Annotated in this window: 124 protein-coding genes, 1 pseudogene and 2 riboswitches (1 of these 127 running past the window's edge); of the genes and pseudogenes, 120 read left to right on the forward strand and 5 right to left on the reverse strand. The window is 40.5% G+C overall.

Going from position 1 to position 115343, the window contains the following annotated elements:
- The 42 genes from JDF658_RS06015 to JDF658_RS06220 all read left to right on the forward strand — a co-directional run.
- Nucleotides 1-825 (forward strand): hypothetical protein (locus tag JDF658_RS06015; protein ID WP_207651240.1); only part of this gene is annotated, 825 nt, incomplete at its 5' end.
- Nucleotides 809-2077 carry a histidine kinase gene (locus tag JDF658_RS06020; RefSeq protein ID WP_159446575.1) on the forward strand — a complete coding sequence of 423 codons (1269 nt, stop codon included), beginning with the start codon at nt 809-811 and terminating at the stop codon, nt 2075-2077. The genes JDF658_RS06015 and JDF658_RS06020, both read left to right, overlap by 17 nt.
- Nucleotides 2043-2252, forward strand: coding sequence for a methylenetetrahydrofolate reductase C-terminal domain-containing protein (locus JDF658_RS15020; protein ID WP_375804193.1), 210 nt, complete (start codon nt 2043-2045; stop codon nt 2250-2252). Before JDF658_RS06020 ends, JDF658_RS15020 begins: the two co-directional genes overlap by 35 nt.
- Nucleotides 2242-3093, forward strand: coding sequence for a methylenetetrahydrofolate reductase (locus JDF658_RS06030; RefSeq protein WP_078664344.1), 852 nt, complete (start codon nt 2242-2244; stop codon nt 3091-3093). The genes JDF658_RS15020 and JDF658_RS06030 overlap by 11 nt, the downstream gene beginning before the upstream one ends.
- A gap of 19 nt (nt 3094-3112) precedes the next feature.
- Nucleotides 3113-3850, forward strand: a complete 738-nt coding sequence (locus JDF658_RS06035) for a LytTR family DNA-binding domain-containing protein (protein ID WP_079906816.1) — start codon at nt 3113-3115, stop codon at nt 3848-3850.
- A gap of 198 nt (nt 3851-4048) precedes the next feature.
- Nucleotides 4049-4873, forward strand: a complete 825-nt coding sequence (locus JDF658_RS06040) for a ribonuclease HII (RefSeq protein ID WP_078664346.1) — start codon at nt 4049-4051, stop codon at nt 4871-4873.
- Nucleotides 4830-5714 (forward strand): hypothetical protein, encoded by an 885-nt coding sequence (locus JDF658_RS06045; protein WP_079906818.1) that lies wholly within the window; start codon nt 4830-4832, stop codon nt 5712-5714. Before JDF658_RS06040 ends, JDF658_RS06045 begins: the two co-directional genes overlap by 44 nt.
- Before the next feature lie 8 nt (nt 5715-5722).
- Nucleotides 5723-5989, forward strand: coding sequence for an EscU/YscU/HrcU family type III secretion system export apparatus switch protein (locus tag JDF658_RS06050; protein ID WP_375804192.1), 267 nt, complete (start codon nt 5723-5725; stop codon nt 5987-5989).
- 78 nt (nt 5990-6067) lie between these two features.
- The gene (locus JDF658_RS06055) at nt 6068-7183 is read left to right on the forward strand and encodes an HD-GYP domain-containing protein (protein WP_079906819.1); all 1116 of its coding nucleotides are present in this window, start codon (nt 6068-6070) and stop codon (nt 7181-7183) included.
- A 116-nt stretch (nt 7184-7299) separates the two neighbouring features.
- On the forward strand, nt 7300-7656 hold the full coding sequence (locus JDF658_RS06060) for an NADH-quinone oxidoreductase subunit A (RefSeq protein WP_079906821.1): 357 nt from the start codon (nt 7300-7302) through the stop codon (nt 7654-7656).
- Nucleotides 7647-8162, forward strand: coding sequence for an NADH-quinone oxidoreductase subunit B (locus JDF658_RS06065; protein WP_079906823.1), 516 nt, complete (start codon nt 7647-7649; stop codon nt 8160-8162). Before JDF658_RS06060 ends, JDF658_RS06065 begins: the two co-directional genes overlap by 10 nt.
- The gene (locus JDF658_RS06070) at nt 8152-8592 is read left to right on the forward strand and encodes an NADH-quinone oxidoreductase subunit C (protein ID WP_078664352.1); all 441 of its coding nucleotides are present in this window, start codon (nt 8152-8154) and stop codon (nt 8590-8592) included. Before JDF658_RS06065 ends, JDF658_RS06070 begins: the two co-directional genes overlap by 11 nt.
- Nucleotides 8593-8601: 9 nt before the next feature.
- The gene (locus JDF658_RS06075; RefSeq protein ID WP_079906824.1) at nt 8602-9699 is read left to right on the forward strand and encodes an NADH-quinone oxidoreductase subunit D; all 1098 of its coding nucleotides are present in this window, start codon (nt 8602-8604) and stop codon (nt 9697-9699) included.
- Between the two features lie 32 nt (nt 9700-9731).
- Nucleotides 9732-10787 carry an NADH-quinone oxidoreductase subunit NuoH gene (gene nuoH, locus JDF658_RS06080; RefSeq protein ID WP_079906826.1) on the forward strand — a complete coding sequence of 352 codons (1056 nt, stop codon included), beginning with the start codon at nt 9732-9734 and terminating at the stop codon, nt 10785-10787.
- Between the two features lie 4 nt (nt 10788-10791).
- The gene (locus JDF658_RS06085; RefSeq protein ID WP_078664355.1) at nt 10792-11229 is read left to right on the forward strand and encodes an NADH-quinone oxidoreductase subunit I; all 438 of its coding nucleotides are present in this window, start codon (nt 10792-10794) and stop codon (nt 11227-11229) included.
- Nucleotides 11230-11238: 9 nt separating this feature from the next.
- Nucleotides 11239-11736: an NADH-quinone oxidoreductase subunit J gene (locus JDF658_RS06090; RefSeq protein ID WP_078664356.1), complete on the forward strand. Its 498-nt coding sequence runs from the start codon at nt 11239-11241 to the stop codon at nt 11734-11736.
- The gene (nuoK, locus tag JDF658_RS06095) at nt 11733-12041 is read left to right on the forward strand and encodes an NADH-quinone oxidoreductase subunit NuoK (protein WP_078664357.1); all 309 of its coding nucleotides are present in this window, start codon (nt 11733-11735) and stop codon (nt 12039-12041) included. Before JDF658_RS06090 ends, nuoK begins: the two co-directional genes overlap by 4 nt.
- A gap of 21 nt (nt 12042-12062) precedes the next feature.
- Nucleotides 12063-13985, forward strand: coding sequence for an NADH-quinone oxidoreductase subunit L (gene nuoL, locus JDF658_RS06100; protein WP_079906828.1), 1923 nt, complete (start codon nt 12063-12065; stop codon nt 13983-13985).
- A complete protein-coding gene (locus tag JDF658_RS06105) occupies nt 13985-15520 on the forward strand; it encodes a NuoM family protein (RefSeq protein WP_078664359.1) in 1536 nt (511 codons plus the stop codon). The genes nuoL and JDF658_RS06105 overlap by 1 nt, the downstream gene beginning before the upstream one ends.
- Nucleotides 15521-16951, forward strand: a complete 1431-nt coding sequence (locus tag JDF658_RS06110) for an NADH-quinone oxidoreductase subunit N (RefSeq protein WP_078664360.1) — start codon at nt 15521-15523, stop codon at nt 16949-16951.
- A gap of 51 nt (nt 16952-17002) precedes the next feature.
- Nucleotides 17003-17347, forward strand: a complete 345-nt coding sequence (locus tag JDF658_RS06115; RefSeq protein ID WP_078664361.1) for a YraN family protein — start codon at nt 17003-17005, stop codon at nt 17345-17347.
- Between the two features lie 79 nt (nt 17348-17426).
- On the forward strand, nt 17427-18260 hold the full coding sequence (locus JDF658_RS06120; RefSeq protein WP_159071863.1) for an HDOD domain-containing protein: 834 nt from the start codon (nt 17427-17429) through the stop codon (nt 18258-18260).
- A gap of 90 nt (nt 18261-18350) precedes the next feature.
- A complete protein-coding gene (locus JDF658_RS06125; RefSeq protein ID WP_079906829.1) occupies nt 18351-19856 on the forward strand; it encodes a YifB family Mg chelatase-like AAA ATPase in 1506 nt (501 codons plus the stop codon).
- A gap of 54 nt (nt 19857-19910) precedes the next feature.
- Entirely contained in the window at nt 19911-20072 is a 162-nt protein-coding gene (locus JDF658_RS06130) for a sporulation peptidase YabG (protein ID WP_078664364.1), read from the forward strand.
- Nucleotides 20073-20169: 97 nt separating this feature from the next.
- On the forward strand, nt 20170-21450 hold the full coding sequence (locus JDF658_RS06135; RefSeq protein ID WP_159446576.1) for a histidine kinase: 1281 nt from the start codon (nt 20170-20172) through the stop codon (nt 21448-21450).
- Complete coding sequence (locus tag JDF658_RS06140; RefSeq protein WP_079906833.1) at nt 21419-22090, forward strand: response regulator transcription factor; 672 nt, start codon at nt 21419-21421, stop codon at nt 22088-22090. The genes JDF658_RS06135 and JDF658_RS06140 overlap by 32 nt, the downstream gene beginning before the upstream one ends.
- 193 nt (nt 22091-22283) lie before the next feature.
- Entirely contained in the window at nt 22284-22481 is a 198-nt protein-coding gene (locus tag JDF658_RS06145; protein WP_078664367.1) for a hypothetical protein, read from the forward strand.
- 11 nt (nt 22482-22492) lie between these two features.
- Nucleotides 22493-23023, forward strand: a complete 531-nt coding sequence (locus JDF658_RS06150; protein ID WP_159446577.1) for a ubiquinol-cytochrome c reductase iron-sulfur subunit — start codon at nt 22493-22495, stop codon at nt 23021-23023.
- A gap of 8 nt (nt 23024-23031) precedes the next feature.
- On the forward strand, nt 23032-23682 hold the full coding sequence (locus JDF658_RS06155; RefSeq protein ID WP_078664369.1) for a cytochrome b N-terminal domain-containing protein: 651 nt from the start codon (nt 23032-23034) through the stop codon (nt 23680-23682).
- Between the two features lie 97 nt (nt 23683-23779).
- Nucleotides 23780-25213 (forward strand): c-type cytochrome, encoded by a 1434-nt coding sequence (locus JDF658_RS06160; RefSeq protein ID WP_159446578.1) that lies wholly within the window; start codon nt 23780-23782, stop codon nt 25211-25213.
- A 9-nt stretch (nt 25214-25222) separates the two neighbouring features.
- The gene (locus JDF658_RS06165; RefSeq protein ID WP_079906837.1) at nt 25223-26287 is read left to right on the forward strand and encodes a hypothetical protein; all 1065 of its coding nucleotides are present in this window, start codon (nt 25223-25225) and stop codon (nt 26285-26287) included.
- A gap of 75 nt (nt 26288-26362) precedes the next feature.
- Entirely contained in the window at nt 26363-27343 is a 981-nt protein-coding gene (locus JDF658_RS06170; RefSeq protein ID WP_079906838.1) for a cytochrome c3 family protein, read from the forward strand.
- Nucleotides 27344-27348: 5 nt separating this feature from the next.
- On the forward strand, nt 27349-27996 hold the full coding sequence (locus JDF658_RS06175) for a lipopolysaccharide assembly protein LapB (protein ID WP_079906840.1): 648 nt from the start codon (nt 27349-27351) through the stop codon (nt 27994-27996).
- Between the two features lie 11 nt (nt 27997-28007).
- Nucleotides 28008-28946, forward strand: coding sequence for a hypothetical protein (locus JDF658_RS06180; RefSeq protein WP_079906841.1), 939 nt, complete (start codon nt 28008-28010; stop codon nt 28944-28946).
- An 88-nt stretch (nt 28947-29034) separates the two neighbouring features.
- Nucleotides 29035-30909, forward strand: coding sequence for a cytochrome c3 family protein (locus JDF658_RS06185; protein WP_078664375.1), 1875 nt, complete (start codon nt 29035-29037; stop codon nt 30907-30909).
- 56 nt (nt 30910-30965) lie between these two features.
- Complete coding sequence (locus JDF658_RS06190) at nt 30966-31886, forward strand: hypothetical protein (RefSeq protein ID WP_143311962.1); 921 nt, start codon at nt 30966-30968, stop codon at nt 31884-31886.
- Nucleotides 31883-33346: a cytochrome c3 family protein gene (locus JDF658_RS06195; protein ID WP_079906844.1), complete on the forward strand. Its 1464-nt coding sequence runs from the start codon at nt 31883-31885 to the stop codon at nt 33344-33346. The genes JDF658_RS06190 and JDF658_RS06195 overlap by 4 nt, the downstream gene beginning before the upstream one ends.
- 15 nt (nt 33347-33361) lie before the next feature.
- Nucleotides 33362-34270, forward strand: coding sequence for a hypothetical protein (locus JDF658_RS06200; protein ID WP_079906845.1), 909 nt, complete (start codon nt 33362-33364; stop codon nt 34268-34270).
- Nucleotide 34271: 1 nt separating this feature from the next.
- Nucleotides 34272-35054: a cytochrome c biogenesis protein CcsA gene (ccsA, locus tag JDF658_RS06205; protein WP_079906847.1), complete on the forward strand. Its 783-nt coding sequence runs from the start codon at nt 34272-34274 to the stop codon at nt 35052-35054.
- Nucleotides 35055-35183: 129 nt separating this feature from the next.
- Nucleotides 35184-35369, forward strand: coding sequence for a hypothetical protein (locus tag JDF658_RS06210; protein ID WP_078664380.1), 186 nt, complete (start codon nt 35184-35186; stop codon nt 35367-35369).
- A 491-nt stretch (nt 35370-35860) separates the two neighbouring features.
- Nucleotides 35861-36229, forward strand: a complete 369-nt coding sequence (locus tag JDF658_RS06215; protein ID WP_200803449.1) for a DUF485 domain-containing protein — start codon at nt 35861-35863, stop codon at nt 36227-36229.
- Complete coding sequence (locus JDF658_RS06220; protein ID WP_107753386.1) at nt 36226-37755, forward strand: cation acetate symporter; 1530 nt, start codon at nt 36226-36228, stop codon at nt 37753-37755. Before JDF658_RS06215 ends, JDF658_RS06220 begins: the two co-directional genes overlap by 4 nt.
- A 27-nt stretch (nt 37756-37782) precedes the next feature.
- Here the strand turns inward: JDF658_RS06220 and JDF658_RS06225 are convergent, their stop codons facing one another.
- Nucleotides 37783-39156 carry an RsmF rRNA methyltransferase first C-terminal domain-containing protein gene (locus JDF658_RS06225; RefSeq protein ID WP_079906848.1) on the reverse strand — a complete coding sequence of 458 codons (1374 nt, stop codon included), beginning with the start codon at nt 39154-39156 and terminating at the stop codon, nt 37783-37785.
- 708 nt (nt 39157-39864) lie between these two features.
- On the opposite strand from JDF658_RS06225, the gene JDF658_RS06230 reads away from it, so the two are divergent.
- From JDF658_RS06230 to JDF658_RS06250, 5 genes are read left to right on the forward strand one after another with little or no spacing between them, the layout of a single operon-like run.
- The gene (locus JDF658_RS06230; RefSeq protein ID WP_242946622.1) at nt 39865-40056 is read left to right on the forward strand and encodes a ferredoxin family protein; all 192 of its coding nucleotides are present in this window, start codon (nt 39865-39867) and stop codon (nt 40054-40056) included.
- A 3-nt stretch (nt 40057-40059) separates the two neighbouring features.
- Entirely contained in the window at nt 40060-41196 is a 1137-nt protein-coding gene (locus tag JDF658_RS06235) for a 2-oxoacid:acceptor oxidoreductase subunit alpha (RefSeq protein WP_078664383.1), read from the forward strand.
- Nucleotides 41190-42008 (forward strand): 2-oxoacid:ferredoxin oxidoreductase subunit beta, encoded by an 819-nt coding sequence (locus JDF658_RS06240; RefSeq protein WP_079906851.1) that lies wholly within the window; start codon nt 41190-41192, stop codon nt 42006-42008. Before JDF658_RS06235 ends, JDF658_RS06240 begins: the two co-directional genes overlap by 7 nt.
- Before the next feature lies 1 nt (nt 42009).
- Nucleotides 42010-42588 (forward strand): 2-oxoacid:acceptor oxidoreductase family protein, encoded by a 579-nt coding sequence (locus JDF658_RS06245; protein ID WP_079906853.1) that lies wholly within the window; start codon nt 42010-42012, stop codon nt 42586-42588.
- On the forward strand, nt 42542-43804 hold the full coding sequence (locus tag JDF658_RS06250; RefSeq protein WP_143311767.1) for a HEAT repeat domain-containing protein: 1263 nt from the start codon (nt 42542-42544) through the stop codon (nt 43802-43804). The genes JDF658_RS06245 and JDF658_RS06250 overlap by 47 nt, the downstream gene beginning before the upstream one ends.
- On the opposite strand, the gene JDF658_RS06255 is transcribed toward JDF658_RS06250, so the two are convergent.
- Nucleotides 43801-44718, reverse strand: a complete 918-nt coding sequence (locus tag JDF658_RS06255; RefSeq protein ID WP_078664387.1) for a DUF2225 domain-containing protein — start codon at nt 44716-44718, stop codon at nt 43801-43803. The two genes, JDF658_RS06250 and JDF658_RS06255, sit on opposite strands and share 4 nt — an antisense overlap.
- A gap of 145 nt (nt 44719-44863) precedes the next feature.
- On the opposite strand from JDF658_RS06255, the gene queD reads away from it, so the two are divergent.
- The 25 genes and pseudogenes from queD (at nt 44864) to JDF658_RS06380 (ending at nt 66434) form a co-directional block, all read left to right on the forward strand.
- On the forward strand, nt 44864-45274 hold the full coding sequence (gene queD / locus JDF658_RS06260) for a 6-carboxytetrahydropterin synthase QueD (RefSeq protein ID WP_078664388.1): 411 nt from the start codon (nt 44864-44866) through the stop codon (nt 45272-45274).
- The gene (locus JDF658_RS06265; RefSeq protein ID WP_078664389.1) at nt 45255-45812 is read left to right on the forward strand and encodes a DUF366 family protein; all 558 of its coding nucleotides are present in this window, start codon (nt 45255-45257) and stop codon (nt 45810-45812) included. Before queD ends, JDF658_RS06265 begins: the two co-directional genes overlap by 20 nt.
- Entirely contained in the window at nt 45812-46546 is a 735-nt protein-coding gene (locus JDF658_RS06270; RefSeq protein WP_078664390.1) for a 7-carboxy-7-deazaguanine synthase QueE, read from the forward strand. The genes JDF658_RS06265 and JDF658_RS06270 overlap by 1 nt, the downstream gene beginning before the upstream one ends.
- A 13-nt stretch (nt 46547-46559) precedes the next feature.
- Entirely contained in the window at nt 46560-47120 is a 561-nt protein-coding gene (gene folE / locus JDF658_RS06275; protein WP_078664391.1) for a GTP cyclohydrolase I FolE, read from the forward strand.
- Nucleotides 47121-47141: 21 nt separating this feature from the next.
- Complete coding sequence (locus JDF658_RS06280) at nt 47142-47321, forward strand: YpmA family protein (RefSeq protein ID WP_078664392.1); 180 nt, start codon at nt 47142-47144, stop codon at nt 47319-47321.
- 8 nt (nt 47322-47329) lie between these two features.
- Complete coding sequence (locus JDF658_RS06285) at nt 47330-48613, forward strand: SLC13 family permease (protein WP_078664393.1); 1284 nt, start codon at nt 47330-47332, stop codon at nt 48611-48613.
- An 11-nt stretch (nt 48614-48624) separates the two neighbouring features.
- The gene (gene surE, locus JDF658_RS06290; protein WP_078664394.1) at nt 48625-49392 is read left to right on the forward strand and encodes a 5'/3'-nucleotidase SurE; all 768 of its coding nucleotides are present in this window, start codon (nt 48625-48627) and stop codon (nt 49390-49392) included.
- Nucleotides 49393-49503: 111 nt separating this feature from the next.
- Nucleotides 49504-49965 carry a hypothetical protein gene (locus tag JDF658_RS06295; RefSeq protein WP_078664395.1) on the forward strand — a complete coding sequence of 154 codons (462 nt, stop codon included), beginning with the start codon at nt 49504-49506 and terminating at the stop codon, nt 49963-49965.
- A 23-nt stretch (nt 49966-49988) separates the two neighbouring features.
- Nucleotides 49989-51470, forward strand: a complete 1482-nt coding sequence (locus JDF658_RS06300) for an AAA family ATPase (protein ID WP_159071868.1) — start codon at nt 49989-49991, stop codon at nt 51468-51470.
- Between the two features lie 71 nt (nt 51471-51541).
- Entirely contained in the window at nt 51542-52048 is a 507-nt protein-coding gene (locus JDF658_RS06305; RefSeq protein ID WP_078664396.1) for a CinA family protein, read from the forward strand.
- A gap of 3 nt (nt 52049-52051) precedes the next feature.
- Nucleotides 52052-53656: pseudogene (locus JDF658_RS06310) on the forward strand (DEAD/DEAH box helicase).
- 74 nt (nt 53657-53730) lie between these two features.
- Nucleotides 53731-54756: a recombinase RecA gene (gene recA, locus JDF658_RS06315; RefSeq protein ID WP_078664398.1), complete on the forward strand. Its 1026-nt coding sequence runs from the start codon at nt 53731-53733 to the stop codon at nt 54754-54756.
- Nucleotides 54749-55231: a regulatory protein RecX gene (locus tag JDF658_RS06320; protein WP_078664399.1), complete on the forward strand. Its 483-nt coding sequence runs from the start codon at nt 54749-54751 to the stop codon at nt 55229-55231. The genes recA and JDF658_RS06320 overlap by 8 nt, the downstream gene beginning before the upstream one ends.
- A 117-nt stretch (nt 55232-55348) precedes the next feature.
- Nucleotides 55349-56872 (forward strand): ribonuclease Y, encoded by a 1524-nt coding sequence (rny, locus tag JDF658_RS06325; protein WP_375804194.1) that lies wholly within the window; start codon nt 55349-55351, stop codon nt 56870-56872.
- Between the two features lie 104 nt (nt 56873-56976).
- Nucleotides 56977-57492, forward strand: a complete 516-nt coding sequence (locus JDF658_RS06330) for a hypothetical protein (RefSeq protein ID WP_143311769.1) — start codon at nt 56977-56979, stop codon at nt 57490-57492.
- A 14-nt stretch (nt 57493-57506) separates the two neighbouring features.
- Nucleotides 57507-58298 (forward strand): TIGR00282 family metallophosphoesterase, encoded by a 792-nt coding sequence (locus JDF658_RS06335; protein ID WP_078664401.1) that lies wholly within the window; start codon nt 57507-57509, stop codon nt 58296-58298.
- Nucleotides 58299-58412: 114 nt separating this feature from the next.
- Nucleotides 58413-58673, forward strand: coding sequence for a stage V sporulation protein S (locus JDF658_RS06340; protein WP_078664402.1), 261 nt, complete (start codon nt 58413-58415; stop codon nt 58671-58673).
- Nucleotides 58674-58751: 78 nt separating this feature from the next.
- Nucleotides 58752-59669, forward strand: coding sequence for a dipeptidase (locus tag JDF658_RS06345; RefSeq protein ID WP_159446579.1), 918 nt, complete (start codon nt 58752-58754; stop codon nt 59667-59669).
- Nucleotide 59670: 1 nt separating this feature from the next.
- Complete coding sequence (locus tag JDF658_RS06350; protein WP_079906858.1) at nt 59671-60522, forward strand: PHP domain-containing protein; 852 nt, start codon at nt 59671-59673, stop codon at nt 60520-60522.
- A 145-nt stretch (nt 60523-60667) separates the two neighbouring features.
- Entirely contained in the window at nt 60668-61414 is a 747-nt protein-coding gene (locus tag JDF658_RS06355) for a peptidoglycan-binding protein (protein WP_079906859.1), read from the forward strand.
- The gene (gene hypF, locus JDF658_RS06360) at nt 61411-63675 is read left to right on the forward strand and encodes a carbamoyltransferase HypF (protein WP_078664406.1); all 2265 of its coding nucleotides are present in this window, start codon (nt 61411-61413) and stop codon (nt 63673-63675) included. The genes JDF658_RS06355 and hypF overlap by 4 nt, the downstream gene beginning before the upstream one ends.
- Nucleotides 63675-63914 (forward strand): HypC/HybG/HupF family hydrogenase formation chaperone, encoded by a 240-nt coding sequence (locus tag JDF658_RS06365; protein WP_078664407.1) that lies wholly within the window; start codon nt 63675-63677, stop codon nt 63912-63914. Before hypF ends, JDF658_RS06365 begins: the two co-directional genes overlap by 1 nt.
- Entirely contained in the window at nt 63889-64980 is a 1092-nt protein-coding gene (gene hypD, locus JDF658_RS06370) for a hydrogenase formation protein HypD (RefSeq protein WP_079906861.1), read from the forward strand. The genes JDF658_RS06365 and hypD overlap by 26 nt, the downstream gene beginning before the upstream one ends.
- A gap of 3 nt (nt 64981-64983) precedes the next feature.
- Complete coding sequence (gene hypE, locus JDF658_RS06375; RefSeq protein ID WP_078664409.1) at nt 64984-66000, forward strand: hydrogenase expression/formation protein HypE; 1017 nt, start codon at nt 64984-64986, stop codon at nt 65998-66000.
- An 11-nt stretch (nt 66001-66011) separates the two neighbouring features.
- Entirely contained in the window at nt 66012-66434 is a 423-nt protein-coding gene (locus tag JDF658_RS06380; RefSeq protein WP_078664410.1) for a DUF3842 family protein, read from the forward strand.
- On the opposite strand, the gene JDF658_RS06385 is transcribed toward JDF658_RS06380, so the two are convergent.
- Nucleotides 66427-67077: an HD domain-containing protein gene (locus JDF658_RS06385; RefSeq protein ID WP_079906862.1), complete on the reverse strand. Its 651-nt coding sequence runs from the start codon at nt 67075-67077 to the stop codon at nt 66427-66429. The two genes, JDF658_RS06380 and JDF658_RS06385, sit on opposite strands and share 8 nt — an antisense overlap.
- On the opposite strand from JDF658_RS06385, the gene cobU reads away from it, so the two are divergent.
- The 30 genes from cobU (at nt 67061) to JDF658_RS06535 (ending at nt 95164) form a co-directional block, all read left to right on the forward strand.
- Nucleotides 67061-67576: a bifunctional adenosylcobinamide kinase/adenosylcobinamide-phosphate guanylyltransferase gene (gene cobU / locus JDF658_RS06390; RefSeq protein ID WP_159444458.1), complete on the forward strand. Its 516-nt coding sequence runs from the start codon at nt 67061-67063 to the stop codon at nt 67574-67576. The genes JDF658_RS06385 and cobU overlap by 17 nt on opposite strands.
- Nucleotides 67576-69081: a cobyric acid synthase gene (locus JDF658_RS06395; protein WP_078664413.1), complete on the forward strand. Its 1506-nt coding sequence runs from the start codon at nt 67576-67578 to the stop codon at nt 69079-69081. Before cobU ends, JDF658_RS06395 begins: the two co-directional genes overlap by 1 nt.
- 2 nt (nt 69082-69083) lie before the next feature.
- A complete protein-coding gene (gene cbiB, locus JDF658_RS06400; protein WP_079906864.1) occupies nt 69084-70070 on the forward strand; it encodes an adenosylcobinamide-phosphate synthase CbiB in 987 nt (328 codons plus the stop codon).
- Between the two features lies 1 nt (nt 70071).
- Nucleotides 70072-70815, forward strand: coding sequence for an adenosylcobinamide-GDP ribazoletransferase (gene cobS / locus JDF658_RS06405; RefSeq protein WP_078664415.1), 744 nt, complete (start codon nt 70072-70074; stop codon nt 70813-70815).
- Between the two features lie 20 nt (nt 70816-70835).
- Nucleotides 70836-71945, forward strand: coding sequence for a histidinol-phosphate transaminase (locus JDF658_RS06410; protein ID WP_159071871.1), 1110 nt, complete (start codon nt 70836-70838; stop codon nt 71943-71945).
- Entirely contained in the window at nt 71914-72528 is a 615-nt protein-coding gene (cobC, locus tag JDF658_RS06415) for an alpha-ribazole phosphatase (protein WP_078664417.1), read from the forward strand. The genes JDF658_RS06410 and cobC overlap by 32 nt, the downstream gene beginning before the upstream one ends.
- A gap of 107 nt (nt 72529-72635) precedes the next feature.
- On the forward strand, nt 72636-74087 hold the full coding sequence (gene guaB, locus JDF658_RS06420; RefSeq protein WP_078664418.1) for an IMP dehydrogenase: 1452 nt from the start codon (nt 72636-72638) through the stop codon (nt 74085-74087).
- Nucleotides 74088-74198: 111 nt separating this feature from the next.
- Nucleotides 74199-74582, forward strand: coding sequence for a hypothetical protein (locus JDF658_RS06425; protein WP_078664419.1), 384 nt, complete (start codon nt 74199-74201; stop codon nt 74580-74582).
- A gap of 23 nt (nt 74583-74605) precedes the next feature.
- On the forward strand, nt 74606-75466 hold the full coding sequence (locus tag JDF658_RS06430; protein ID WP_078664420.1) for a MoxR family ATPase: 861 nt from the start codon (nt 74606-74608) through the stop codon (nt 75464-75466).
- Nucleotides 75463-76770, forward strand: a complete 1308-nt coding sequence (locus tag JDF658_RS06435; RefSeq protein ID WP_079906866.1) for a VWA domain-containing protein — start codon at nt 75463-75465, stop codon at nt 76768-76770. The genes JDF658_RS06430 and JDF658_RS06435 overlap by 4 nt, the downstream gene beginning before the upstream one ends.
- 32 nt (nt 76771-76802) lie before the next feature.
- Nucleotides 76803-77030: a hypothetical protein gene (locus JDF658_RS06440; protein WP_078664422.1), complete on the forward strand. Its 228-nt coding sequence runs from the start codon at nt 76803-76805 to the stop codon at nt 77028-77030.
- A 62-nt stretch (nt 77031-77092) separates the two neighbouring features.
- Nucleotides 77093-77278: riboswitch (cobalamin riboswitch) on the forward strand.
- Between the two features lie 84 nt (nt 77279-77362).
- Nucleotides 77363-78415 carry a nicotinate-nucleotide--dimethylbenzimidazole phosphoribosyltransferase gene (gene cobT / locus JDF658_RS06445; protein WP_078664423.1) on the forward strand — a complete coding sequence of 351 codons (1053 nt, stop codon included), beginning with the start codon at nt 77363-77365 and terminating at the stop codon, nt 78413-78415.
- Nucleotides 78412-79530, forward strand: a complete 1119-nt coding sequence (thiC, locus tag JDF658_RS06450) for a phosphomethylpyrimidine synthase ThiC (RefSeq protein WP_079906867.1) — start codon at nt 78412-78414, stop codon at nt 79528-79530. The genes cobT and thiC overlap by 4 nt, the downstream gene beginning before the upstream one ends.
- Nucleotides 79527-80831, forward strand: a complete 1305-nt coding sequence (gene bzaB / locus JDF658_RS06455) for a B12 lower ligand biosynthesis ThiC-like protein BzaB (RefSeq protein ID WP_078664425.1) — start codon at nt 79527-79529, stop codon at nt 80829-80831. Before thiC ends, bzaB begins: the two co-directional genes overlap by 4 nt.
- Before the next feature lie 61 nt (nt 80832-80892).
- Nucleotides 80893-81054, forward strand: a riboswitch (cobalamin riboswitch).
- Between the two features lie 101 nt (nt 81055-81155).
- Nucleotides 81156-81908: a precorrin-6A/cobalt-precorrin-6A reductase gene (locus tag JDF658_RS06460; RefSeq protein ID WP_078664426.1), complete on the forward strand. Its 753-nt coding sequence runs from the start codon at nt 81156-81158 to the stop codon at nt 81906-81908.
- 5 nt (nt 81909-81913) lie between these two features.
- Entirely contained in the window at nt 81914-83026 is a 1113-nt protein-coding gene (gene cbiD, locus JDF658_RS06465) for a cobalt-precorrin-5B (C(1))-methyltransferase CbiD (RefSeq protein WP_078664427.1), read from the forward strand.
- The gene (cbiE, locus tag JDF658_RS06470; protein ID WP_079906869.1) at nt 83023-84276 is read left to right on the forward strand and encodes a precorrin-6y C5,15-methyltransferase (decarboxylating) subunit CbiE; all 1254 of its coding nucleotides are present in this window, start codon (nt 83023-83025) and stop codon (nt 84274-84276) included. The genes cbiD and cbiE overlap by 4 nt, the downstream gene beginning before the upstream one ends.
- Nucleotide 84277: 1 nt before the next feature.
- On the forward strand, nt 84278-84976 hold the full coding sequence (cobI, locus tag JDF658_RS06475) for a precorrin-2 C(20)-methyltransferase (protein WP_159446581.1): 699 nt from the start codon (nt 84278-84280) through the stop codon (nt 84974-84976).
- A 4-nt stretch (nt 84977-84980) separates the two neighbouring features.
- Entirely contained in the window at nt 84981-85736 is a 756-nt protein-coding gene (cobM, locus tag JDF658_RS06480) for a precorrin-4 C(11)-methyltransferase (RefSeq protein ID WP_079906872.1), read from the forward strand.
- Between the two features lie 2 nt (nt 85737-85738).
- Nucleotides 85739-86800: a cobalt-precorrin 5A hydrolase gene (locus JDF658_RS06485; RefSeq protein WP_079906874.1), complete on the forward strand. Its 1062-nt coding sequence runs from the start codon at nt 85739-85741 to the stop codon at nt 86798-86800.
- Nucleotides 86797-87483, forward strand: coding sequence for a precorrin-3B C(17)-methyltransferase (gene cobJ / locus JDF658_RS06490; RefSeq protein ID WP_242946623.1), 687 nt, complete (start codon nt 86797-86799; stop codon nt 87481-87483). The genes JDF658_RS06485 and cobJ overlap by 4 nt, the downstream gene beginning before the upstream one ends.
- The gene (cobK, locus tag JDF658_RS06495; RefSeq protein WP_079906877.1) at nt 87480-88259 is read left to right on the forward strand and encodes a precorrin-6A reductase; all 780 of its coding nucleotides are present in this window, start codon (nt 87480-87482) and stop codon (nt 88257-88259) included. Before cobJ ends, cobK begins: the two co-directional genes overlap by 4 nt.
- Nucleotides 88247-88621: a sirohydrochlorin chelatase gene (locus JDF658_RS06500; RefSeq protein ID WP_079906879.1), complete on the forward strand. Its 375-nt coding sequence runs from the start codon at nt 88247-88249 to the stop codon at nt 88619-88621. Before cobK ends, JDF658_RS06500 begins: the two co-directional genes overlap by 13 nt.
- Complete coding sequence (locus JDF658_RS06505; protein ID WP_078664435.1) at nt 88618-89244, forward strand: precorrin-8X methylmutase; 627 nt, start codon at nt 88618-88620, stop codon at nt 89242-89244. The genes JDF658_RS06500 and JDF658_RS06505 overlap by 4 nt, the downstream gene beginning before the upstream one ends.
- A gap of 14 nt (nt 89245-89258) precedes the next feature.
- A complete protein-coding gene (locus JDF658_RS06510; protein ID WP_079906880.1) occupies nt 89259-90605 on the forward strand; it encodes a cobyrinate a,c-diamide synthase in 1347 nt (448 codons plus the stop codon).
- Nucleotides 90602-91168, forward strand: a complete 567-nt coding sequence (locus tag JDF658_RS06515; protein WP_159071873.1) for a cob(I)yrinic acid a,c-diamide adenosyltransferase — start codon at nt 90602-90604, stop codon at nt 91166-91168. Before JDF658_RS06510 ends, JDF658_RS06515 begins: the two co-directional genes overlap by 4 nt.
- A 15-nt stretch (nt 91169-91183) precedes the next feature.
- Nucleotides 91184-91537 (forward strand): hypothetical protein, encoded by a 354-nt coding sequence (locus tag JDF658_RS06520; protein ID WP_078664438.1) that lies wholly within the window; start codon nt 91184-91186, stop codon nt 91535-91537.
- Nucleotides 91534-94185 (forward strand): 1,4-alpha-glucan branching protein domain-containing protein, encoded by a 2652-nt coding sequence (locus JDF658_RS06525; RefSeq protein WP_078664439.1) that lies wholly within the window; start codon nt 91534-91536, stop codon nt 94183-94185. Before JDF658_RS06520 ends, JDF658_RS06525 begins: the two co-directional genes overlap by 4 nt.
- A complete protein-coding gene (locus tag JDF658_RS06530) occupies nt 94160-94600 on the forward strand; it encodes a universal stress protein (RefSeq protein ID WP_078664440.1) in 441 nt (146 codons plus the stop codon). Before JDF658_RS06525 ends, JDF658_RS06530 begins: the two co-directional genes overlap by 26 nt.
- 12 nt (nt 94601-94612) lie before the next feature.
- Nucleotides 94613-95164, forward strand: coding sequence for a DUF3786 domain-containing protein (locus tag JDF658_RS06535; protein ID WP_079906882.1), 552 nt, complete (start codon nt 94613-94615; stop codon nt 95162-95164).
- On the opposite strand, the gene JDF658_RS06540 is transcribed toward JDF658_RS06535, so the two are convergent.
- Nucleotides 95161-95649 (reverse strand): MgtC/SapB family protein, encoded by a 489-nt coding sequence (locus JDF658_RS06540; protein WP_200803451.1) that lies wholly within the window; start codon nt 95647-95649, stop codon nt 95161-95163. The genes JDF658_RS06535 and JDF658_RS06540 overlap by 4 nt on opposite strands.
- A gap of 77 nt (nt 95650-95726) precedes the next feature.
- Here JDF658_RS06540 and JDF658_RS06545 point away from each other — a divergent pair, with 77 nt between their 5' ends.
- From JDF658_RS06545 to JDF658_RS06555, 3 genes are all read left to right on the forward strand, one after another.
- On the forward strand, nt 95727-96833 hold the full coding sequence (locus JDF658_RS06545) for a homoserine O-acetyltransferase (protein WP_078664442.1): 1107 nt from the start codon (nt 95727-95729) through the stop codon (nt 96831-96833).
- Nucleotides 96830-97393: a hypothetical protein gene (locus tag JDF658_RS06550; RefSeq protein ID WP_078664443.1), complete on the forward strand. Its 564-nt coding sequence runs from the start codon at nt 96830-96832 to the stop codon at nt 97391-97393. The genes JDF658_RS06545 and JDF658_RS06550 overlap by 4 nt, the downstream gene beginning before the upstream one ends.
- Nucleotides 97394-97481: 88 nt before the next feature.
- On the forward strand, nt 97482-98978 hold the full coding sequence (locus tag JDF658_RS06555; RefSeq protein WP_078664444.1) for an aminotransferase class I/II-fold pyridoxal phosphate-dependent enzyme: 1497 nt from the start codon (nt 97482-97484) through the stop codon (nt 98976-98978).
- Between the two features lie 218 nt (nt 98979-99196).
- Here the strand turns inward: JDF658_RS06555 and minC are convergent, their stop codons facing one another.
- Nucleotides 99197-99865, reverse strand: coding sequence for a septum site-determining protein MinC (gene minC / locus JDF658_RS06560; protein WP_078664445.1), 669 nt, complete (start codon nt 99863-99865; stop codon nt 99197-99199).
- Between the two features lie 103 nt (nt 99866-99968).
- On the opposite strand from minC, the gene JDF658_RS06565 reads away from it, so the two are divergent.
- The 15 genes from JDF658_RS06565 to JDF658_RS06635 form a co-directional block, all read left to right on the forward strand.
- A complete protein-coding gene (locus JDF658_RS06565) occupies nt 99969-100928 on the forward strand; it encodes a sigma-54-dependent Fis family transcriptional regulator (protein WP_079906884.1) in 960 nt (319 codons plus the stop codon).
- A 265-nt stretch (nt 100929-101193) separates the two neighbouring features.
- Entirely contained in the window at nt 101194-101979 is a 786-nt protein-coding gene (locus tag JDF658_RS06570; protein ID WP_078664447.1) for an electron transfer flavoprotein subunit beta/FixA family protein, read from the forward strand.
- Nucleotides 101980-101995: 16 nt separating this feature from the next.
- Entirely contained in the window at nt 101996-102979 is a 984-nt protein-coding gene (locus JDF658_RS06575; protein WP_078664448.1) for an electron transfer flavoprotein subunit alpha/FixB family protein, read from the forward strand.
- 87 nt (nt 102980-103066) lie between these two features.
- Complete coding sequence (locus tag JDF658_RS06580; protein WP_079906886.1) at nt 103067-105031, forward strand: heterodisulfide reductase-related iron-sulfur binding cluster; 1965 nt, start codon at nt 103067-103069, stop codon at nt 105029-105031.
- A 20-nt stretch (nt 105032-105051) separates the two neighbouring features.
- Nucleotides 105052-106233, forward strand: a complete 1182-nt coding sequence (locus JDF658_RS06585; RefSeq protein ID WP_079906888.1) for an acetyl-CoA C-acetyltransferase — start codon at nt 105052-105054, stop codon at nt 106231-106233.
- A 19-nt stretch (nt 106234-106252) separates the two neighbouring features.
- Nucleotides 106253-106558 (forward strand): DUF742 domain-containing protein, encoded by a 306-nt coding sequence (locus JDF658_RS06590; RefSeq protein WP_078664451.1) that lies wholly within the window; start codon nt 106253-106255, stop codon nt 106556-106558.
- Nucleotides 106559-106570: 12 nt separating this feature from the next.
- Nucleotides 106571-107752, forward strand: coding sequence for an acetyl-CoA C-acetyltransferase (locus JDF658_RS06595; RefSeq protein WP_079906889.1), 1182 nt, complete (start codon nt 106571-106573; stop codon nt 107750-107752).
- Between the two features lie 24 nt (nt 107753-107776).
- On the forward strand, nt 107777-108631 hold the full coding sequence (locus JDF658_RS06600; RefSeq protein ID WP_078664453.1) for a 3-hydroxybutyryl-CoA dehydrogenase: 855 nt from the start codon (nt 107777-107779) through the stop codon (nt 108629-108631).
- A gap of 20 nt (nt 108632-108651) precedes the next feature.
- Entirely contained in the window at nt 108652-109434 is a 783-nt protein-coding gene (locus JDF658_RS06605) for a short-chain-enoyl-CoA hydratase (RefSeq protein WP_079906891.1), read from the forward strand.
- 25 nt (nt 109435-109459) lie between these two features.
- Nucleotides 109460-110599 carry an acyl-CoA dehydrogenase gene (locus JDF658_RS06610; RefSeq protein ID WP_079906892.1) on the forward strand — a complete coding sequence of 380 codons (1140 nt, stop codon included), beginning with the start codon at nt 109460-109462 and terminating at the stop codon, nt 110597-110599.
- 17 nt (nt 110600-110616) lie between these two features.
- Nucleotides 110617-111765, forward strand: coding sequence for an acyl-CoA dehydrogenase (locus tag JDF658_RS06615; RefSeq protein WP_078664456.1), 1149 nt, complete (start codon nt 110617-110619; stop codon nt 111763-111765).
- 53 nt (nt 111766-111818) lie between these two features.
- Nucleotides 111819-112349 (forward strand): cob(I)yrinic acid a,c-diamide adenosyltransferase, encoded by a 531-nt coding sequence (locus JDF658_RS06620; protein WP_159446582.1) that lies wholly within the window; start codon nt 111819-111821, stop codon nt 112347-112349.
- A gap of 20 nt (nt 112350-112369) precedes the next feature.
- Complete coding sequence (meaB, locus tag JDF658_RS06625; protein WP_078664458.1) at nt 112370-113317, forward strand: methylmalonyl Co-A mutase-associated GTPase MeaB; 948 nt, start codon at nt 112370-112372, stop codon at nt 113315-113317.
- A 24-nt stretch (nt 113318-113341) separates the two neighbouring features.
- The gene (locus JDF658_RS06630; protein ID WP_078664459.1) at nt 113342-114985 is read left to right on the forward strand and encodes a methylmalonyl-CoA mutase; all 1644 of its coding nucleotides are present in this window, start codon (nt 113342-113344) and stop codon (nt 114983-114985) included.
- 19 nt (nt 114986-115004) lie between these two features.
- On the forward strand, nt 115005-115343 hold the 5' portion of the coding sequence (locus JDF658_RS06635) for a cobalamin B12-binding domain-containing protein (RefSeq protein WP_078664460.1). The gene runs 66 nt beyond the window's last position; the window shows 339 of its 405 coding nt (coding positions 1-339); its start codon is at nt 115005-115007; its stop codon lies off the right edge, out of view.

Below are 115343 nucleotides of genomic sequence, written 5' to 3' on the forward strand. Positions count from 1 at the left end.
GTATTGAATTATACTTTTACCAAGAATTATATAGATCAGTTATTGAGGGAGGTAACAAAAATGGTACATGCAACGGTAATGGCAAAAGAATCTAACAATGATCAACTTATAATCGTACATTGGCTTCCCCAGAATGTTGATTATGCTGTTGTTTTAATGGATATGGCCGAAAAAATGGTTTATAAACCATTTGATGCCTGGCTTGGCCGTATTATCAAAAACAAAACAATCAGAGCCTATCATTTAGAACATTGTCTATTACTTATTGACTATCTTGCCTGTGAGGTAGGGGTTCCAATATGGAAGCTAAACTACAAATACTTAAAAAACTTTCTATATGATTATTATCCTAAAAAAGTTATAGCAAGTTATGACCAACAAAAATATTTAATCAAATCAATTATATTGCTAATTCGATTTATGCTGAAAAAGGGTTTTAAGTTGGATGTTTCTTCAAAATTATGGTTTTTATTAGGCGAAAATAATTTTGAAAAATTCATAAGGAGTAGATGCAAAATGGGAAGAAAATTATTGACATTAAAAGAAGATCTGGAATATCTTTATGAAGTTTGGAATTTTAAACCTTCATTAGCTATTGTAGGTGGTAGCGTTGGAGATGCCAGAATAGATGGGCTGGTACAAATGGCGTCTGAAATTGGTATCAATGTTTATATTTTTGACTCTATAGAATGTTTAGAAAAACATAAAAGTGTTTGTGATAACAATTGTCAAAAGTTTATGGTGGTCAGGGAAATTCATGGAGTGAAGGAAATTGACCCAATAGAATTTATTGAGGATGTGCTTAGAGATGCTATCGGCTATTAGTCTTGCAATATTTGGTTTCTTAGCAGGGGTTTGGCTGGGAAAGCTTCAATGGAAAAAAAACAGGGAAGCTACAGCTCCGAGTTATTCTTTATACAAACCTGAAATTTATTTAGCCTATGAAACGTTACACTATTTAAGGCAAGGCCTGACTCCGGAAACAGCTCAAAAGGTTGTTGAAATTATTAAAAGAATTATTCCGGTAGATGCTGTAGCGATTACTGATACCCAGCAAATTATAGGATTTGCCGGAGCAGGCTGCAATCATCATCGTTTAGGGAAAAGTATTATTACTAACGTAACCAAGGAAGCCATTAATGCAGGTAAGGTGATGGTAATAAATAACGGTGAATTTAATTGTTCAATTAAAGATTGTTCCTGTCCCCTTAAAGCAGCGGTAATTGTACCTCTTTTTTGTGACAGCAAGGTTGTTGGTACCCTGAAATTATACCAGGTTAATAGGACTCGCATTGATGATTATCTATTGAACTTAGCCAAAGGTATCGGCCAGATCCTTAGTATTCAGATTGAACTTGCGGAAAAAGAACATCAGAAACAATTGGCGGCCAAAGCCAAGCTAGAAGCCCTGCAGGCTCAGATTAGACCTCATTTTCTGTTTAACGTTATCAACACGATTATCTATTGTAGTAGAAATGACCCGGATAAGGCTCGGGAGTTGCTAATTGAGTTCTCAAAGTTCTTCCGCAAAACATTAAAAAGTGACCAAGATTTTATCACCCTCAGCGAGGAAATTGAATATATCAAAACTTATATAACGTTAGAACAAGCTAGATTTGGTGATAGACTTAAAGTTGCCTTTAATGTGGAGTCGCATCTATTAAATCTTTTAATACCTGGACTAATTATTCAGCCCTTGGTTGAAAATGCCATCTTACATGGAGTTTCACCCCTTACCAATGGTGGAGAAGTTACAATAACTTGCAAAGAAAAGAATAAAACTTTATATGTGCTGGTTCGTGACAACGGTAAAGGAATTCCTAGAGACCGGCAAGCTAAAATACTGATTCCTACTCAAGATACTAATAACGGTTTGGCTTTAAGCAATATTGACCAACGATTAATAAGTTTGTATGGACCAAAATACCGGTTGAAAATCAAAAGCCAGGAACATCGTGGAACGATGGTATTAATTAAAATACCTTTAGGTGGTGTCAATGATGCGCGGAGTATGTGTAAAATGTCGAAATTGTATGATTCCGATGGCAGGGACTTGTCCTATCATGCACTGTGCTAAAGGATTAATTAATGGCCCTTGTGGAGGGGCTCAAAATGGCAAATGTGAAATTGATGGAGTTAAAGACTGTGTATGGTGCATGGTTATTCCCAAAGTTCAAAATAGAAGGATATCGATAACGCAGATCCTGAATCAGATTAAAGACTATTCGGTGGTGAGGACTAATGGATTTTAGAAGAAAATTATTATCAGGGCAATTCATAACAACCGTTGAATTATGTCCTCCGAGAGGGATAGATTGTTCAAAATTACTCACAACGGCTAAAAAAATTTGGGGGAAAGTTGATGCAATTAATATCACCGATAATCAAAGGGCAAGTATTAAGATTTCTCCAGTGGCTGTATGTGCCATATTACTAAAGGAAGGCATTACTCCCATATGTCAACTGACCTGTAGAGACAGAAACCGGATGGCCTTACAATCTGAGATTTTGGGAGCAGCGGCTTTAGGGGTAGAATATTTCCTTTTTATGACAGGTGATCATACATTAATCGGTGAAGACCCCAAGTCTAAATCTGTGTTTGACCTGGACTCAGTACAGCTCATGGCTACCGCTGCTCAACTTAACAATGGCTATACGTTAAACGGCAAGGTTTTGACCGGAAAACCTAATTTAATCTATGGTGGTGTAGTAAATCCCTCACTTCAGTGCAGAGAAGCCCAAATGTGGAAATTAGAGAGGAAAGTGGCCGCTGGTATCAGGTTTGTACAAACACAGGCGGTATATTCTGTTCGGGAAGTTGCTGATTTTATTGAAGATGCTAAAAGATTTAACATACGGTTTTTGGTAGGTATTATTCCTTTAAAATCAGCTGCTATGGCCAGGTATATGAACAAAAACATTCCCGGAATTAAGGTTCCGGAGAAATTCATTGATATTCTTGAAAAATCTAAAAATCCTATAAAAGAGGGATTAAGAATTGCACAAGACACCATTAATGAATTAAAAAGTATTTCTGATGGAGTTCATATTATGCCAATGGGTACAGAGGAATATTTAGAAGAATTAGTATGATTTGAAAGGAAGATTTAAAATGAAAAAGTTACGAGTACTAATCGTTGATGATGAGTACCCCGCCCGCAAGGAGTTACGATATCATTTGAGCATGTTTAACAATATTTCCATAGTTGGCGAAGCCAGTAATGCCAATGAGGCTTATCAACTGATTACCGCTCTAAATTATGATGCCGTCTTTTTAGACATAAGAATGCCAGATATGAGTGGCATTGAACTAGTTCATATATTGCAAAACATGGATAGCGCCCCCAAAATTATTTTTGTTACGGCCTATGAAGATCATGCTATCGAAGCTATTAAAGTTAAAGCTTTTGACTATCTTTTAAAACCTATTGAAAAATCCAAAGTTGAGGAGGTTATAAATCGATTATTTACAGAGTTCAGCAAGGAAGGATTTCCTTCTGGGAAATCAAATTATTTCCAAATAGTTACAGGGAAATTAAGAGGAACTATCTATCCTGTTAAGGTAGAAGATATAATTTTCTTTTACTCTGAAAAAGAGTTTGTCTATTTAAGAGTTAAACAAGGTGAAGATTTAATAACACGATTTACCATTAAAGAACTTGAGCAAAGATTGAATCCGGCTATGTTTTTTCGCCCTCACCGATGTTATATTGTCAATATTAATTACGTAAAAGAAATCCGTCCTAGTTTCCACGGTTGCTACACGCTGATTATGAAGGACAAAGATAGTACAGAAATCCCTGCAAGTAGAGGCAAATCAAAACTTTTAAAAAAGATTTTTAATATATAAATCTAAAAGCAGGCAAATTATAAAATTAACATTCTTGGAATCCTCAATAACTTATGGTTATTTGGGGTTCCAATAATGTTAATTTTCAAAAAAAACAAAATATTTTCATTTTCATTTCAGGCCTTTATTTTCTATTTTTATTTTTGCAGGAAAAACATATCAAACGTCGAATTTTAAAAGTTTAAAGGGGCGAAGTATATGAAAACAATTAAAGATATACAGCAATATTTAAAAGAATTACTTAGCCGTAATCAGGAAATACCGCTAGACATGTTAGAACTGCTGAAAGCCGATCACCGACCAGCAGTAAAAAAGCTATTGCTCAGATATATGAAAAACAGAGAAAAAAACTATTTATTACAAAAACGCTGGCATGATTTTAGGGCGTTAGAAAAACGATACCGCCAGCAAGGATTGTTGGTTGCAGGAGTGGACGAAGCCGGGCGAGGTCCGCTGGCCGGTCCAGTAGTAGCCGCTGCTGTTATTTTACCTGAAGATTGTTATTATCCTGTTTTGGATGACTCGAAAAAACTAACTGAATCTAAACGTAATCAGTTATATGAACAAATAAAACAGGATGCGATCGCCTGGGCGGTCGGAATTTCCGATGTGGCTGAAATTGAACAACTTAATATTCTAAATGCCACTAAACTGGCCATGCTAAGGGCAGTAAAAGGACTAAAAGTAGAGCCAAAAGTTTTGCTAATAGATGCTTTAACTTTAGCGGACTGGCCTGGTCATCAAGAAAGGATAATTGATGGTGATGCGTTGCATGCGTGTATTGCTGCTGCTTCGGTTATCGCCAAAGTTACAAGGGATCAAATGATGGCAGAAATAGGGAAATTGTTTCCGGAATATGGTTTCGAGCAACATAAAGGATATGGTACAGCAGCACATATTGCTGCTTTAAAAAAATATGGCCCATGCCCGCAGCATCGCTGGTCCTTTGTAAGAAAATTTTTGCTGGAGAGTGAGCGGATTGAAGCTCGACCGCTTGTTGGAAATACAGACAAAAGCTATTGATAATATCTTAAAAAACTTGAAGTTAAATATTGGAAGGCAAATTTGGGCTAAAGTTATAGATGTCAAAGGCGATGAGCTCAAGATTGCCATTGGTGATATAATTATTTTTGCGCAAAGTGAGCTCAATTTAAAGCCAGGACAAAATGTACTACTTAAGGTCAATGATATTAGAGAAAACAGGGTTTTCTTTCAGACTCTTGTTGAGTTAAACCAGAGCGAAATGTTGATATTAGATTATATTTCCAAACATAATATCCCCCAAACTGAGCGCTGGATCAAATGGTTACAACTGGCGATTAAGTTGCATGGCAGTTCTGCTGAAACATTAAAAGCTGCTGTTTTCGCAGCACGAGAAGGTTTGCCCCTTAAGAAAAAATTGTTGAATTTCCTTACTCATTGGCTTTTTTCGTCAGCAAACAATTCTGATTTCAAACCTGAATTAGGGGATTTGTTTAATATGCAAAATTGGCAGAAAAAGGATGAACCCGAACCTGGAGTCTCTTATTGGGTGTGGAAACCCTTAGCCGAAAGTAATGACACAGAGTTGCAGGCATTGGTTTGGGAAGGGGAAGCAGAAAAAGCCTTAGCTCAACAGATGAAAATTTGGCGTTTTTTAGTGCGGATTGAGCAGGCTAACAACCCTGCTTTTGTGAGCATTACTGCCACATCAGACAAAGAGATGTGGGTTAATTTTTTCAATATAAAAGGAACTATAACAGAAGAACTAAAAAATAAGCTCAACGCTTTAGGTTGGAATATAAAACGCTGGGCAGTGCTCTCGGCTGTGGATGAAATGATCGAAGAAACCGGTTTTTCTTGTGGGATAGATTTAAAAGGGTAGTGATGGAATTGAATGATAAAAAAAAGAAGATTGCGATAGCATTAGGTTATGATAGCGGTCGGGACGCAGCTCCACGAATCTTGGCTACAGGGCGTGGTCCAATAGCTGAAAAGATAATTGCTCTGGCGGAGGAAGCGGAAATTCCAGTAGTTAGCCAACCTTATCTGGCCAGAATTCTAGTCAATCAGGAGCCTGGGGAAATGATTCCAGCAGAACTATACCAGGCAGTAGCAGAAATACTTGCCTATGTCTACCGCTTGCAAAACCGATTGTGAGAAAATTTAAGAAAATTTCGGCTACTAGCAGGGATTTTACCTTAAGACGGCGAATATATCTTTTGGTGGAGGTACAAGATGAAACGCATACTAATTTACGATGCAAAACCCGGGATGATTTTAGCGCGACCGGTATATAGTCGTGATGGAGTTCTTCTTATAAAAGCAGGAAAAAAACTTACTGAAAAACTTATTAAAAGTTTATTTGATTATGCTATACCAACAGTATATATAGTTCAACCTAAACCCTGGGAAGAGATAAATATCCAGACGGCTTACGAAAAAGTTAAGGAACTTCCTGACGTTATCTCTTTTGAAACTCGTCTGGAGGCAGAGAAGCTGGTTGCAGAGTTCATGAGTGATATTAAGGCGGGACAGTTATTTAATGTGAAGAAAGCCAGAGCGGTTATTAATGAAATGATTGCACAAATTATTTCATATCCTAAAGTACTTACAAAACTCTCGGATATCAGGATATTAGATGATTATACGTTTGCCCATAGTGTGAATGTCTGTACCCTGGCTATTGCTGTAGGACATGTTATGGGATTGGAGAAGAGCGCCTTGTATGAACTTGCGATGGGTGCTCTTCTGCATGATGTGGGAAAATGTTTTATACCCGAATCCATATTGAATAAACCTGGACCTTTGACTAATGAGGAAATGAAAATTGTCAGAACTCATACGGAAAGGGGATTTCAAATTTTACGTATGCATCCCGAGATTAGTACTCTGGCTGCCAATGTAGCACGACAACATCATGAGCGAGTTAATGGCACAGGTTACCCCCAGGGGCTTTCCGAGAAACAGATACATATTTTTGCCAAGATCGTGGCTGTGGTAGATGCCTACGATGCCTTGACTGCTGACAGAGTATATAAAAATATGGTCTTACCTTATGAGGCAATTGAAGTCTTAATCGCATCATCATATCATTCTTATGATGCTGAGATAGTCAAAGCATTTGTACAGAACCTGGCGATTTACCCCATCGGCAGTATTGTCGAATTGCTTGATGGACGGCTGGCAACGGTAATTAACATTAACCGTGGTATACCTTATCGTCCGGTAGTAAAAATTATATCTGATCAGTATGGAAATACAGTATTGCGGGGCGAAATAATTGACTTAATGAAAGAACCGACAGTTTTTGTTAAAAAAGTCTTGCAATTCAAAAATGTGGAATTAATTTAGTGAAAAGAAGAACAGTATCAAGTTTGTCGAATTTTATTGACGCTGGCTTGGGCTCGGTGGCATAATTTATCTGTCTCCGAGCTAATGATAAATGGGCTAAAGAAAGGGGGGAGATTATGAGTTTACAGTTTGCGGGTATAGGTGCTATTTTGCTGGTCGCAATGGCTTTCCCTGTAATTATTTTGTTTGTATCCAGATTGCTTTCGCCAAAAAGAACAGCAAAATACAAGTACACCACTTATGAATGCGGTCTCGAAACCCAGGGAGATACCTGGATTCAGTTTAAGACAAGTTACTTCATGTACGCCTTGCTGTTTGTTGCCTTTGATGTTGAAACAGTTTTTCTATATCCCTGGGCAGTAAAATTCAAAGTGCTAGGAACCTTTGCTTTTGTTGAAATGTTTATCTTTATTGCGATTCTGATTCTGGGATTCTGGTACGCCTGGAAGGAAGGAGCATTGGAATGGATGTAAGAAATGAAATCCAAAACCCTCAGGCACTGGTTGAAAAAGGCGTTATTCTGACAACAGTTGAGGCCGTTTTCAATTGGGCCAGGGCACGCTCTTTATGGCCAATGACTTTCGGTTTGGCCTGCTGCGCTATTGAGATGATGTCAGCAGGTGGGCCTCGTTTTGATCTGGCCCGTTTTGGTTATGAGGTATTTAGGCCATCACCGCGTCAAAGTGATTTAATGATTGTAGCTGGTACGATAACAAAAAAAATGCAACCTTTGATCGAGGTGCTCTACGACCAAATGCCTGAACCCAAATGGGTAATGGCAATGGGAAGTTGTGCCATTAGTGGTGGGCCGTTTGTTGACTCCTATAGTGTTGTAAAAGGCGCAGATACCTTCTTGCCTGTAGATGTTTATGTTCCTGGTTGCCCGCCACGACCGGAGGCATTGATTTATGGGTTTCTCCAGCTCAAAGAAAAGGTGGAGAACCCTAATAAGGTGAGGTTGAAGAAATATGGCAAATAACTTTAGAGATAAAGTCCTGGCTGAACTCAACAAAAAGTTTGGGGATAAAGTCAAGGCTGTTGAAGACATTTCAGGAGACACTATTGAAGTTTCCGCTGGGATCATAGTTGACGTAATGAAGGAGCTCAGGGACAAGTTTGAGTTACCTTTGCTCGTTAATTTAACTGCAACGGAGTATGAATCCAACTTTATAATGGCTTATCAGGTCACATCGGTAAAGTCCCCTGATAAAATCAACGTAAAAGCAGTAATAGATAAGGTGAAACCTGAAATCGCCTCAATAACCAGTGTGTATCCTGCTGCTAACGTGCAGGAAAGAGAGGCCTATGATTTGATTGGGATAATTTTCAAAGGGCATCCTAACCTCAAACGAATACTACTACCCGATGATTGGGAAGGTCATCCTTTGAGGAAGGATTACAAACTGTGAGGTGTGACGATGATTAGGACACAGGAAATCACATTGAATCTGGGTCCCCAGCACCCTAGTACCCACGGCGTTTATCGCTGTGTCTTAACCCTTGATGGTGAGTACATTACTAAAGCTGAAAATCATACCGGTTATCTGCATCGAGGGTTGGAAAAACTTGCCGAAAGCAGAACATATACACAGTTTATACCCTATACTGACCGCTTAGACTACCTTTCCGGTATGTTGAATAACTGGGCCTATGTTGCTACTGTGGAAAAACTCATGGGCATAGAAGTTCCAGAACGGGCGGAATATATCAGAGTAATCGTTGGTGAATTGAGCCGTATTGCCAGTCACCTGGTTTTTGTTGGAAGTTATGCTCTTGACCTGGCGGCATTTACCGGCTGGATGTATTGCTTCCGGGACAGAGAAACCGTACTCGACTTACTGGAAATGGTAAGCGGGTCCCGAATGACATTTAGCTATATGCGGATCGGTGGGGTGGCTGAAGACCTTCCAGATGAGTTTTTCCCGGCTGTAAAAAAATTTATTGCTGAATTTCCTAAAGCTATCGAAGAGTATCATAAAGTTATTTCTGGAAACGAGATTTTGATTGCTCGTTCCAAGAACGTAGGGGTGCTTTCCAAAGAGCTGGCACTGGCTTATGGGGTGACAGGCCCTAATTTGAGAGCTAGTGGTGTACCCTATGACCTCAGGAAAGCAGAACCTTATAGTGTATATGATCGATTTGATTTTGAAGTACCTGTTCTGTACAACGGTGATAGTTATGACCGCTATATGATCAGACTACTGGAAATGGAGCAAAGCCTTAAAATTATTGAGCAAGCTTTAGATCAAATCCCAGATGGACCGATAATGGCCAAAGTACCGAAAGTGATTAAACCTCCGGCAGGAGAAGTTTATCATCGCATGGAAATTTCCAAAGGTCAATTAGGCTTTTACATTGTCAGTGATGGCTCACCTAAGCCTTATCGACTCCATATTCATTCACCTTCGTTCGTCAATCTCGGTGTATTCCCTGAAATTGTTAAAGGCTGCAATATTCAGGATGCCATTGTTGTGCTAGCTTCCATTGATATCGTTTTAGGGGAAATTGACCGCTAGGGGAAATCTGGATTGTATAGGGGAGAAGATGCATGGAAAAAAGTTTTTTTGTTGTCTTTGCCGAATGGCTTCGTCAGTGGTTTGCCAGCCTTAATTTTTCTCCCGCAGCTGTTGAAGTTTTAATGGATGTTGTTGGCGGTCTGGGCGTTATCATCTTCTGCTTGTTAAACGCACTGGTCCTGGTTTATTTAGAGCGGAAGGTCTCAAGTTTTATCCAACAACGTTACGGCCCGAACCGACTTGGGCCCAAAGGGCTGTTTCAAACCCTGGCTGATACTCTCAAGCTTTTAACAAAAGAGGATATTATTCCTGAAGCTGTTGATAAATGGGTGTTCCGGATCGCTTCTTTGTTGATTTTTGTGCCAGCAACTATGGTTTTTGCAGTAATTCCCTTTGGTGACAAAATGATTATCGCTGACTTGAATATTGGCTTGTTTTACTTTGTTTCAGTAGCTTCTGTCTCAACTATCGCCTTTTTAATGGCGGGTTGGGGCTCCAACAATAAATACTCCCTTTTGGGTGGTATGCGCAGTGTAGCTCAGATGGTTAGTTATGAAATCCCGCTGGTATTTTCACTGGTGGGTGTTGTGATGTTGACTGGCTCCTTAAAAATGTCTGATATTGTTGCTGCGCAAAAGAATATGTGGTTTATTGTACCGCAATTTATTGGTTTCTTCATCTATTTCATTGCAGGAACTGCTGAATTGAACCGCGCTCCTTTTGACTTGCCTGAAGGTGAGCAGGAACTAGTAGCAGGTCTTTATACGGAATATAGCGGTATGCGCTGGGCCTTGTTTTTCCTGGCGGAATATGCCAACCTGGTTGCGGTGAGCTCCATTGCTACTACCCTTTTCCTGGGCGGTTGGCAAGCTCCCTTTGACTTTTTGAACTTTATCCCGTCCTATGTCTGGTTCATTTTGAAAGTGTACTTTATGATTTTACTCTTTATGTGGACCCGCTGGACCTTACCTCGGATCCGGATAGATCATTTGATGAGCTTTAGCTGGAAAGTCTTGATTCCGCTATCTTTAGCCAATATATTGGTAACCGGTGTTGGTATAAAGCTCTTCCAGTGGATGGGATGGTGATTAGATGTTTGGCAAAGGTATTATGACAGGCATGGGTGTAACACTAAAACACTTTTTAAAACATTTTCGTGGTGGAGCAGTGACCGAACTATATCCTGATGTGATGCCACAGCTGGCACCCCGTTTTCATGGGGATTTTTATCTGGATGTACCCAAATGCATATCCTGTGGTCTCTGTGCCAATGCCTGTCCCAACCATGTAATTTCAGTTAAATCTGAAAAGGACGAAAACAACAAGCGTAAACTGGTGGGCTATACCATGATGGTTGAGCGCTGCCTTTTCTGTGGTTTTTGTGTAGAGGCCTGTCCGACCAATGCTCTGCGCTGGACCCAGAATTTTGAGCTTGCTGCCTACAGCAGGGAAGACGTTAATCGGGACATGTATGCTGAGTATTTCAGTAAGAACGGAGGCAATCCCGAGCAAACGGGAAATAAGGGGTGAAATTGATTAATGCAGGCACTGTTTTTCTATCTACTGTCCTTTATTACATTAGGGGCAGCGCTGGGAGTAGTTTTAAAACGCAACCTGGTACACAGCGCCCTGTTTCTCATCTTAACTTTTGCCGGAGTGGTAGGTATTTACCTCACATTGAATGCTGATTTTATCGCCTTCGTGCAGCTAATGGTCTATGTAGGTGCAGTAGCGATACTCTTTGCTTTTGGTGTTATGCTTACCAGACGGGGTGACATAAATCGTTCCAATTTGTTTAATAACCAAAAGTGGACAGCATTGATTGTTTCACTGGGGGTATTTAGCGTTCTTGCCTGGTTGTTAAATGCTACTAGCTGGGGAAATCAAGCTGCAGAAGGACCTAAAGAAACAGTCGGTCAGCTGGCAGAGCTGATGTTAACCGATTACGTGGTACCTTTTGAAATTGCGGCGGTATTATTGCTTGTTGCCATGTTAGGGGCCATCGTAATCGCGAAAGAGGTGAAAAATCAGAAATGATTACCTTACAGCATTATTTGATGTTGGCAGCCCTGCTATTTTGCATTGGCTTATATGGTGCCCTGGCAAAACGCAATGCTATTGCAGTTTTGATGGGTATAGAGCTGATGTTAAACTCCGTTAACATCAACCTCGTTGCCTTTTCCCGATTCTTAAAGCCTGAATTTCTTGACGGCCAGCTGTTTGCACTTTTTACTATAATCGTAGCTGCTGCGGAGGTTGCGGTTGGTCTGGCCCTGGTAATAGCTATCTATCGTGATCGGCTTTCTGTTGATCTGAATGATATTGACTGGCTGAAATGGTAATAAAGGTGGTGCGAAGAGCGCATGGTGCAGTTTGCAATGGAAAAAGCCTGGCTTATTCCGCTGCTACCAGCATTGGCATTTGCTATTATCGGGTTGTTAACCCTGAGATGGCAAAAGTTGAGTGCGCTGGTAGCGATCGCTGCCATTCTGACATCCTTTGTTTTAGCTGTCAGTGTGGGTATAGGGGTCTTGAATAATCCAGAATTGATTGAAAAGCCTTTAGAAATGAATGTTACCTGGTTCAGCATGGAAGGATTGAATATTAATATGGGGGTACGGATTGACCCCATATCAGCGATGATGCTTTTTGTAGTTACTCTGGTTGCTTCTTTAGTTCAAATTTATTCCCTTGGCTATATGCATGGAGATCCAGGTTTTAGTAGATTTTATGCCTATTTGTCTCTGTTTGCAGCTTCAATGCTAGGATTAGTAATATCCACTAACTTACTGCAAATGTTTGTCTTCTGGGAGCTAGTGGGATTGTGTTCCTACCTATTGATCGGATATTACTATTATAAAATTTCTGCTCGAGAAGCAGCCAAAAAAGCATTTATTACAACAAGAATTGGCGACTTTGGCATGCTTCTGGGGATCTTGTTCCTGCAAATTGTTTTTGGAACCCTGGATTTTTCACAGCTGGCAGAGGCGGTGCCGAACTACCAGCAATATGGAATTTCTCTGGCGTTGCTGAATGTAATAGCAATCCTGCTGTTTATCGGGCCTATTGGTAAATCTGGTCAATTTCCCCTGCATGTATGGTTGCCAGATGCGATGGAAGGTCCTACTCCTGTTTCAGCTCTGATTCACGCAGCTACCATGGTGGTGGCAGGGGTATATCTGGTAGGAAGAATGTTATTCCTGTATCAGACGGCAGAAGTAGCTGGTGAAGTAGTAGCCTGGGTTGGTGGCTTTACAGCCTTCTTTGCCGCAACTATCGCCCTGACTCAAACAGAGCTTAAACGGATCCTGGCATATTCGACTGTATCCCAGCTAGGGTATATGATGATGGCACTCGGAGTAGGTAGTTTGACTGCTTCCTTCTTCCATCTTTTTACTCATGCTTTCTTCAAGGCTCTGATGTTCCTGGGAGCAGGTAGTGTACTACATGCAATGCATGGTAAAGTTCACGTCTGGGATATGGGTGGTTTAAGGAAAAAAATGCCTTACACGGCCTGGACTTTTGTCATTGGCGGTCTGGCTATTGCCGGTATATTCCCATTTGCCGGTTTCTTCAGTAAGGATGAGATTTTGTTAGTGACACTGGAAAGCGGTCATACTGCTCTTTACTGGCTGGCAAGTATAACCGCTGCTATGACTGCATTCTATATGTGGCGAATGATTTTCCTGACCTTTTTTGGTCCCGAAAAGCCGGAAAATCACCCTCATGAATCTCCTTTCAGCATGTTATTGCCCCTGTTTGTTCTGGCATTTCTTTCCGTTGTGGGAGGATGGGTTGGCACTCCCTGGGGACCGGAACATGGCTGGGCTTATTGGATCCGTTCCGGAGAATATCATCATGCCGAAGCCAATTATGGCATCATGATAGTATCAACTATACTGGCTCTGGCCGGAATCGGCTTAGCTTACTTGATGTACTTGAAGCGAGTAATTTCTTACGAAAAAGTGGCTGAACGGGCTGGCTTGTTGTATAAGCTTTCCTACAACAAATATTTTATTGATGAAATCTACCTCTGGTTTAACCATACTATTGTTGATGGTCTAGGAAAGCTGTTGTACTGGTTCGATATCTATGTAATTGACGGAATTGTAAATGGTCTGGGCTTCTTTACCAGAGAACTGGGTGGCGGATTAAGATATGCTCAAACCGGACGCTTGCAAAATTATGCGCTGGTACTTTTCCTGGCGATCGTCATCATTGCCATCTATCTAGCCATGGGTAGCCCAGCCAAAGAAATGCTGGCTATGTTAGGGGGTGGCAACTGATGGGCTTGCTAACAGCATTGTTTTTAGCTCCTATAATCGGAGCACTGGTTATCGTTTTCTTACCGAAAGATGAACATAAGCTAATCAAATCAGTTGCTGCTGTAGCAACCTTTGTATCTCTGGCCCTTTCCCTTTATGTGTATTTTAGCTATGATAAGCAGGCTGGTGGACTGCAGTTCAGAGAATTTATTCCCTGGATACCTGATTTCGGCGTTAATTATTCCCTCGGTGTAGATGGAATTAGTTTGCCAATGGTATTGTTAACAGCATTGATTGGTTTTAGTGCTGTCTATGCTTCTTGGAACTATGAAAAGAGACCAAAAGAATTTTTCATTTTGCTGTTGATCCTTATCGCAGGTGTTATGGGTACCTTTGTAACCCAGGATTTGTTCATATTCTTCCTGTTTTACGAAGTGGTTGTTATCCCAATTTATATCATGGTTATCATCTGGGGTAGCACCAAGCGGGTTACTAAAGAATATGCCGGTATGAAATTGACCATATACCTGCTTATAGGTAGTGCATTCTTACTTGGTGGCTTAATCTATATGCTGGTTGAAGCCCATAATCTGACTGGAGGCAAGTGGGTATTTGAAATCAGCGAGCTGGCCAAACTTAACTTTACTCCTGAATTCCAGAGAGTAGCATTCCTGTTGATGGCATTAGGATTTACTTCTCTGTTATCGATGTGGCCCTTCCATTCCTGGTCACCTGATGGTTACGCAGGTGCACCAACTGCTGTATCCATGATCCATGCAGGCGTATTGAAAAAAATCGGTGGCTACGGTTTGATCCGGATTGGGCTCTTCATAATGCCGGAAGGAGCTAAATACTGGGCGCCGGTGATTATAGCGCTAGCAGTGGTGAACGTGGCTTATGCTGCCCTAATTGCTCTGGCACAAAAGGACTTGAAGTATGTTGTTGGTTATAGCTCTGTCAGTCACATGGGTTATGTGCTTTTAGGTGTAGCCAGCCTGAACATTATTGGTATCAATGGGGCCATTGCCAATATGTTCGCCCACGGTGTTATGTCGGCATTGTTCTTCTCCATGATCGGTTATGTATATGACAAAACCCATGTGCGCACAATGCCAGATCTGGGTGGGTTGGCCCATCAAATTCCCAAGATTGCCACTGGTTTTATGATGGCTGGTATGGCTTCCTTAGGGTTACCCGGTTTAGTCAGCTTTGTTCCTGAGTTTACTATCTTTATTGGTGTCTGGAAAGCAGCTCAGGGAAATAGTACTGTGATGGCAGGTGCTGTTATTGCTATTGCCGGGGTTATAATCACTGCACTCTACAGTCTACGCTTATTGGCCAATACCCTGTTTGGACCGCGGCGCAGTGAATATGATTGGCTACCAGATGCTAAGGGCCCGGAACTGGTTCCCCTGTATGTATTAGGTTCAGTATTGATCATTGGTGGGTTGTTCCCCTTCTTGTTAATGGATATGGTTAATAACGGTGTTGCTCCGCTGGTTGCCCAAATTAGTGATGTTATCGGCGCAGCAACAAAGATGGGGGGGAACTTTTAAATGAATTTGGATCTGTCACTATTTTCGTTAGAATTACAAACAGCTTTAATAGCTTTGGGACTAATGGTTTTAGCTATCCTGGTTCCTAAAGCGCAAACTAAGGGTTTTGGCTATGTAACCGGCATTGGCTTGCTGATAGTATTTGCTAATAGTTTTAGCCTGTATGGAACCAAAACATCTGTCCTGAATGGATTTTACCTTTTTGATGATTACGGTCTGTTTTTTAAACAGCTTGCCTTGCTTACAGGAGCTTTAATTGCTCTTGCAGCTGCCAGATATTCTGAAAAGTTACCTGTATATCGGGCAGAGTTTTATTCCCTTCTAGTCTTTGCCTGCCTGGGCATGATGACCTTGGTTTCTGCCGGGGAATTAATTGCTCTCTATTTAGGCCTGGAATTGATGACTATCAGTTTTTATGCCTTGGCAGGTATGAAAAGGGGAGACAGTGCCTCTGCCGAAGCTGGTGTAAAGTATGTACTCCTAGGCGGCATGTCATCGGCAATAATTCTTTATGGCTTAAGCATGGTATATGGTGTGACTAGAACTACTAGTTTGCAGGAAATAGTGGCCATTGCTCAAAAGCAAGGATTGGAACCTGCTTTGCTGTTAGGTTTGGTTTTCCTGGTTGCAGGTTTCGGTTTTAAAATCTCTGCTGTACCTTTCCATATGTGGTCACCTGATATCTACCAAGGGGCTCCGAGTCCGGTAACCGCTTATTTGGCCGTCGGGTCCAAGGCTGCTGCCTTTGCAGCTTTTGCCAGGATACTGTACTTTGCTCTCGCACCATATAAGATGAGCTGGATAGGGCTTTTAGCGGGACTGTCTGCTCTCTCTATGGTCATAGGTAACGTTGTGGCTATTCCGCAAACTAACCTAAAAAGAATGCTAGCTTATTCTGGTGTTGCCCAGGCTGGATATATCTTAACCGGTTTGGTTGCAGGCACAACTGCTGGTATTAAAGGCATGGCATTTTATCTGATGATCTATCTTTTTGCAACAGTCGGAGCTTTCACTGTTGCCATGGTAATGAGTATGAATGTTGGCAGCACAGAAATAAAGGATATGTCAGGTTTAAGTCAAAGGAGCCCTCTTCTAGCTGCTGTTTTAACTACCTGCTTGCTTTCTATGGCTGGGATACCTCCTCTAGCTGGTTTTGCAGGTAAACTATACTTGTTTGCTTCAGTTGTAGCTGAAGGGAAGTTGTGGTTGGCGTTAGTGGGCCTGGTAATGTCAATGGTTTCGGTATATTACTATCTGAACGTTACCAAAGCAATGTATCTAGGCGAAGCACAAGATAACACGCCCATCGCTGTGCCAGGCAATATGAAGCTAATTTTGATCGTAAGTATGGTCATAACCCTGCTTCTGGGTGTATATCCAACACCGCTGGCCAATTTAGCTGATCTTGCAGCTAAGGCTTTAATACCATAAGCTTTAAAATTTAGCCGGCCTCAGTTGAGGCCGGCTATTTTAGGTGAGAATATGAAAAAAAAGGAGCTAGGTAACTTAGGCGAAGAAATAGCGGCTCAATATTTAGCACAGCAAGGGTACAAGATAATTGCTAGAAACCTAAAACTAAAAAAGGGAGAGGTCGATATATTATGCAAAGATTCCGAAAACAACTTAGTCCTGGTTGAAGTAAAAACTTGTTCAAAATTTTCGCCTGTACCCGCTATTGAAAATATAACTAGGGTTAAAAAAAATAGATTACGTCGTCTATGGCAAGAATTGACCAGCATTTATAATTGTGATAATGGATATATAATGGCCATTGCAATATACTATGAGGGGCATGAGACTAATATAATGGCGTATATCCTTGATTAAGAAAGGATTTCAGAGAATTATGTCGAATAAAAAAATTAACCGATGATTTGCGAGGAATTACATACAGGAGGAGAAGAAGTTGGCAAAAATCAGTTTAGAGCAGTTAATAAAAGCAGTAGAGGATATACCGCCGTTACCTCTTACCGTTACAAAAGCTCTTCAGGTTATAGATAATCCTAATTCCGGTCCAAGGGACTTAGCAAATATCATTGGCTCAGACCAGGCAATGACAGTAACACTGCTAAAGTATGCCAACTCAGCATTTTATGGTCTATCAAGACGCGTAAGTACTATTAATGAAGCGATAGTAATTATGGGGTTTGCCGCAATTAGATCCCTTTTAATGAGTTTTGCCCTTTCCAAGACATTAAATCGTGAAATAAAAGGCTATGCTATGCCCCAGGGAGAAATATGGAAACATGCATTATACTGTGGCAATATTTCACGGCACATTGCCAAGAAAATTAAATATCCACAACCAGAAGAGGCATTTGTTGCAGGGCTTATACATGATATAGGAAAAGTAGTATTAAATGAATTTATTTTTGAAGATTACCAACAAGTTCTACAAAAAGTAGAAACGGAACAAAAGCCTTTTGTGGAAGTAGAAAAGGAAATATTGGGTTATAGCCACGCAGAAGCTGGGGCGCTTTTAGGCGAGAAGTGGAAACTGCCTCAGAATATTGTTGAGACCATTGCCTATCACCATCAGCCTAAGGATCATACTAATAAATTGGTTCATATAGTTCATTTGGCTGATGCTCTGTGTCTGATGTTAGGGATAGGTTTGGGCATAGATGGACTATATTATTCTATAAATGAGACATCTTTGCAGCTTTTAAATTTGAAGTCTGAGCAAGTCGAACTGCTAATTGCAGAGATTGATGGTAATGCAGAAATTCCTCTCCCGTAGGTTCGAATTTTTTTTTCGAACCTTTTTTGTTTCTCAAGCAGGAAATTTCAAGCTAGTGTAGAACATAAGTTCTTGGGAGGGGAAGAAAAAATGTTCGTTAAAGTTAAAAGTGTCGGTATATATGGTTTGGATATTTATCCGTTATTGGTGGAGGTGGATGTTCAACGGGGATTGCCAAGTTTTGAAATTGTAGGTCTGCCAGATAAAGCAGTAAAAGAAGCCAGGGAGAGAGTGCGAAGTGCCATTAAAAATTGTGGTTGGCAGTTCCCATTGGCAAGAATTACAGTTAACCTATCACCAGCCAGTATAAAAAAAGCTGGGCCCTTTTATGATTTACCCATAGCAATAGGAATTTTACTGGCTTCACAACAGCTTTGCTTGCCAGAAAAAGTTCTAGAGCAGACCTATTTTATGGGGGAATTGTCCCTGAATGGAGAAATAAGACAGGTGAAAGGAATTTATGCTGCCGCTCTCATGTTGTCTGAACTGGAAAATAATTGCTATTTATGCTCAGCTGTGAAGAGTGCTGTTGAAGCCAGTGCTGCGGGAATTATTTTTTATGGTTTAACCACTCTAAAAGATCTAATAGACCTAAGCGAAAATAAATTGAGGCCAAAGAAAATTTTGCCGTCATTTTCAACATCTCTAAATAATCCGGACAACGGTTTATTTGAAGAGATCTATGGTCAGGAGCAGGCAAAATATGCTGTTCAAATTGCTGCTGCGGGAGGCCATCATTTACTTCTACAGGGACCACCAGGAGTTGGTAAAACTATGCTAGCCAGATTATTAGCGCAATTGTTACCACCACTGACTACTCATGAACAAAAGGAAGTTAATCGTATTTATAGTCTTGCCGGTATTGAAAGAACTTTCTTAGATAATTGCCGTCCTTTTCGAGCTCCTCATCATACCGCCAGTAAAGCAATAATTATTGGTAGTCCCAGAAGGCAGATGCCTGGAGAAATTACTTTAGCTCATCGAGGAGTATTATTTTTGGATGAAATTGCTGAATTCTCTAGAGATGTGCTGGAATCTTTACGGCAACCGCTAGAAGAAGGAAAAATTAGCCTTGGTCTGGTTCAGCAGAAACTGGAATTTCCGTCGGTTTTTCAGCTAGTAGCGGCAATGAACCAATGTCCATGTGGAAAAGATAAGACCGAGTGTAAGTGTTCGCCAGCTCAGGTCGAAAGATATCGATATAAATTATCAGGTCCCATTCTAGATAGAATTGATCTAAAGGTTGAGCTTTTTCGTCCAACCTATAAAGAAATAAAATCAACATCAGTTTTTAATAAAGGTAAAGTAAAACAGCAAATTGTCCATGCGAAGGAAATACAAATGAAAAGATATGGTGTTAGACATCTTAATAATGCTAATGTTTCTCTAAGCATTTTTCGTGAAAAAGCGGAGATTTCTGAATCAGCTCTGGAGTTGCTGGATTACGCTTATGAAAAATTTAAGATGACAATGCGCAGTTATTGGCGTGTTTTTCGAGTAGCCCGGACTATTGCAGATTTGGCAGATAGCTTACTAATCAAGGAAGAGCATATGGCAATAGCATTACAGTATAGAATTTTAAACGAAAATAACTGAAGATTATGGCATTTACCTTTATCACCTGCATATAATATTAGGGGGTGAAGGTAAATGCGAACTGGTTTTAAAGTCAAGAGAAAATCCTATGGGATGGATGTGGTTTTTCGGGTTATTCATATTTGCCAATATGAGCGCATTGCTATTCTTGAGGCTGAAGATAGTGACAAAAAGTTTTTCGCTGATGCCCCGTTAGAAGATTTAGTAATCATATAGCTAACTGAACCTGTCGTTGACAGGTTTTAATTTTTTAAAAGGAATTGTAAATCATATGTCGAATAAAAATTTGTATAAAGCTGAGAGGAGGGAAAGGATGCAGGAGTTACGTAAAATGCGGATCTGGTTTGTGTCAGTAACAGCTATATTTGTCGGAGCTTTTGAATATATCCGTCATTACCCTTTACATGAAACATTGGAAGAAATATTTCCCGGGTGGCAGGAAAACTTTTTTTCTGTACTATTCTTAATGATTGGAGTAATGTTATTATCCAACCATATTTTCGTAAAATTAAAAAAGGTAAGTGAAAGTTTGAGCAAAATCGTTCAGACTTCACCTGATGCCATTATTTTTATTGACGGTAACCAGAAAATAGATATGTTAAATCCAGCTGCGTTAAAAATGCTTGGGATTGATGATAATAAGCAGGTGCAGCTAAAAATTCATTGTTCGAATATTTTAAACTGTCAAAATGAGAAAAAAGAGAAGTTGTGTAACTCAGAGGAATGCCCTTTTAACTGTACGAAGAACAGTGAAAATCGCATATGTAGAAAAGAGATATATATTAGCGACTCAAATGGAATAAATATTCCAGTGGAAGTAAGCTGTGCTAAACTGAAAGAAGATAAAGTATTTAATGGTTGTGTTTTTATTATTAGAGACATGAGAGATCGAAAACGCAAAGAGGCCTTAGAAAAACAGCGAATTAGTGAAAAAGCCATTGCTGAAGAGCGCTATCGTCTTGCCCGAGAAATTCATGATGGTTTGGCGCAAGGATTAGGATATTTGAATTTGAAAATGAGAACATTAATTGAGACTTGTAGAAAACAAGGATATAATTCTATACTGAGTGAGATGGAAGAATTGATTGCTATAATCAGTGATCTATATCAGGAAACCAGGCTTGCAATCAGAAATTTAAATAGCACAAAACTAATAACTAACGGACTTAATTCATATATTGAAAGTTATCTTTCCAATTTTGCCAGACAGCAAAATATTATGGTAGACTATAAGTGGGTTTCCTCAGGAATAATTAATAATGCTGAAACGGAAATGCATATATTAAGAATTGTTCAAGAAGCATTAAACAATATCCGTAAGCATTCCGGTGCAACGGAAGTAAAGATACTATTAGAAGAAAATGATGGCCACTGGCTCTTAGAAATATATGATAATGGTTGTGGTTTTGAGATAGAAAAAGTGGATCGAGATAAGCATTTTGGACTAAATAATATGATAGACAGAGCTAAAATCATTAAGGCTGATTTTCAAATTTATTCAGGAGAGCAGGGAACCACTATAAAGTTGATCATACCTAAACTAAGCCAGGAGGGCGACTTTGATGGAAAAAATTTTGAAAATACTGCTGGTTGATGATCACAACCTTTTCCGCAGAGGAATCAAAAGTATTATTGAATCCCATCCCGCTTTAAAGGTAATTGGAGAGGCAAGTAATGGTAAGGATGCAATTAAAAAAGCCCATGAACTAAAGCCGGATCTAATATTGATGGATATTAATATGCCAGAAATGAATGGTCTTGAAGCCACAAAAGTTCTTATTGCTCAAAATGTTGCTGCAAAAATAATAATCCTTACTGTCGAGGAAGAAGATGAAATTCTCTTTGATGCGATAAAACATGGTGCTAGTGGATATTTGCTAAAAAATCTTGAACCTGAACAGTTAATAAATTATTTATTAGAGACAAGTAACGGAATTGTGCCTATATCTCCACACCTGGCAACCAAGATTATACATGAATTTGCGCGCTTATCCCAGTACAGACAGGAGCATAAAGGGGATAATGAATCTACCGAGCCCAGGAAAGAGTTATCTTTAAGGGAAAAAGAGGTTTTAAGAATGGTGGCACAAGGTTATACAAATAAAGAAATAGGTGCTGCTCTATGTATCTCAGAGAATACAGTCCGCAATCATTTGAGAAATATCCTGGAAAAGTTACACCTGGAAAATAGAGTACAAGCTGCAGCCTTTGCTACCAGGGAAGGGTTAATTTAATTTAGTCCAACCAGACCAGCGAGAAGCTGGTCTTTTGGTTTTTTTGGACGAATGTCAATTTTCTGAATAGTATTATTTTGGTCGTAAATTAGTCTATTTCGGCCATGTAGTTTTTCGACCACTATTGTTAAAATTTTTTTAGAGACATAAAAATTCAGAATATTACGTACCATCAAAGGGAAGGAGTGGGTGAATGGAGACATTATTGTTGATATTAATGTTAGCCATATCTATCCTGATTAGCTGGATTTTAGTTGGACGTAAGGAACCTGAAGCCGGATCAATGAAGAAATATTTATTTCTGGCTATTGGCTATGGTGTTGCTAATGGTGCTATCTTTGCTGGAGCAATAGCTCTTATTAATTTATTGCAATACCATACACTGAAATGAGGAGGATTGTAATGGAAGAACAAAAGGAAATTTTTCATGCTGAAGTAAGTGACGAAATGGACGAAATCAGTCGCCGTAAGTTTTTAATAACCATGCTCGGTTTAACAGGGTCAGCAATTGCTTTGAGTCTGGCCACCCCATTAGCTGGATATGCATTAGCTCCGGCGATGAAGAAAGAGAAAGTGGAATTTATCGAGATAGGGAGTATCGCAAATTTCAAGACAGGGGAACCAATTAAAGTGGATTTCGAATTCACAAAGAAGGATGGCTGGGTAGAAACCAAACAAAAACGCTCGGTGTGGGTAGTAAAAAAAGATGAAAATAATATAACTGTATTTTCGCCTAACTGTACCCACCTGGGATGCGGATACAACTGGGACGCAGCCAGCAAACAATTCAAGTGTCCTTGCCATGGGGCAGTATTCAGTATGGATGGTGAAATAGTTGCGGGACCTCCCCCACGCCCATTAGATCGCTATGAAACTAAAATTGCTGATGGTAAATTGCTAATTGGGAAGCTAATCCAGGCTGAGGAGGCTTAAAACAGGTGATGACAGAAAGAATATATAACTGGATAGACGAAAGGCTACAAATCAAAGATCAAATCAAGGAAATACTGGATCATCCTGTTCCTCCACACGTGAACTTTTTATACTGTTTTGGAGGAATAACCTTTGTTTTAATTATGTTGCAGGTGATCACCGGTATTTTCCTGACTATGTATTATGTACCATCTCCTGACCACGCCTATGCTAGTGTTGAGTATATAAGTAAGGAAGTGGCTTTCGGCCGGCTAATTCGAGGAATGCATCGTATTGGTAGTTCTGGAGTTGTCATAATGGTAGTTGTACATCTCTTGCGAGTTTATTTCCACGGGGCTTACAAAAAGCCGCGGGAACTGAACTGGATGGTGGGTGTTGGGTTACTGCTCATCGTCCTAACTTTTGGGTTTACAGGTTACCTGTTGCCCTGGGACCAGAAAGCTTACTGGGCTACTGTGGTTGGAACTAAAATGGCTGGTTCAGTTCCAGTTATTGGCGAATTTGTTCTGAAGGCGCTGAGAGGCGGCAATGACCTGGGAGCGGTAACTCTGACACGCTTTTATTCACTGCATATCTGGTTCTTGCCCGGGGTTCTCTTTGCATTACTGGGGGCTCATTTCTTTATGATTAGAAAACAAGGGATTTCCGGTCCCCTATAAGATTCCAGTTTAAGGAGGCAGAAGAATGGCTGATCTAAAACAACACGGGAAAGGGGAGCCCTTTTTTCCTGGCCATATCCTCAAAGAAGCCGTGGTTATGTTATTAACGATAATTATTGTAATGTTTCTGGCTGTAACCATTGATTTGCCCAATGAATCTGTAGCTGACCCCACAGATACGTCTTACATCCCTCGTCCAGAGTGGTATTTCCTTTTTCTCTTTCAATTTTTGAAGTATTTCCCGGGTAGTATGGAAGTTGTTGCTGCCGTTCTTTTCCCGGCTGCTTTCATTGGTTTGTTATTATTCCTGCCTTTCCTGGACAAGAATCCGGCCCGTCATCCTAAAAAACGGCCACTGGCTACTTCATCGGCAATAGTAACAATGGTAGGAATTATAGTTCTGACTATACTGGGGATGGATGATGGAAGTAAAAATACCCAGCATACCATAACCTTCTTTGAAAAATGGAAATATGGTGTTATTATCGCCATTATCTTTATTAACTACATTGTTACCTGGATGCTGGTAAGCAAAAATTCACCAGTCAAAGATTCGGCAGCTAAAGCTATTACCGCTTCTGTACTGGCAGTATTAAGTATTATAGCAATCTCAACCGTAGTAGTTTTTTCGGCCTTGGAGCCGAACCAGGTTAAGGCTGCTGCCGGAGAAGGCAACCCCGGTAAAGATGTGTTGCTGGCAAAGTGTACATCCTGTCATAAATTTGAGGGACAGGGTGCTGATTTTGCCCCTGATTTAAGTAAAGGTCCCAAGAAATATAAAGGCAGTGAAGAAATAGCTAAGTTCCTTAAAGATCCTGCTTCGGTAGGCTCGGGTATGCCTAAACAACAATTGACTGACGATGAAATTAAGCAATTAGCTGATTTTCTGGCCAGTTTACAGGGAGCTGATGCAGGTAGCAGTTCTGGAGCGGCAGTTGAAACGTCCGGCTCCCCTAATAATGGTGGTGGAGGCAATGCTGACAAAGGTAAATCAGCTGTTGAAACCAACTGTATTGGTTGTCATGCTGTCAATGGCAAAGGTGGCACAGCAGGTCCGGATTTGGCCAAGGTAGTAGCTAATTATGACGAAAACAAGCTCAAGGAATTCCTGAATAATCCATCAGCTGTTAAACCTGGTACGCCAATGCCCAAGTTGCCGCTTGCTGAAGAAGATCTCAACAATATCGTTACCTATTTAATGAGTCTGAAAGGAACAAATAAAACTGATATTGCGCAGCCATCAAACAATATCCCAAGTGGCAATGCGCAACCATTGAGTCAGGAAAAAACTTTTGAGTTTGCCATAAAGACCATCGAAGCTAATAGCTGTAAGTCTTGCCACAAAATCAAAGGGGATGGAGGAAGTTTTGCACCCGATTTATCCAAAGTCGGCAGCTATCGTGACAAGGATTATATTGTTAAATTCCTCACAAATCCCAAGGCTGTTAATCCCAATACACAGATGCCCACAGTACCCCTCTCTAAAGAAGAGATCAATGCAGTGGCTTCTTATCTTGCCAGTTTGAAGTAGGTGGAGCAGATGCTGTGGAAGGAAATAAAAGCCTGGAGCCATGAGCATTGGAAACATTTTATTCTGATTCTGGTGATTACGCTGGTATTATCCTTCGCTACCACCTATGAATTGCAAAAATTGGTAGCGCCAAAACTCTGCAGCAGCTGCCACGAGGGGTTATCAGTGGCTCAAGCAATGCAGAAGGGTAATCATACCCGCTTCAAGTGTGAACAGTGCCACCGCGAGACAGGCATTGGTATCAGTTTGATTCCCAAAACAAACATCATACCGGATAGTGTGCAGGGTAAAATTCCAGTTGATAAAGAAATTTGCCTTGAGTGTCACGCAATTGAAAACCGTCAGGTTACACCACGAATACCTATTAAGGTGCCACATAAGGAGCACCTGGCTAAAGGTATTCAGTGTGTGCAATGTCATATTGGAGTTGTTCATGGACAAAGACCATCTCGCGGTGCAGGAGTTGTCACTTTTAAAGGCCCTGCAATGCCAACTTGTATCAAGTGTCACCTCGAAAGAGGAGTACCTACTAACTGCTCATGGTGTCATCTACAGGATTTAAAACCCCAGTCCCATCAAGATAGAAATAAATGGGTCTGGAAAGGGGAGCATGGCTTGATGGCTCAGAAAGACGTGGGGGTCTGCGAGATGTGCCATGCTTATACCAAAGACAGAGCTGTAAATATGGGCAATAATAACAAACCTGCTGAGTTCGCTCGTAGCAATGCTTTCTGTTCAGGATGTCACATAAATAAACCACCCAGCCATACCGAAATTTGGCCAATTGTGCATAAGCAACAGGCAATACCTAACCGGGCAGCCTGTCTGGTTTGTCATAATGAAAATAAACCTGATCCGTCGGAACGAATTACCCAGAGAATTTATTGTTTCAAGTGCCACAAACCAAGGGATGGGATACAGGGGAATATTACCAATCACCCAACCAACTGGCGAAAACTTCATCCAAATGTAGTTAAGTCAATTGGGATCGTGGAAGGTAAATGTTTTAATTGTCATGCAAGTAACCATTGTGCTAAATGTCATAGGGCCTATAACATTCATCAAATTAACTGAAAGATCGGCAGGTAGACGGGAGGGGAATAAATCCCTTCCCCCTCCTCCCTTCCGAAAGGAAAGGACTAGAGGTTAATGGCCGTAAAAGAACTGCTAATAGTTGTTCTGATCGGGCTGATAATTGTGGGAATATTTGTTAATATTTATCAGCTTGACCTGAAAGAATTTTTCCTCGAAAGCTTATTGGGACTGGTGTCACCAAATAAATATGCGGAAGTAGAAAGCAAAAAAAACTTAATTAATCGCATTCCACGAGAGTTTAAGGTGTGCCTGGACTGCCACGATACGCTTGTGCAAAAACTGCAGGAAAAAAACACTCATCTTCCGGCAGTAATGGGTCAATGCGGAGTTTGTCATGTTTTAACTGGCCATCCTGGAGCCAGTGCTCAGTACACTTTACCTTTAAATGAATTATGTTTTACCTGCCATAATCGGATCTGGGATAAACAAAATCAATATCAACACAGACCTTTTGAGCTGGGCAAATGTGCGGATTGTCATGATCCCCATGGTTCTCCAAATCAATATAATCTGCGCCTGGTACCGCAGTTATTGTGCAATACCTGTCATAATATGGGGATTAGATATGGTAAATACAAAGTTCAGCATCCGCCGTTTGCAACTAACCAGTGTCTCGGTTGTCATTATCCTCACAGCTCACCTTATCCCAAAAACCTCAGAGCTCCAGTAAACGAGCTCTGTAACACCTGTCACTTTGCTACATTGCCGGGCCAATACGCACTTGTTAAACATCCTCCTTTTCGGGATGGACGCTGCATTGAGTGTCATCATCCCCATGCTTCGGATAATATGCGAATGTTAAGAAAGCCCATCCCATACCTGTGCTTGAATTGTCACGATAATGAAAGGCAAATCGGCTGGTATAAAAAAATGCATCCTTATGGCGAGAAGTTTCCAGATCGCGCTGAAGGAGGTAGCGTCACTTGTTTAAGTTGCCATCATCCCCATGGTACTGGTAATCCCAGGATGTGGCGACGACCTGGAAATTACCTGTGTTTTGGATGTCATCGCAATAAAATGGAGCCGATGAGGTGAAAAATATGGACTTACAGCCTCAAGAAAACATTATTCCGCTAAACCGCGCAATCATCTATTTGACCATTCTCATAATAACCGGTCTGTTAGTATTCTATTCTATTGGTAAATTTCTGTTCTGGAACAAACCAGAATTCCAGTCCAAAACCGAATATGATCTCGCAGTTGCCATGGAAAATGTAAAAAAATATCCGCAAAACGCGCTATTACGGGTTGAACTGGGCTGGGCCTTTGCACAGGCCGGTAATTATGATCGGGCCCTGGAAGAATACCAGAATGCTTTAAAAATTGATAAGAAGAACGTTGCAGCTAAATATAATATGGCCTTGATTTATCTGCAAAAAAATCAAGATCAAAAAGCGGTTAAATTACTCGAAGAACTTATCAAGGAAAGGCCAGCCTTTACAGAAGCCAGACTTACACTGGGCGAATACTACCTGCAGACTAAAAAGTATGATGATGCTTTAAAGCATTTTCATTTTGTGCTAAAGGCTAACCCAGGCACAGTAGACTATATCTATTTGATAGGTCAAGCGTTAGAGGGTAAAGGCAAAATAAAAGAAGCAATCCAGCAATATGAGCTGGCTTTGCGATATGTGCCTGATTTTCAACCAGCTAAGGAAGCCCTGGAAAAGTTGAAGGCCAAAAAATAGGGGGCACTATTATGGACAAGAAAAAATTTAAGCAATTATCGCTGGCAAGTCTAATAATTTTATTGCTGGTCTTTGCCTATTTTTACTGGCAAAAAACAGACCCCCTGGAAACCATACCTGTAGGCGATATAAGTGAACCTCCCAAATATGTTTTGTCTATGTATGGGGACAAAAAGTATTCTTTAGAACAACCTTTAGGTATAACAGTTTATGACAATGAGGTTTTTGTCTCTGACTCGGACGCAGGTAGAGTGTTGGTCTTTGATCAGAATGGTAAGTTATTGAGGATTATTGGAGAAAAAGACAAAAAGCTTAGAAATCCTTATGGTCTGGCAATTCACGCTGGAAAGCTTTATGTGGCTGACGGAGGACTGGCAAGAATCGCAATCTTTACTGTCCAGGGAGATTTCAAGGGGTACTGGCTTCCCAAGGAGGAGAATCGAATTAATGTGCCTGCGACGATATATGTAGATGACAATAGAATAGTAATCAGCGATTTGGTTCGCAGCGGTATATATGTTTTTGATCATCAAGGTAACCTGAAATTAGCTTTTGGCGGCAAAGGTACAGAAAAAGGCTTCTTAAATAAACCCCACGGCTTTGTAATTAATGAGCGGGGAGAATTTATTGTGGCTGATAGTAACAATAATAGAGTGCAGATTTTTGATAACAAAGGGAAATTTATCAAAATTCTTGGTGAGAATGAAAGCAATAAAGGAGAAATATTGACCCCAAGAGGCATCACCCAGGACGAACAGGGTAATATCTATGTCGTCTCCGGTCTGGAAAACAGAGTTTATGTTTTTGATAAAAATGGAAAATTTAGATTTAATTTTAACGAGACCGCTAATGGTGATACTTTAGGCTTGCCCAGTGGAATCGCCTACTCAGGACGTAAAGTCTATGTAACAGAATATGCCAATAAGCGGGTAAGTGTATTTAAGTATTAAATGAGCCTGTAAGGCAGATGCCTTACAATATAAAAATAAAGGGGTGATGGGTTAAATGTCTATTTTAAAAAAGAGAGGAGGACCTATATTGAAAGGGCGCTGGTTGACCCAAATATCATTAATTGGATCTCTGCTTTTATTCAGCGCTCAAGCAGCTTACGCTTTACCAACAACTCCACCATTGGCCAGTACTACCCTTAGCAGCGCGGCCAGTGCTGGAGGAACTACGATCACTGTTACCAGTACCACTAATATTGATGTTGGCGATGTACTGGTCCTTGACCAAGGCGTAATTGGCAAGGAAGAACGGGTGCGAGTAGCTGGTATAGCTGGAACTACTATAACCATAGCCGGAGCAAGTAATGGTTACAAGTTACAGTACAGTCATAATAGTGGTGCTACTGTAGTAGAAATTGATACTGTTGGTTTGACCAATGCCAATCCCAATACTCCTGCTACTACTTATGAACACGATCCGGGAGATCCTGATAATTTCCAAGGGGTGATGGATCCTAATTTTAATAACAATTTACCGGTCACCAGTGGGCCTCACGGTCGTTATACCACCAATACCAATGGTTGTGGACGCTGCCATCAATTACACCAAGCTAAAAGTATAAGATTAATCAGGTTTGATACAGCTGCAGCTCAAAACCCAATTTATGGAGTTTGTACTTATTGCCATAGTTTTAATGGGCAAAGTACCTATGATGTTAAAGATGGTATGATCTGGGATACCAACAATGGCTATCGCTATGCTACTAATGGTGGTGGTTTTGAACGCATGCTGGTGGTTGAGGGGCCGGCACAAGTAGCTACTGTAGTAAAAGTATCGGCTAAACACCGAGTAAATGAACAAGCAACTATAAATACCGATGGCTCAATTTCTTATGTAAAGTTTAATGCCCCTGGAGGTTACCAGGAAACAAACGGTCACGTGGAATTGCGTTGTTCAAGTTGTCATCAGCCCCACGGAACTTCTAACAGCCGTCTGCTGGTAACCAGAATACAAACAGCAGATACCAGTGGGAACCCCATCTGGCGTGATACATCTACTTCTGGAACTAAAGTAGTAATTAAGGTAAATAACCCTTTTAGTGATGAAAAAACAGAATACAACGAAGAAATTGCTACTTTCTGCGGCGCGTGCCACTATGACTATCTTTCCAGCAATGCTTCACAGAAAAGTGGATATTATATGCCCAATTATTATCGCCACAAGATGAAAATGGGACCCAATTCAGGTTTAAATGACATTAACACAAATGATGGTACTTTTGGTTATAATTCCAGTAAATTGGTTTTACCGCTGGCCAGCATCGGAAATGATGGTACTAGCACCGGAGCTGCCAATACTGTTATATGTTTGACCTGTCATTACGCCCATGGGACCTTTGTGCAGGTAACTGGAATAAAGACTTATGACCAGATCCAGCTTAATAGTAATACTAATCTAAATACAGTTAATGGCTATGAATCTCCCAAAAACCTGAGGATGGATAACAGGGGAGTCTGCCAGAACTGTCACAACAGAACAAAGAGTACAGTAAAACCGGTACTGGTGCAGGTTTTAGATCCTGCTCAAGATGGTTCAAAAGAATATGGTCAGACTGGTTCGTTGCTACCTGGTAAAGCTGTTTCACCCACTGCTAATACCATTCTAATCCGCTTCGACCAGTACATGTGGAGGGATAAAACCGATCCGACTGGTGTTGCTGGTAGTGTTGAAAACACTGGACATTACAAGGTGACAGACATGACAGCTAGCCAGAATATTTCTGTAACATCTGCTACTCTGCAGCCCGATGGACGTACTGTACTGTTAACTCTCGGCTCTAGTCTTACTCCTGGTAACCAGATTAAAGTCGAACTGCAAGCGATTGGTGCTACCAATATTAAAGACCTGAACTTTAATGAGGTAAACCCGGCAGATACGAATAATATTGTAACTTTCACTAAATAATTAGGCGCGGGGAATCTAGCATGATTCCCCGCTCGACCTTCTTCTGGGGTGGGAAAATGGCCAGAAAAATTAGTTGTTTCTTATTTGCTGTTGTTTTTTTTCTAGGAATTGGAGCATATTATTTCTCTCACGGTTATTCATTATCTTATTCTAGTCCTGCAAGAAAAACGATTTATCATTTTTGGCCATCTGGTAATAATAGAATGCTTAATCAACCATTGGATGTAGCTAAGACAGGTAACGATTTATACTGGATTGCTGAAAGTACAAACCAGCGGCTTAGTGCCGTCAATAATAACGGCACAATAGTAAAAGTTATAAACTTAGAGGGAAATTTCGCCCCTGGGAGTATTTGGTGGCAAAACAACCATCTTTATGTTTGTGATTTAAACAGTAATCAAATACTGATATTAGATAAAAATGGAAATTTGATCAATCGTCTATTTTTATCAACAAATGGGGCTATTGTTAAACCTGTTTTTATTACAGGAGACAACCAAGAGCGATTATTTGTGGCTGATGTTTTTTACCATCAGGTAATTGTTTTGGATAACCTGGGTAATATCATTCAGAAAATCGCTAAGCCGGGCCATGAAAAAGGCCAGGTCTATTATCCTTACGGTATCGCTTATGATCAAGGGAACAAACGAATTTATGTCAGCGATTTTGGCAACCAGGAAGTAGATATTTTCGATATAAATGGCAGTTGGCTAGGGGATATCCCCACCTTAAGAGGCAAGCAAATACGCGGTCTGGCATGGGATGAGCGCCGCGAATTGCTTTGGGCCGTCGACATTTTTAATCATTCTGTTTTAATCTTAAATAAGGAATATAAAATTGTTGAACAAATTAATGAGCTGTCAACTGGCCAGTTCTTATATATCCCAAATAGCGTAAGGGTTTTCGGTAACGAAGTACTAATTGCAGACAAAGAAAATAACCGGATAGTACAGAGGATTGAGGTCGATAGAAAATGAAAAAATTTTTTCAGATTATCTTTATGTTTTTTTTCTCATTTTTACCCATAACTCCGGTTATGGCAGCCCCTGACTATCCATTAATTATAAATTACAGGCCCCTGGCAGGAGATCAAGGGGCAGGCATTGATACCGTTAAATCCCCTATTACTATTACCTTTGACCGGCCTATGAATGCTGCTACAATTAATACAAGTACTTTTTATCTCAAGGATAGTAATAATAATTTACTAAATACAACTGTCACTTATGATAGTAATACCAGGGTGGCTACCCTGACATTAAATCCTGCATCAACAAAATTGAATACTAATCAAGTCTATACTGTTTTTGTTATTGGCGGAGTTTCTGGGATTAAAGATAGCAATAATAATCCACTTCCAGGAAATTTTCAATGGTCTTTTGCGACAGGAACTTCGGATTATTTTGTGCCTCATCGCAATTATTCTACCAGTACTGCAAAATGTGGAATATGTCACCAACTGCACCAGGCACTGGAGTATCGACTGGTGCGTAACAGTTCTACTTCAACTCTTTGCTTTACTTGTCATGATGGATCTGCCAGCAATTATAATATTAAATCACTTTTTGCAGCTGGCACCATTTCCTTTCACCCGGTGGCAGGCATATCTTTGGCTGGTAATTCTGATAAACTGAGATGTGTTGATTGCCATAACCCTCATAATGTTAATGATAACCGTCCCCTTGCGCCAGCTGCTTCAGGTGCTTTGTCTTATAGCCGCGGAGTTGCACCACCTGCGCGGCCAGCCTGGAGTCAGGTCGCAGAAGGGGACTGGAATTATAAAATAAGTATTTCGTATCAATACGAACTATGTTATCGCTGTCACTCAACCTGGGATCCAGCCAACCCAACCCATGCTGCTTTAACTTTACGGGATATTGCCAGGGAATTTAATCCTAATAATAAGGCTTTTCATCCAGTAGAAGCAGATAGTCCCAACACAAAGGGAATTTTTGTTTCCGGCTATTCCGCAAGTACCAGGATCTTCTGTACTGATTGTCATGGCTCTCCGGTTTCAGGTGCAGCCAGAGGACCTCATGGCTCTACAAATGTTAAGATTTTAAAAGGAGTTTATGATAATAATACAGGAACTGGAAACAGCCAGCATTTATGTTTTCGCTGTCATAATTATAACGCTTATGCCCAAAGAGATCCTTACAGAGATTCAAATCTCACAGGATTTTATAATAGTAATAGAGGCAATCTGCATGCTTATCACACGGACAAATTAAACAGCATTCGCTGCCAGTATTGTCATTCTGCGGTAGTACACGGTCTTAATAGCAATAAACACCTGATTCTGAACACCAGTTTGGAATCCAATCCCTACAAAAGTAGTATTGCCAAAATTACTTACTATCAAGAAAGTAGTGGTAACTATAGTGCAAATAACTGCCGGGTTAATGATACTAATCTTTGCAGTGCACATTCAAATTAATGGAGAGTAATTAGTATGTTAAGAGTATTATCCAGTATCCGATTAGCTAATTTAATCATATTAGTTTATTGTATTTTCTTGATTATCGCTATGCTTAAACCTGAAAAGAAGCTGCTGGATTCTATTTGGTTTTTTATTTTAGGGATATTGTTTTTTTTCAATCTTACAGCCTGTACCCTTAAACAATTGGTTAATTATCGTAAAAACAAAATTGGCTTAGCGCTCTTTCATATTGGACTAGTATTAGTCCTTTTGGGAAATGGTATCAATTTTCTCTGGGGAAAAGAAGGTATTTTACAACTGGGGATTGGACAAACCAGGATTGTTGATAAAAGCAATTTATTAAATTATCGGGAGGGCAAATTTGCTTCCCCGTGGGAAGGGGATTTAGAAATCACGCTCCAAGATATAAAAGTAGAAATGGATCAGGGTAAACCTAAAGTTAAGTATGGAAATTTACTGGTAGTAAACAGGAAAAACAACGCCATAGCTCAGATACCTTTTGATTATGTAAATTCATTTCAGTCAAACGGCCTTTATTTCTGGCCTTTGGAAAGAGGCTATGCTCCTGTATTAGAGTTAACGGATGAACTGATTCACTGGAGTCTACAAACTAAAAAATTAAATAACCAGGAAGTGTACGAAGGAAATTTAAAAACTGGTGATTTAGACCTAAAAGGCCAGCTGAAAGAGCAAAAATTGATTTTAATCTATCAACAAGGAAAAGAAACAAAAGAGAAAGTTTTAAGTCAAGGACAAACAGTATTCATTAATGGACAACAAATTAAATGGCTTGAAACCTCATACTGGCTGGCGTTTTCTGTTAAATACCAGCCAGGCAATAGTATAATCTGGCCAGGAACTCTCTTGCTGATTATTGGTAGCGCCTATCATTATCTACCACTGCTTTGGAAGAAGGGATAACATGTTTAAACTTCAAGTAATAAATTTATGGACAAGCGTTAGTTTCTATGGTGTCGCCTTTGTTTTTTGGGTTGTTCACAGCTACTGGTATAAACCCATTCTGCTTAGGTTTAGTAATTATTCAGGTATAATCGGCTTTGTTTTTCATACTATAGCGTTAATTCTACGCTGGATAGAGGTTAATCATGGCCCCTATCATAATTTTTATGAAGTATTAATTTCTGACATGTGGGTAGCCTTATTGTTTTTCGGTATTTTAAGCTATAAGTTACCTGAACTAAAAAACGGCGCCCTTATCGTATATCCTTTGGCTATGGTAGTTATAGCTTATGCTGTCTTCCAAACCCCCCAGCAAACAGAACTTCCACCTTCATATGCTACTTACTGGCTGATCATACATGTGCTCTTTGCTAAACTGTCCTATGGTTCCTGTTTGCTTTCGGCTGTAGCTGCTGCTCTATATCTGCGTGAAAGAAAAGAGATTTTCGAGAAATGGCAATATCGGCTTGCAGGTATAGGATTCTTTAACCTTGCTGTAATGATTGCTTCAGGAGCAGTTTGGGCATATAAAGCCTGGGGGCGTTTCTGGGGCTGGGATCCCATCGAGACCTGGGCTTTGATCTCCTGGCTTGTGTACGGATTGTACTTACATTTATGGAGAACGCAAAACTGGCGTGGCAAAAAATCAGCCTGGTTGGCTATTATCAGTTTCTTATTCGTAATCCTGGCATTTTTCTGCCTTAAATTTCTATATCCTTCTGTTCACGAAAATCTCAGCATATAGAATATTTAGTTCATCTGGAGCAAAAAGATTACCCTCCGGGGTAGTCTTTTTTTGGCACAATCAGAGGATGGTAGAACTGCCAGAATTGTCACTATAATTGAAATAAGAGAAATAAAAGGGGGAAATAGCATGGATTGGTCAACTTTAATGGCCCATATGTATGGAACAGTTATTAGCGGAGTTATGTTTGCTGCAGGTATATATTTTTTCTTTGGATTAAGTGGAAAAACTTCCTTTGGTTATAAAGCTTTTGGAGCGGTTATGAGTAGTCTGGGAGGGTTGCTCTTTTTGCTGACCTTAATTCCTGCATTTTAATGCCAAGGAGGTTACATCAGCAAATGTCCATAGTATGCAAATGCGGATATGAACATTATGATGAATCCAAAATCATTAAACGACGCGATCCAATCACAAATCAGGTACGCCCAGTTTGTAAAATATGCGGGAGAAGAGTTTTTTTTAAATCTGTTAATCCTGCTCAATATAAGAGAATGTTAAGATCTATCCAGACATAGGATAGGTCTTTTTTTTACCCTAAATGGTAGAGCGAAAGGCAAAAAGTTTTATATGAATAGCAATTCAGTGCAAAACTTAAATGTAGCCAAATGTTTTAGTTAACAAATATTCATGTTTTTGAGCAGTTTAGTGACTATCTCTGTTTTTTCCCGGGATTTTTCTCGTCGAATTTTAGGGGCTGGCTTATAATATGACTAAACAATTCAGTATTTGGAAAGGAGGTAATTTGAGGCCAGGAGCCCGTAGCAGACAATAACTAACCTCAATTAATTTAAGAAAGGAGTGGCAGTATGAGCATTAATACTGAGGTTGGAATGGGTCAGAACGTAATTGAACATCCAAAACGTTCCCAGGCTGAATGGAAAAAAATCGCTGATAGTCCTGATTTTAAAACTCTTATTAACGCCAAAGGAAAATTTTTGATTCCTACCATCATATTTTCTTTTGTTTATTACTTTGCACTTCCTATTTTAGCTGGTTATGCCCCTGGCTTAATGAAAACAAAGATTGTTGGTGCTATTAATTTTGGCTATTTATTTGCACTTTCCCAGTTTTTCGTAGCCTGGATAATTGCCGGACTTTATAGCTCAGTATCTAATAATACCTTTGATCCGCTGGCAGAAAAAATTAAGCAACAACAGGGGGGGAAGGGTAGATGAAGATTATTACTTTTGGTCTATTTGCTCTTGTTGTTCTTGCTACCCTGATTATTACTTACTGGGCAGCACGACGTACTAAAACTACTGCCGAATTCTATGCTGCTGGCCGCAGCTTAAGTGGTATTCAGAACGGTTTTGCTATAGCCGGTGACTATATGAGTGCCGCTTCATTTCTGGGGATTGCTGGACTCATTGCTTTAAATGGCTATGATGGTTTTATGTATTCTGTAGGTTGGCTGGTAGCATATATTACTGTTCTACTGGTCGTAGCCGAACCCTTACGAAATAGCGGTAAATATACCATGGCCGATATGCTGGCTTACCGCTTAAAACCCAAGCCGGTGCGGACTGCAGCAGCCCTTTCTACTCTAGTTATCTCCACCTTTTATCTATTAGCCCAAATGGTGGGTGCAGGTAGCTTAATTAAAATGCTAATCGGCTTATCCTATGAAACCTCCATTATTATAATCGGTATAATGATGATCTTATATGTTGCCTTCGGTGGTATGCTGGCAACCACCTGGGTACAAATCATAAAAGCGGGATTATTAATGGCTTGTGCAATTGTTTTAAGCTTTGCGGTTTTAGTAAAATTTAACTTCAATTTCGTGGACTTTTTTGGCGGTTTAAGCCAGAAGTACGGCCAATCATTCCTGGAGCCAGGGAAATTATATAAGAATCCCATTGAATTAATCTCATTAGGATTAGCGCTAGTTTTAGGTACTGCCGGAATGCCTCATATTCTCATGCGCTTCTATACTGTACCTACTGCAAAAGAGGCCCGGAAATCCGTTGTTTGGGCAATGATTTTAATCGGTTCATTCTACATTATGACAACTTTCCTTGGATTCGGAGCAGCATACTTTGTTGGAGCAGATGCGGTCAAAGCTGCTGAAAAAGGCGGTAATATGGCAGCTCCAATGCTGGCCCAATATCTATTCGGTGGACCTAATACAATTGGTGGTGAAGCTGGTTTAGCTTTCGTTTCTGCGGTTGCTTTCGCTACAATCTTAGCAGTAGTTGCCGGTTTGACTCTGGCTGCATCCAGTGCCTTTGCCTATGATTTTTACACTAATGTAATTAAGGGTGGCAATGTGGATGAAGCTACTCAGGTTAAAGTCGCGAAGAGAACAACTGTAGCTGTTGGTATTGTAGCAATAATTTTGGGGCTTCTAGCTAAAGGCCAAAACGTCGCCCATCTGGTAGCTCTGGCCTTCGCAGTTGCATCCTCTGCCAATGTGCCGGTTATTGTCTTCTCGGTATTCTGGAAGAAGTTCAATACTGGTGGTGCTGTAACCGGTATCCTGGTTGGCCTGGCTTCCTGTATCATTTTCCTCCTGCTAGGCCCCAATGTGATGGATCCAAAGACTGCAATCTTTCCACTGAAGAATCCGGCTATTGTTTCTGTTCCGTTAGGATTCCTGGGTGCCTATCTGGGCAGCTTGTTCTATCGTGAACCGGAAGCCGAAGAGAAATTCGAAGAACTCTACGTACGGGCCAATACCGGTATTGGTGCAGAAGTGTAAAAGAAGCCCCGGCAAAATGCCGGGGCTTCATCTTAATCCCTTTGGATAATGATTTTTAATTAAATGTCCATCATCTTTACCCCAGCCTACTGGAAAACCATTTACTGTTATAGTTAGCCAGCCTTTATTGCCTGAAGCAGGTAGAGGATGGCCAGCAAAGTATTGGAATAATTGTTGATCATCAGGTCCAAATTCAACATTATTAATTGTTTTAATTAACGGCCAGGCTAGAGCGGCACTATGAGCAGGCTCAAACCGATTTTTCTTGAATGCTCCTAAAAGCAGTCCAGGACGCAAAATTTTAAGCCCATTAAAATCAGGGGGCTGTAAGGGGAGCCAGAAAAGATGCTGGTTTCTTTCAAAATAAAATCCTTCTGGGCAGCTATCCAAAAAATCTTTTGCGAATGCTTGCCACGTTTTCAAAGCTGAATTTGTTATATTAACATTAGCTCGTTGGATCTTTGAAGAGATACCCGTTTCTGTTTTTCTCAAAAGAGCAATGAAATGTCCTTCGCCTTCCAGTTTATGAGGCCACAATCTAGTGCATTTTTCCAGCTCGCGATTATTTAAGAGAAGCCATTCGGGATGTCCGCCATCAAAAACAGGTAAGGGATCTGGATGGGAAATTAGACTTAATTCGGGAAAATGAGTCAAAAGCCAGTCAATTACCCCTTCATTTTCAAAAGGGTTAAAGGTGCAAGTTGAGTAAACCAGGGTACCTCCTGGTTTGAGCATTGTCACAGCGGCAGAGAGTATTTCTTTCTGGCGTTCAGCACAGAATTCCACCCCGCGCCAGGTCCACTGAGCTCGCAAACTAGGATTTTTGCGGAACATTCCTTCCCCTGAACAAGGAGCATCAACAACAATTTTATCAAAAACCTGAGGTAATTTTTGAGCTAGTTTGGCAGGCAGTTCGTTGCTGATTATACAGTTACCAACTCCCAGTCGTTCTATATTTTCTGCCAGCACTTTTAGTCTGGTTGCAGATGGTTCATTAGACCATAGCAATCCCTGACCGCCTAGGCGGGCAGCTATTTGGGTAGATTTTCCGCCAGGAGCAGCGCATAAATCCAGGATCCATTCACCAGGCCGGGGGTCTAAAGCACTTACAACGGCCATGGCACTTGGCTCCTGCAAATAATACAGGCCTGCCTGGTGATAGGGGTGATTCCCGGCTTTCGCTGACCGGGATATATAATAACCTTCCTTACACCAGGGGACCGGTTCTTCTAAAAAGTGGAGCTTTTGCTTCAAAGTATGTGTTTGGATCTTTAATAGGTTTACCCTTAACCCTTTCCGGGCGGTTGTTGAGTAGGAGTTAAGAAAAGCGGTGAACTCATTGCCAAGCCAGGACTGCATTTTGGTTGTATACTCTTCAGGGAGAGGAGGGAATTGGTTCATTCATGTATCGCTCCTTTTTATCAAACAGGACAATTTAAGGCTAGCTGTCTAATTGCACGCTAAACGGTATTATCTACAGTCTAAATGGTTATATATGTTTACTAACGAATGTACTGACATCTGGACAGGTAAAAAAAACTCTTAGCAAAAAAAATAATGAAAATTCCATATTATCTAGCTATATTGTTGGTAAGAAGAGAGCGAAAGGATGAGGTCTATGAGCCAGTGGTGTAGAATTTGTGAAGAACCTCTAGAACGTCCTAAAGACCGTTCGATTTGTGACCGCTGTGAAAGTCAGGTTGATCGACAAGCCCGAAGTAGCTGGTCGCCATTAACTGCTGAAGTAGTTAGACAGAGACTACGTCAAAAAGGTTATCAAAGAGCTAGTAAAAAGTCAAATTCCAGTTAGAAAAAAAGCCGGAGCCTGGGGCTCCGGCTTAGTTTTTGAGGAGGGACAAGAGGGAGCGGTATAAAATGTAGAGGGTGGCGCCAACTCCTGCCAGGAACAGGAGTAGGGCAACAACTTTGGCCATAAACATCACCACTAACTATTGTTGCCCTAGTAATGACAATATATGCGCCATACAAAAAATAGGTGTCAAATATAAAGTATGTAAAAAAAGTTTTCAAAAAATACAAAATTATCTTGTTGTTCTGCTAATAAAGACATTATAATTAAGTATAGAAAGAGAACGGGGAGGGGAAAAAGTGGTTAAAATTGAAATTAACAGTCGCTGGTGCAAAGGTTGCGGTATTTGTGTAGCTTTTTGCCCACAAAAGGTCCTGGAACTATCTCTTTTGGGAAAGGCAGTGGCTGTAAGTCCTGAAAAATGCATTAACTGTAAAATGTGCAGTGAACATTGCCCTGATTATGCTATTGAAGTGTTCAAGGAGGAATGAGGGGTGAGCGGGAGAAAACTGGTACAAGGCAACGAAGCCTGTGTCTATGGGGCACTGGCTGCGGGAGTTAGATTTTATGCGGGGTACCCGATAACCCCGTCTACCGAGATTGCAGAAATGATGGCAACTGAACTGCCAAAATATCAAGGCACATACATCCAGATGGAAGATGAAATTGCCAGTATGGGGGCGGTATTAGGTGCGAGTATGGCTGGAGTAAAAGCCATGACTGCGACCAGCGGCCCAGGCTTTTCCTTGATGCAAGAAAATATTGGCTATGGTTATATGGCAGAAGTCCCTTGTCTAATAGTAAACGTGCAGCGCATGGGGCCAAGTACAGGCGTCCCGACGGCCCCTGGTCAGGCTGATGTACAACAGGCACGCTGGGGCACTCATGGAGATCATCCAGCCCTTGTACTTACCCCCTGGAGTGTAGAAGAATGTTATACCCTGACTAAAAAGGCGGTAGAGCTCAGCGAACTACTATCTATGCCAGTTATCTTACTTATGGATGAAGTTATTGGACATATGCGGGAAAGCATAAATATAGCCGAAGAATTAAATTTCGCTCAAAAGGCAGAGCGAGCACTTCCTGCTCTTTCACCTCAAGAATATCAGCCCTATCGGGCCGATGAAAAAGGGCGAATTCAGCTGGCACCTTTTGGGCATGGGTATCGTTATCACATAACGGGTTTAGTCCATGATGTTAAAGGTTTTCCTACGAATAACCCCAAACTTATTGAGGAACAGCTCGTAAGAATTCAGCGGAAGGTTGAACTAAACCGACAGGAAATTGAGCTTTATGAAACCTATTATGCTGATGATGCAGATTATCTACTGGTTAGCTATGGTTGTTCTGCCAGATCCGCGTTTGCTACAATGCGCAAGCTAAGAGCTAATGGTTTAAAAGTAGGACTTGTGCGTTTGATTACCCTCTGGCCATTACCGGATAATTCGCTTAGGAACATTGTCAAGAATAAAAAAAGAGTTTTTGTTGTCGAGATGAACCAGGGCCAGATTACCAGGGAAATAGGAAGAGTTGTTGCCGGCCTTTGTAAGGTACAGGGCATTCACCGGATTGATGGGGAGCTGATCACACCTAATGAAATTTTGGAAAAGGTGGTGGGATCTTTATGTTAACTGAACTGAAGCCATTTTTGCGGCTGGATCGTTTACCCCATATCTGGTGCCCTGGGTGTGGCAATGGCTTGGTCATGGCAGGCATTATCAGGGCCATTAAAAGGGCTGGCTTGAATCAGGATGAGGTAGTGATTGTTTCCGGCATTGGCTGTTCTGCTCGAGCCAGCGGTTACCTTGACTTTAATACTGTTCATACTACCCATGGCCGGGCCTTAACCTTTGCCACCGGTATTAAACTGGCCAAGCCCCATTTATCAGTCTTTGTTTTAATGGGAGATGGTGATGCATTAGCAATTGGCGGCAATCATTTTATCCATGCCGCCCGACGCAATTTGGATTTGAATGTCATAATATTTAATAACCAGATCTACGGAATGACCGGTGGGCAGGCAAGCCCTATGACACCAGCTACAAGCAAAGCAACCACTGCACCTTATGGACAACTTGAGCAGCCTTTTGACACGGTTGAACTGGCTAAAGGAGCTGGTGCTACCTTTGTCGCGCGTTCAACAGCATATCATACTCAGTTAACCGCAAAGTTTATTGCCGAGGGAATAAAACACAAAGGATTTGCGGTTACAGAAGTGATTACTCAGTGTCCTGTTGCCTTTGGCAAAAGAAATGGAATGGGCAACCCGGCGGATATGCTGAAATGGCAAAAAGAAAGAGCATTGAATATTGATGTAGCCAAAAACCTGGGGGTAAAACCGGAAGGAAAGTTCCTAATCGGTATTTTACATCAGGAGGAGCGGCCTGAACTTGGTGAGCTTATTGCTTCACAAAAGGCCAGATGGCAAAAGGGGGACAACTAGTATGTTAAAAGAATTTCGTTTATCAGGTACTGGTGGACAGGGGATAATTCTGGCAGCTATCTTGCTGGCTGAAGGCGCAACCCGGCAGGGACTAAACGTAGTTCAGACCCAGTCCTATGGACCGGAAGCACGGGGTGGAGCGTCCAAGGCAGAAGTTAAAATAAGTGATGAGCCCATTGATTATCCCAAAGTTGAAATGCCGGAATTATTATTGGCTTTGTCTCAGGAGGCCTATGATAAATATCATAATTCCGTCCAAGAGCGAGGAATCATAATAGTCGATGAGGACCTGGTCCCCCATACAGTTAATACTAATTGCCAGCTGTTCAAGATTCCATTTACCCGTTTGGCTAAAGAAAATATCGGTAAAGAAATTGTAACTAACATTGTAGCCCTAGGCGCGATTGCCGCCTTAACAAAAGAGCTTGATTCCACGTCGATTTTAGAGGCTTTACAGCAAAGAATTCCCAGCCACTTGCTTGATATAAATCTTAATGCCTATAACTTAGGTTATAAACAGGGAGTGCAAGCATATGCGCAATCCCAGACCTTCACCAGACTGGAACAGAATAGCCAATAGTGTACGGGATGTCTGCTTCCATCGCTGGGGGGGACCAAGAAGCCCGTTAGCTGTTGGCTATTTGGAGCAAACCATGCTACCAGATATCCTCTGGTTTTTGCATCGGCTTGAGCCCTGGTGGCATACAGTATTAGCCCAGGAGCTACTAAAGGATAAGTTTGTGATCCAGCATGGTTTCCCCAATGTTCTAGGCCAGGGGATGGCTGAGGAAATATTGGTTGAAATATCACCCTGGCAGACAGAACAGGGCGAAGAAAAGGACCTCTTGTTTCTTTTGTTATCTCCTATTGCGCTTGATCAGCCGATGCATTATTTGACAGAAACTTTTCCTTTGCCAGAGGAAATCTGGGCAAAATTTAAAATGGCCTGGCGGCAACAGTACAATTTCCTCACCAGGTGGCAACCACAAATCCTCGATTTTATTAGATTATGGCAGGACAATAAAGACTTTCAGCTAACCTGGCAATTTAGAACAGAGTTGTGGTTAGTTGGCATCAATTCTGATTGGGACTTTTATCTTAGCCAGCTTATACAACTGGAAAAATGCCGTATAGGTTTGCTAAACAGTCTAGAAGATTCATATGATCTTGACTTGATTCCATCTAATTGGTTAAACCTAAAAGCAGATGGCCAAGTAGAACTGAACAAAACCGGGAGTAAAATAATAACCCCCTGGATTGTAGAAGATATAATAAATACAGTCGAAGACCGTATGTTATTAGGTGGACCAACTCATGGCATCAACTCAGCTATGGGGGTTCTAGCCAGATTATATCCTGAACAAATAAAGTATTTACTAGATTTAATTGTAGATCGTAATCGGCAAGGATGGTTACCTTTGCTGGAAAGCTGGTATGCGAGGGCAGACAAAGAGATAAAAATTTATCTAATTGATGCAATTGGACATTTAGGCAAACAAAAGGCATTACCATTTTTAATCACTGCACTGCAAGCTGATGATGCTTCCATCATTCTGGCAATTTGTGAAACCCTGGCTATGATAGGTGATCGAAGTTGCGGCTTTGCCCTTAGCGCTCTGTTAAAGAACGGCAGTTATATTGTGCAGGAGAAAGTAGTATATACTCTGGCTGAATTGAAATTCACCCCGGCCCTTAAAAGCTTCCAGAAGATGCTTGACGATCCTAACGTTTCTCCAGAGTTAAAAAGAACAATCAAACGTGCAATTCATATTATTAATACACCCTCTTCCAGTTAAAAACTGGAGAGGGTGTTTTTGAATTCATCATAGATGTCCTTGAGATTTTCTGATTTTTGAAGTCTAGTGATCAAGAAACTAAGAAATTCAGATATAGCTTGATGGGGAGGTAAAGGTATTTCTTGCAAAAATGACTTTAGCCAAATGTACTGATTTTCATATAATTTTATGTTTAAATTAATTTCTTTTGGCATAATATTGCCGTTTGCTTGTTGTTGGGCCGAGTTCTTGTTATCTTTTTCCTGTTTTTGTTCTTTAGTAATATACCATTGCTCTCGCGCAAGTCGTTCTACCTCAGGTTCGTTTTTAATTTGGGGATGGGAAACAACTTTACTAAACCAGAAAATGGCTTCATCAAATTTACCCAGTCTGCGTTTTAACTCACCGATTAAATAGAGCTGTCTTACTTCCGACATTTCATTCTGAGTATAACTATTTAAATAGTTTTCTTCATAATGCTTACAGGCTAGTTCCAGAAAAAATATTTCTTTCTCTTGATTTCCCAAAAAACGATAACACCAGGCTGTTCTTAGAAATAGCGGAGCCAATTTATGGGGCGGTTTTTTGCATATTTGCATAGTGCGAATTAATAACTCAAAAGCCATAGCAGCATATGTCCAGTTCGGCTCAAACTTAAATTCAGGGTCCTTAGCTTTTAATATAGGCAGTAAAGTTTTTAGTCTTTCCTTTTCCTCGGAAGGGTGATCGGTTCCAAAAGTTTTGCTGGGAGCAGCATAATGGCATTGGGGACAAACAGCTACTTGATAAAGAAGGGGATTAATACCACTATACTGGGGACAAAAGTCAGAGTCTCTTCCAATAAGGCTATAACTGCTGCTTTTTACCCGATAAACTTCAACTACTGTATGACATATCGGGCAAGTTTTTTTTACGCTGAATATTTGGTTACTCATAGTAAGCCTCCTTTACAAAGAAAAAATTCTACATTAAACGATATTTTCCTCCAAAGTTTTATTTTTTACTTGCAAAAGGAGGGGTAAATGTAGTTATACTATATAGGGGTGGTAAAGTTGGCGCTCAGGACAAGGAGGAAAAAAAGTGTTTGAAGTAGCAATTAAGGAAAGTTTTGCAGCGGCCCATCTCATTAGAAATTATCCCGGGGATTGCGCAAGATTACATGGTCATACCTGGTTTGTAGAAGTAGGTATTTATGGCGAAGAACTGGATGACCTGGGGATGCTAATAGATTTCAGCAAACTGAAACAGATTGTTCGCAGTTATTTGAAAAAACTTGATCATCAATTAATAAATGATTTACCAGAGTTTCGGGAAGGAGAGCTTAATCCTACCGCAGAGAACCTAGCTTTCTATTTGTATCATCAAATAAATCAGGTTATAAAAAAGGAATGGCCCGATAAAAAAATTGCATTAGGATGGGTTAAAGTTTGGGAATCCCCTACAGCATGGGCTATTTATCGGAGGGGTAAAAATGAAAACATATCTGGTTAAACATGAGCTTACATATAATGGAGAACAGCTCTCATCGCTGTTTGCATATCGCAATTTTAGAGTTCAAGGCGATAGTATCGTAGCTTTTATCGGTCCCTGTCGTGTTGAATTATCTGAAATGGTGGATTTAGAAGACGTTTTGGCTCAGGACTGGATATATAGCCCCAGGATGTTACATTTTATTATTGAAATTTTTCATCTAGATCTGGAGAAAATGGTAATTATTCAACGCTTATTCATTGCTATTATTAAAGAACAACTGGAGTATTACGGCGTGAAAGGAATAAAACGTAAAGGAGATGACTTGTATTTAGAAAATAAGAAACTTTCGGTGTCAATAGCTACTCTAAGTCCGGTATCATGCCTGATTCATACTGGATTGAATCTAGAAACAGAAGGAACTCCAGTCGCTACTGTCGGCCTGAGAGAATTAGGGATTGAAAATACTGAAGAATTTGCAGAGCAGGTAATGATCGCTCTGGCAAATGAAGTTGAATCGATTAAGCTGGCCCGCTGTAAAGTAAGGGGAGTTAATTAATGCAAGCAGCTTTTCTGATCGAAATGATGTCATCCTTTCAAGGGGAGGGTACTGTCGTAGGCTTACGCCAGTTATTTCTTCGTTTTGCCGGTTGTAACCTTGCTTGTGCATATTGTGATACCCGTTATTCCTTGCATGCGCAAGAAACCTGGAAAGTTGAATTCCCTCCAGGTACGGGTTGTTGGAACATATTAACAAATCCAGTTACTGTAGAACAGTTACTAGAACAAATAAAAAAATTTAATCCGGATAAACATCATTCTTTGAGTTTGACGGGTGGTGAACCCCTATTACACTCGGATTTTCTGCAAGAATTTTTACCTAAAATAAAACAAATGGGGTGGAAAATCTATTTAGAAACTAATGGTACACTGGTACATAACCTTAAACAAGTTCTAGATTACATTGACATTATTGCTATGGATATTAAACTGGAATCAGCTACTGGAGCTCCGACCCCCTGGGAAGAGCACCAAAAATTTTTAGAATTAGCGATGAATAAATCCTGTTTTATTAAAGTAGTAGTTAATAGCAGGACGGACAGGCGAGAAATCGGTCAAGTTGCCCAGCTAGGGCCTGAACGTACCATAGCAATTGATATAGTATTACAACCCCAAACTGGTTCAGAATTACCGCCGGCCAATCGATGGATAGAATGGCAAGAAATTTTAAAGCCATTTTATCGGGAGGTAAGAATAATTCCTCAGACTCACAAGATTCTGGGGGTATTATAGAAAGGGTGGAAGTATGGATATCAGAAAAATTGAAACAGCTATGCGAATGATCTTGGAGGCAATAGGGGAGGATCCAGAAAGAGAAGGATTAAGGGATACCCCCAAGAGAGTAGCTCGCATGTACGAAGAGATTTTTCATGGACTGGAAAATGACCCCAGGGAACATTTGCAGGTTTTATTTACTGAAGACCATGATGAAATGGTTTTAGTCAAGGATATACCATTTTATTCCATGTGCGAACATCATTTTTTGCCTTTCTTTGGCAAAGCTCATGTAGCCTATATACCAGCTAAAGGGAAAATAACTGGACTGTCGAAATTAGCCAGGGTTGTCGAAGGGTATGCTAAACGTCCTCAGCTTCAGGAACGTTTGACCAGTCAAATCGCAGATGCTATTATGGAATGCCTTCAGCCCCGGGGCGTCCTGGTAGTTGTGGAAGCAGAGCATATGTGCATGACCATGCGGGGAGTTAAAAAACCTGGCTCATATACAACCACTTCAGCTGTAAGAGGAATTTTTAAAACTAATAATGCTACCCGTGCGGAAGCATTTAGTCTGATTAACAGCAATTAACAAAAGTAAGGAGAAGAGAAAATGAGTGAAATGGAAAAGGATAAACTCATTTTACTGGCAACTAAGACAGTACCTGCTAATCCTGAAATGATCTATATAGTTGATTTTCTTAATAAAAACCTTAAACACAAAAAGGTGATGTTTGGTCTAACATTAAATAAAGAAGAAAAAACTATGACCTTGTCTATCTATGAGGTATAAAGGAGAGAATGGGTATGAATCAGGTTTGGGTAGCCGGGATTGTTTTTCTGTTAACCTATGCTGTGATTATCTCGGAAAAGTTACATAGGACGGTTGTGGCCCTCCTGGGTGCGGCAGTTTTACTTATCATGGGCACACTCTCTCAAGAAACAGCTTTGCATCATATTGATTTCAACACCTTAGGACTGTTGACTGGGATGATGATCATTGTCGGTATAACCCGTCACTCCGGGGTTTTTCAATATTTGGCAATTGTGGCAGCGCGTTGGGCAAAAGGAGAACCTATGGCTATCATGGTGGCATTAGCGACGATCACTGCTGTACTGTCTGCTTTTCTGGATAATGTAACTACGGTATTATTAATCGTGCCAGTCACCTTTTCTATAACTCGAGAACTGAAAATTAATCCAATTCCTTTTTTAATATCCCAGGTGTTGGCGTCTAATATCGGTGGTACAGCTACTTTAATTGGTGACCCTCCTAATATTATGATTGGCAGCCAGGTTAAAGAGCTAACTTTCAATGCCTTTATCTGGAATTTAGCACCAGTAATAATTATTATTTTTATTGTAACAATTTACTTATTAAAATGGATTTACCGTAAAGACTTAAATGTTGCTCCTGAGCTAAAGTCCCGTTTAATGGCTTTTGATCCCTATAAAGAGATTAAAGACCCTTTACTTCTGAAAAAATCCCTGCTGGTTTTGGCTTTAACCATTGCTGGATTTGCTACCCATCAAATCTTCCACCTGGAATCTGCAACAATTGCCATGGCTGGTGCAACCCTCTTGATGTTAATTAGCAAAGTTGATATGGAAAAAATCTTCCATGAGGTAGAATGGCCAACCCTCTTCTTCTTTATTGGACTATTTATCCTGGTAGGGGGGTTGGTAGAAGTAGGAATAATCAAAGCCATGGCTGAAAAATCTCTGGAAATAACTGAAGGTAATCTCACCTTTGCTGCAATGTTAATTTTATGGGTTTCTGCCATTGCTTCCGCCTTTGTAGATAATATTCCCTTTGTTGCTACCATGATTCCGCTCATCAAAACCATGGGCCAGCTGGGGAACATGGGCAATATTGAACCTTTATGGTGGGCTTTGTCTTTAGGAGCATGTCTGGGGGGAAATGGTACCATTATCGGTGCATCAGCCAATGTTATTGTGGCAGGGATGGCTGAACGTCAGGGCTATCCTATGACATTTGTTGGCTTTATGCGAATTGCTTTTCCCCTGATGATAGTCTCGATAATTATCAGCTCAGCATATATTTATCTCAGATATTTGTTATAGGGGGAAAATAAATGCGTATCCTGATCAGCAACGATGATGGGATCTGGGCCCCTGGTCTCAGGGCCCTGGTAGAAGCACTAAAGCCCCTTGGTGAAATTTTTGTTGTCGCCCCTGATCGGGAAAGAAGTGCAACAGGACATGGTATCACTGTTCACTGGCCCCTGAAAGTAGAACAGGTTGATTTTGGCATTACCGGGGTGCAAGCCTGGTCAGTTGAAGGTACACCCGCCGATTGTGTAAAGCTAGGAATTGAGGTTTTGACTGCGGGTAGTCGTCCTGATGTAGTTGTATCCGGGATCAACAAGGGCCCTAATCTGGGCACGGATGTTCTGTATTCTGGCACAGTTTCTGCAGCCATTGAGGCTATTATAAACGAAGTCCCGGGAATTGCTGTCTCATTGGCCAGCTATCAAGACTTCAACTTTGCAGCTACTGGAAAAGTCGCTGCCTACATGGTTGAAAAATTATTGGAACATGGGATTTCAGAAGATACTATTCTCAATGTAAATGTACCGCCACTGCCGCTGGATAAACTGAAAGGAATAAAAGTAACCAGACTGGGTCAAAGAAGATATCAAAATGCTTTTCACGAGCGAAGAGATCCGCGCGGCAGGGTTTATTACTGGATTGGCGGGGAACCGATAGATCTAGATGCCAGTCAAGACACAGATATCTGGGCGATTGAAGCAGGATATGTTGCTGTTACACCAATACACTTTGATTTAACCAATTATAAAATCATCCAGGAAGTAGATGGCTGGGATTTATCGCTGAAATAAATTGGCATTAACCCCTGAAAAAAACAGGGGTTATTTTTTTTACCTTTATTACCTCTAAAATCATAAAGAAAATAAATAAATCTTTCTTTATAATAATTTTGAGGTGATATTATGAAAAAGGTTATCCTGGTGAATTTGCTCACGGGAGTAATGATTTTTGGACTCTTGTTTTTATATAACCAAAATAATATTGAAAAGCTTTTTAAGGACAATCCTTCTGTAATGCAAGTAAAAGTAAATGACCAGCAAATTAACATTAAGCTTAACTTCTCTTCAACCCTTTCTGAAAACCTGATTAATATTTTAGAAAATACACCGCCTGATTATAAAATTTATTTTATTTCCGAAAGCAATAAGCAAATTGATACTTTTTGGCAAAAACACAAGAATAAAATATTGGAATTATTAATAAACAGGAAATTAACTGCTGCTGAAGAGCTGGTTCAGCATTTATCACAACAGCGCATACAGGGGCAAATTGTTGTTACCGATAAGGGAACCCTGCTAATTTTGAAACAAAATAAAAATTTCCTGGTGGAATTGATACCGGTAAATTTACTATCAAGCAGCTAATTTCTATGGTGAAGGGGGATATCATGAACAGATTGATTCTATATATAAACGGACCAATACTGGCAATAGGACTTTACACCTGGTTATATGACCGGGAATATTTTGGTTTGATTTTACTGTTAGCTATATTTGCGCTGGGTTATCAGTACTTGTTAATGAAGAATTTGATACCCGGGTTACCTTTCAGTAACCAAAAAAAGTATGAGCTGGTACAATTCAGCGATATTGGCGGTCAGGAACGCGCTATTAAAGAACTACAAGAAGCCCTGGATTTTCTTAACCTTTCTCAAGAAGTACAAAGACTGGGTATCCGACCAATCAAAGGTATTTTGTTAACTGGTCCTCCAGGTACCGGAAAAACATTGTTAGCCAAGGCGGCAGCAACTTATACTGATTCGGTTTTTCTTTCTGTTGCAGGATCTGAGTTCGTTGAAATTTTCGCCGGTAATGGTGCCAAAAAGGTACGTCGCCTATTTAATGATGCCCGTAAACTAGCGAGGAAAGAAAAGAAAAAACATGCGGTTATTTTTATTGATGAAATGGAAGTTGTGGGGGGCAAACGAGGCAGAGTTGCCAATCAGGTTGAGTATGACCAAACATTGAATCAGTTATTAGTAGAAATGGATGGCTGCCAACCGGAGGATAGTGTTCACATTCTGGTTATTGGTGCAACCAACCGCCCTGACCTTTTAGACGATGCTCTATTAAGGCCTGGCCGTTTTGATCGCCATGTGGAAGTAAGCTTACCTGACATTAAAGGGCGGGAAGCAATTTTAAAAATACATTTACGCAACAAGCCTGTCAGCCCTGACCTGGATCTATATGCAATTGCTAAACAAACTTATGGTTTTTCTGGAGCGCAATTGGCCAGTGTAGCTAATGAAGCGGCTATCTATGCTTTGCGTTCCGGAAAAGAACATATTGGGCAGGAGGAGTTCTTAAAAGCGATTGACAAAATTCTTTTAGGTGAACACAGAGACACACTATTAAGTGATGCTGAAAAATTCAGAATCGCAGTCCATGAGATAGGTCATGCTTTTATTTCTGAATTTTATTTCCCCAAAAGCATAGCTCAGATTACGATTGTCCCCAGAGGCAAAGCATTAGGCTTTATCAGACAAATACCAGAAAAGGATGAGCCAATCAAAACTGAAAGTGAAATTAGAAAGAAAATCAGGGTGTTATTAGCCGGGGGGTTGGCGGAAGAAACTATTCTCGGTGAAAAGAGTACGGGCAGCAAAGGGGACTATCAACAGGCTCTATTGTACATCAAGGAACTCATTTACTGTGGAATGAGTGGCTTAAAGCTGGTCGATCCTGAAAGGATTCCGGAAGAAATTATAACTGAAAAGATTAATGATATTGCGGAAATGGAATCACAAATAGTTTTGGAGATTTTTAGTAATTATCAAAATGATTTAGTTCAATTAAGCAATATTCTTTTAGAAAAAGAAACTCTAACGGGCGATGAATTTTACAACCTGCTGCCTTCTTTCGGCAAGTAACGCTGAAAGAAGGCTTTTCCATATCTGCGGATTATGATAAAATTATTACATATCAGGCTGGAGGGTAAAAGATGTCGCGTTCTGTAGAGGTTATCAATAAAAAAGTTGCACAAATTTTAAATCAATATAGCATGAGATTAGCGGTTGCTGAATCCTGTACAGGTGGATTATTAGCTGCCAAGATTACCGATCTTCCCGGCAGTTCTGAATATTTCTCGGGCGGTATAGTGGCTTATGCCAATGATGTTAAAGTAAATTTATTAGGCGTTAAAACAGAAACTATCGAAAAGTATGGTGCTGTCAGTTCCCCTTGTGCCCGGGAAATGGCAAAGGGAGTAAAGGAACGACTTGGAGCTGATTGCGGAATTGCTATAACAGGCATAGCAGGACCGGGTGGAGCTACCCCTGATAAACCAGTGGGACTAGTTTATTTTGGTATTGCAATTGCAGAGTTCACCTATGTGGAAAAGCAGTTCTTTAAAGGCGACCGGGCAGAAATACGTAAAAAAGCAGCTGCTCACGGTTTGAAATTGCTTTACCAGATCATAACAAATAGATACCTTAATGAAAGGAGTTAGTAAATGTCACAGGAAAAATACTTTTTTGGAAATTTACAATTAAGCAAAAACGTATATCGCGCTATCAAAGAAATGGGGTTCGAAGAGCCTTCGCCAATTCAGGCCCAGGCAATTCCCCCCTTATTAGCCAATAAAGATGTTATTGGTCAAGCTCAGACTGGAACAGGGAAAACTGCTGCCTTCGGTATTCCGATTGTGGAGAAAATCAATCCTCGCTATAAAGGAGTACAGGCATTGGTTTTAACTCCTACCCGGGAATTGGCCATCCAGGTTGCTGAAGAAATTAGTAAGATTGGCAAGTTTAAAGAAGTAAAAACTTTGCCGATTTATGGTGGACAACCTATTGAGAGACAAATTCATGCCTAGAAAAAAGGGGTACAGATTGTCATTGGAACTCCTGGCAGGATATTAGACCATTTAAATCGTAAGACTCTAATTCTTAACAATGTCAAGATGGTGGTTCTGGATGAAGCTGATGAAATGCTGGATATGGGTTTTATTGATGATATCCAGACCATTTTTGAATTTTTGCCCGAAACAAGACAAACATTATTGTTTTCAGCAACTATGCCCGTACCGATATTGAGTTTGGCTAAAAAATACCTTAATGAACCAGAATGGATTACTGTTAGCAAAGATGAACTCACAGTACCATTAATTGAACAAATCTACTATGAGGTAAGAGAAAACGAACGCCTTGCAGCTTTATGCCGGATCTTAGATGCCTCTCAAATTACACAGGCTATTATTTTTTGTCGGACTAAAAAAGGAGTAGATGAATTAGTAGGTAGTTTACAAGCCCGAGGCTATGCGGTAGACGGATTGCATGGTGATTTAACTCAGAGCCAAAGGGATAAGGTTATGAACTCTTTTCGTCTAGGAAAACTGGAGTTTTTGGTAGCTACTGATGTGGCTGCCCGCGGGATCGATGTGGACAATGTCAGTCATGTTATCAATTATGAAGTACCACAAGATCCTGAATCCTATGTGCATAGAATTGGTCGTACCGGTCGGGCTGGCAGGCAAGGCACTGCTATAACCCTGGTAGTTCCCCGCGAATATAAACAGCTAAGACTGATTGAAAAACTTGCCAATACTTCGATTCGCAAGGAAAAGCTGCCTACTCTGGCTGACATAGCTGAAAGAAGAAAAGAAAATGTAATTGCTCGAATTGAACAAATTGTGTCCAATTTGAAACTCGAAGATTACTATCCGATCATTGAAGAGCTAACAACCAGATATGAGCTAAGGGATATTGCGGCTGCTCTATTATTTGGGTGGATTGAGCCTGCAGAAACTGTAATCAATGAAATCGAGGACAATGATGACGATTCCTTGTTCCAGAACACCGGAGCGGGTCCAGGCATGGTTCGATTCTTTATCAATGTTGGTAAAGAAGATGAAATTACTGTTAAGGATTTAATTTCTTTTATTGTTGAAGAAGCTGGCATTGAAGAAAAACAAATTGGTAACATTCGTTTGCTGGGCCGCTTTAGTTTTGTCGAAATACAGCAGGATATTGCTGAAAAAGTCTATTACTGTTTGCAAAAAACTTATTTAAGAGGACGCCGAATCAATGTCGAACCTGCTCGGAATCGCCAGAAATAAAAAGCTTGACCAGGGAAATGGGAACTGATAAAATAAAAACAAACATCCGTTCAGGGGATGGGAGGAAAAAATAAATGGATAAACAAAAAGCACTGGAAATTGCACTGAGTCAAATTGAGAAGCAATTTGGCAAGGGAGCGGTTATGCGGTTGGGTGAAGCCAGTAATAAAATGAATATTGAAGTAATACCTACTGGTGCCCTCTCCCTTGATATTGCATTAGGGGTAGGCGGAGTTCCCCGCGGTCGGGTGGTAGAAATCTATGGCCCGGAATCATCCGGCAAAACCACTGTTGCTCTGCATATAATTGCAGAAGCACAAAAGAACGGCGGTATTGCAGCTTTTATCGATGCTGAACATGCTTTAGATCCGGTTTATGCGAGAAAGCTAGGGGTTGATGTAGATAACCTGTTAGTATCACAGCCTGATACTGGGGAACAGGCCCTGGAAATCGCTGAATCATTAGTAAGAAGCGGTGCTATTGATGTGCTGGTAGTTGACTCAGTTGCAGCTTTAGTCCCCCGCGCTGAGATTGAAGGGGAAATGGGAGACTCCCATGTAGGTTTACAGGCCCGACTAATGAGTCAGGCTTTAAGGAAATTAACTGGAGCCATCAGTAAATCCAGATGCACTGCTATCTTTATCAACCAAATCCGTGAAAAGGTTGGGGTCATGTTTGGGAACCCGGAAACCACCCCCGGTGGTCGGGCTTTAAAGTTTTATGCTTCCGTCCGCCTGGAAGTTAGAAAAGTTGAGGCCATTAAACAGGGTAATGATGTTGTAGGTAGCAGAACAAGGGTAAAAGTAGTAAAGAACAAAGTTGCTCCTCCCTTTAAACAAGCGGATTTTGATATTATGTATGGTGAAGGTATTAGCAGAGAAGGGAACGTAATTGACCTTGCAACGGAAATAGATATTATCAAAAAGTCCGGGGCCTGGTATTCCTACGAAGGAGAGCGTTTAGGCCAGGGCCGGGAAAATGTTAAAGAATATTTAAAGGAGCATCCCGAGCTGTTACAGGAAATCGAAGAGAAAATTAAACAAAAACTTCTGGCAGGGGCTGATATAACAAGCCCAGCGGAGGTTATCCTAAATGAATAACATAGAAAATAAAAGTTTCAGGGCTGCTTACCAGGCGGCCCTGAAATTATTAGCCTTAAAAGATCGTACGCGCAAGGAAATAACCGAAAAATTAAAAAGAAAGGGTTTTTCTTCCGATTTAGCAAATCAGGTTGTTAGCCAGCTGGAGGAAGAAGGCCTGGTAAATGATTGTAAAGTGAGCCAAACCTATTTCAACGAGCTGTGGAATTATAGTAATGCTGGTCCAACAAAAATATTAAACAAAAGCAAAGAGAAAGGATTGGATCAAGAATTTATTAAAGCAATGATAAATAATCTAACTGAAGAAGAGCTAAAAACAAAAGTTAAAAATATTATAAAAAAACGCATGAAACAAGGAGATAATAAAGCAAAGCTAAGAATATATCGTTATTTATTAAATCAGGGTTTTTCTTACTCACTAATCAACAGAGCCTTTGCTGAGTTAGGGTATAACTTGACAAATCAGCAGGAATAATTTACAATCTTTTAAGAGTGGCATACTCTATCCACAGGAAAAGGCATAACATTGACCGAGAAATGCTCGGTGTTTATTTTTTTATCCATTGGAGGTGACGAAGTGATAGAACTATGGATTGGACTAGCCATTATCAGCGCTATTCTGGCTTTTTGGGGAGGTTATAAATACCGACAGAATGTCGTTGAGAAAAAAATAGGGGAAGCTGAATCGGAAGCCAAACAAATCCTCGAAGAGGCTGAAAAGGCCGCCGAAGCTAAAAAGAGAGAGGCTCTTGTTGAAGCCAAAGAAGAAATCCTGAAAATGAAACAGGAAGTCGAGAGAGAAAACAAGGAACGCCGGGCAGAAATCCAACGGATGGAACGGCGTTTAACCCAAAAAGAAGAAACCCTTGATCGAAAACTGGAGAACATAGAAAAAAAAGAAGAACTACTGAGCAAAAAAGAGGAAGAAATAAACAATTTAAGAAGCGAACTGGAAAATATTCTGTTAACCCAAAAGCAAGAACTGGAAAGAATCTCGGGTTTAACTTCGGAAGAAGCCAAAAACCTGCTTCTCAGCCAAATTGAGGAGGAAGTAAAACATGATGCAGCAGTCTTGATAAAAGAAATTGAAACCAATGCCAAAGAAGAGGCTGAGAAAAGGGCCAGAAACATTATTGCTCAGGCAATTCAACGTTGTGCTGCTGATCATGTAGCAGAAATTACTGTTTCAGTAGTATCTTTGCCTAATGATGAAATGAAAGGGAGAATCATTGGTCGGGAGGGTAGGAATATCCGGACCCTGGAGACCCTTACCGGAATAGATCTTATTATTGATGATACACCAGAAGCAGTAATTCTGTCAGGGTTTGACCCTATCCGCCGTGAAATTGCCAGAATCGCTTTAGAGAAACTAATTTTGGATGGTAGAATACATCCTGCCCGTATAGAAGAAATGGTAGAAAAAGCCAAGAAAGAAGTTGAGGGGCAGATCAGAGAAGCTGGCGAACAGGCGGCGTTTGAAGTCGGAGTTCATAATTTGCACCCAGAATTGATCAAACTGCTTGGTCGCTTGAAATATCGTACAAGTTATGGCCAGAATGTACTAAAGCATTCTATTGAAGTGGCACACCTGGCCGGAATGATGGCCAGTGAGCTAGGTGTGGATGTTACATTAGCGAAACGCTGCGGTTTGCTACATGACATTGGTAAAGCTGTTGACCATGAAACAGAAGGCTCCCATACAGAAATTGGTGCTGATCTCGCCAAAAAATATAAAGAATCCAAAGAAGTTATTAATGCGATTGCATCACATCACGGGGATATTGAGGCAACTACTATCGAATCAGTTCTTGTTGCTGCAGCTGATGCCATTTCAGCTGCTCGTCCTGGCGCCCGCCGCGAGACACTGGAAGCATATATTAAACGTTTGGAAAAATTAGAACAGATAGCCAATGAATTCGATGGAGTAGAAAAATCCTTTGCTATTCAAGCGGGCCGCGAAATAAGAATAATGGTCAAACCAGAAAAAATCGATGATTTAACAGCTGTTCGATTGGCACGTGATATTGTCAAGAAGATCGAATCGGAGCTTGAATATCCGGGTCAAATTAAGGTTGTTGTTATTCGAGAAACGCGAGCAATCGATTATGCCAAGTAACTTTAAAGGAGAAGGTTGTTCCTTCTCCTTTTTGCTTGTGTTGTTCTCCTTGGTTATATATGATAATATGATTTTAGGGTTATTTATTGGGAAGGGTGACACAGTTGAAACAAAATCTAACAATGGAAAACGACAATGCTGGTTTACTGATTTCTTTCTTGATCCGCTATCCCGAGATACTGAAGATTATATATGAGCCAAAACAAATGGTCATAACCTTTGCCTTTGGCATCCGAACACCCTTAGAGGATAAGCAATTTAATAAATTTAAAAATAAAGTATCGGATTATATTAATACCGTACTGTATCTAAATAATCAGACTGCTAAAATCCAGGATCTCTCTATAACGTCTATGCATGGAATCAGCTTGGTGGAATTTAAAAGGGACTTAACTACTTTTGAAAAAAATGAACTCAATGTGTTGATTGAACTTCTAAAAAGAGAGTATGAGGAAAAGTTACTGGTAGAGGATATGGGAAGTGTTGAAGAAGATGTACTCTGGCTACATGAAGAGATTATTAATAATTTTTTACTGAATCTGGGTGGAGCTGCTAGCAATGATGTCCCTTTAGTAGCTTTCCGTGAAAATGGGAGAGTATTTGTTTTTAATAAAAATTAGTTGAGGTGAATGGAATGCGCATCTTAATGCTGGGGGATATTACCTCCAGGCCTGGAAGAAGAGCGATCAGTGAAAGGTTACAGGATATAATAAAAACTAACGAGATAGATTTCGTTATTGCCAATGGAGAAAATGCAGCTGGTGGTAATGGTATAACCAGGGAAATAGCTGATGAACTATTCCTCGCTGGTATTGATGTATTAACAATGGGTAATCATGTCTGGGATAAAAAAGAAATTTATAATTTTATTGATAAAGAGGCCAGAATATTAAGACCTGCTAATTATCCCCCTGGTACTCCAGGTACAGGCTGGGGCATCTTTCGTTTAAAAAATAATCTCAAAATAGGGGTAGTTTCACTAGCAGGAAGAGTTTTCATGGGGGAGCAACTTGACTGTCCCTTCCGAACCCTTGAGAATGTTATATCAAGTTTAACAAAAGAGACCAAAATAATCATCATAGACTTTCATGCTGAAGCAACTTCGGAAAAACAGGCCCTGGCCTGGTATTTTGATGGGCGGGTCTCGGCAATATGCGGTACGCACACCCATGTACTTACCTGTGACGCCAGAATTTTCCCCAGAGGAACAGCCTACATTACTGATTTGGGAATGACCGGACCATACTATTCTGTCCTCGGAGTAAAACCCGAAATTGTTATCCGCAAATTTATTACCCAGCTGCCACAAAAATTTGAGGTCGCCAGTGGTCCCTGGCAAATTAATGGTGCAATCTTGGAGATAGATGAGGGGACTGGTAATGCTCTTGCAATAACTACTTTAAATGAAATAGAAAAAATGTTGTAAAAAATTTCTGAAATCTTCGAGCTACAAAAAGGAATTTTTTCATTGTTGGCGAATATTTATAATTGGGAACAAAAGAAAAAAATTACATCCCTATTTTGTAAGGAGGTTGTGTAAATGGAAGTCCTCAAGGTTTCAGCAAAGTCTAATCCAAATTCTGTAGCAGGTGCATTAGCGGGGGTCTTGCGTGAGAGGGGCGGTGCCGAAATTCAAGCCATAGGAGCTGGAGCGATCAACCAGGCTGTAAAAGCGGTTGCTATTGCCCGGGGTTTTGTTGCTCCAAGCGGTATGGATCTTATTTGCATTCCAGCTTTCACCGATATTATTATCGACGGTGAAGAAAGAACAGCCATAAAGTTAATAGTAGAGCCCAGATAAAATATTTTTTTCAAGATATTTGACCTGTTTGTCTCCACAAACAGGTTTTTCTATTTTATGGGAAGGAGGCGTGATGCGTTGGACTATTCAAAGGTTTTACTGTTTGATGGCCATTGTGATGCCCCCTGGGCCGAATTTCAAGGGCAAAAACCAGCAATAGATTCTAGACCTGTGGAAGGCCGGTATATTCAGGTGTTAAATACTTTTTTCTCAGATTCAATGCTGGTAAAGGAATCAAAATGGTCAACCTTGTTCTCATTGTGGGATATCTCTAGAAGAATTGCCAGGAGGCTAAATCTACCAATTTTAACGGAACGGCCATTTTCTACCCAGTATGGAATAATTCTAGGGATTGAGGGGTTAGATCTGTTTTCCGGAAATTTGGCTGAGTTGGAAGCTCTCTTTGTTTTAGGATATCGGTTAATTGGCTTAACCTGGAACAGATCTAACCTGGTTGCAGATGGGCTTGGTGCTGGCAGTTCAGCAAAGGGACTTACCCAAATAGGCAAACTTGTGGTAAAATGGTGTTTGGATAAAGGGGTTATTTTAGATTTAGCTCATCTTGCCGAAAAAGGTTTTTGGGATGTAATGGCAGTAGCTACAAAACCGATAGTAGTTAGCCACGCTAACTGTTATCAACTTTGCCCACATCAGCGTAATCTTACTGATTGTCAAATCAAGGCCCTCATTGCTAACCAAGGTCTAATTGGCATAACTTTCGTCCCAGAGTTTTTGAGCGGCAAGACACAGGCTACAATGGATGATATTATTCGACATCTCGACCATGTTCTAGCTTTAGGAGGAGAAAACAATGTCGGTTTCGGCAGTGATTTTGCCGGCACTGACAGCCTACCACTTGGAATTACTGGCCCTGAAAGCTGGATGAAAATAATTGAAAGCCTTTATCAAAGATATTCAGACGAATTAGTGCATAAAATCATCGGTCTTAATTGGTTACGCATTATTAATTCAAATTTGCCTGAAAGAAGGAATTGATATGCCCGCTGACCTCCATCTCCATTCAACGGCATCTGATGGCACCCTATCCCCGGAAGAAATTGTGGCTGAGGCAGCTGCCCTGGGGTTGACAACTATTGCTATAACTGACCATGATACTATGGATGGCATTAATTCGGCACTAATTGCAGGTAAAAAACATAATGTTAAAGTCATCCCGGGAATCGAGATAAACACTGAATGGAAGGGACTGGAGGTACACATTCTTGGTTATTATCCCGACATGTTTCATCCCCAATTTGCGGATATGTTGCTAACCTTGCAAGCAGCAAGAAGGGAAAGGGTAATTAAAACAATTGAAAAGTTGCAGCGTAACGGTATCGACATTGATATTTCTGATATACTGGCAGAAGCTGGAGGCCGCTGTTTAGGACGTCCTCATATAGCAAGAGCATTAATCAAGAAGGGTTATGCCAGCACCCAACGCGAAGCTTTTGAATTATATATTGGGCCAGAAGCACCCGCCTACGTACCTCGTTTTAAACTTAGTCCAGAGCAAGCTATTTCAATCATTATTCAAGCTGGCGGGGTACCTATTCTTGCTCATCCAGGGGTTCTTGCTAGAGACGATATTATTTATTATTTATTAAAACACGGGTTAATGGGAGTGGAAGTATTTCATCCCGACCATAACGCACGCCAGATTCAAATTTATTTAAAAATTGCCAGAAAGCTCGATTTATTAATTACTGGTGGTTCTGACTGTCATGGACCGCGGGGCAAAAAAAGAGGATTGATGGGGAAAGTACGCCTGTCTACGCGCTATGTGGAAGAACTCAATTCGGCAATTAAAAATAATCCCACAATAATGCTACCTGAATGTAAGCTATAAAAAAAATTATCCACAACTGTGGATAATTCTGTTGATAAATTATCAGACAATTCACGACAATTTCCGTCAGTTTTCTGAATTGTTTCGGCTGTTTTTTCTTGTTATAATAGTTTTGTCATAATATTTTAAGAAAGGAGCCGTTCTTTTGCGTAAATTAGCTATTTATGTGCTATGTATTATTTTGTTCCATTCGATGTTCATACCAAGTGCCCTGGGGGCAACAAAATATTTGCAAAACGGTGATAAGGGTCCTTTGGTTAAAGAATTGCAAGTTTTGCTAAAACAGAAAAAAGTCTATAATGGGCCTATTAACGGCATTTTTGATAATCGTACCCATGCTGCAGTTGTTAAATGGCAAAAACGCATGGGTCTACCGGCGTATGGTAAAGTAGGCCCAGCTACATGGGCAACATTAAAAAAGCAGAACAAAAGTAGAACAAAAACTGTTAGCCGCAGTGGAGACCTCCGTAAACCAGGGTATGGACAGCTGATAGACTGGTCGCTAGTCAATCAGCTTTGGGAAGTAGGTACAATCGCCCAAATTATCGATCTGGAAACCGGGAAACAGTTTAATGTCAAGCGGATTTACGGGCATAACCATGCCGATGTTATTCCTTTAACAGCTGCTGATACTGAAGTCCTTAGATCTCTTTATGGAAGGTGGAGCTGGGACAGAAGAGCGGTTATTGTTTGTTATAACGGACAATACTGGGCGGCCTCAATCAATGGTATGCCCCATGGAGAAGGAGCTCCTGCAATTAACAACTTTCCCGGACATTTTTGCGTTCATTTTCTTAACAGCCGTACCCACGGTTCCAGTTATACTAAATCGGGTGTTTCTATAACTGATCCTGATCATCAAAGAATGGTGAGAAAGGCTGCTGGATTATGATTAAACGTTGGCTAGTCCGCATTTATGGTGTAGTACAGGGAGTAGGGTTCAGGCCGTTTATCTACAATCTTGCCAGCAAATATCAACTCAGCGGATTGGTTGGCAATGATACCCAAGGGGTTTTTTTAGAGATAGAAGGGTCAGAGGAAGTGTTAAACGCATTTGTTCAACAGATACCAATTGTAGCTCCTCCTATGGCTGTAATTGACAAGATTGAGATAATTAATACTGAGTTACCTATATCAATGCAATCAGGTTTTATCATTGTCAAAAGCCAGGGAGCAGGTGACAAACAAATATCTGTACCTGTAGATACAGCTTTATGTTCTGACTGTGAAAAAGAATTGTTAACTCCGGAAGATAGACGTTATTTATACCCTTTTATAAATTGTACAAATTGTGGCCCTCGTTATACAATTATCGAAGCTTTACCCTACGATCGTTTTAATACTACAATGAAAACTTTTCAAATGTGCCCGGAGTGTGCGGCGGAATATAACGACCCCACAAATCGGCGTTTTCATGCCCAGCCTAATGCATGCTGGCACTGTGGCCCACAGGTCAGTCTGCTCGATAGACAAAAAAACATTATCGCCAGAGGAATTGAAGCTATAAAACAAGCGGGAGAATTTTTATCTGCTGGCAAGATTATTGCTATCAAAGGCTTGGGGGGTTTTCATCTCGCCTGCGATGCCCGGAACTCTGACGTGGTAAAAACTTTACGACGGAGAAAAAACCGGGAAGAAAAAGCTCTTGCTGTTATGTGCAAAGACATCAATACACTAAAGGCGATAGTGCAAACTAGCATTTATAGTGAAAAAATCCTTCAAGGTCCTGAAAAACCAATTCTCCTGCTGCCCAAAAAGGATACTCAGCTTCTGGCTGATGAGATTGCCCCTGTAAATCCTAATTATGGGGTGATGTTACCATACACTCCTCTGCATCGGGTATTATTTGAGTTTTCACCACCGTATCTGGTTATGACTTCCGCCAACAAAACGGATGAACCTATAGAATACAAAAATGATGAGGCGGTATCAAATCTTAATCAGATTGCAGATTACTTTCTGTTACACGATCGAGAAATTAAACGCCGCTGTGATGATTCAGTTGCAACCGTTTTTAGGGACAAACTCTTTATGATAAGACGCTCTCGTGGTTTTGCTCCTCTAGCCATCAAACTGCCTGAGGAATTTAGCCATATTATTGCAACGGGAGCAGAACAAAAAAATGTTATCGCAATAGCTAAAGGTAAAGATATTATTCTCAGTCATCACCTGGGCGACCTGGAAAATGAGGAAGCCTATCGAGCCTTTGAAGAATGTATAAATGACCTGACAAGTTTTTTGGATTTAAAACCGCGCCTAATCGTACACGACTTACACCCTGAATATTTAGCCACTAAATGGGCTCTGGAACAACCGGTTGCTAAACTGGCTATACAGCACCATGAGGCACATATTGGAGCTTGCATGCTAGAGCATCAACTGGCAGAGCCCGTTATCGGTATTGCCTTTGATGGCACTGGTTATGGTTACGACGGAACTCTCTGGGGCAGTGAAGTTTTTATCGGTGATGGTAAAGATTTTCGGCGAGTAGCTCACTTACTTCCCATCCCGTTAATTGGTGGCGAAAAAGCTATTAGGGAAGTCTGGCGTTTAGGATATGTTTTACAGGAGCTAGCCGGCATAAAAGAAAAGAATGCCAACTTTAACAATAGGCCCGAAATTAGTATTTTCAAGAAAATGCTATCCAATCATCTTAATGTTTTTCTATCCACCGGCATGGGACGGCTATTTGATGGTGTAGCAGCAATACTAAATTTACGTGAAAAAATTACGTATGATGGACAGGCTGCCATTGAGCTGGAAAATATAGCTTATCATAGCACTAAATCAATTCCTTTAAAATTAGATATAATCCAGCAGGAGAAAAAATGGTTTTTTGACTGGCGACCGTTAATACAACAAATTTCCGCCTATCTCCGCAAAGGTGAGGCTATTTCAACCCTTGCTTTTGGCTTCCATTTAGCCATAGCAAATGCAATCAATGAAATCTGCCTCTTAATAAGAAACCAGTACGGAATAAATAAGGTCTGTCTGAGTGGTGGGGTGTTCATGAATCAAATTCTTTTAAGAGAAAGTGTTTCAAGGTTGGAACAGGACAATTTCGAAGTTTACTGGCATCAGACAATTCCCTGTAATGATGGTGGCATAGCTGCCGGTCAAATTTATTTAGCATATTTAAGGAGTGAAAAATAATGTGTTTAGCTGTACCTGGTAAACTGATTGAAAAGAAAGAAAACACTGGAGTTGTGGAACTGATGGGAGTTAAACGGGAAGTTAGTTTAATACTATGTCCGTCCGCTTCAGTTAATGATTATGTGCTTGTTCATGCTGGTTTTGTTATTGATGTTGTAGATGAGGAAGCTGCTTTAGCAACTATTAAATTATTACAGGAGCTGGAGGAAAAAAATGCAGAACACCATTTCGCAAATTAAAAACCCGCAACTAGCAAAAAATCTAGTTCAGGAAATCACCAAGCTAGCCTTACAATTGCCCCAAGTAAAAATAATGGAAGTGTGTGGTACCCATACAGTTTCAATCTTTAAATCGGGCATTCGTTCTCTGTTGCCTGAAAATGTGAAATTGGTATCCGGGCCCGGTTGCCCGGTTTGTGTTACACCTAATAACTACATTGACCAGAGCATTTGGCTGGCCCTAGAAAAAGGTGTAATCTTAACCAGTTTCGGCGATATGTTAAAAGTTCCTGGTAGTAAGTATTCCCTGGCCCAGGCCAAATCATTGGGTGCTGATATTCGCGTTGTATACAGTACGTTAGATGCACTGAAAATAGCACAGGAAAATCCTGAAAGAGAAGTTGTATTTCTGGGTATAGGTTTTGAGACAACAACTCCAACCGTAGCCAGTGCGGTTTTGCTGGCAGCAGAGCAGGGACTGAATAACTTTTCAATTATAGGAAGCCATAAAACGATCCCTGCCGCATTAAGGGCTTTAGCTGAAAACAAAGAAATAGGAATAGACGCATTTTTATTACCAGGACACGTTTCTGCTATTATCGGCCTTGAGCCTTATGTTTTCCTTGCTAACGAATATAACTTGCCTGGCGTAATAGCTGGTTTTGAAGGCGTGGATATTCTAATGGGAATTTATGAAATCCTGCAAATGCTTATAAACGGCCAGGCTCAAATATTAAATGCTTATCCTAGAATTGTTAAAACAGAAGGCAATCCAGTGGCCAGAGAAATAGTCAATCGAATTTTTCAACCTGCCGATGCCTACTGGCGTGGTATCGGTCTTATTCCCGAAACAGGCCTTGAATTAAAAGATCAATACAAAACTTTTGATGCAAAGGAAAAGTTTAACATTCCCGATTTTTCTGCTCATGAACCTAAGGGTTGTCGTTGTGGGGAAGTTTTAAGGGGCCTAGTTACACCACCTGAATGTCCATTGTTTAGTAGAAAATGTACTCCTGAAACACCAGTAGGTGCATGTATGGTTTCTATTGAAGGAACATGCGCAGCATATTACAGATATGGGGTGTGAACCATGGAATTTATTACACTCGGCCATGGCAGTGGTGGCAAATTATCTCATCGCCTAATTTCTGAACTGTTTTTGAAGTATTTTCAAAACGAAATTCTCATAAAACAGGATGATATGGCTATCGTACCAGGCAGCAGTATGAACTGGGCTATTTCGACTGATTCTTTCGTTATTAATCCGATCTTTTTCCCCGGTGGAAACATAGGGAAATTATCTGTCTGTGGAACTGTAAATGATGTCGCCATGTCCGGTGGAATACCATTATACTTGACAGCAGCTTTCATAATTGAGGAAGGGTTCCCCCTGGCAGAACTGGAAAGAATCGTCCAGAGTATGGCTGAGACGGCCGCATCGGCTGGTGTGAAAATAATAGCAGGCGATACCAAAATAGTTGGAAAGGGACAAGCCGATGGCATTTTCATTAACACAACAGGTTTTGGATTAATTCCAGAAGGCAGAAATATTAGCGGACGCAACGCTCAGCCAGGTGATGTAATAATCGTAAATGGAACTTTAGGAGACCATGGGGTAGCAGTAATGGCTGAACGACATGGACTGGAATTTTCCGTACCTATCTTCAGTGACTGTGCTCCTTTAAATGAAATAATTGCCCTGTTGCTGGAAAATGTACCCCGGGTAAATGTTTTGCGCGATCCCACACGTGGCGGTTTGGCAACTACCCTCAACGAAATAGCCTACCAGAGTAATGTAATGATAGAATTATGGGAGGAAAAGCTTCCAGTAAAGGATGAGGTTTTTAGTGCCTGTGAAATTCTTGGGCTAGATCCTTTATATATTGCTAATGAAGGTAAATTTATCGCCATTTTACCGGAAGAATTTGCTGATATAGCATTAGCTACAATCAAGAACCATCCTCTTGGCCGTGACGCGGCGATTATCGGTAAAGTAGTAGACAAACCTAAAGAAAACTCAAATAATAAAGTTTACCTTAAAACAGCCTTGGGCGGAAAAAGGATTCTCGACATGCTGGCCGGCGATCAGTTGCCCAGGATTTGTTAGGGAGAGGTTTTATGCGTATTGCTGTGATTGATGGTCAAGGCGGAGGTATTGGAAAACATATTACTGAAAAACTGCGTAAAGTTTTTGGGGAAAAAATCGAGATAATAGCCCTGGCTACCAATGCCTGGGCGGCCGCTAATATGTTGAAAGCAGGAGCCAATGAGGCTGCCTCAGGAGAAAATGCTATTTGTTACAGCATTAAAAACGTAGACATAATTGTGGGACCGCTAGGTATAGTTATTCCGAATTCAATGTTAGGGGAAATAACTCCTGCTATAGCTACGGCTATAGCTAGTATAGATAAAGAAAAATATCTTTTACCTATTTGTCGTGATCAAATCAAGCTAATAAGCAATAGCAATGAGCCATTACCTCATTTAATCAATGAACTGGTGGATGTGATAAGAAACAAACTGGCCGATGATCTCAATTGAGATTATCGGCCAATCTTAAAATCTCGATCTCTGCGGGAATTTTGTGTTCCTGAGAATGGTGATGCCTAATTAGTTGTAAGGTAATAGAATCAATGGTATTAATGGTCCTGGCTACATTCCAGCCAATTTCCCCGTGATAAAGATAGGAATGACACATGCGATGCCACCAGGATAACGGACTGCGATAATCAAGATATGCATATTTTTTAACTAATCCTGGGAAAAGGGCATTTACCATTACCATGATAACTCTTTCCAGCAAGGATATTTGGAAACTTACCTTACCGATATCATGTAATAGAGCTCCTTTAATCAATGCTTCTCGATTAAGACAGCTTTGTTGCTCAGAATCTAGTCGATCAAATAATTTTTCGCAGGTTCTGGCAACCCGGACACAATGCTTTTGGGTTATGGGATCCAAATGATAAAAAAGGGTTTGTTCCATCAAGTTTAAATATGAGTTAACATATTCTCGATCTTTATCAGTCATCTTCGAAAATATAGCCCAAAAAAACTGCTTGAACCGTCTTAACATATATTGCCTCCAATCCAAGAAATCTATGACATAGTATAGCAAAAAATATTCAGGGGAGAAAGGGGTAACAAACTTGCCGGGGGAAAAAATTTTGGTAGTTGGTGGCATCCGCAGTGGGAAAAGTAAGTGGGCAGAAAAATTAGCTTCATCGGATAGGCAAGTAGTGTATATTGCTACTGCACAGGTCTGGGATGAAGAAATGGCCAGAAGAGTAAATGAACATAAAATACGCCGCCCGTCACACTGGCAAACAGTTGAGGAACCACAGAAAATAGCTTGTATTCTAAATGAACTAAATCAGTGGGATGTCCAACCAACGGTGTTAATTGATTGTCTAACATTGTGGGTAACTAATTTATTGCTGAGTGAAATGAATTTGGAAAAAGAGTTTGCTGATTTGGTGCAAACAATAAAAACATATCAAGGAAAAGTTATTTTGGTTAGTAATGAAGTTGGGTTAGGAGGAATAGCCAGCAACCAGTTAACCCGGACCTTTGGTGATGCACTGGGAACTTTACACCAGCTATTAGGTGAAATTTGCAATAAAGTTTATTTTGTCTGGTGTGGTATAGCAATAGATATAAAAAAGCACGGGGAGAGGATATAATGGCGGCAAAGACTATTATGGTCCAGGGAACTGGCTCTAATGTCGGTAAATCATTAATTGTTGCTGGCTTGTGCCGGATTTTGAAAGAACAGGGGCTAAAAGTAGCTCCCTTCAAAGCGCAAAATATGGCCCTGAATAGCTACATTACATATGAGGGTGGGGAAATAGGCAGGGCCCAGGCATTACAGGCAGAAGCTGCTGGTATATTACCCAGTGTTGATATGAATCCCATCTTATTAAAACCTGCCGGTAATATGCAAAGCCAGGTTGTAGTATTGGGGAAGCCTCTCGGTAACATGTCTGCTCGAGAGTATCATAACACTTGGTCGCTGCAGGCATGGAAAATTGTAACTGATGCTTTTCACAGATTAGCAAATCAATACGATGTTATTGTTATCGAAGGTGCCGGCAGTCCAGCGGAAATAAACCTAAAAGATACTGAAATTGTAAATATGCGAGTTGCTAAATATGCCAGGTCGCCTGTCTTACTTGTTGGAGATATCGACCGCGGGGGCGTTTTGGCATCACTAGTTGGAACTATGGAATTATTAGAACCAGAAGAACGGCAACTGATTAAAGGGTTTATTATCAATAAATTTAGAGGCGATGTCAATCTGTTTTTACCAGCGATTGAGATATTGGAAAGAAAAACGCTGGTTCCTGTTTTAGGAGTTCTGCCCTATCAAAAGCTGGCACTGGAAGAAGAGGACTCTATGTCTATTCAATCTAAGCCTCTGCCACCAAACGGATTGGATATTGTAGTGATACGCTTGCCTCAGATATCTAATTTCACAGATTTTGATGCATTAAAATTTGAGCCAGATGTAGGTGTGCGTTTTGAATCTGACCCTTCTGCTGCAGGCAACCCTGATGCTATCATTATTCCTGGCAGTAAAAATACCATCAGCGATTTGAACTTTTTACGAACTTCCGGTTGGGAAAGTTATTTAAAAAGCGCTCAAACCCAAGGGATTCCAATAGTGGGAATATGCGGTGGCTATCAAATGCTAGGGGAAAAAATCTACGATCCCCATGGTGTGGAAGGTACAAAAAGGTTCGAAACTGGCTTAGGCTTTATCAAAATGAAAACAGAGTTTTGGCCTGAAAAAACAACTACAATTAGTAATGGTATTTTAACTAATAAATTTTTTAATTTGGAAGAGTCAGGACTTGATGTAAAAGGGTATGAAATTCACATGGGTCAAACCATTCTTGATCCTTCCGAAACCCCGTTTATTAAGCTGGATGACAATCGAACTGATGGAGCAATTACTGCACATGGACAAATTTGGGGGACGTATTTCCATGGCATTTTTGATAATGACCAATTCCGTCGAAACTGGTTAAATTATTTGCGTCAACGAAAAAAACTTTTACCTATTACTACTTTGCGTAACTATAAAGAATGGAGAGAGTACAATTTAACCCAGCTAGGCAATTTAATTAAAGAAAATTTAAATATGGAGTATTTAATGAAATTGATAGAAAATGGTATTGAGGGATAAAAATGGAGCATTGGATTATTAATAATATTATAATGATTTTTATTGCATTTTTTTTAGATTTGCTTCTAGCTGACCCTAGATGGTTACCCCATCCCGTAGTAGGAATGGGAAAACTGGCTGCTTACATTGATGCAAGACTGAACCATAATCATAACGATTTTAAAAAAGCATTAGTATCGGGCATAATTGCGCTAATTGTTTATTTACTGGCAGTTTCTCTAATTTGCTTAATAATTTTGAGCGTAACTTATGCCTATAATGAAATTTTATATGTCTTCACTGGCTCAATTCTCATCTATTTTTCCTTAGCTCTAAAAAGTTTATTAAAGGCAGCAACAAAAATATTAAAACCTTTATCTAGAGGGAATATAGCTTTAGCCCAGAAAAAAGTAGCTGAAATTGTCGGCAGAGACACTGAACATATGAATGAAGAAGAAATAATTAGAGCAACTGTTGAATCTGTAGCGGAAAATTTCATCGATGGTTTTTTTGCGCCCATTTTTTGGGCTTTTCTTGGAGGCCCTGGCGCAGCGATAATTTATCGTGCCATAAATACTTTAGATTCTATGTGGGGATATAAAAATTCTCGTTATCTTTATTTTGGGAGGTGGGCAGCCCGCCTTGACGATGTGGTTAACTGGCTACCCGCTAGATTAGGAGGATTGGGCTTATTAATCACAGGTGGAATATTAGGATTCAATCTAAAACAAAGTTTCATCATCTGGTTGCGGGACGCCCATAAACATCCCAGCCCAAATTCAGGTCATCCAGAAGCAGTAATAGCTGGTTTATTAGGAGTTCAGCTGGGAGGATTAAACTATTACCATGGTCAGCCACAGTGGCGGGCTACCTTAGGAGATAAAAATAAGAAGTTTGAGTTGCGAGATATAATTAATACCCAAAAAATTGTTTTCACTGCAGGCTTATTAACTATAACCTTCATTGGATTTTTAGGTATAGCTCTAGTACTAAAGTTAGGGGTAAATTAAAATGAAGTCAGCTATCTTTGCCTTACATGCTTTAACAAGAATTTCGCTGTTTGAAGTTAAATGGGATGAAAAAGCATTCGGTAAAGCAACCGCATATTTTCCAGTAATCGGATTGTTACTGGGGGGAATTTATCTACTAATTGCCGTTTTTCTGGCACCATTTGCAAGTAGTGTTATTTTAGCTGCATTACTAATTTGGGCTCACACTATTTTAACAGGTGCCATGCATATTGATGGCTTGCTAGATACAATTGATGCAGTTTTCAGTAACAGATCTCCTGAACGGATGTTAGAAATTATGAAGGATAGCCATGTTGGCAGCAATGCAGTAATCGGTGCTTTTTGTCTGTATTTGTTAAAATACAGCTTTTTAATTGAAATTATTAAAAATAAGCAACTGGTATTGATCGTACTAGCGCCTGTTCTGGCGAGATTCAATCAAGTCGTAGTAATTTATTTTTTTCCTTATATTAGACCACAAGGATTGGGAAGTTTGTTTAAAAACTATACTGGAAAAAAGGAATTCATGTTAGCCTCATTTTTTACAATATTGAGCCTTATCATTATGTCTTATTGGTTAGAGTTTGCTGATATTTTTCTTTTTTTAATTTCAATAATTACTGCTCTTTTATGGGGAAAGAAGTTTACAAAACTTTTTGGTGGGTTAACAGGTGATCTCTATGGAGCACTTAATGAAATCACAGAAATATTGATACTAGTAGCTGGCTATTTTCTTTTAAAATAATATTGGGTGGGGGTAGTAGGTTGAAAGAAAAATTTATACGTCACCATGGCGGTAACATTTGGCGATTCAGAAAAGTTATCGATTTTTCTGCCAATATAAACCCCGAAGGGTTATCTCCAAACGTAGTAGCAGCAATTAAAGACAATCTTAATTTATTAGTTCATTACCCTGATCCTGAATGCACAGAATTAACTCAAATTTTTTGTAAAAAAAACAACCTGGATCCGGGTTACTGTTTGTGGGGAAATGGCGCCGCTGAACTTTTTTATTTATTGTTCAAATATCTAAAACCAGGCACCATTCATCTTCCTATTCCTTCTTTTTGTGAGTATGAAGGTGCTGCTTTAGCAGCTGATGCGGAAATACGGTTCTGGTCATTTGCAAAAGAAAATAACTGGGATATAGACTGGCTTGAGATAATAGCTGAAGCAAACCCTGGAGACCTGTTAGTAATTACCAATCCTAACAACCCTACAGGATTTCTCTGGGAGAAGCAGAGACTTTTACCAGTGATTGATCGTGCTTATTCTAAAAATGTAAATGTCTTGATTGATGAGGCCTTTATTGACTTTGTCGATGAACCTGAAAAATCATCTTTTATACAAGATTTCTATCAATGGCCTAATCTATTTATAAGCTATTCACTTACAAAATTTTATGCCATACCAGGTCTAAGACTGGGAATTTTACTGGCTAATAAAGAGATGATATCCTCTTTGAAATTTCATAAGGACCCCTGGAATGTTAACTTATTGGCCCAGGTAGCAGGAGCAGCAGCTTTACAGGATTCTGCTTACGAGGCTATTAGTAGAAAACTAGCCAAAAAAAGGCGTGAAGCAATGATTGAATTAATAGAGGATTATCTGGTACCAGCGGGTGTAAATTTTTGGTTACCACAGGCCAACTATGTTCTCCTGGAGTTGCCAGTACCTGTCTCAGATGTAGAACAAAAAATTAGAGATGCCGGTTTTCTAATTCGCAACTGCCAGAACTTTCGTGGACTAAATGAATATTATTGTCGTGTTGCTATAAGAACAGAAGCGGAAAATCGGGCATTAATTTTAACTATGCAAGAAATAATTACTGAGGTGAAAAAAAGTGCCGAAAGTCTTACTGGTAAGACATGGTGAAACAATCTGGAACAATCAATTACGCTACCAGGGACATACTGACATCCCGTTGAGTGAAATTGGACGCCAGCAAGCAGAAAGATTAGCATTACGACTAAAAAACTGGCCGATAACTGCCTTTTATGCCAGTGATTTGTCCCGAGCGCAAGAAACAGCCCAGATTATTGCCAGGTATCATCAAAAACCTGTAGTGTTATGTAATGGATTTAGAGAAACGAAGTTTGGCGCTTGGGAAGGATTAACCTATAAGGAGATAGCAGCACAATTCCCTGACGTTTGGAATGCATGGCAACGGGACCCTGTTAATGTCGTTATACCGCAAGGTGAAAGTGTTTCACAAGTAGCAGACAGGGCATGGAAGGCTTTACAACAAATCCTGTGTCAGCACAGGGACGATGATATGATTCTAATTGCCTCCCATGGTGGTACCATTCGTTTAATCTTAGCCCGTGCTTTACAAATGAATCTTAATCTGTTCTGGAATATCCGACAGGACAACACCGCTCTTAATATTATCGATGCATATAATGACCGTTATATAATTAGCCTGGTAAATGACACCAGTCACCTGGAACAAATTTAATGCCCGAATTGGGCATTTTTTTCTTGGCGTACTATTATGATTGTGCTATAATAATGGGAAATATTTAGGTCGAATCGAATTATAAACTAAAGAAAGGAGAATTAGATATGGAAGACAAATTCCTTAAGGAAGGACTTACCTTTGATGATGTATTATTAATACCAGCTAAGTCCGAAGTATTACCCAGGGATGTAGATACCTCTACATACCTGACAAAAAATATCAAACTAAATATTCCTCTGATGAGTGCTGGCATGGACACAGTTACTGAAGCCCGCCTGGCCATCGCCATTGCCCGTGAAGGAGGCATTGGTGTAATTCATAAAAACATGTCAATTGAGCGTCAGGCCCTGGAGGTAGATCGGGTTAAACGTTCGGAACACGGAGTAATTACTGATCCAATCTATTTGTCACCTCAACATCCCATCAGAGATGCCCTGGAATTGATGGAGAGATATAGAATTTCAGGAGTTCCTATTACTGTGCAGGGCAAACTTGTCGGTATTTTGACTAACCGAGATTTACGGTTTGTAAAAGATTATAGTTTACCTATTGAGGACGTTATGACAAAAGAAAATCTTGTTACCGCTCCGATAGGTACAACCTTAGAAGAAGCGAAAGAAATATTACAAAAACACAAGGTAGAAAAACTCCCTATTGTTGATGAAAACTTTATGTTAAAGGGTTTAATAACTATAAAGGATATTGAAAAAGCCAGACAGTATCCCAATGCTGCAAAGGATCAAAGGGGACGGCTCTTAGTTGCAGCTGCGGTAGGTGTAGCCAAGGATACTGATGAGCGGGTAGAAGCTTTAGTAGCTGCAAAGGTAGATGCCATTGTAGTTGATACTGCTCATGGTCATTCTCGAGGTGTTATAGAAACAGTAAAACGGATAAGACAAAAATACCCCGAACTAAATATTATCGCAGGTAATGTGGCAACTGCCGAGGCTACAAGAGACCTAATTGAAGCTGGTGCTGATGCCATTAAGGTGGGTATTGGTCCCGGTTCCATTTGTACTACCAGGGTTGTAGCAGGCATTGGCGTTCCGCAAATTACCGCCATTTATGATTGTGCTAGAGAGGCAGCTAAATATAATATTCCCATTATCGCAGATGGTGGGATAAAGTACTCTGGAGATATCACAAAAGCCATTGCTGCTGGTGCTGATGTAGTCATGATAGGCAGTCTGTTTGCTGGTACGGAAGAAAGTCCTGGGGAAATGGAAATTTATCAGGGACGCAGTTTTAAGGTTTATCGTGGCATGGGCTCAATCGGAGCTATGAAAGATGGCTCCAAAGACAGATATTTTCAAGAGAATGAGCAAAAACTGGTTCCAGAAGGAATTGAAGGCCGTGTACCCTATAAAGGTCCCCTTGCTGAAACCGTTTATCAATTAATAGGCGGTTTGCGAGCTGGTATGGGCTACTGTGGAGTACGTAATATACAAGAACTGAAGACTAAAACAAAATTTATACGAATTACTAGTGCTGGTTTGAGAGAAAGTCATCCCCATGATGTGATTATTACAAAAGAGGCACCTAATTATAGTTTGTAAACAATAGAGGTCTGGAGTTTGTTCCAGACCTCTTAACATTACCAGCAGGATTTTGCTGGTTTTATCGAGAATTATATTATGTTGAGATTATAATTGTGGAGGCGAATGTTCTTGCAAGAATTGCTATTTTATTCCCAGTTAGCTGTAACAGCTCTGGCCATTATGTGGTATATATTTGCAGCCTTTCAGGGATTTAAGTTTTTAACTGGTCAAATGACTACTACAGAAATGGTACCTTCTCTGAAAAATCTTACCATGTTAGGACTTCTATTTTCAATTTTAAGCATATTATTTACTGGTTTCTATAACCTGACTACTGAAAAAGTTTTTTGGGAAAATATTATGCTGGTCTCGATTGTGGATATTTTGTTTAATGCGGCGGTATTGCATATGCTTTACTGGAAATGGCGCCCTTACTGGCCTGCTGCCACAACCATCTTAACTATTTTTATTGATGCTTTTTTAAGAGTAATGTTTACCAAATTTTATTTATAGAGATAAAGGGAAGAGGGGAGAAAATGGTAAACAGTTTAGACCAACTCAAACAGTTATTTATTGAAAATAACTACTGTCCTGATGACCGTACAGTAATGGCAGTTTTTCTGGCTTTAAAGTTAAAAAAACCATTATTGGTTGAGGGCCCTGCAGGGGTAGGCAAAACTGAATTGGCCAAAGTTATCTCTAAAAGTTTAAACAGGCCTCTCATTCGCCTCCAATGCTATGAAGGGCTAGATGAAAGCAAAGCATTATTTGAATGGAATTATCAAAAACAACTTTTATACATTCAGACATTGGTGAATCAGGGTTCTAACTGGCAGGATATTAAGAAGAATATTTTTAGTGAAGAATTTTATCTAGCCCGCCCAATTTTGCAGGCATTAACTGCTGAAAAGCCAGTAGTTCTGTTAATTGATGAGATTGATAAAAGCGACCAGGAATTCGAAAGTTTCCTGCTAGAAGCACTGGCTGAATATCAAGTTACCATTCCCGAAATCGGTACTATCAAAGCCAAACATATTCCTTTTGTTTTGTTAACCAGCAATAACACAAGAGCATTCAGTGAAGCATTAAAACGACGTTGCCTCCATCTTTACATTGATTATCCTGACAAGGAAAGAGAGTTAGAAATAATTCTAAAAAAATTGCCTGATCTGGATAAAATATTGGCTGAAAAAATTATCACTTTTACCAGTAATATCAGAAAACAAAAGATCAAGAAATCACCTAGTATAGCTGAAGTAATAGAGTGGGCCCAATCTGCCCTTGTAAGCGGCCAAAAAGACCTTAACATAGACTGGGTTCAGCAATCATTATGCGTATTACTAAAATATGAAGAAGATATCAAGACAATCATGCCAAAGGTGGCCTCACTCCTATGATAGTGAGGAAAATACTCCAAATAATTAATGAGTTGCGCGAATACGGTTATCCAGTTTGTACTGATGAAGTTTGTGATTTCTTACAGGCACTAACAATTATCCCATCTACAGAATGGAATTTGAAAGATTTACTTTACATTACGCTGGTTAAAGATGATATACAGGCCAAGATGCTTGAAACTATACTATTTTATAAATCTTCAGAACTTCCAGTTGGAAATATTGTCGGTGATAGAGAATTTACAAGTAGTGAATATGGTCAACCCGAAGCTTTTAAAGAAAAGCTATTTCAGTATATTGTTCTCGGAGATATGAATAGTTTAAAGCGGATTATAAGTAAGTCATTGGACTATATTTCAGAAAAAAATCTTAATCTTAGCTACGAAGAATTTAATAAAAAGATAAAAGTTTTTTTGGAATGGAAAATTACTGAGAACAAGCTCTTAAAAACTGAAGATCCCCAATTAATAATTAATTTAGAAAGTGCACGAGAGATTTTTGAGAACGAGGTAAAAAAATTTTGGTATAACAAACTAAGTATAGAAAATAAAAAAGATTTTATAAAAGAAAACATGTTAGTGAACAAGGACCTGGGATCACTTGATACAAAAGAACAAATGGTAATTGAGCAACACATTCAAAAACTTACAAGATACCTGGCAATGAAAAAAAGCAGGCGCTGGATACGTGCCAAGTCAGGACTTTTTGACTTTAAAAAAACTTTTTCGACTTCAATAAGACACAATTTTCTCCCCTATCATTTATATTATAAAAAGCCCAAAATTACTAAGACAAATCTATACGTTCTATGCGATATTTCTGGCTCAGTTAGTCCATACGCCTTGTTTTTACTACAGCTTGTTCAAGGGATTTATAATGTTTTTAAAAATGTTAAAGCCTTTGTGTTTGTGGATCAGGTAGCAGAAATTTCCCATTTGCTTGCACAGGAAAGAATGTCTAAAGAATTAATTACCGAACTTTTCAATAGTCAGGCGTCTATTAGCGGGTTTAGTAATTACGCTTTAGTCGGACAGCAAATTTGTAATCTTCTATCTGATCACCATTATTTCCATAGTATATTAATAGTAATTGGTGATTGTCGCACCAATTACCAGCCTGCTGGTATCCAATACTGGCGAGGTCTATGCAGTAAATTTAATAAAACAATATTTTTAAATCCTGAACCCATTGAGCGCTGGAATCAAGATGACTCACAGGTAAAAGATTTTATGCCATTATTTCATTATTTTTTCGAGTGTCGAAATATCAATCAGCTGGAAAAAATCATAAGTTTTTTGCTATAATATAAGTAACTAAACAACAAGGTGGGATTATTGTGAATCTAAAAGTATGTCTTAATGTAGATAGCTTAAAAAAAGATGAAGTTAGAAAACTAATAAAGGATGTAGAGATTTTTTGCACTTGCGGTTTGCGTTTGCATGCCCTGGACTTTGAACATTCTGAAGTTTGCCCTGAATGTGGCCGCGAGTATCATTTACAGGACGGGATTGGACATTTTCATATTATTATAAATAAACCAACAGAAGAAAAAGGATATTATTAAATATTTTTGTTCATGAAAGCAGGAAAACCTGAAAAGGTGTAGAATAAATGTATTTAATATAGCTGAATATTATGACAACAGGTGCCTCTTTTGAGAGGAGAATAGGGAATCAGGTGCAAATCCTGAGCGGTCCCGCCACTGTAATCGGGGAGCAACTACCAATATGCCACTGGCTACTATTGCTGGGAAGGCGGTAGCATTGTTATGATCCGAGAGCCAGGAGACCTGCCTGTTGTTATAGCAGATAACTGTGGATGATGGTAAAGTCCGCGGCATGTTTCATGCTGCGGATTTTTAATTTTATCTTATAAAATTTGAGGGAGGTAGTTAAAATGGATTTGTTAAAGCGCACCATCAGTTCAATAGTCCCCCTTAATACTGAAGCGATGCAGCAAGCCCAGGTAAGACTGGATATTCTGACCAAGCCACTGGGGAGTTTAGGAAGATTAGAAAGTATAGCTAAACAGCTAGCTGGCATTACAGGAAATCCGCGTCCCCAAATATCTAAAAAATGTGTGGTTGTTATGGCGGGTGACCATGGTGTAGCTAGCGAGGGAGTAAGTGCTTTCCCTTCTGAAGTTACATACCAGATGGTAGCCAATTTTATCCGGGGTGGAGCAGGAATCAATGTTTTAGCGCGCCATTCTAATGCAGATGTGTTTGTAGTGGATATGGGAGTGGCAGTAGATATAGACCTGCCAGGTGTAATAAACAGAAAAATAGATTACGGTACCCGTAATATGGTCATCGAACCGGCGATGACTTATGAACAAGCAGTAAAGGCGTTAGAAGCCGGGGTTGAAATAGCAAAAGATCTAATAAAAAATCAGGGTTATACTCTGCTGGCAACTGGAGAAATGGGCATTGCTAATACTACTCCAAGTTCAGCGCTGTTAGCTGTATTTGGGGGTCTAAAGGTTGAAGATGTTTGTGGCCGTGGTACAGGAATCGATGAGGCCGGCCTAAAAAATAAACAAAATGCTATAAGGAAAGCAATCGAAGTAAACCAGCCCAATGTAAATGATCCTATTGATGTTTTAGCTAAAGTAGGTGGTTACGAAATTGCTGGATTGGCCGGTTTGATCCTGGGTGCTGCTGCCAATAAAACACCCATTATTATAGATGGGTTTATCTCCTCCGCAGCAGCACTAATAGCACAACGGATTGCTCCGCTGAGTGTTGAATATATGATTCCTTCCCATGCCTCAGAGGAACCTGGTCATAAAATGATCCTTGAATTATTGGGATTGAAACCTATGCTCTTGCTAAATATGCGCCTGGGTGAAGGTACAGGTGCTGCTTTAGCAATGCATATTGTTGAAGGCGCTTGTAAAATCATTAATGAAATGGCTACCTTCGCAGATGCTGGAGTGACTGGCCCATGACGTCCGTTCTGGAAAATGCTTCACAGGGCCAAATCACGTCAACCATGGAGTTTGTTGCCAGCCAAGAAAACATTACAAAAGAAGAACTAGCCCGGGGAATAGCCCGGGGAGAAATTGTTATCCTGAATAATCGTAATCATAAAAATATCAAACCAGTTGGTGTAGGCTATCCTTTATCAGCCAAAGTAAACGCTAGTATAGGCACCTTAAAACATTTTATCAATCATACAGAAGAAATTGAGAAACTTAAAAACGCAGAAGCAGCTGGTGCCGATACCATTATGGATTTGTCCAGTGGAGGAACCTCTCAGCAAAGCGATGAGTTTCGCCGAAATCTAATCCGGGAAACATCTTTACCTGTCGGAACTCTCCCTCTTTACCAGGCATTAATCGAAGCGAGAGAAAAATATGGATCCTGTCTGAAAATGTCGGCGAGTCAGTTATTTGAAACTATAGAAAAGCAGGCTGAAGACGGTATCTCTTTCATGGGTTTTCATTGTTCTTTAAATCAATTCACCCTGGACCTTTACTTGAAACAAAACCGTCAAGAGCCGATTGTAAGTTATGGCGGTACTTTTCTAACTGCCTGGATGTTAGAGCATAAAAAGGAAAATCCATTATACGAACACTATGATAAGCTATTGAAGATCCTGAAAAAACACGACATAGTTTTAAGCCTGGCTGATGCTTTTCGTCCCGGCAGTGTCCATGATTCGTTAGATACAGTTCAAACAGCAGAACTAGCTGTAATAGGTTATCTAGTAAAAAGAGCAAGAGATTTTGGAGTGCAAGTCCAGGTTAAAGGCCCTGGTCACACTCCTATTCAGGATATCCATCCTACAATTAACTTAATGAAGAAATTGACCTCCAATAGTCCATACTTCGTCTTTGGCCCCATTGTAACTGATATTGCACCTGGTTATGATCATCTAACCAGTGCCATTGGGGGAGCATTGGCTGTCGCTGCCGGTGCCGACTTTATCTGTTATGTTACACCAGCAGAACATGTTGCTTTTCCCACTGTAGAACACGTTTACGCAGGGGTGGAAGCGGCAAAAAAAGCAGCTAGATTTGGCGATCATTATAGACTTCAGAAAGGGAGGAAGGGGAAGTGACTCAACTGGAAATGGCCCGTCAGGGGATCATTAGCAAAGAAATGGAGTATGTTGCGGCTAAGGAAAAAGTATCACCTGAATTTATTCGCCAGGGCGTAGCAGAAGGGACGATTGTTATATTGAAAAACAAAAACCGCAAAGATAGTAATCCGGTTGCCATCGGCAAAGGGTTAAGAACAAAGGTGAATGCCAGTGTCGGAACCAGCCCTGATAGCACCAGTCTGGAACTGGAACTGGAAAAACTTCAGGTTGCAGAAAAGGCCGGTGCAGACACGATTATGGATTTGAGCACTGGCGGGGATATCAATGGAATTCGGAAAGAAATCCTGGCTAAAACCAAATTACCTGTTGGCTCTGTGCCCATTTATCAAACAGCAATAGAAGCAATCGCCAAATACGGTAGTATTGTCGAAATGAAAGCTGAAGATATCTTTGCTACTATTGAGGCTCATGCTGCTGATGGGATAGATTTTATGGCTATCCATTGTGCCCTGAATTTTGATGTGGTCAACCGGCTGAAAAAACAGGGAAGGACAATGGATATAGTTAGTCGCGGTGGTGCCTTTTTAACTGGTTGGATGCTGCACAACCAGGCGGAAAATCCTCTCTATACCCAGTTTGATCGGCTTTTAGAAATAGCTAAAAAATACGATGTTGTCCTCAGTATTGGTGACGCCATTAGGCCTGGATGTATAGATGATTCTTTGGATCGTGCCCAGGTTCAGGGCCTAATCATTGCTGGAGAACTGGTTGACCGGGCCCGGGAGTATGGGGTTCAAGTTATGATTGAAGGACCCGGGCATGTGCCAGTACATCATATCCACTCTACGATTCAGTTACAGAAAGAATTGAGCAATCAGGCCCCATACTTTGTCCTGGGAACCCTGGTTACAGATATTGCGCCTGGTTATGATCATATTACTTCAGCTATAGGAGGCGCACTGGCTTCGGCGGCAGGAGCTGACTTTATATGCTATGTTACACCTGCTGAACATTTGCGCTTGCCCACTGCCGCTGATGTCCGGGAAGGAGTAATCGCTGCCAGAATTGCCGCCCATGCAGGGGATCTGGCTAAAGGCGTCAAAGGGGCGGCTGAATGGGATTTAGCCATGGCCAGGGCTCGTAAATCATTAAACTGGGAAGAACAGATGGTTGTAGCAATCGACCGGGAGAGAGCGGAAAAAATACGTTCGGAACGAGCACCTTTAAATTCAAGCGATGATGTTTGTACTATGTGCGGAGATTATTGTGCCATGAAAGTGGTAAGCCAATATCTTGGCGTTCCGGCCGGAGAGTGTTAATTTTTCAGAAAATTATTGTTGCCTTATAGACAATTGAAAAGGACTAATGTTATAATAAAGCCAACAAAAAAGTGTAGCAAGTTTAGGGAAGTCAGTGAAAATCTGACGCGGTCCCGCCACTGTGAAAGGGAGTCTGGTACAAATTAGCCACTGGCAATTACCGGGAAGGCGTACCAGATGATGATCTTGAGCCAGGAGACCTGCTTGCTACTTGCCTTCACCTACGGAGGATAGGGAAAGGCAGGTTGTTGGTAAGAAGGCTAACCCTGCCTATAGCGGGCAGGGTTTTTGTTTTTATCTTTCATAAACGGAGCCGTGAGAGATATGATCGTAATCTTTGCCGGGCCCAAAGCAGGGGAAAAACTTATTCGTCCACTTAAGGAACACGGTTACTGCCTTTGTACAATAACGGCTACTGACCTGGGAGTAAAACAGGCATTAGCTAATGGAAGCGATTATGCTTTTACTGCAATGGAAATGTTTGAGCATTTACCCTGGTTAAAGACAAACTATCAAATTAAGTTAGTTATCGATCACTCCGGACCTATGCTCTCTCAATCACCTTTTTTTCTGCTGGAATGGTTTCAGCGAAATGGTTATGAGATCATTAAATATCGTGATGCTCTGCCATTGTTGCCAGATAATAAACTGCTTCATCGAGTTAATTCCTGGGAACAACTGGCGGCAAGCTTGAATAATTTTGGTCGTAACATCTTTTTGACAACCGGTAGCAATAACCTGGAATTTTTATTAAAACACCCATCGCTAAAAGAAAAACAATTTATTGTTCGCGTAATCCCCGACAGTAAAGTGGTTGACAAGTGCCTCAAAAACGGTATTAGTCCCAAAAACCTGATCGCCATGATGGGACCTTTTTCTGCCAAACTTAACAAGGCTTTATTTCAAGCCTATAAAGCCGATGTAATTGTCGCTAAGGAAAATAATGCTGAGATAAAGAATAAGGCCAAAGCTGCTTTTGAGTTAGGCTTACCATTAATAGTTTTATCTAAGCAAGAGGAAAACGCTTTTAATAAAATAGATGATGTAATTGCTTATCTAAATAATAAGGGGATTTAGGGACTATGAAGAAAAATATGTCCTTTTTTTCGGGGAAAAAAGGCTATACTACCGGTAGTTGCGCAACGGCAGCTGCAGTATCTGCCTTGCTGGCACTAGCGGGTAAACATCCCCAGCAAATAAAAATAATTCTACCAGACCAAAAGACGATTGACATTCCTGTTGCCAGTTGTGGTATTGGCACTGACTTTGGCTGGGCTGAAGTAATTAAGGATGCAGGTGATGACCCTGATGTTACCCATGGTCATATAATTGGTGCTTGTGTACGATTGATTGAGTCGGGTCATATTGTTATCAAAGGTGGTAAAGGGGTTGGCGTCGTAACAAAACCGGGATTGAAAGTTGCCGTAGGGGAGCCAGCCATAAACCCTGTACCAAAACAAATGATCCTGGATAATATTAAAAAGACCCTGGTCTCCCTTGGCATTAAGCAGGGGGTAGAAATCACTATTTATGTACCGGAAGGGGAAAAACTGGCAGAGAAAACATTGAATTCTAAACTGGGGATTATTGGTGGAATTAGCATACTGGGAACAACCGGGATTGTTGAGCCCATGTCTGAAGAGCGATTTAAGCTATCCTTGTTGCCTCAGCTGGAAATTGCCCGGGCAGCTGGGTACAAAGAAATAATCCTGACGCCGGGCAGAGCAGGCCAAAAGGCCGCTGAGAAATTTTTAGCTTTTCCTGAGGATGCCATAATATTGAGCAGTAACTTTATTGGTTTTATGCTGGAACATGCCATTGGAATGGGTTTTAAAAAAGTTATTATTTTTGGTAGCCTGGGTAAATTGGTTAAGTTAGCAGGAGGAATTTTTTACACTCATTCAAAAATTGCTGATGCAAGACAAGAGATTTTGGCCTGTCACACTGCCCTTCTGGGGTTTTCGTCTGAATTAGTTAGAAAAGTCTTTCTTGCTAATACCACTGAAGAAATAATAGATCTGCTTAAAACCCATAACGGGGAAAAGGTCTTATGGCAGATAGCAGCAGAAGCTAAAAAAAGAGCTGAAGATTATATTTTTAATGAGGCCCAGGTAGAAGTTATTATTACAAATATGGCTGGCATACCTGTAGCCTGGAGTTCACAAGCCGGTTTACTATTGGGGGAAGCAACATGACAAAGCAAAAATCATCAATAAAGTTAGTGGGCTTGGGCCCTGGTAATCCCGCTTTTATTTTCCCAGCATATAAAGACTTAATTAAAACTGCCGACATCATTCTGGGAGGAAAGCGCCAGCTGGATTTGATATTGCCTTTCCTCGAGAAAAAAACAGATTTATGGTTAATTGACAGGAATTTTAGAGAGGTATTGAATAAATTAAAAAATCTGCAACACCAAAACATCGTTATTGTTGCTTCCGGCGACCCTGGTTTTTTTGGTATTCTGAACACGATTAAAAAGTATTGTTCAGAATTTGAGCTTGAAGTTTACCCCAATATCAGTAGTGCCCAATGGGCCCTGGCTAAATTAGGCTGGAGCTGGGAAGAAGTAAAGTGGTTTAGTATTCATGGACGGGAATTGCACACTGTTATGCAATCCTTACCCTCATCAGGTAAAATTGGGATTTTAACAGACCCACGCATTAAACCTCAGCAACTGGCAACCGAGCTTAAATTCCGCGGCTGGTCAGAAGCTGATTTTATCCTGGCTCGTAACTTGACTTTGCCAGATGAAGAGCTGGTTATTTTTCATCTGGAAGAATTGGCTAATCTGGATGATTTTAAGAATGATATCTTGTTAGCATACCTTCCACAAAAGAATTCAAAATTTTGGCCATACCAGTCTCCAGGTATTCCTGAACATCTTTTTATTACTGGTAAACCACCAATTACCAAAGCCGAAACCAGGGCGCTCATAATATCCAAGTCCTACCTGGAACCCGGTTTAACAATTTGGGAAATTGGCACAGGAACAGGCAGTATTACCATCGAAGCAGCTCTATTCTCTCCAGGTAGTCAAGTATATACCGCAGATCCCCGCCCGGAGAGTGAACAGCTGCTAAAAGCCAATCAACAGCGCTTTAATTGTAATAATATTCATTTTTATCAAGGGTTTGCGCCAGAGATATGCCATTCCTGGCCATCTCCTCATCGGGTTATTATAGGTGGACACGGTGGCAAGCTGGACAAAATCCTGGAGTATGTTCATGAGAGACTACTGCCTGCAGGTAGGCTGGTTATCTCCGCTACTCAGTTAAAAACTGCAGCAACGGCCTGGGATTTTTTCCATGGTAATCAATATCAGGAAATTGAGGCGATTCAACTACAGGTGAATAGAATGCGTTCCGGACCTGGCTGCTCCCAGTTATGGGATGTTCAAAATCCATGCTTTATCATATCAGGCAGAAAAAAATCGGAGAGTGATTGAAATGACTCCAGTTTTATATGGAATAGGTGTTGGCCCTGGTGACCCGGAATTGATAACCGTTAAGGCAATGAATACTCTTAAAAAAGTCAAAGTGATTTTTGCTCCCAAAGCTACTGAGGAATATAAGAGTGTCGCCCGCGAAATAATTACTCCTTACCTGACAAAAGAACATAATGTAATTGAACTTACTATGCCAATGTTAAATCAACAGGATGTTTTAATTAAATCCTGGCAAGAAAATGCCCGGATGATAGCTAGCTATCTACTACAAGGAGAGGACGTAGCGTTTATTACCCTGGGTGACGTTAATTTATACAGTACGTTTTACTATTTATACTATGAATTAAAAACTTTAATTCCTCATTTAAAAGTAGAGATAATACCAGGGATAACATCCTTTGCTGCTGCTGCCTCACGCACTCAGTGGTGCCTGGCGGATAAAAACCATCCACTTATAATCATACCCATGAATAAAGAAATAGACTTAACAGAAATGCTGGTGAATCAAACCCGGGCTGTATTAATGAAGGTAGGAAAATATTTGCCCAGGATAAAACAGGCATTAAAAGCAACAGGGCCATGGCAGGGATGGATAATCAGTTATTGTGGACAGGCAAAGGAAAAAATTCATCCCCTTTCGGAACTGGAGGAAATTTCGGCATTACCATACATGACTGTTATATTACTGGCAAAGGAGTAATCTTATGAAAGTATATATCGTAGGAGCCGGACCCGGTGCGGTTGATTTGATTACAATCCGAGGACTAGAATTATTGAAAAGTGCAGATGTAGTTATTTACGCCGGTTCTCTGGTGAACCCGGAACTGTTAAATTATTGCAAAGAAAATGTAAAAATCTACGATAGTGCCGGTATGACATTAGAAGAAATTAACAAAGTTGTGTTCCAATCAGCTTCTGCAGATCAGCTGGTAGTCCGCTTGCATACCGGAGACCCCTCGATGTATGGAGCTATTCAGGAACAGATTAAAGCCTGGGAAGAAAAAGGTTTAGAAGTTGAAATCGTACCAGGAGTTAGCTCTGTATTTGCAGCCGCTGCTGCTTTAAAAGAGGAATTTACTAAACCCGGTGTTACCCAAACTTTGATTTTAACCAGGGTAGGGGGTAAAACACCCGTACCGGAAAAGGAACGCCTGGCAAACCTTGCCAGTCATGGTGCCAGTCTCGCTATCTTTTTAAGTGTTCATCTCATCGACCAAATCGTAACAGAACTTTTAGAGGCTAATCTACCCCCTGATACTCCGGTTGCAGTCGTACAACGCGTAACCTGGCCCGATGAAAAAATTGTCAAAGGCAATTTATCTAATATTGCAGCTTTAGTAAAAGAAGCAAAAATCACCAAAACAGCTTTAGTCCTTGTAGGAAAATTCCTTAATGCTGAGTTTGATCGTTCTTTGCTTTATCACCCCAATTTCTCCCACGCATTCAGAGAGGGATCTTGACAATGAAAAAAATTTCTTTTTGGGCTCTGACTAAAGGTGGACAGGAGACAGCTTCTTTACTGGCCCAACTTTGGCAAAAAGCTTATCCGCAGACTGAGGTTGCTACTTTTTTTCCAGAAGTAATGCAGCCATCATTAAAAGAAAAAATCAAACTGGAATTTGATAGATGGGATGCCCATGTTTTTATTATGGCATCTGGTATTGTCGTACGCTGTATAGCACCCTGTTTAAAGTCTAAACTGCATGACCCGGCAGTTATTGTTGGGGATGAAAAAGGACAATATCTAGTTAGTTTACTGAGTGGCCACTGGGGTAATGCTAATTGGCTTACCAAAGAATTGGCTCGTTTAAGTAATGCTACACCGGTTATAACTACCTCAACTGATGTTCAAGGCATCACATCAATTGAAGATTTAATCAAGCTCCTTAAAGCAAACCCTGAAAGTTTAAAACCGGCTAAGAAATTAAATTCAACGCTTGCCAACTCTGGAACTATAAAAGTTTTCTGGGATAATAAAAGTTTACTAACTACACCACTACCTCTTCCAGAACGATATGAGTATACTGACAATCTTATAAATGCAGATCTAATCTTTTCCAATTCCCAACTAACTGAAATTGATCCAGACAAACAATTGTTATTGCGTATACCCTATTTTGCATTAGGTATAGGTTGTCGTAAAAATATTTCTTTTCATCAACTCTGGCGCAATTTGCAAAGTTTTCTTTCCTCCGGCAATATTGCCATTTCTGCAATTAAAGCTCTCTGTTCAATTACGTTAAAAAAGAATGAACCAGCTATTTGGGAACTGAGTCAAAAATTAAATTTACCCCTTTATTTTTTTGAGGCTGAGGAACTGAAAACTTATGAGTCAGAACAAAATTTTTCTGCCTTTGTCAAAAAAACAACAGGAGTTGGTTGTATATGCGAACCGGCAGCAATGAAGGCATGTCAAAAGCCGAAACTAATAATTCCCAAAACCAGTTATCCCCAAACAACCTTCGCTCTGGCAGCGGACATATCTATATTATCGGAATTGGACCAGGTAATAAGGAACAAATGACCTTTTCTGCCTGGGAAGCGATAAAAAAGGCTAACTACATTGTCGGATATAAAACATATATTAATTTAATTAAAGATATGCTTACAGACCAGCAAAAAGTGGTTTCTACCGGTATGAGAGGTGAAGTAGAACGCTGCCAGACAGCGATTCGGCTGGCGCTGGCTGGTGAAATAGTGGCAGTTATTTCCAGTGGAGATGCCGGAGTTTATGGTATGGCAGGTTTAATTTATCAGCTTTTATTTCAGGACAATATATCTTTGCAAGTTACAGTAATACCAGGTATTACAGCTTCCATAGCTGCTGCTTCCCTTCTGGGTGCTCCATTAATGCATGATCACTGCAGTATAAGTTTAAGTGACCTTTTAACACCCTGGGAAGTTATAACTAAACGAATTGAGGCTGCTGCTCAGGCTGATTTTGTTATCGCCTTCTATAACCCCAGGAGTAGAGAGAGAACAGAACACATTGAAAAAGCCAGAGAAATTCTTTTAAAATACCGCCCCCCAAGCACTCCCGTAGGAATTGTTAAAAATGCTTTCCGTACTGATCAACACATTACTGTTTCTAATTTAGAAGAATTTACAAATTGTGAAATTGATATGTTGTCCGTTGTAATAGTGGGAAATAGCCAAAGTTTTATAAAAGATGGCAAAATCATCACCCCACGGGGGTATGACCTGTGATTTTAATTTTAGGTGGAACTACTGAGGCTAAAGAAGCCGCCGTTTGGCTGAAAAAAAATACGGTACCTTTTGTTGTTACTACTACTACCGAGCTAGGAAGAAAACAATTGCTTTCTGAAGGTATTGAAAATATTCTCGTAACTAAATTAAATGAAATAACCTTTACGGAGCTAATTCACAAACTTAAAGTCAACATGATCCTGGATGCAACCCACCCCTTTGCAGAACAAATCCATCAATTGGCAATAGACATCGCAAGAAAAATGAACCTTCCTTACTTGCGTTACCAGCGCCAAGATGTGGAGCTGAACAACAATAATCCATATATTATTGTTTGCCATAACTGGGAAGAAGCCATCAAACAAGCCAGTAAATTTAATTGCATTCTCCTGACTATCGGTGTCAAGAGACTGAATGAGTGGGGCAATCATCCCTTATTACAAACGAAGAAACTTTACGCCAGGGTACTCCCTGTACCTGAATCGATAAGTACAGCTCTGGATGCAGGTTTTTCTCCGCAAAATCTCTTCGCTATGTATGGCCCTGTCCCGGCAGCAATAGATTTGAGTATAATCAGGAGCTATAAAATTGATGTAATGGTAACTAAGGAAAGTGGTTATAATGGCGGTTTGCAAAATAAAATTCAGGCTGTGACAGAAGCTGGCATTCACCTTATCCTTATAAAAAAGCCACAACTTAATTTAACTATAATAACTGATTTAAATGAACTAAAAAGTGTAATTGAGAAAGGAGATATTAACCCATGCAAGGAGTAATAGTTTTAGGACATGGCAGTAGAGCAGTGGCTAATGATGCCAACATGCTTTTGTACGACGTAGTTGATTTATTTAAGGAGATTTCCGGTAAAGAATTGGTAGTCCCGGCCTGGATGAATCGTGAATCTGGCTTAACAGGTCTGCAGCAGGCCATTGACCACCTGGTAGAAAAAGGTGTAACTTCTATCGTCATTGCCCCCTGGTTTTTAACTAACGGTCTGCATATTAAAGAAGATATTCCCGAAGAAATTAAACATGCTCAAAGCAGATATCCCTTTCTAACCATAAAATTGGCTAAACCATTAGGGTTAGATCGGCGTTTAGTGGAAGTACTGGCAGAAAGGATTGCTGAAGCAGAATGAATAATAACTTTTTTTTACAACAACCGGAATTAATTGAGCAAAAAAGCATGGAAATCATTGAGAATAGTGTTGATTTATCCAATTTTAATGAGCAGGAAAAAGTAATAGCCCGACGCTTAATCCATGCAACCGGTGACCTCGGTATTGCCTCTGAAATTGTTATCCATCCGCAAGCCATAACTACAGCAAAAGCTTGCTTTGCCAGAAAAACACGGATTATTACTGATGTAGCTATGGTAAAATCAGGCATTAGCCCTGCAAAATTGTCTCGCTATGATATTGAAGTAAAAACATTAATTCATGATAACAACGTGCATCAGTTGGCCAGAGAAAAAAGGATCACTCGGGCCATGGCAGCAATTGAACTTACCAAAACAGAGTGGGCAGGAGAAATTGTGGCTATTGGCAATGCGCCCACTGCTCTTTTCCATTTGCTGGATTTAATAGCTAAAGGAGCTCCGGCCCCTGCCTTAATCATTGGAATTCCCGTTGGTTTTGTCGGTGCTGCTGAATCGAAAGAAGCATTGATTGCTCAGGGGCAAGTTCCCTTTATAACTGTTCGAGGGACTAAAGGTGGCAGTCCCATGGCTGCCGCAGCAATAAATGCTTTATTAACCCTGTAAAGGTGGTAGATATAATGGTTAGGGCATTGATGATCGGAGCACCATATAGTGGAAGTGGAAAAACTACTTTGGTTGCCGGTCTCCTTCATGCCCTTGTACAACAGGGGTATCAGGTACAATCTTTTAAAGTTGGCCCAGACTATATTGATCCCAGTTACCATTCTTTAATAACTGGCCGACCCTGTCGTAATCTTGATTTGTTTTTAATGAACGAAGAAGCGGTTAAGGCTTCTTTTTTTCATAATTCCCGTGGTGCAGATTTTAGTATAATTGAAGGTGTGATGGGGCTTTTTGACGGCATGAGCTACAGCGATTTTGGTTCAACAGCTCATATTGCCAGAATATTATCCATTCCGGTCCTGCTCGTTTGGCCATGTCGAGGATTGGCCCATACAATTATCCCACTGTTAAAAGGTCTTAGCAGCTACGATCCTGAATTAAATATTGCAGGAATAATATTAAACCAGGTAAATTCGGAACAGCATTTTCAACAAATGAAAGAGTTAATTGAAGCTGAAACCAGGATTAAAGTTATCGGAAGTATCGGGAAAAAAAGGGAATTCCAGCTAAATGAACGCCATTTAGGTTTGGTTCCTGCTGTAGAAAATCAGGATTATCTTGCAAGGACCGCAAAGGTAGGAGAATATTTGCGAAAACATCTGGATTGGGAAACTCTTTTTAGTGTTTTTGGGAAATGTAATGAAGAAGTGCTCAAATTTCCCGAGGCCGGTATCGATTTTTCTGATTTAATCATTGCGTATGCTTTCGATGAAGCTTTTAATTTTTATTATCAGGATGCCCTGGATTTGTTGACCAAATGGGGAGTAAAGCTGGTAAAAACCAGCCCGTTACATGATGAACATTTACCAGAAAATATTGATGGTTTAATTATCGGAGGAGGATTTCCAGAACTCTTTATCGAATTATTAAAAGAAAATAGGAATTATATTGCATCTTTAATCGCTCATCATCAGGCTGGAATGCCTATTTACGCTGAGTGCGGCGGTTATATGTACCTGGCCATGGTGAATATTATTCCTGCTAGTGTTGTAATGCAAGAGAGACTAGTAGCTTTGGGATATTATCAGGGTATAACCCTTAATGATAGTATTATTGGTCCAGTTAATACATTAGTCAAGGGACATCAATTCCATTATTCTGAACTAATTCCCTTGGATAAACAATATCCCTGGGCAGCCTCCCTCCATAAACCCAATCGGCATTCCACTGCAGTCCTGGATGGCTATGCTCAAAACAATATTTTTGCTTCTTATCTACATATTCACTGGGGTGGCCAGCCTGATATTGCCTATAACTTTTTATCCAGCTGTTTAAATTGGCAGAGGAGAAGGGTAAAGTGAAAACAAAACCCAGAATAATTATTTTTACTGGAACAGGCAAAGGGAAAACAACTGGTGCATTAGGCTATGTCCTGCCATATGTTAATCAAAAGACAATAAAAATTGTTCAATTTTTAAAAGGCAGCAATTATGCTGCTGAGCAAAATTTAGGAAGCAAACTGGATAATTTGTATTTTTATTCTTTTGGATATGGCTGTTCACAAAGCAACTTAATACGTAGCGGAGAAGGTCACTGTAAAAGCTGCGGAAAGTGTTTCAGAATTAATCGACAAGAACCTGGGTTTGTTTATAAGGCTTGGAGTTTCACAAAAAAAATAGCTAATGATAACAAAACGGATATTCTAATACTAGACGAATTTGCATATGTATTGAAATATAATTTTTTAGATACAACCAGTTTTTTAACTGAGATTTCAACTTGGCCAGCTCATTTAATTATTATTTTGACTGGACGGGTATTCCCGCAAGAAATACTGGATGTTTCTGTTGAGGTATACGAGTTAATCGAAATAAAACATCCTTTTCGACAGGGGATACCCTCCCGTCGCGGTATTGAGTATTAGTGGAGGTGAGTGTTGATGCAAATTCGCTTAGGAAAAATTAATCCTGAGAAAGGCTTTTTCTATTACTACCTGCCTAATTGGACTCTCTCAATGTGGAAATTATTTTACAATATTGATTTTACCCTGCAGGAGATAAGGCTCAAAATTTCAACTGCAACAGACAACTTACTCCTGGAAAAAAGTTTACATAATCCAACCGGCCTCTTTTTTTTTAATTATAAAAACTCCGAGGAACTGAAGATTGAGTATTATTATAACAATAAAAGGTTGTTATCGATAAGCTCAAAAATTGATAGTAAATTAACAGATGATAAAATTTATTTTTCGAGTGGAGGCTGGATAAGTAGAATGGTAGGTGATGGAAATTGAAGAAAGCTTTTTTTGTTTTACATGGTCATTTACCCTGGGTTTTACATTTTCACAATAAAAATTATGAAAAAACCTGGGTTTTTGAAATTACTGCGGAATGCCATTTGCGGTTAATTGAAATTTTACAATGGGTAAATAGGGGAAAAGTTTCCTACTCCGTAAGTCCACCTTTGTTATCCATGTGGCTAAGTGATTATTTTAAAAACGAATTTAACGATTATTTACTAAAGCAAATTTACATAGCTGAACAAGAATACAAGAGAAATAAAGGTACTGATTATGATAATGTTAGTGCGTTTTATCTGGAGTTCTGGCAAAACAGATATAATTTCTGGCAAAAAATTGACAGGGATATTGTTCAAGCTCTCCTGTATCTGAAACACAATGGTAGAATTGAACTCCTAACCTCTGCAGCCTCTCATCCCATCCTGCCTTTACTACCATCAAACCAGTGGATTAATCTTCAAATAAAAGCAGCAAAAGAATTATTTTCTCGGGTGTTTAGTTTTGACCCAAAGTCCTTCTGGTTACCAGAATGTGCAGTAAGCGAAGAATTATTGCCAATTTTGGAAGATAACGGGATTGAGAACATTTTTATTTCTGAACATGCTGCTAATAATCCTGCAAGTTCAATTTTCCGTAAAGGTAAAGTCAATATTTTTCTACGAGACATGGCTACGGCAGAACGGGTTTGGAGCAGAGAATGTGGATACCCCGGTCACCCTTTTTATAGGGAGTATTATCGGGACATAGGCTGGGATATGCCATTAGAACAAATTCGCGAATATCTAAGACCATGGGAATTCCACCGATTTACTGGTTTTAAGTATTTTAGTATCACAGATAAAAACAACCCAAGGAAAGAGATTTATAAATACGATAGAGCTTTGGCTATTACAAATCAACAAGCTTTAGAGTTTATAAACTTTCTAAACCAATATCCCAAAGATAATATTGTTTGTGTTTATGACGCCGAACTCTTTGGCCATTGGTGGTTTGAAGGCCCTGAATGGTTAGCTAAGATTCTATCCCTTTCAGAATCTATCGATTTTACAGCCCCGGAAGCATATCATAGTAATTTTGTTGAAAAAATTGAAGTCACAGATAAAGTCTGTTCTTGTTCCTGGGGTGAAAAAGGGTATTTTGATGTTTGGGTAAATGAAAAAAATGAGTGGATGTATCAAGATTTGATTAGTATCAGCCATATAGTAGAAAGACAAATAGACTATCTTTCCTCAGATGAGAAAGAACTTTTACTTAGACTTATATTGTTATTACAGGCAAGTGATTGGCCTTTCATGGTTTACTATAATTCCGCCAAAGATTATGCCCATTACCGTTACAATACCTACAAAAATGACATTCATTCATTACTTGAAAATAAATCTTTAACTACCGATCAAAAAGAAATCTTATCGTTTTTGCCTGGTATTAGCTTGATAAATCTTTGGCAAGGTTCTAAATTTGTAATTTCCCGTCCCACAGTATTATTATTGGCCTGGGAGTTTCCTCCTATGACTGTCGGCGGACTTGCTACTCATGTCTTTTATTTATCAAAATATTTACAGGATTTTTTGGATGTGCACGTCATCACTCGCGGAAGCAAAAATACAATAGAAAAAAATGGCAATGTCATCATTCATCGTATTGCCTTACCTTCATATGAGGGCCAGGATTTTATCAACTGGATTTTATTGCTAAACCTTGAATTCACTAAATATATTATAAACAATTTTTTATTCAATACTAGTCAGGTTATAATACACGCTCATGACTGGCTTGTAGGCTTAACTGGAATTACCCTCCAGGAAAGACAAGTAGGTCGTTTGATTGCTACTATTCATGCTACCGAACATGGCAGGCAGGGAGGTATTTATAATGAGGTTCAGGCATTAATTCATCATCAGGAAGCCTCTCTGGTAAAAAATGCTTCCGAGGTTATTGCCTGCAGTAATTACATGAAACAGGAAATTACTACCCTGTTTGGAAACGAGGCGAAAATTAATGTCATTCCAAATGGTATTGAAGTTATGACCGTAGGTTTGAATAGAGAGCAAAGGTCAGTGCCGAAAAAATTCATCCTTTTCTTCGGTCGCTTGGTCCCGGAAAAAGGAGTTCAAACCTTAATAGATGCTTTTGCACAAATTCAAGCTGAATATCCTGACTATTATCTTTTGATCGGAGGTAAAGGCTATTATGAGGAAACTCTAAAAAGTAAAGCCGGCAATTCAAAGGCCAGTGGAAAAATCATTTTCCTTGGGTTTTTAGATAATCAGACCCGTGACTTTCTATTAGACAGAGCAGATATAGTTTGTTTTCCCAGTCTCTATGAGCCTTTCGGAATAGTGGCTTTAGAAGCCATGGCTAGCGGCAAGCCAGTGATAGCAGGAAAAACAGGAGGTCTTAGCGAAATAATAGATCATGGAGTTAATGGCTTATTGTTTGTTCCAGGTAATGTTGAAGATTTAATAGCCCAGCTACGAACTTTTTTAAACAACCCTGACTTTGCCGCTCGATGTGGGGAGAATGCCAAATCTAATGTTCTTCAGAATTATAGCTGGAAAAATATTGCCTGGAAAACCTATGAAATCTATAAAAAACATTTGAGAGAGGAGAATTTTAATGAAAAAAATACTAATCCCTATTGATGGTTCAGAACATGCTCAGAAAGCCGCACTATGGGTAAAGAATTTTTTTAAGGATTTCAAAAATGTATCAGTTACTTTTTTACACGTTTCAGATTTACCCAAAGAATTAATGCCTCATAGTTATATGATGGAATCAATTATAGAACCCACTTTAATTGAAGAGATTATCAATGAAAAAAAGGAGCAAGCTTTTAAGAGTGTTGCCGGTGTTTTTGAAGATACAGAAATAAAGACAGAATATGTAAACAAGGTAGGCAATCCCGCTGAAGTTATTGCCCAGGTAGCAGCTACAGAAAATTTTGACCTGGTTGTAATTGGAAGCAGAGGGTTGGGAGAAATAAAGGGAATACTTCTGGGAAGTGTTTCAGACCGCGTAGCTCATATCTGTAAACGTCCAGTCCTAATCGTTAAGTAGGAGGAGCCTGAAATGAGCTATGCAAATATAGACCAAACTTTTACTCTTGCTTTTGAAAATTTAAAAGCTGCATTTCATAACGCAAAGAAACTCGAGACAAGACTATGGGACAAAAATATTACAGTTGACCTTGCTAACGGAAACTTTCAGCCTGAAATAGATACTGTAAGCAAAATCCTTGTCTGCCATTATCTTGGCAGTAAAAGTAGCATGCCCTGGGATGGGCAATGGTTAAGTTTCAAGGAATTGCCTGATGGTGAAATATATAATATACCCTTTCAAAAACGCACTATCTTTCCTTTACTGAAGCTAATAAATGATGAACCATCCAAATTAATTAAACTTAAAGAAAAGCTAAACGGCGAAGAAGGTACCTTTGGGGATATATCAATTATTTTAAACCCTTTCCCTGAGCTATATTTAGCATATATATACTGGCAGGGAGACGAAGAGTTCCCTGCCAATGCCAATATCCTTTTTTCCAGCAATTTTCCGTACTATCTTCCCACCGAAGATTGTGTCGTTCTGGCTAGCTCAGCAATCTGGCAGCTTAAAGGTATTTAAACCCCGGAATCATCTTTCTGGGAACGCTCCTTATTGTTGTTATCTTCATATTTAATAATCCCAAGCTTTTGTAAGATATAGGCAATTTTTAAGGCAATCCTAAGTAAGACGATGGTGATAAAAATTAAATAATATTGTCCAAGTCCAGCAGCTATTCCTAGACCTGCTGCAGCCCAAATATTTGTAGCTGTAGTTAATCCCCTGATTTCACCAAAACCCTGTTTCCATATTACCCCAGCACCTAAAAAGCCAATACCGGATACAATTTGTGCTGCTAAGCGCAGTGGGTCTGTGTTGCGACCTTGAAACTCTTCAGCCAATCCATATGCAGAAATAATAGTCAACATGGCTGAGCTAATACAAACCAGGGCATGAGTCCTGATGCCAGCCGGCTTCCCGGCTTTGGTTCGTTCATAACCAAGGATTGCTCCAGCAATCAAAGCTACTACCATTCTTAATGTAATATCAAAATATCCTAAACTCACTCTATAACCTCCTCTCTCGTTGACATTACTTTTTTAACATGCTACTATTTTGATATATTTGGGTAGGGGAGGGATAAATGGTGCTGGTGATACCGCAAAAATATAGTTTTAGCAATTTTCGACTGGAATCAGGGGCAAATTTGCCATTAGTTGATATAGTATATGAAACATATGGAACACTGTCAAGGGCCAAGGATAATGTTGTCATTGTTTGCCATGCCCTGACCGGCAGTGCCCATGCAGCCGGTTATCACTCTCCTCAGGAAAAAATGCCTGGTTGGTGGGATCCGCTAATTGGCCCTGGCAAAGTACTGGATACGAATCGCTTTTTTATAATCTGTTTGAATATCTTAGGTAGCTGTTATGGTAGTACCGGGCCCGCATCACCACATCCTGATGATGGAACACCCTATGCAATGCGGTTCCCCGTAATTACCATACGAGATATGGTCAGAGCCCATTTTCAAGTTATTAAACATCTGGGAATTGAGAAAATCAGACTGGTAATCGGCGGCTCTCTTGGCGGAATGCAAGCTTTAGAATGGGCCTTGCTCTACCCGGATATGGTAGAAAACCTGATTTGTATAGCAGCACCTGCCCGTCTTTATCCACAGGCAATTGCTTTTAATGAGGTAGGCAGACAAGCAATAATGTCAGATCCAGAGTGGAGACAGGGCAATTATTATCCCGGCAAAGGACCTGTTAATGGTCTGGCGATTGCCAGGATGCTTGGAACCATTACTTATAGAAGTGATTTATCTATGAATCTGCGTTTTGGCCGCAAATCAGCTCCATTACCACCCAATGGCTATTACAGTTTTGACCAGAAATTTGAAGTGGAGACCTATTTACATTATCACGGCCAGGCGTTGGTACAGCGTTTTGATGCTAATTCCTATCTTTATCTGACCAAAGCAATGGATTACCATGATATCTCCTTTAACCGAGGCAAATATGAAGAAATATTTGCCGACATTAAGGCTAAAACTCTTGTGATTGGAATCGATACAGACATTTTATTTCCCACTTATCAACAACAAGAGATAGTAAAAAACATGGTCAAATATTACAGGCCGGCATACTATCGCGAAATAACCAGTCCGCATGGTCATGATGCTTTTTTAATTGAATACAAGCAGTTAGGGAAAATTATAAATGAATTTATTGCTGAGGTGGCTCCATGAATATTGGCATTGATATTGATGGTGTCCTCGCAGATTCTGTTACCCAGTGGTTAAATGTCATGAACAAATATTTTGGCCAAAACAAAAAGTATGAAGAACTATATACATACAGATTTGAAAAAGTATATAATGTAACCTGGGAAGAAATGGATCGCTTTTTTCGCACTAATCAGGAAATCCTTCTGTCAAATCTGTCTCCTATACCCAACTCTGTGTCAGCTGTTAAAAAGCTCAAAATCTGGGGACACAAAATTTATTTAGTTACAGCCCGTCCCAGGCAATACCAGCATTTAACTACAAAATGGTTGAAAGAACACCAGGTAGAATACGATCAGTTAATCATGACAGATTTTCAGTGTAAGGCTGATTATTGTCAGGAGTTGCAATTAAAAGTATTCATCGATGACTCATTGGATAATGCCATGGCCATAGCCTCTAGAGGTATTAAAGTCTTTTTGTATAATGCCCCTTATAATCAAGGCCATTTTCCGGACAACCTGCAAATTCTAAGGAAAAATTCCTGGTCTGAGATTCTGACCGAAGTAAAAAAAATGCGGTGAGTTTTTACCGCATTTTTTTATTTTAGGGGTTGCAATTTTACTCGCAATATGTTGTAATATATTCATTGTAAAGAAGGGAGTGAACAACATGGCTTTGACTCAACATCGTACACCCATTTTTACAGCAGTTCAACAATATGTCAACGAAGGCACCATCCCATTTCATGTACCTGGTCATAAACAGGGTAGAGGTCTAAAAGAGTTTACCGAATATGTTGGTCCTAATGTAATGAAAATTGATTTAACGTGCTTTGAAGGCACTGATAATATATGCAATCCTCTTGATACTATTAAAGAAGCTGAAACCCTGGCGGCAGAAGCTTATGGTGCTGATTATGCCCACTTTCTTGTAAATGGCACTACCTCTGGCATCCAAGCCATGATAATGACCGTCTGCCAGCCTGGAGATAAAATTATTTTACCAAGAAATGCTCATAAATCAGCAATTGGAGGTTTAATCCTTTCCGGGGCCCAACCAATTTATGTTCAACCGGAAATCAGCAAGGAACATGGGATTGCCCTGGGTGTGACCCCGGAAAAAATCCGTGAAGCTTTGGCCCTTCATCCCGACGCAAAAGCTGTTTTTCTGGTAAACCCCACTTACTATGGTTTTACCTCTAATCTGGCCGAAATTATAGAAATTGCTCATAGTTATGATATTCCTGTTCTAGTAGATGAAGCTCATGGAGCTCATCTTCCTTTCCATCCCGAGTTGCCTCCTTCTGCCATGTCATTGGGAGCAGATATGAGTGCAGCCTCAACCCATAAAATGGCGGGTAGCTTAACCCAAAGCTCATTGTTGCTAGTACGAGAAGGGTTGATCGACAATAAACGCGTTAAAGCAGTTTTAAACTTGACTCAGACGACCAGCCCCAGCTATATTCTCCTGGCATCAATTGATGTGGCCAGAAAACAAATGGCTTTATATGGCAAACAGTTGTTGGACAAAACCCTTTTGCTGGCAAACCACTTGCGAACTGAGCTGTCCAAACTACCCGGCCTAACATTGATCGGGGAAGAAATGCTGGGCAATCCAGGTTGTTATGGCTGGGACCCTACTAAAGTCGCTGTCAATGTCCGGGCCCTTGGACTCTCAGGGTTTGAAGTAGAACATATTTTGCGCCATAAATATCGGATTCAAGTAGAACTGGCCGATTTGTACAATGTACTCTTCTTGGTCTCAGTTGGCGATACTGATGAAACCATTAATATGTTAATTGAAGCAATGACAGATCTGGTTAAGAGTAGACCAGTTCAAAAAGTAACCAAGTTTGGTTTAAATTTGCCGAAAACACCAGAATTTGTTGTCTCCCCTCAGACTGCTTTCCATAGCCCGACTTACCATGTAGAGCTGGATGAGGCAGAAGGCGAGATAGCGGCCGAAATGATCATGGCTTACCCGCCGGGTATCCCCATTATTTGCCCGGGGGAGAGAATTACTAGAGAAATAATTGAATACGTACGGCTGCTTAAAAATGAACATTGTAGTTTGCAAGGCACAGAAGACCAGTATATCAATAAAATAAAGATACTGGCTAATCGAGAACAATTTGAGCAACTGGAAACCGCAAATTCAGCAGGTTAAAAATTCAAGGCTGTCTCAGAAGAGACAGCCTAATTAATTTTATGCCGCATTTTTATTTTCAGATCTTTGCGAACCCCAGCAGGAATAAACCTGGCTTCCCTGGGCCGAGGAATCCCTGTGCGCTTGTACAACTCTGTAGAAAATTCTTCCCTGCCAAAATCAATTTTGTTTCTGAATTTATTTTTTTTATTCGGCATACTACAGCACCCCTTTCAGCATTATTTTCTGCGGGCGCTGTAGTCTTTATACTTTTCAATTAAAATGGTATTATTGTATATATATGCGATTTCAGGGATTAATGTTTCATTACCAGTCTGGCCAGGTAAATCCTGTTCAGGGTTGCGACTGAAAACTGAACCGATTCTAATTTGCTGAGGTCGAAAGGAATAGGCCATGATCGTGGCATTGGCATTACCGGTTGCACCAGCATGGACAATTCCTTTGATTGTACCAAAAACACATATATTGCCGGCAGAAACTAATTCAGCATTAGGATTTACATCCCCGATCAAAACGATGTCTCCGTTGCTTTCAACACGACATCCAGAGCGCAAAGTACCTTTAATGTATTCAACACCAGTTTCATTCTTTATATCAGTTGCTTGTGCAGCTAAAGTCCTTTGGGAGAAATTATGCCAGATAACCTGCGATTCGGATTGCGGAATCAAGCCATGATTAAGACAAATTTTTTCAATATCTTCTTTAATTCCATCATCAATCACACTACCAGATCTAGTCGCTACAGCAAAAGTAGCTCCTTTAAAAAATCCCCGAGCTTGTTGCATTTTTCGTTCGATATCTTTCAGTAATATTTTTTTATCCAGGTTTTCATCTATTAATATTACAAGACCATTTTTGGTTCCCTTGATACTGACACCTTCATACATTTTGGTTTAACCTCCTTCCTACAACAATTGACTATTCGAGCAAAATAGCCATTTTCCTGCTCAGTGTCGAAAAAATAAAGTTATTGCAGAGGAGGCACCTAAAATGAAGCAATTAATTGGTACCAGTCCGGCGATTAAAGAAATAAATCACCTAATTACTCAGATTGCGACAAAAGGTTCCACTGTTTTAATCAGAGGAGAGTCAGGTACAGGAAAGGAACTGGTAGCTAATTTGATCCATCATTTTAGTTACCGTCGCTTTAATTCTTTAGTTAAGATTAACTGTGCAGCTATACCTGAACATTTGTTGGAAGCCGAGTTATTTGGATATAGTGAAGGTGCTTTCACCGGGGCCAAAAAAGGAGGAGCTGTTGGCAAATTCGCCCAAGCCCATAAAGGTACAATCTTTCTAGATGAGATTGGTGATTTGAGTTTTTCGACTCAGGCTAAATTATTGCGGGTAATTCAGGAAAAAGAGATCATTCCCATCGGGAGCGAGAGCAGCATTAAGCTTGATGTAAGAATAATAGCAGCAACTAACGCCAATTTAGAAATAATGGTCAAGGAAGGTAAATTTCGTGATGATCTCTTTTATCGCCTGAATGTCGTAAGTATTTATATCCCTCCATTACGGGAGCGAAAAGAGGATATTCTACCACTTACAACTAGTTTCATTACTGAGTTTAATGAAAAATTTAACATATCCATAAATGGAATCGATAACAAGGTAAAACACATTTTTTTGAACTACGATTGGCCAGGTAATATCAGGGAGCTAAAGAATACACTGGAATATGCTTATAATATAGTAGATGGTAATATTATAAAAACTAAACATTTGCCCAAGTATATTTTAGCTAACACGAATACTGCCATTACCTCAAATAATTATTTCAGCCAAATTGGTCAACGATCGTTGACAGAAATCGTGGATGATTTTGAAAAGGAATTAATCCAACAAGCATTGATTAAATGTACAGGGAACAAAGCTAAAGCCGCTGAACTACTAGGTTTAAGCCGGCCTGGTCTTTATAAAAAGTTACAAAAACATGGCTTAATCTAAAGCGTTATTCAACTGTATAGAACTATTGACGCAAGGCATATCCCAATTCTAATAAGGGATATGCCTTTTTATATTGTCAGCTAATGTCACCATTGTTTACATCTTCGCCATATTATAAAAATCCAGTTTAAACTCAAACTGTTACCATTCATCTTCAAATAATGCATTTCGGGACAAAATTTTGACATTTCACTCTTTTTAGACTTTTGTGGCATGTCTTTTGCTTAATAATCAGGTGTAATAAACCAAGAGGGAGGTATTACCATTGAAAATCGTTGTATTGATGAAACAGACTTTTGACACAGAAACAAGAATCTCTCTAGATGCAAATGGTAAAATCGATAGTACTGGCGTCAATTATGTTGTTAACCCATACTGTGAGTTTGCTGTTGAGGAAGCACTAAGAATTAAAGAGCGTTTGGGTGAAGGAGAGGTAATTATCTTATCCGCTGGTCCTGATCGAGTCGAAAGTGCAATCAGACAATGCCTGGCAATGGGAGCTGACCGGGGTGTGCTGATTAATGATCCCGCCCTGGAAAATGGAGATGAGTATACTTACGCTCTTGCTTTAGCAAAGGCATTACAAACCATGGAGTATGATCTAGTACTGGCCGGATTTCAGGCTGTAGATGATGGTTCCGCTCAAGTTGGACCAAGAGTTGCACAGCTTTTAGATATACCGCAGGTTACTATTGTTACCAAGATAGAAATAGAAGATAAAAAAGCCGTAGTAACCAGAGAAATCGATGACGGTGTTGAAATCATCGAAGTACCTTTGCCAGCCCTCTTTACCGCGCAACAAGGCCTGGCTGAACCAAGGTATCCTTCCATGAAGGGAATTATGCAAGCCAAGAAAAAGCCTTTACAGGTATTGACTTTGCAAGATATCGGCGTATCCCCTGACGAAGTGGGCGCCAGTGGCGCCAGAGTAAAAGTTGAAGAATTTTCTTTGCCAGCTCCACGGCAAGCCGGAAAAATTATTGGTGGCGATCCCAGGGAAGCTGCAGTAGAACTCGTTAAATTATTAAGAACTGAAGCAAAAGTGATATAACGGGGAGGGTAAGGTAATGGCAGGAGTACTGATTTTTGCCGACCAAAAAGAAGGTAAATTTAGAAAAGTAATTTTTGAAATGCTGGGTGAAGGCCGTAAACTGGCTGACCACCTAGGTGAAGAATTACAGGCTGTTTTAATGGGGCAAAACGTTGAAGAATACGCTACCGTTTTAGGGGAAGCAGGAGCAGATAAAGTTTTTGTGATTGATGACCCTCTCTTAGCCAACTATACCACCGACGGATTTGCAAACGCCCTGGTTAAACTGATTTCAACAGAAAATCCATCTATAGTTCTGTTCCCTAATAATGCTGTTGGTAAGGATTTGGCTCCAGCGGTGGCTCAAAAATTAAATGCCGGTCAAGCTTCCGATGTAATTGCTATCGAATATGATAATGGATTACGCTTTAAGCGGCCTATTTATGCAGGCAAGGCTTTTGCCCATGTTAGTTTTACATCTAATAGAACCATGATTGTTACCATTCGGCCCAAAGCTTTTGAAGCTGCTACACCTCAGCCCGGCAAACAGCCAGCAATTGTGCGTTATGCCAGTGAGCTAGATGCCAGCAGTTTAAGGCAAATAGTTAAAGATGTAGTCAGAAAAGCATCAGGACGCGTCGAGCTCACCGAAGCAGATATTGTGGTGTCCGGTGGACGTGGTATGAAATCAGCAGAAAATTTCAAGATTCTGGAGGAACTGGCTGATGTGCTCGGTGCTGCTGTTGGTGCTTCCCGCGCTGCAGTTGATGAAGGTTGGCGCGAGCCCCAGTATCAGGTAGGGCAAACAGGTAAGGTAGTATCACCTACCCTCTATATAGCCTGCGGTATTTCCGGTGCAATTCAGCATCTGGCCGGGATGAGCAGTTCCAAATATATTGTAGCCATTAATAAAGATCCTGAAGCAGAGATTTTTAAAGTTGCCGACTATGGTATTGTAGCCGATCTTTTCGAAGTTGTGCCAGTATTAACCGAAGAATTCAAAAAAGCTCTGGCAGAATAAAAAAGAGAAAGAAGGCCAGCCGAAAGATAGGGGGTATATTTTCTGGAAAGGAGGGCGTTCTACGTGGTTCCAAGCAGACAACTTGGCATGTATCATGAACAATATATCGTTATGTGGTCCCTCTTGGTATTAACATTAATTGTCTTTGCTAAAGGAATTTACGAAAGATACAAAGTTTGGCAGGTTGGGCAGCCTGAAAAGAGATGGCAAAGTGAGCATACCAGCTGGAAACGTTTTTTATCCAATAGTTTTGGTCACTTGCGCCTATTAAGGGATAAATATCCTGGTATAATGCACTGGCTGATTTTCTGGGGATTTGTGGTTTTTGCGATCGGTACCTTATCTGTCATGTTAGAAGAAGATTTTAAAATTCCGATTTATCGTGGCTCATATTATCTTGTCTTATCCTTCTTACTGGATATCTTTGGTGCCGGTGCCATCGTTGGCTTGCTCATGGCTTTATGGAGAAGGTATGTAATTAGACCTCCAAGGTTGGACTCAAACCCAGATGATGGTGTTGCCTTACTGTTAATACTTGGTATTATTGTCACCGGTTTTATATTAGAAGGACTTCGTATCAGTTTCACTAAAGATCCCTGGGCTGGATGGACGCCAGTTGGATTCATGCTTGCAAAGTCTTTTTCTCAAATGGCTGAAACAGCCCAGAGAAATTTGCATCAAGTAATCTGGTGGATACATTTGTTACTAACCTTTGGTTTTATCGCCTATATTCCGCACTCCAAGTTGTTTCATATCATTACTGGCTCACTTAATCAGTATCTGGCTAAAGATAAAGCAGCACAGGCCCTTGTACCATTGAACCTGGAAGATGAAAATATTGAACAATTTGGCATTGCCGACATCCAGCAATTTACCTGGAAACAGTTAATGGACGGAGATGCCTGTATTCGCTGTGGCCGCTGTCAGGATAACTGTCCTGCCCATTTAACCCAAAAACCCCTTTCTCCGAAGAAATTCACTCAGGACCTAAAAAATCACCTCTATGAGAGGGTAGAAAAATTCAGACAAACTAATGAAGAGATTGGTGGACTGGCACTGGTCCCTGAGGTTATCGAAGAAGATGTAGTTTGGTCTTGCACCACTTGCCGTTCCTGTGAAGAACAGTGTCCTGTTTTTGTTGAGCATGTACCCAAAATCGTTGACTTGCGCCGAAATTTGGTAATGATGGAGAGCAATTTCCCTTCAGAAGCCCAGCTGGCCTTTAGGGGCATGGAAAATAATGGCAATCCCTGGAACATCGGCTGGAAATCCCGGGCTGATTGGGCTCAGGAATTAAGTGTTCCTCTTCTGGTTGAAGATAGTGAGGTGGAATATCTATACTGGCCAGGTTGTAGTGGTGCTTTTGATAACCGAAATAAAAAGGTTGCCATAGCAGTAGTTAAATTATTGCAAAAGGCTGGCGTATCTTTTGGTATTTTAGGGACCGAAGAAAAATGTTGCGGTGATTCAGCCCGACGTCTTGGCAATGAGTATCTCTTTCAAAACCTGGCTCAAGAAAATATTGAGACTATGAATGGTTATGGAGTAAGGAAAATCATAACTTCTTGTCCCCACTGTTATAACACGATTAAAAATGAATACCCCCATTTTGGCGGAAATTATCAAGTTTACCACCATTCAGAATTTTTGGCTCAATTGCTCAAAGAAGGAAGACTCAAACCTCAGAAAAAATTGGATTTACAATGTACCTACCATGACTCCTGCTATCTTGGGCGTTACAACGATATCTATACAGAGCCTAGAGCTATCCTTGATACTATCACCGGTCTAGCCGTATTGGAAATGGAACGTAACAGGGAAAAGGGCTTTTGTTGCGGTGCCGGCGGCGGCAGGATGTGGCTTGAAGAACATATTGGTAAAAGAATTAACTTGGAAAGAACAGAACAGGCTTTAACGACTGGAGCCAATACCATTGTAACCGCTTGTCCCTTCTGTTTAACAATGTTAGAAGATGGTACCAAAATGAAAAATGTAAATGAAACCATCAAGACAAAAGATTTAGCTGAGTTATTATGGGAAAGTTTAAATTAAATACATTGGGGGGTAGGGAAATGAAAGAAGTAGCCATTGTAAGCGCTGTACGTACTCCGATTGGCACTTTTGGAGGCAGTTTAGCCGGAATTCCGGCCGTACAGCTAGGAGCAACTGTAATAGCTGAAGCCATTAGAAGAATTAATCTCGAGTTTTCACAAGTAGATGAAGTTATTATGGGTAATGTTCTGCAAGCTGGCCTGGGTCAAAATCCTGCGCGCCAGGCAACGATTTCGGCTGGCTTACCGCTGGAAACTCCGGCAATTACCATCAACAAGGTCTGTGGCTCAGGTTTAAAAGCCGTTGCCTTAGCTGCCCAAAGCATTATGACAGGAGATAACGAAATCGTAATCGCTGGCGGCATGGAGAATATGAGCAGCGCTCCATATCTTTTGCCTAATATTAGAAATGGTGTGCGAATGGGGAACAGCCAGGTAGTAGATAGCATGATCAAAGATGGCTTGTGGTGTGCATTTACCGATGTCCATATGGGCATTACAGCCGAAAATATTGCGGCAAAGTATGGAATCACCAGAGAAGAACAGGACAACTTTGCTTTGCAAAGCCAGCAGAAAGCTGCTGCTGCCATTCAAGCCGGCAAATTCCAGGCTGAAATTGTTCCCGTTAACATCCCACAAAAAAAGGGCGAACCGATTATTTTCAGTCAAGATGAACACCCTCGTCCCAATACCACTCCGGAAGCTCTGGCTAACTTAAAACCAGCTTTCAAGAAAGATGGTACTGTGACTGCTGGTAATGCTTCTGGAATAAATGATGGAGCAGCAGCATTCGTTTTAATGTCAGCGGAAAAAGCGCAGGCATTAGGTTTCAAACCACTAGCAATGATTCGTTCCTATGCATCAGCTGGTGTAGATCCTGCTATTATGGGAATTGGTCCGGTTCCTGCCACACTTAAAGCCTTAAAGAAAGCAGGTCTAAGCATTCAGGATATTGGGCTCGCTGAAGCCAATGAAGCTTTTGCCGCTCAGGCTTTAGCAGTAATGAAGGAATTGGAATTGAATCCCAATCTTACCAATGTAAACGGGGGAGCTATTGCTTTAGGTCATCCTATAGGGGCGTCGGGGGCTAGAATACTGGTTACATTAGTATACGAATTACTGCGTCGCAATACAAAATATGGTTTAGCTACACTGTGTATTGGCGGTGGTCAAGGTATTGCCATGATTATTGAGAAGGTTTAAGCTGTAAGGAGGCGGTAAGATGGCAGCATATAAAAGCTTATCCCAGCTTACCTGGAGCATTCTGTCATCCCGCAAAACCAAATCCAATTATATACCACCATCCAGTACAAACATCGAGGAACTAACCGACGGTCAGAGAGAATCGGCCAAAAAAGCAATAGAGTGGCTAATTTCGAAAGCCCCCCATACAGTTACAGAAATAGCTGAACATTTTGAAATGTCGACTGTTTTAGTTGCTGTCCTTGTTAGTGAGCTGATAAAAGCTGGAAGAATCCGGGTGCAAGCAGCTAATCCTGAATTGTTGGAGCTTAATGAAAACAACTAGGAGGTGAGTGAATTGGCAGAAACAGTAATAGTTAGTGCAGCCCGAACCCCTTTTGGTAAGCTTGGTGGCGGGCTTGCCCCCCTGTCTGCTACAGACTTGGGTGGAATTGCCATTGCTGAGGCAATAAAACGGGCTGGTATCCCAGCCGATCATATTGATAATGTAATCATGGGCATGGTTTTACAGGGGGGAGCTGGTCAAATCCCCAGTAGACAGGCAACGAACAAAGCTGGATTACCCTGGGAAACCCCATCAGAAACTATCAATAAAGTCTGTGCCAGTGGTTTAAGGGCTGTTACTATGGCAGATCAACAAATTCGCAGCGGTGACGCCAGCATTATCGTTGCTGGTGGCATGGAAAGTATGTCCAATGCCCCCTATTTCCTTAAAAAAGCCCGCTGGGGTTATCGCATGGGTCATGATGAATTAATAGATCTAATGGTACATGATGGTTTATGGTGTGCTTTCCATAACCGGCATATGGCAGTACACGGAAGTGTTGTAGCTGCAGAATATGGTATCAGCCGGGCTGAACAGGATGAATGGGCGCTTCGAAGTCATAATCTGGCAATTAAAGCTATTGATTCCGGGATAATGGCACAAGAGATTATTCCCGTTACTATTCCGCAAAAAAAAGGTGATCCCAAAGTAATAATTACAGATGAAGGGCCAAGGCGAGATACCTCTCTTGAACAACTGGCAAAATTACCGCCCGTTTTTGACAAAAACGGTACTGTTACAGCCGGCAATGCTCCAGGTGTTAATGATGGTGCTGGAGCTATGGTGTTGATGAGTTCCGACAAAGCCAAAGAACTGGGTGTTCAACCTCTGGCTAAAATAATCGGGCACGCTTTTGTTGCTCTAGAAGCCCAGTACATTGCCACTGCCCCGGGACACGCTGTTAATAAATTACTGCAAAAAAATAATCTTAAAATATCTGATATAAACCTATTGGAAATCAATGAAGCATTTGCGGCAGTTCCCTTGGTTAGCCAGAAAATTGCAAACTGGAATCCTGAATTAGTTAATGTAAACGGAGGAGCAGTAGCCTTAGGTCATCCCATAGGCGCCTCCGGAGCAAGGATAATTATGACTCTAATTTATGAACTGAGACGGCGTGGTGGCGGCTACGGTATTGCCGCTATCTGTTCCGGTGCTGCTCAAGGTGATGCTGTTTTAATAAAAGTAGATTAATTAATTGATTGGGGGTAGAGGGACATGGAGATTAAAAAGGTAATGGTTGTTGGAGCCGGACAGATGGGCAGCGGAATAGCTCAGGTAGCTGCTCAGGCAGGCTACCAGGTAATTTTGAATGATATTAAACCGGAATTTGTTGAAAGAGGCCTTTCTGTAATTACAAAAAACTTAGCCAGAAATGTGGAAAAAGGTAAAATTACTGAAGATGAGAAAAATGAAATCCTTGGTAGACTAACCAGATCCATTTCCTTAGAAGACGCTCATGACGTAGATATTGTGATTGAAGCTGCAGTAGAAAAAATGGAAATTAAAGCTGATATTTTCCGTAAACTGGACGAAATTACACCAGCCCATGCTATTTTGGCAACCAACACCTCTTCATTACCAATTACTGAAATCGCTGCCTGCACAAGACGACCGGAGAAGGTTATAGGCATGCACTTTATGAATCCGGTTCCTGTAATGAAGCTGGTGGAAATCATTAAAGGTTTGGCGACCGACCAGGAAGTCTATAAAATTGTGGAAAACATGAGTATTAAAATGGGAAAAGTTCCTGTGGAAGTTAATGATTCACCGGGTTTTGTTTCTAACCGGGTCTTGTTGCCAATGATCAATGAAGCAATTTACTGTGTGTACGAAGGAGTAGCTACTCCGGAAGCTGTCGACCAGGTGATGAAACTTGGTATGAATCATCCCATGGGACCCCTGGCTCTGGCAGATTTAATCGGTTTAGATACCTGCTTATCCATTATGGAAGTTCTTTATGAAGGCTTTAAAGATTCCAAATATCGCCCCTGTCCCTTGCTGCGGAAAATGGTTAAAGCCGGTTGGCTGGGCCGTAAAACAGGCAAAGGTTTCTATGATTATTCCAACTAATGTAGTAGGGGTGGTAAAAGATGCAATTCAATAATTTACTGGTTCAAAAAGAAAATAATCTGGCTATTCTAACCATTAATCGCCCTGCTGCTTTAAATGCCCTTAATGCGGACACCCTCCATGAGCTGGGGCAAGCAATTCAAATGTTAACTGAAGACCAGGAAGTTAAAGTCATTATCTTGACCGGGGCAGGAGAAAAGGCTTTTGTAGCAGGCGCTGATATTGCTTTTATGCAGCAACTGGACCCCATTGCGGCAAGGCAGTTTGCCTTAACCGGCCAAATGGTATTTAATCAGATTGAATCCTGTCCTAAACCTGTGATTGCTGCTATTAATGGTTACGCCTTAGGAGGCGGCTGTGAGCTGGCAATGGCCTGTGATATCAGAATAGCCAGTGAAAAAGCCAAATTTGGCCAACCGGAAGTCAATCTGGGAGTCATTCCTGGTTTTGCTGGCACCCAGCGTTTGGCTCGGTTGGTTGGTAAAGGTAAAGCTAAAGAACTGATCTTTACAGGGGATATGATCGATGCCCAGGAGGCTTATCAGATTGGCTTAATTAATCAAATCGTCCCTCATGATCAGCTAATGGACCAAACAAAAAAAATGGGACTAAAAATTGCTAACAAAGCTCTAGTAGCGGTTCAACTGGCAAAAAGGGCTATCAATGAAGGTTTGGAAATGCCTTTAGAACAGGCAAACTATCATGAAGCTAATTACTTTGGCTTGTGCTTTGCAACAAATGATCAAAAAGAAGGGATGGCCGCCTTTTTGGCAAAAAGACCACCACAGTTTCAAGGCAAATAAATCACGTGGGGAGTAGGGGATTCATATGAATTTTGATCTCACGGAAGAACAACTATTGCTAAAAAGAATGGTCAGAGAATTCGCTGAAAACGAACTCGCACCCAAAGCCGCATACTGGGATGAAACCGGAACCTTCCCCCGGGAAAATCTCAAAAAAATGGCTGAACTTGATTTAATGGGCATGCCTTTTCCCGAAACGGTAGGCGGAGCGGGAATGTCCGTACTGGATTATGTCCTAGTATTAGAAGAAATCGCTAGAGTTTGCCCAACAACAGCAGTAATACTAGCCGTTCACACTTCAGTAGGGACTATGCCGATTTACCTTTTCGGTAATCAACAGCAGAAGGAAAAATATTTAACAAAACTTTGCCGTGGCGAATACCTGGGAGCTTTTGCCCTCACCGAACCAACTGCCGGCTCTGATGCCACCAAAATCAAATGTTCTGCTGAAGACAAAGGGGATCACTACATTGTAAATGGTACCAAGATTTTCATTACTAATGCCGGTGAAGCCGATGTTTACTGCACTTTTGTTGTTACAGACAAAACCAAGGGCCATCATGGTATTAGTTGTTTACTTATAGAAAAAAATACTCCTGGTTTTAAAGTAGGAAAGATCGAAAAGAAAATGGGTCTTAATGGTTCCAAAACCGGTGAGTTGATATTTGAAAATGCTATAGTTCCAAAAGAAAATTTACTGGGCCAAGAAGGTGAAGGGTTCAAGATCGCCATGTCTCTTTTAGATGGTGGCAGAATTGGGATCGGAGCCCAGGGAATAGGGATTGCCCAGGGAGCATATGATTATGCTTTAGCTTACACAAAAGAACGCAAACAATTTGGCCAACCCATCAGTAATTTTCAAGCTATTCAATTTAAGCTGGCTGATATGGCAACCAGAATTGATGCTGCCCGACTTCTAGTTTATCAGGCTGCCTATTTGCGGGATCAAAAACTGCCTCATAGCAAACAGGCCAGTATGGCCAAAATGTATGGAACCGATACTGCAATGTGGGTAGCAACAGAAGCAGTACAAATTCTTGGTGGCTACGGGTATATCAGGGAATACCCGGTAGAGCGGTATTTCCGTGATGCCAAAATTACGCAAATCTATGAGGGTACAAACCAGATCCAGCGTCTGGTAATTGCGAAAAATATATTAAAGTAACAAGGGGGTAGAGGATTTTGATTTTCAAGCTCACAGAAGAACAGGAAATGTTACGCAATATGGTCCGGGATTTTGCAGAAAAGGAATGTGGACCTACTGCAGCCGAAAGGGATGAAAAAGAAACTTTTGATCGGTCTATTTTTGATAAAATGGCCGAACTGGGACTTACCGGGATTGTGTTCCCCGAAGAATATGGTGGTGCTGGTGCTGATTATATAAGTTATGCTATCGCCGTCGAGGAACTTTCCCGGGTAGACGCTTCAGTTGGTGTCACTCTGTCCGCCCATACTTCCTTAGGCTCCAACCCCATTTACAAATTTGGGACTGAAGAACAGAAACAAAAATACCTGGTACCCTTAGCCGAGGGCAAGAAAATGGGCGCTTTTGGTTTAACTGAACCCTTCGCTGGTTCTGATGCTGGAGGTACCAGAACTACCGCCGTACTTGATGGTGATGAATGGGTTCTGAATGGTACGAAAATCTTTATTACCAATGGCGGAGAAGCTGAAATATATGTTGTCTTTGCCATGACCGATAAAGAAGCTAAACCCAAACACAAAGGCATAAGTGCTTTTATCGTGGAAAAAGGCACACCTGGTTTCACTTTCGGTAAAAAAGAACACAAACTGGGTATTCGTTCATCACCGACCATGGAGCTGGTTTTTGACAACTGTCGTATCCCAAAAGAAAATCTTCTGGGACAACTGGGTGAAGGGTTTAAAATAGCCATGGTAACCCTGGATTATGGAAGAATTGGTATTGCTGCTCAGGCTTTAGGCATTGCCCAGGGTGCATATGAAGCAGCCTTAAATTATGCTAAAGAAAGAAAACAATTCGGTCAGCCTATTGCCAATTTCCAGGCAATTCAATTTATGTTAGCAGATATGGCTACTGAAATTGAGGCTGCCAGATTATTAGTTTACCGTGCTGCATATCTGGCCAGTCAGGGGGTAAGAATCAGCAAAGAGGCTGCCATGGCCAAAATGTATGCCTCAGATGTAGCAATGAAAGTAACAACCAATGCTGTACAAATCTTTGGCGGTTATGGCTATACCCGTGAATTCCCGGTAGAACGCATGATGCGGGATGCTAAAATAACCCAGATCTATGAAGGTACAAATGAAATTCAACGGGTAGTTATTAGTGCTAATATTTTAAAGGAATAGGGTTGGAGGTTTGCCTTCAACCCCTTTTCCCATTGAAAGGAGATTGTACCCTTGTGTGCAATCAGCGCGGAATAATCTGGACCATTACCGGAGACGGCAAAGGCAAAACTACAGCTGCTTTAGGTCAGGCTCTCAGAGCACTAGGGCATAACCAAGCGGTTGCAATTATTCAATTTCTTAAGGGTAGTAATATCTATGGTGAATACAGGTTTCTTCAGCAATTAGCAAATAAGCAGCTACTGATAAAACAGGTTGGTTTGCCGACCTTTGTGCGCAAAAACATTGCTGACCAGATCGATCAAGATTTGGTACTCCGGGGTTGGTTCCTGGCCCGGTCTCTGATTGAAACATCCTATAATCTGGTCATTCTCGATGAGATTAATGTCGCCCTTGATTATGGTCTTTTAGCGATAGAAGACGTTATAAAAACCTTAACTACTAGACCTGCCACCGTTAGCATTATTCTTACGGGTAGAAATGCACCCCAGGAAATTCTGGCAATTAGTGATACAGTGAGTATTATAACCAATGGAAAACACCACTATGAACAGGGGCTTATGGCCCAGGCGGGAATTGAATTCTAGCCCAGTTAGGCGGTGAAAAAATGCACTCGTTAGTTGAAGGGTTGTTGCAGGGTAATAAACGCAGTGCGGCAAAATTGATCACTATCATTGAAAACCAAGAGCCGCAAAAAGAAGAAATGTTAGCCCAAATCTTTCCTCATACCGGTAATGCTTTTATTATTGGCATTACTGGCTCACCTGGAGCAGGCAAAAGCTCTCTGGTAGACTCCTTGATTCGAACTATCCGCTCCGAAAATAAAACCGTAGGTATTATCGCTGTGGACCCATCCAGTCCCTTTACAGGTGGAGCTCTGTTAGGAGACCGCATACGCATGCAAGAGCACGCTTTAGATCCAGGAGTTTTTATCCGCAGCATGGGCACCCGCGGCAGTTTAGGAGGTTTAGCCCATACTACCAGAGATGCTCTGCGAGTTTTGGATGCTATGGGGATCGATGTTATCTTAATAGAAACTGTGGGAGTAGGCCAATCAGAACTGGATATTATGAACGTGGCTGACACCACCGTCGTAGTCCTCACCCCTGGAGCAGGGGATCACATCCAGACAATAAAAGCCGGAATCATGGAAATTGCCGATGTTTTCGCCGTTAACAAGGGAGACTTACCCGGAGCAGATAAAGTCGTGACTGAAGTAGAAGCAATGCTGGATTTAGGCTGTCATACTAGCTGGCGCCCTCCAGTCATCAAAACTTCAAACTTAAAACAGCAAGGAATAAACGAACTTTGGGAAGCTATCAATAAACATAAACAATTCTTAATAGCTAATGGGTTATGGGAAGAAAACAGAAAAAAAAGGTTTGAACAAGAGGTATTAGAGATTGTGGAACTGGAACTGCGGAAAACAATTCACAAAAAAGTGGTAGATACCCCATTAATGCATGAAATTTTACAACAAGTACTTGAAAGAAAACTTGCTCCTTACAATGCAGCGATCAGTATTATTCGTCAAGGGTTAAATTTGAAAATATAAAGGTTAGAAGGGAGTTGGCGTTGCATGAATAAAGAAAATTTTAATAAGTGGCAAGAAAAATTTACTAACGCTGCAAAACGAGATTCTTCTTTTACTACTGTATCAGGTCTGCCTATCAATCCTCTTTATACCCCAGCCGATGTAGCTAATTTTGATTATGAAAAAGATTTGGGTTACCCTGGTGAATTTCCTTATACTCGTGGTGTACAAACCACCATGTATTTGGGTAGATTATGGACTATGCGCCAGTTTGCCGGTTTTGCGACAGCAAAAGAATCCAATCAGCGCTATAAATTTCTTCTTTCTCAAGGCCAAACTGGCTTAAGTGTGGCATTTGACATGCCCACCATAATGGGATATGATTCCGACCATCCCAGAGCCTATGGAGAAGTTGGCCGGGTTGGGGTAGCCATTGATTCTCTCCAGGATATGGAGATCTTATTTGATGGAATTCCTTTAGATAAAGTAAGCACTTCAATGACTATTAATGCTCCAGCTTCTGTAATCTGGTCAATGTATATAGCAACTGCCGAGAAACAGGGAGTACCATCCCATAAACTAACCGGTACCATCCAAAATGATATCTTAAAAGAATATATAGCTCAGAAATCCTGGATCTTCCCCCCGGAACCTTCTATGCGCCTGATTACCGATATCTTTAAGTTTGCTAAAGATCATGTGCCAAAATGGAATACTATTAGTATTAGTGGTTACCACATTCGTGAAGCTGGTTCTACTGCCGTTCAAGAATTAGCATTCACCCTGGCTGACGGTTTTGCCTATGTAGAAGCTGGCATCGCAGCTGGCTTAGATGTTGATGACTTTGCTCCTCGTCTCAGTTTCTTCTTCAATGCCCATCTCGACTTTTTCGAAGAAATTGCCAAGTATCGTGCTGCCCGTAGAATCTGGGCCCGGAGAATGAAAGAAAAATATAAAGCCAAAGATCCCCGTTCCTGGTTACTTCGCTTCCATACCCAAACTGCAGGCTGCTCACTGACAGCCCAACAACCGGAGAACAACATTATTCGTACCGCTTATGAAGCACTAGCCGCCGTTCTGGGGGGAACGCAATCCCTGCATACTAACTCTATGGATGAAGTTCTGGCATTGCCTACGGAAAAAGCTGTAACCATAGCCTTACGCACTCAGCAAATAATCGCCCATGAAATTGGGGTAACTAACACCATTGACCCGCTGGCAGGTTCATACTTTGTTGAAGCCTTAACCAATAAAATGGAAGAAGAGGCTGAAAAATATTTTGCCAAGATTGAGGAACTGGGTGGGGTGTTAAAGGCCATTGAAAAAGGTTTCTTCCAGAAGGAAATTGCTGATGCTGCTTATGAATATCAAAAAGCTATTGATAGCAAACGGCGAATTGTGGTTGGAGTCAATCAGTATGTCGATGAAAATGAAAAACTGGATATTGAAATCCTCAAGATTGACCCCCGAATCGAACAGGAACAAGTTGCTCGCCTGCAAAAACTAAGAGAAGAGCGGGATAATCTGCGGGTTCAAGAGTGTTTGGCTGAGCTGAGAAAGGCGGCCAATACTTCCGATAACCTCATCCCATATATTCTCAACTGTGTCAGATGCTATAGTACTTTAGGGGAAATTATCCAGGTAATGCGCGACGAATTTGGCGAATACAAAGAACAACCTTTATTTTAATCACTGGGGGAGGATAGTCATGGAACAGAAGAAAAAAATTAGAGTTTTAGTAGCCAAACCTGGCCTGGATGGACATGATCGGGGAGCAAAAGTGATTGCCCGGGCCTTGCGTGATGCCGGTATGGAAGTCATCTATACTGGCCTACATCAGACTCCGGAACAGATCGTACATGCGGCCATCCAGGAAGATGTTGATGTAATTGGCTTGAGTATACTATCCGGTGCCCATATGACCCTTTTCCCGCGGGTCAAAGAATTGTTGAAAGAACAAGGAGCAGATGATATAGTCTTAATAGGTGGAGGAACTATCCCTGAAGATGATGTTCAACAATTAAAAGAAATGAATGCAGCTGAAGAG

The sequence above is a fragment of the Carboxydocella sp. JDF658 genome, assembly GCF_002049395.1.
Lineage (GTDB): Bacteria > Bacillota.

What these genes read in the sequence shown, in the direction of transcription:
- JDF658_RS06255 (WP_078664387.1), bottom strand. Translation starts at nt 44,718, where the DNA reads ATGAGTAACCAAATATTCAGCGTAAAAAAAACTTGCCCGATATGTCAT.
- JDF658_RS06485 (WP_079906874.1), top strand. Translation starts at nt 85,739, where the DNA reads ATGAAAAAAATTTCTTTTTGGGCTCTGACTAAAGGTGGACAGGAGACA.
- JDF658_RS06555 (WP_078664444.1), top strand. Translation starts at nt 97,482, where the DNA reads ATGGCTTTGACTCAACATCGTACACCCATTTTTACAGCAGTTCAACAA.
- JDF658_RS06170 (WP_079906838.1), top strand. Translation starts at nt 26,363, where the DNA reads ATGGCCGTAAAAGAACTGCTAATAGTTGTTCTGATCGGGCTGATAATT.
- ccsA (WP_079906847.1), top strand. Translation starts at nt 34,272, where the DNA reads ATGTTTAAACTTCAAGTAATAAATTTATGGACAAGCGTTAGTTTCTAT.
- JDF658_RS06320 (WP_078664399.1), top strand. Translation starts at nt 54,749, where the DNA reads ATGAATAACATAGAAAATAAAAGTTTCAGGGCTGCTTACCAGGCGGCC.
- JDF658_RS06350 (WP_079906858.1), top strand. Translation starts at nt 59,671, where the DNA reads ATGCCCGCTGACCTCCATCTCCATTCAACGGCATCTGATGGCACCCTA.
- JDF658_RS06385 (WP_079906862.1), bottom strand. Translation starts at nt 67,077, where the DNA reads ATGCCACCAACTACCAAAATTTTTTCCCCCGGCAAGTTTGTTACCCCT.
- JDF658_RS06175 (WP_079906840.1), top strand. Translation starts at nt 27,349, where the DNA reads ATGGACTTACAGCCTCAAGAAAACATTATTCCGCTAAACCGCGCAATC.
- thiC (WP_079906867.1), top strand. Translation starts at nt 78,412, where the DNA reads ATGACGTCCGTTCTGGAAAATGCTTCACAGGGCCAAATCACGTCAACC.
- cobS (WP_078664415.1), top strand. Translation starts at nt 70,072, where the DNA reads ATGAAGTCAGCTATCTTTGCCTTACATGCTTTAACAAGAATTTCGCTG.
- JDF658_RS06055 (WP_079906819.1), top strand. Translation starts at nt 6,068, where the DNA reads ATGAAACGCATACTAATTTACGATGCAAAACCCGGGATGATTTTAGCG.
- JDF658_RS06130 (WP_078664364.1), top strand. Translation starts at nt 19,911, where the DNA reads ATGCGAACTGGTTTTAAAGTCAAGAGAAAATCCTATGGGATGGATGTG.
- cobM (WP_079906872.1), top strand. Translation starts at nt 84,981, where the DNA reads ATGAAAGTATATATCGTAGGAGCCGGACCCGGTGCGGTTGATTTGATT.
- JDF658_RS06300 (WP_159071868.1), top strand. Translation starts at nt 49,989, where the DNA reads ATGAACAGATTGATTCTATATATAAACGGACCAATACTGGCAATAGGA.
- JDF658_RS06340 (WP_078664402.1), top strand. Translation starts at nt 58,413, where the DNA reads ATGGAAGTCCTCAAGGTTTCAGCAAAGTCTAATCCAAATTCTGTAGCA.
- JDF658_RS06125 (WP_079906829.1), top strand. Translation starts at nt 18,351, where the DNA reads ATGTTCGTTAAAGTTAAAAGTGTCGGTATATATGGTTTGGATATTTAT.
- JDF658_RS15020 (WP_375804193.1), top strand. Translation starts at nt 2,043, where the DNA reads ATGGCAGGGACTTGTCCTATCATGCACTGTGCTAAAGGATTAATTAAT.
- hypF (WP_078664406.1), top strand. Translation starts at nt 61,411, where the DNA reads ATGATTAAACGTTGGCTAGTCCGCATTTATGGTGTAGTACAGGGAGTA.
- JDF658_RS06040 (WP_078664346.1), top strand. Translation starts at nt 4,049, where the DNA reads ATGAAAACAATTAAAGATATACAGCAATATTTAAAAGAATTACTTAGC.
- JDF658_RS06215 (WP_200803449.1), top strand. Translation starts at nt 35,861, where the DNA reads ATGAGCATTAATACTGAGGTTGGAATGGGTCAGAACGTAATTGAACAT.
- folE (WP_078664391.1), top strand. Translation starts at nt 46,560, where the DNA reads ATGGATATCAGAAAAATTGAAACAGCTATGCGAATGATCTTGGAGGCA.
- cobJ (WP_242946623.1), top strand. Translation starts at nt 86,797, where the DNA reads ATGACCTTTTCTGCCTGGGAAGCGATAAAAAAGGCTAACTACATTGTC.
- JDF658_RS06115 (WP_078664361.1), top strand. Translation starts at nt 17,003, where the DNA reads ATGAAAAAAAAGGAGCTAGGTAACTTAGGCGAAGAAATAGCGGCTCAA.
- JDF658_RS06030 (WP_078664344.1), top strand. Translation starts at nt 2,242, where the DNA reads ATGGATTTTAGAAGAAAATTATTATCAGGGCAATTCATAACAACCGTT.
- JDF658_RS06285 (WP_078664393.1), top strand. Translation starts at nt 47,330, where the DNA reads ATGGGTATGAATCAGGTTTGGGTAGCCGGGATTGTTTTTCTGTTAACC.
- JDF658_RS06085 (WP_078664355.1), top strand. Translation starts at nt 10,792, where the DNA reads ATGTTTGGCAAAGGTATTATGACAGGCATGGGTGTAACACTAAAACAC.
- JDF658_RS06265 (WP_078664389.1), top strand. Translation starts at nt 45,255, where the DNA reads ATGAAAACATATCTGGTTAAACATGAGCTTACATATAATGGAGAACAG.
- JDF658_RS06585 (WP_079906888.1), top strand. Translation starts at nt 105,052, where the DNA reads ATGAAAGAAGTAGCCATTGTAAGCGCTGTACGTACTCCGATTGGCACT.
- JDF658_RS06105 (WP_078664359.1), top strand. Translation starts at nt 13,985, where the DNA reads ATGGGCTTGCTAACAGCATTGTTTTTAGCTCCTATAATCGGAGCACTG.
- JDF658_RS06545 (WP_078664442.1), top strand. Translation starts at nt 95,727, where the DNA reads ATGGTGCTGGTGATACCGCAAAAATATAGTTTTAGCAATTTTCGACTG.
- JDF658_RS06590 (WP_078664451.1), top strand. Translation starts at nt 106,253, where the DNA reads ATGGCAGCATATAAAAGCTTATCCCAGCTTACCTGGAGCATTCTGTCA.
- JDF658_RS06365 (WP_078664407.1), top strand. Translation starts at nt 63,675, where the DNA reads ATGTGTTTAGCTGTACCTGGTAAACTGATTGAAAAGAAAGAAAACACT.
- JDF658_RS06200 (WP_079906845.1), top strand. Translation starts at nt 33,362, where the DNA reads ATGTTAAGAGTATTATCCAGTATCCGATTAGCTAATTTAATCATATTA.
- cobI (WP_159446581.1), top strand. Translation starts at nt 84,278, where the DNA reads ATGACTCCAGTTTTATATGGAATAGGTGTTGGCCCTGGTGACCCGGAA.
- nuoK (WP_078664357.1), top strand. Translation starts at nt 11,733, where the DNA reads ATGATTACCTTACAGCATTATTTGATGTTGGCAGCCCTGCTATTTTGC.
- JDF658_RS06550 (WP_078664443.1), top strand. Translation starts at nt 96,830, where the DNA reads ATGAATATTGGCATTGATATTGATGGTGTCCTCGCAGATTCTGTTACC.
- JDF658_RS06505 (WP_078664435.1), top strand. Translation starts at nt 88,618, where the DNA reads ATGAATAATAACTTTTTTTTACAACAACCGGAATTAATTGAGCAAAAA.
- hypE (WP_078664409.1), top strand. Translation starts at nt 64,984, where the DNA reads ATGGAATTTATTACACTCGGCCATGGCAGTGGTGGCAAATTATCTCAT.
- JDF658_RS06210 (WP_078664380.1), top strand. Translation starts at nt 35,184, where the DNA reads ATGGATTGGTCAACTTTAATGGCCCATATGTATGGAACAGTTATTAGC.
- nuoL (WP_079906828.1), top strand. Translation starts at nt 12,063, where the DNA reads ATGGTGCAGTTTGCAATGGAAAAAGCCTGGCTTATTCCGCTGCTACCA.
- JDF658_RS06070 (WP_078664352.1), top strand. Translation starts at nt 8,152, where the DNA reads ATGGCAAATAACTTTAGAGATAAAGTCCTGGCTGAACTCAACAAAAAG.
- JDF658_RS06580 (WP_079906886.1), top strand. Translation starts at nt 103,067, where the DNA reads ATGTATCATGAACAATATATCGTTATGTGGTCCCTCTTGGTATTAACA.
- JDF658_RS06240 (WP_079906851.1), top strand. Translation starts at nt 41,190, where the DNA reads ATGTTAACTGAACTGAAGCCATTTTTGCGGCTGGATCGTTTACCCCAT.
- JDF658_RS06065 (WP_079906823.1), top strand. Translation starts at nt 7,647, where the DNA reads ATGGATGTAAGAAATGAAATCCAAAACCCTCAGGCACTGGTTGAAAAA.
- JDF658_RS06280 (WP_078664392.1), top strand. Translation starts at nt 47,142, where the DNA reads ATGAGTGAAATGGAAAAGGATAAACTCATTTTACTGGCAACTAAGACA.
- hypD (WP_079906861.1), top strand. Translation starts at nt 63,889, where the DNA reads ATGCAGAACACCATTTCGCAAATTAAAAACCCGCAACTAGCAAAAAAT.
- meaB (WP_078664458.1), top strand. Translation starts at nt 112,370, where the DNA reads ATGCACTCGTTAGTTGAAGGGTTGTTGCAGGGTAATAAACGCAGTGCG.
- JDF658_RS06430 (WP_078664420.1), top strand. Translation starts at nt 74,606, where the DNA reads ATGGTAAACAGTTTAGACCAACTCAAACAGTTATTTATTGAAAATAAC.
- JDF658_RS06610 (WP_079906892.1), top strand. Translation starts at nt 109,460, where the DNA reads ATGAATTTTGATCTCACGGAAGAACAACTATTGCTAAAAAGAATGGTC.
- surE (WP_078664394.1), top strand. Translation starts at nt 48,625, where the DNA reads ATGCGTATCCTGATCAGCAACGATGATGGGATCTGGGCCCCTGGTCTC.
- JDF658_RS06220 (WP_107753386.1), top strand. Translation starts at nt 36,226, where the DNA reads ATGAAGATTATTACTTTTGGTCTATTTGCTCTTGTTGTTCTTGCTACC.
- JDF658_RS06075 (WP_079906824.1), top strand. Translation starts at nt 8,602, where the DNA reads ATGATTAGGACACAGGAAATCACATTGAATCTGGGTCCCCAGCACCCT.
- JDF658_RS06135 (WP_159446576.1), top strand. Translation starts at nt 20,170, where the DNA reads ATGCAGGAGTTACGTAAAATGCGGATCTGGTTTGTGTCAGTAACAGCT.
- JDF658_RS06575 (WP_078664448.1), top strand. Translation starts at nt 101,996, where the DNA reads ATGGCAGGAGTACTGATTTTTGCCGACCAAAAAGAAGGTAAATTTAGA.
- JDF658_RS06060 (WP_079906821.1), top strand. Translation starts at nt 7,300, where the DNA reads ATGAGTTTACAGTTTGCGGGTATAGGTGCTATTTTGCTGGTCGCAATG.
- recA (WP_078664398.1), top strand. Translation starts at nt 53,731, where the DNA reads ATGGATAAACAAAAAGCACTGGAAATTGCACTGAGTCAAATTGAGAAG.
- JDF658_RS06380 (WP_078664410.1), top strand. Translation starts at nt 66,012, where the DNA reads ATGCGTATTGCTGTGATTGATGGTCAAGGCGGAGGTATTGGAAAACAT.
- JDF658_RS06250 (WP_143311767.1), top strand. Translation starts at nt 42,542, where the DNA reads ATGCGCAATCCCAGACCTTCACCAGACTGGAACAGAATAGCCAATAGT.
- cbiD (WP_078664427.1), top strand. Translation starts at nt 81,914, where the DNA reads ATGAAGAAAAATATGTCCTTTTTTTCGGGGAAAAAAGGCTATACTACC.
- cobT (WP_078664423.1), top strand. Translation starts at nt 77,363, where the DNA reads ATGGATTTGTTAAAGCGCACCATCAGTTCAATAGTCCCCCTTAATACT.
- JDF658_RS06460 (WP_078664426.1), top strand. Translation starts at nt 81,156, where the DNA reads ATGATCGTAATCTTTGCCGGGCCCAAAGCAGGGGAAAAACTTATTCGT.
- JDF658_RS06500 (WP_079906879.1), top strand. Translation starts at nt 88,247, where the DNA reads ATGCAAGGAGTAATAGTTTTAGGACATGGCAGTAGAGCAGTGGCTAAT.
- JDF658_RS06530 (WP_078664440.1), top strand. Translation starts at nt 94,160, where the DNA reads ATGAAAAAAATACTAATCCCTATTGATGGTTCAGAACATGCTCAGAAA.
- JDF658_RS06335 (WP_078664401.1), top strand. Translation starts at nt 57,507, where the DNA reads ATGCGCATCTTAATGCTGGGGGATATTACCTCCAGGCCTGGAAGAAGA.
- minC (WP_078664445.1), bottom strand. Translation starts at nt 99,865, where the DNA reads ATGTATGAAGGTGTCAGTATCAAGGGAACCAAAAATGGTCTTGTAATA.
- JDF658_RS06225 (WP_079906848.1), bottom strand. Translation starts at nt 39,156, where the DNA reads ATGAACCAATTCCCTCCTCTCCCTGAAGAGTATACAACCAAAATGCAG.
- JDF658_RS06630 (WP_078664459.1), top strand. Translation starts at nt 113,342, where the DNA reads ATGAATAAAGAAAATTTTAATAAGTGGCAAGAAAAATTTACTAACGCT.
- JDF658_RS06145 (WP_078664367.1), top strand. Translation starts at nt 22,284, where the DNA reads ATGGAGACATTATTGTTGATATTAATGTTAGCCATATCTATCCTGATT.
- guaB (WP_078664418.1), top strand. Translation starts at nt 72,636, where the DNA reads ATGGAAGACAAATTCCTTAAGGAAGGACTTACCTTTGATGATGTATTA.
- JDF658_RS06140 (WP_079906833.1), top strand. Translation starts at nt 21,419, where the DNA reads ATGGAAAAAATTTTGAAAATACTGCTGGTTGATGATCACAACCTTTTC.
- JDF658_RS06110 (WP_078664360.1), top strand. Translation starts at nt 15,521, where the DNA reads ATGAATTTGGATCTGTCACTATTTTCGTTAGAATTACAAACAGCTTTA.
- JDF658_RS06435 (WP_079906866.1), top strand. Translation starts at nt 75,463, where the DNA reads ATGATAGTGAGGAAAATACTCCAAATAATTAATGAGTTGCGCGAATAC.
- cbiE (WP_079906869.1), top strand. Translation starts at nt 83,023, where the DNA reads ATGACAAAGCAAAAATCATCAATAAAGTTAGTGGGCTTGGGCCCTGGT.
- JDF658_RS06565 (WP_079906884.1), top strand. Translation starts at nt 99,969, where the DNA reads ATGAAGCAATTAATTGGTACCAGTCCGGCGATTAAAGAAATAAATCAC.
- JDF658_RS06195 (WP_079906844.1), top strand. Translation starts at nt 31,883, where the DNA reads ATGAAAAAATTTTTTCAGATTATCTTTATGTTTTTTTTCTCATTTTTA.
- JDF658_RS06605 (WP_079906891.1), top strand. Translation starts at nt 108,652, where the DNA reads ATGCAATTCAATAATTTACTGGTTCAAAAAGAAAATAATCTGGCTATT.
- nuoH (WP_079906826.1), top strand. Translation starts at nt 9,732, where the DNA reads ATGGAAAAAAGTTTTTTTGTTGTCTTTGCCGAATGGCTTCGTCAGTGG.
- JDF658_RS06150 (WP_159446577.1), top strand. Translation starts at nt 22,493, where the DNA reads ATGGAAGAACAAAAGGAAATTTTTCATGCTGAAGTAAGTGACGAAATG.
- JDF658_RS06520 (WP_078664438.1), top strand. Translation starts at nt 91,184, where the DNA reads ATGCAAATTCGCTTAGGAAAAATTAATCCTGAGAAAGGCTTTTTCTAT.
- JDF658_RS06600 (WP_078664453.1), top strand. Translation starts at nt 107,777, where the DNA reads ATGGAGATTAAAAAGGTAATGGTTGTTGGAGCCGGACAGATGGGCAGC.
- JDF658_RS06535 (WP_079906882.1), top strand. Translation starts at nt 94,613, where the DNA reads ATGAGCTATGCAAATATAGACCAAACTTTTACTCTTGCTTTTGAAAAT.
- JDF658_RS06305 (WP_078664396.1), top strand. Translation starts at nt 51,542, where the DNA reads ATGTCGCGTTCTGTAGAGGTTATCAATAAAAAAGTTGCACAAATTTTA.
- JDF658_RS06035 (WP_079906816.1), top strand. Translation starts at nt 3,113, where the DNA reads ATGAAAAAGTTACGAGTACTAATCGTTGATGATGAGTACCCCGCCCGC.
- JDF658_RS06155 (WP_078664369.1), top strand. Translation starts at nt 23,032, where the DNA reads ATGACAGAAAGAATATATAACTGGATAGACGAAAGGCTACAAATCAAA.
- JDF658_RS06165 (WP_079906837.1), top strand. Translation starts at nt 25,223, where the DNA reads ATGCTGTGGAAGGAAATAAAAGCCTGGAGCCATGAGCATTGGAAACAT.
- JDF658_RS06245 (WP_079906853.1), top strand. Translation starts at nt 42,010, where the DNA reads ATGTTAAAAGAATTTCGTTTATCAGGTACTGGTGGACAGGGGATAATT.
- JDF658_RS06190 (WP_143311962.1), top strand. Translation starts at nt 30,966, where the DNA reads ATGGCCAGAAAAATTAGTTGTTTCTTATTTGCTGTTGTTTTTTTTCTA.
- JDF658_RS06295 (WP_078664395.1), top strand. Translation starts at nt 49,504, where the DNA reads ATGAAAAAGGTTATCCTGGTGAATTTGCTCACGGGAGTAATGATTTTT.
- JDF658_RS06020 (WP_159446575.1), top strand. Translation starts at nt 809, where the DNA reads ATGCTATCGGCTATTAGTCTTGCAATATTTGGTTTCTTAGCAGGGGTT.
- JDF658_RS06160 (WP_159446578.1), top strand. Translation starts at nt 23,780, where the DNA reads ATGTTATTAACGATAATTATTGTAATGTTTCTGGCTGTAACCATTGAT.
- JDF658_RS06090 (WP_078664356.1), top strand. Translation starts at nt 11,239, where the DNA reads ATGCAGGCACTGTTTTTCTATCTACTGTCCTTTATTACATTAGGGGCA.
- cbiB (WP_079906864.1), top strand. Translation starts at nt 69,084, where the DNA reads ATGGAGCATTGGATTATTAATAATATTATAATGATTTTTATTGCATTT.
- JDF658_RS06395 (WP_078664413.1), top strand. Translation starts at nt 67,576, where the DNA reads ATGGCGGCAAAGACTATTATGGTCCAGGGAACTGGCTCTAATGTCGGT.
- JDF658_RS06180 (WP_079906841.1), top strand. Translation starts at nt 28,008, where the DNA reads ATGGACAAGAAAAAATTTAAGCAATTATCGCTGGCAAGTCTAATAATT.
- JDF658_RS06510 (WP_079906880.1), top strand. Translation starts at nt 89,259, where the DNA reads ATGGTTAGGGCATTGATGATCGGAGCACCATATAGTGGAAGTGGAAAA.
- JDF658_RS06270 (WP_078664390.1), top strand. Translation starts at nt 45,812, where the DNA reads ATGCAAGCAGCTTTTCTGATCGAAATGATGTCATCCTTTCAAGGGGAG.